Annotated in this window: 114 protein-coding genes (2 of these 114 cut by a window edge); 56 read left to right on the top strand and 58 right to left on the bottom strand. The window is 60.5% G+C overall.

The annotated features are described in order from the left end of the window. The 8 genes from CPY51_RS19395 to CPY51_RS19355 all read right to left on the bottom strand — a co-directional run. Positions 1 to 924 carry the 5' portion of an imelysin family protein gene (locus CPY51_RS19395; protein ID WP_111161858.1) on the bottom strand. Its footprint begins 183 nt before the window's first position, so the window shows 924 of its 1107 coding nt (coding positions 1–924); the start codon lies at positions 922 to 924; the stop codon falls past the left edge of the window. Continuing rightward, complete coding sequence (locus CPY51_RS19390) at positions 924 to 2456, bottom strand: di-heme oxidoreductase family protein (protein ID WP_111161857.1); 1533 nt, start codon at positions 2454 to 2456, stop codon at positions 924 to 926. The genes CPY51_RS19395 and CPY51_RS19390 overlap by 1 nt, the downstream gene beginning before the upstream one ends. A gap of 45 nt (positions 2457 to 2501) precedes the next feature. Beyond that, entirely contained in the window at positions 2502 to 3782 is a 1281-nt protein-coding gene (locus CPY51_RS19385) for an imelysin family protein (protein WP_111161856.1), read from the bottom strand. 347 nt (positions 3783 to 4129) lie between these two features. Next, positions 4130 to 5419, bottom strand: coding sequence for an RsmB/NOP family class I SAM-dependent RNA methyltransferase (locus CPY51_RS19375; RefSeq protein WP_111161854.1), 1290 nt, complete (start codon positions 5417 to 5419; stop codon positions 4130 to 4132). Positions 5420 to 5551: 132 nt separating this feature from the next. Next, on the bottom strand, positions 5552 to 5920 hold the full coding sequence (locus CPY51_RS19370; RefSeq protein WP_111161953.1) for a septal ring lytic transglycosylase RlpA family protein: 369 nt from the start codon (positions 5918 to 5920) through the stop codon (positions 5552 to 5554). A 463-nt stretch (positions 5921 to 6383) separates the two neighbouring features. Further along, positions 6384 to 7256 carry an SDR family oxidoreductase gene (locus tag CPY51_RS19365; protein ID WP_111161853.1) on the bottom strand — a complete coding sequence of 291 codons (873 nt, stop codon included), beginning with the start codon at positions 7254 to 7256 and terminating at the stop codon, positions 6384 to 6386. Next, positions 7256 to 8428 (bottom strand): tRNA epoxyqueuosine(34) reductase QueG, encoded by a 1173-nt coding sequence (gene queG, locus CPY51_RS19360; protein WP_111161852.1) that lies wholly within the window; start codon positions 8426 to 8428, stop codon positions 7256 to 7258. The genes CPY51_RS19365 and queG overlap by 1 nt, the downstream gene beginning before the upstream one ends. Positions 8429 to 8441: 13 nt before the next feature. Continuing rightward, the gene (locus tag CPY51_RS19355) at positions 8442 to 9134 is read right to left on the bottom strand and encodes a glutathione S-transferase family protein (protein WP_111161851.1); all 693 of its coding nucleotides are present in this window, start codon (positions 9132 to 9134) and stop codon (positions 8442 to 8444) included. Positions 9135 to 9413: 279 nt separating this feature from the next. Here CPY51_RS19355 and CPY51_RS19350 point away from each other — a divergent pair, with 279 nt between their 5' ends. Further along, complete coding sequence (locus CPY51_RS19350) at positions 9414 to 10211, top strand: undecaprenyl-diphosphate phosphatase (protein WP_111161850.1); 798 nt, start codon at positions 9414 to 9416, stop codon at positions 10209 to 10211. Positions 10212 to 10714: 503 nt separating this feature from the next. Here the strand turns inward: CPY51_RS19350 and CPY51_RS19345 are convergent. From CPY51_RS19345 to dnaN, 6 genes are all read right to left on the bottom strand, one after another. Beyond that, the gene (locus tag CPY51_RS19345; RefSeq protein WP_111161849.1) at positions 10715 to 11695 is read right to left on the bottom strand and encodes a complex I NDUFA9 subunit family protein; all 981 of its coding nucleotides are present in this window, start codon (positions 11693 to 11695) and stop codon (positions 10715 to 10717) included. Positions 11696 to 11805: 110 nt separating this feature from the next. Then, a complete protein-coding gene (locus CPY51_RS19340) occupies positions 11806 to 12093 on the bottom strand; it encodes a DUF1330 domain-containing protein (protein WP_111161848.1) in 288 nt (95 codons plus the stop codon). Positions 12094 to 12128: 35 nt separating this feature from the next. Then, positions 12129 to 12845: an orotidine-5'-phosphate decarboxylase gene (gene pyrF, locus CPY51_RS19335; protein WP_111161847.1), complete on the bottom strand. Its 717-nt coding sequence runs from the start codon at positions 12843 to 12845 to the stop codon at positions 12129 to 12131. Beyond that, positions 12842 to 13435 carry a histidine phosphatase family protein gene (locus tag CPY51_RS19330; protein WP_111161846.1) on the bottom strand — a complete coding sequence of 198 codons (594 nt, stop codon included), beginning with the start codon at positions 13433 to 13435 and terminating at the stop codon, positions 12842 to 12844. The genes pyrF and CPY51_RS19330 overlap by 4 nt, the downstream gene beginning before the upstream one ends. A gap of 14 nt (positions 13436 to 13449) precedes the next feature. Continuing rightward, a complete protein-coding gene (gene pmtA / locus CPY51_RS19325; protein WP_111161845.1) occupies positions 13450 to 14043 on the bottom strand; it encodes a phospholipid N-methyltransferase PmtA in 594 nt (197 codons plus the stop codon). A 120-nt stretch (positions 14044 to 14163) separates the two neighbouring features. After that, positions 14164 to 15282, bottom strand: a complete 1119-nt coding sequence (gene dnaN, locus CPY51_RS19320; RefSeq protein ID WP_111161844.1) for a DNA polymerase III subunit beta — start codon at positions 15280 to 15282, stop codon at positions 14164 to 14166. Positions 15283 to 15535: 253 nt separating this feature from the next. Between dnaN and rsmI the strand changes: the two genes are divergently transcribed. From rsmI to CPY51_RS19290, 6 genes are all read left to right on the top strand, one after another. Further along, entirely contained in the window at positions 15536 to 16450 is a 915-nt protein-coding gene (rsmI, locus tag CPY51_RS19315) for a 16S rRNA (cytidine(1402)-2'-O)-methyltransferase (protein WP_111161843.1), read from the top strand. After that, entirely contained in the window at positions 16443 to 16811 is a 369-nt protein-coding gene (locus CPY51_RS19310) for a YraN family protein (protein WP_111161842.1), read from the top strand. The genes rsmI and CPY51_RS19310 overlap by 8 nt, the downstream gene beginning before the upstream one ends. Before the next feature lie 104 nt (positions 16812 to 16915). After that, positions 16916 to 17908, top strand: a complete 993-nt coding sequence (locus CPY51_RS19305) for an exonuclease/endonuclease/phosphatase family protein (RefSeq protein ID WP_111161952.1) — start codon at positions 16916 to 16918, stop codon at positions 17906 to 17908. Positions 17909 to 18007: 99 nt separating this feature from the next. Next, positions 18008 to 18511, top strand: coding sequence for a cupin domain-containing protein (locus CPY51_RS19300; protein WP_111161841.1), 504 nt, complete (start codon positions 18008 to 18010; stop codon positions 18509 to 18511). Between the two features lie 101 nt (positions 18512 to 18612). Next, positions 18613 to 19560: a glutathione synthase gene (gshB, locus tag CPY51_RS19295; protein WP_111161840.1), complete on the top strand. Its 948-nt coding sequence runs from the start codon at positions 18613 to 18615 to the stop codon at positions 19558 to 19560. A 200-nt stretch (positions 19561 to 19760) separates the two neighbouring features. Further along, positions 19761 to 21293 (top strand): YifB family Mg chelatase-like AAA ATPase, encoded by a 1533-nt coding sequence (locus CPY51_RS19290; RefSeq protein ID WP_111161839.1) that lies wholly within the window; start codon positions 19761 to 19763, stop codon positions 21291 to 21293. Between the two features lie 62 nt (positions 21294 to 21355). Here CPY51_RS19290 and cysK read toward each other — a convergent pair whose 3' ends face one another. The 3 genes from cysK to dut form a co-directional block, all read right to left on the bottom strand. Then, entirely contained in the window at positions 21356 to 22324 is a 969-nt protein-coding gene (cysK, locus tag CPY51_RS19285; RefSeq protein WP_111161838.1) for a cysteine synthase A, read from the bottom strand. A 130-nt stretch (positions 22325 to 22454) separates the two neighbouring features. Then, positions 22455 to 23072: a LysE family translocator gene (locus CPY51_RS19280; RefSeq protein ID WP_111161951.1), complete on the bottom strand. Its 618-nt coding sequence runs from the start codon at positions 23070 to 23072 to the stop codon at positions 22455 to 22457. Between the two features lie 120 nt (positions 23073 to 23192). Continuing rightward, positions 23193 to 23663, bottom strand: coding sequence for a dUTP diphosphatase (gene dut / locus CPY51_RS19275; protein WP_111161837.1), 471 nt, complete (start codon positions 23661 to 23663; stop codon positions 23193 to 23195). 88 nt (positions 23664 to 23751) lie between these two features. Between dut and CPY51_RS19270 the strand changes: the two genes are divergently transcribed. Further along, entirely contained in the window at positions 23752 to 25335 is a 1584-nt protein-coding gene (locus CPY51_RS19270; protein ID WP_111161836.1) for a peptide chain release factor 3, read from the top strand. A 15-nt stretch (positions 25336 to 25350) separates the two neighbouring features. Here the strand turns inward: CPY51_RS19270 and CPY51_RS19265 are convergent, their stop codons facing one another. From CPY51_RS19265 to CPY51_RS19220, 10 genes are all read right to left on the bottom strand, one after another. Beyond that, positions 25351 to 25899 (bottom strand): sugar O-acetyltransferase, encoded by a 549-nt coding sequence (locus CPY51_RS19265; protein ID WP_420820722.1) that lies wholly within the window; start codon positions 25897 to 25899, stop codon positions 25351 to 25353. Between the two features lie 130 nt (positions 25900 to 26029). Further along, positions 26030 to 27403 carry an alpha,alpha-trehalose-phosphate synthase (UDP-forming) gene (gene otsA, locus CPY51_RS19260; RefSeq protein WP_111161834.1) on the bottom strand — a complete coding sequence of 458 codons (1374 nt, stop codon included), beginning with the start codon at positions 27401 to 27403 and terminating at the stop codon, positions 26030 to 26032. A gap of 41 nt (positions 27404 to 27444) precedes the next feature. Then, positions 27445 to 28239, bottom strand: a complete 795-nt coding sequence (gene otsB / locus CPY51_RS19255; protein ID WP_111161833.1) for a trehalose-phosphatase — start codon at positions 28237 to 28239, stop codon at positions 27445 to 27447. A gap of 91 nt (positions 28240 to 28330) precedes the next feature. Then, positions 28331 to 29626, bottom strand: coding sequence for a CynX/NimT family MFS transporter (locus CPY51_RS19250; RefSeq protein ID WP_111161832.1), 1296 nt, complete (start codon positions 29624 to 29626; stop codon positions 28331 to 28333). Beyond that, positions 29623 to 30300 (bottom strand): FadR/GntR family transcriptional regulator, encoded by a 678-nt coding sequence (locus CPY51_RS19245; RefSeq protein WP_111161831.1) that lies wholly within the window; start codon positions 30298 to 30300, stop codon positions 29623 to 29625. The genes CPY51_RS19250 and CPY51_RS19245 overlap by 4 nt, the downstream gene beginning before the upstream one ends. Before the next feature lie 91 nt (positions 30301 to 30391). After that, positions 30392 to 30973: a transglutaminase-like cysteine peptidase gene (locus CPY51_RS19240; RefSeq protein ID WP_420820721.1), complete on the bottom strand. Its 582-nt coding sequence runs from the start codon at positions 30971 to 30973 to the stop codon at positions 30392 to 30394. 310 nt (positions 30974 to 31283) lie between these two features. After that, positions 31284 to 31541: a hypothetical protein gene (locus CPY51_RS19235; RefSeq protein WP_111161829.1), complete on the bottom strand. Its 258-nt coding sequence runs from the start codon at positions 31539 to 31541 to the stop codon at positions 31284 to 31286. After that, positions 31525 to 32604 carry a hypothetical protein gene (locus CPY51_RS19230; RefSeq protein ID WP_154677734.1) on the bottom strand — a complete coding sequence of 360 codons (1080 nt, stop codon included), beginning with the start codon at positions 32602 to 32604 and terminating at the stop codon, positions 31525 to 31527. Before CPY51_RS19230 ends, CPY51_RS19235 begins: the two co-directional genes overlap by 17 nt. A 12-nt stretch (positions 32605 to 32616) precedes the next feature. Beyond that, positions 32617 to 32934: a hypothetical protein gene (locus tag CPY51_RS19225; protein WP_111161827.1), complete on the bottom strand. Its 318-nt coding sequence runs from the start codon at positions 32932 to 32934 to the stop codon at positions 32617 to 32619. A gap of 184 nt (positions 32935 to 33118) precedes the next feature. Beyond that, a complete protein-coding gene (locus tag CPY51_RS19220; RefSeq protein WP_111161826.1) occupies positions 33119 to 34030 on the bottom strand; it encodes a pirin family protein in 912 nt (303 codons plus the stop codon). A 259-nt stretch (positions 34031 to 34289) separates the two neighbouring features. Here CPY51_RS19220 and CPY51_RS19215 point away from each other — a divergent pair, with 259 nt between their 5' ends. Continuing rightward, the gene (locus tag CPY51_RS19215) at positions 34290 to 35108 is read left to right on the top strand and encodes a class II glutamine amidotransferase (RefSeq protein WP_111161825.1); all 819 of its coding nucleotides are present in this window, start codon (positions 34290 to 34292) and stop codon (positions 35106 to 35108) included. Here the strand turns inward: CPY51_RS19215 and coaBC are convergent. Both coaBC and CPY51_RS19205 read right to left on the bottom strand, forming a co-directional pair. Beyond that, a complete protein-coding gene (gene coaBC, locus CPY51_RS19210) occupies positions 35095 to 36306 on the bottom strand; it encodes a bifunctional phosphopantothenoylcysteine decarboxylase/phosphopantothenate--cysteine ligase CoaBC (protein WP_111161824.1) in 1212 nt (403 codons plus the stop codon). The two genes, CPY51_RS19215 and coaBC, sit on opposite strands and share 14 nt — an antisense overlap. Before the next feature lie 73 nt (positions 36307 to 36379). After that, the gene (locus tag CPY51_RS19205) at positions 36380 to 37276 is read right to left on the bottom strand and encodes a LysR family transcriptional regulator (protein WP_111161950.1); all 897 of its coding nucleotides are present in this window, start codon (positions 37274 to 37276) and stop codon (positions 36380 to 36382) included. A gap of 143 nt (positions 37277 to 37419) precedes the next feature. On the opposite strand from CPY51_RS19205, the gene CPY51_RS19200 reads away from it, so the two are divergent. Beyond that, the gene (locus tag CPY51_RS19200) at positions 37420 to 38283 is read left to right on the top strand and encodes an NmrA family NAD(P)-binding protein (protein WP_111161823.1); all 864 of its coding nucleotides are present in this window, start codon (positions 37420 to 37422) and stop codon (positions 38281 to 38283) included. Between the two features lie 89 nt (positions 38284 to 38372). Here CPY51_RS19200 and CPY51_RS19195 read toward each other — a convergent pair whose 3' ends face one another. Beyond that, on the bottom strand, positions 38373 to 39137 hold the full coding sequence (locus tag CPY51_RS19195) for an SDR family oxidoreductase (protein ID WP_111161822.1): 765 nt from the start codon (positions 39135 to 39137) through the stop codon (positions 38373 to 38375). Positions 39138 to 39261: 124 nt separating this feature from the next. Here CPY51_RS19195 and CPY51_RS19190 point away from each other — a divergent pair, with 124 nt between their 5' ends. Continuing rightward, positions 39262 to 40161: a LysR family transcriptional regulator gene (locus tag CPY51_RS19190; protein WP_111161821.1), complete on the top strand. Its 900-nt coding sequence runs from the start codon at positions 39262 to 39264 to the stop codon at positions 40159 to 40161. Between the two features lie 47 nt (positions 40162 to 40208). Here the strand turns inward: CPY51_RS19190 and CPY51_RS19185 are convergent, their stop codons facing one another. Together CPY51_RS19185 and CPY51_RS19180 are read right to left on the bottom strand one after the other, a co-directional pair. Continuing rightward, the gene (locus CPY51_RS19185; protein WP_244598721.1) at positions 40209 to 41114 is read right to left on the bottom strand and encodes a hypothetical protein; all 906 of its coding nucleotides are present in this window, start codon (positions 41112 to 41114) and stop codon (positions 40209 to 40211) included. A 166-nt stretch (positions 41115 to 41280) separates the two neighbouring features. Continuing rightward, positions 41281 to 42159 carry a LysR family transcriptional regulator gene (locus CPY51_RS19180; RefSeq protein ID WP_111161820.1) on the bottom strand — a complete coding sequence of 293 codons (879 nt, stop codon included), beginning with the start codon at positions 42157 to 42159 and terminating at the stop codon, positions 41281 to 41283. Between the two features lie 96 nt (positions 42160 to 42255). Between CPY51_RS19180 and CPY51_RS19175 the strand changes: the two genes are divergently transcribed. Further along, on the top strand, positions 42256 to 43533 hold the full coding sequence (locus CPY51_RS19175; RefSeq protein ID WP_111161819.1) for an MFS transporter: 1278 nt from the start codon (positions 42256 to 42258) through the stop codon (positions 43531 to 43533). Between the two features lie 11 nt (positions 43534 to 43544). Further along, the gene (locus tag CPY51_RS19170; RefSeq protein ID WP_111161818.1) at positions 43545 to 43988 is read left to right on the top strand and encodes a VOC family protein; all 444 of its coding nucleotides are present in this window, start codon (positions 43545 to 43547) and stop codon (positions 43986 to 43988) included. Here the strand turns inward: CPY51_RS19170 and CPY51_RS19165 are convergent. The 8 genes from CPY51_RS19165 to ubiE form a co-directional block, all read right to left on the bottom strand. Then, positions 43969 to 44652 carry a spermidine synthase gene (locus tag CPY51_RS19165; protein ID WP_111161817.1) on the bottom strand — a complete coding sequence of 228 codons (684 nt, stop codon included), beginning with the start codon at positions 44650 to 44652 and terminating at the stop codon, positions 43969 to 43971. The genes CPY51_RS19170 and CPY51_RS19165 overlap by 20 nt on opposite strands. Before the next feature lie 73 nt (positions 44653 to 44725). Beyond that, positions 44726 to 46384 carry a urocanate hydratase gene (locus CPY51_RS19160; RefSeq protein WP_111161816.1) on the bottom strand — a complete coding sequence of 553 codons (1659 nt, stop codon included), beginning with the start codon at positions 46382 to 46384 and terminating at the stop codon, positions 44726 to 44728. A 165-nt stretch (positions 46385 to 46549) separates the two neighbouring features. Then, positions 46550 to 47650: a DUF917 domain-containing protein gene (locus CPY51_RS19155; RefSeq protein WP_111161815.1), complete on the bottom strand. Its 1101-nt coding sequence runs from the start codon at positions 47648 to 47650 to the stop codon at positions 46550 to 46552. Further along, positions 47631 to 48920, bottom strand: coding sequence for a Zn-dependent hydrolase (locus CPY51_RS19150; RefSeq protein WP_111161814.1), 1290 nt, complete (start codon positions 48918 to 48920; stop codon positions 47631 to 47633). The genes CPY51_RS19155 and CPY51_RS19150 overlap by 20 nt, the downstream gene beginning before the upstream one ends. Next, positions 48917 to 50299 (bottom strand): dihydroorotase, encoded by a 1383-nt coding sequence (locus CPY51_RS19145; RefSeq protein WP_111161813.1) that lies wholly within the window; start codon positions 50297 to 50299, stop codon positions 48917 to 48919. The genes CPY51_RS19150 and CPY51_RS19145 overlap by 4 nt, the downstream gene beginning before the upstream one ends. A 35-nt stretch (positions 50300 to 50334) precedes the next feature. Continuing rightward, positions 50335 to 51915, bottom strand: coding sequence for an aromatic amino acid lyase (locus tag CPY51_RS19140; RefSeq protein ID WP_111161812.1), 1581 nt, complete (start codon positions 51913 to 51915; stop codon positions 50335 to 50337). Positions 51916 to 52033: 118 nt separating this feature from the next. Next, entirely contained in the window at positions 52034 to 53608 is a 1575-nt protein-coding gene (ubiB, locus tag CPY51_RS19135; protein WP_111161811.1) for a 2-polyprenylphenol 6-hydroxylase, read from the bottom strand. 62 nt (positions 53609 to 53670) lie between these two features. Beyond that, positions 53671 to 54447 carry a bifunctional demethylmenaquinone methyltransferase/2-methoxy-6-polyprenyl-1,4-benzoquinol methylase UbiE gene (gene ubiE / locus CPY51_RS19130; RefSeq protein ID WP_111161810.1) on the bottom strand — a complete coding sequence of 259 codons (777 nt, stop codon included), beginning with the start codon at positions 54445 to 54447 and terminating at the stop codon, positions 53671 to 53673. Between the two features lie 177 nt (positions 54448 to 54624). Here ubiE and mutM point away from each other — a divergent pair, with 177 nt between their 5' ends. The 7 genes from mutM (at position 54625) to CPY51_RS19090 (ending at position 61599) form a co-directional block, all read left to right on the top strand. Beyond that, positions 54625 to 55515: a bifunctional DNA-formamidopyrimidine glycosylase/DNA-(apurinic or apyrimidinic site) lyase gene (gene mutM, locus CPY51_RS19125; protein WP_111161948.1), complete on the top strand. Its 891-nt coding sequence runs from the start codon at positions 54625 to 54627 to the stop codon at positions 55513 to 55515. 21 nt (positions 55516 to 55536) lie between these two features. Beyond that, positions 55537 to 56310, top strand: a complete 774-nt coding sequence (locus CPY51_RS19120; RefSeq protein WP_111161809.1) for an enoyl-CoA hydratase — start codon at positions 55537 to 55539, stop codon at positions 56308 to 56310. Positions 56311 to 56531: 221 nt separating this feature from the next. Beyond that, complete coding sequence (gene rpsT / locus CPY51_RS19115) at positions 56532 to 56810, top strand: 30S ribosomal protein S20 (protein ID WP_111161808.1); 279 nt, start codon at positions 56532 to 56534, stop codon at positions 56808 to 56810. Positions 56811 to 57679: 869 nt separating this feature from the next. Further along, positions 57680 to 59233 carry a chromosomal replication initiator protein DnaA gene (gene dnaA, locus CPY51_RS19105; RefSeq protein ID WP_111161806.1) on the top strand — a complete coding sequence of 518 codons (1554 nt, stop codon included), beginning with the start codon at positions 57680 to 57682 and terminating at the stop codon, positions 59231 to 59233. Between the two features lie 106 nt (positions 59234 to 59339). Next, on the top strand, positions 59340 to 59888 hold the full coding sequence (locus CPY51_RS19100; protein ID WP_111161805.1) for a MarR family winged helix-turn-helix transcriptional regulator: 549 nt from the start codon (positions 59340 to 59342) through the stop codon (positions 59886 to 59888). Next, positions 59872 to 60477, top strand: a complete 606-nt coding sequence (locus CPY51_RS19095; RefSeq protein ID WP_111161804.1) for a gamma carbonic anhydrase family protein — start codon at positions 59872 to 59874, stop codon at positions 60475 to 60477. Before CPY51_RS19100 ends, CPY51_RS19095 begins: the two co-directional genes overlap by 17 nt. Positions 60478 to 60522: 45 nt before the next feature. Then, the gene (locus CPY51_RS19090; RefSeq protein ID WP_111161803.1) at positions 60523 to 61599 is read left to right on the top strand and encodes a saccharopine dehydrogenase family protein; all 1077 of its coding nucleotides are present in this window, start codon (positions 60523 to 60525) and stop codon (positions 61597 to 61599) included. Positions 61600 to 61621: 22 nt separating this feature from the next. Here CPY51_RS19090 and hemW read toward each other — a convergent pair whose 3' ends face one another. From hemW to rph, 4 genes are read right to left on the bottom strand one after another with little or no spacing between them, the layout of a single operon-like run. After that, positions 61622 to 62782 (bottom strand): radical SAM family heme chaperone HemW, encoded by a 1161-nt coding sequence (hemW, locus tag CPY51_RS19085; protein ID WP_420820720.1) that lies wholly within the window; start codon positions 62780 to 62782, stop codon positions 61622 to 61624. A 54-nt stretch (positions 62783 to 62836) separates the two neighbouring features. After that, positions 62837 to 63481 carry an RdgB/HAM1 family non-canonical purine NTP pyrophosphatase gene (gene rdgB / locus CPY51_RS19080; protein ID WP_111161801.1) on the bottom strand — a complete coding sequence of 215 codons (645 nt, stop codon included), beginning with the start codon at positions 63479 to 63481 and terminating at the stop codon, positions 62837 to 62839. Positions 63482 to 63490: 9 nt separating this feature from the next. Next, entirely contained in the window at positions 63491 to 63904 is a 414-nt protein-coding gene (locus CPY51_RS19075) for a VOC family protein (protein ID WP_111161800.1), read from the bottom strand. Between the two features lie 20 nt (positions 63905 to 63924). Then, a complete protein-coding gene (gene rph, locus CPY51_RS19070) occupies positions 63925 to 64641 on the bottom strand; it encodes a ribonuclease PH (protein WP_111161799.1) in 717 nt (238 codons plus the stop codon). Positions 64642 to 64811: 170 nt separating this feature from the next. On the opposite strand from rph, the gene hrcA reads away from it, so the two are divergent. After that, positions 64812 to 65900, top strand: coding sequence for a heat-inducible transcriptional repressor HrcA (gene hrcA / locus CPY51_RS19065; RefSeq protein WP_111161798.1), 1089 nt, complete (start codon positions 64812 to 64814; stop codon positions 65898 to 65900). A gap of 135 nt (positions 65901 to 66035) precedes the next feature. Next, positions 66036 to 66665: a nucleotide exchange factor GrpE gene (gene grpE, locus CPY51_RS19060; RefSeq protein ID WP_111161797.1), complete on the top strand. Its 630-nt coding sequence runs from the start codon at positions 66036 to 66038 to the stop codon at positions 66663 to 66665. 42 nt (positions 66666 to 66707) lie between these two features. On the opposite strand, the gene ptsN is transcribed toward grpE, so the two are convergent. From ptsN to lptC, 6 genes are all read right to left on the bottom strand, one after another. After that, on the bottom strand, positions 66708 to 67172 hold the full coding sequence (ptsN, locus tag CPY51_RS19055) for a PTS IIA-like nitrogen regulatory protein PtsN (RefSeq protein ID WP_111161796.1): 465 nt from the start codon (positions 67170 to 67172) through the stop codon (positions 66708 to 66710). A 71-nt stretch (positions 67173 to 67243) separates the two neighbouring features. After that, entirely contained in the window at positions 67244 to 67819 is a 576-nt protein-coding gene (hpf, locus tag CPY51_RS19050; protein WP_111161795.1) for a ribosome hibernation-promoting factor, HPF/YfiA family, read from the bottom strand. A gap of 246 nt (positions 67820 to 68065) precedes the next feature. After that, positions 68066 to 69628 (bottom strand): RNA polymerase factor sigma-54, encoded by a 1563-nt coding sequence (rpoN, locus tag CPY51_RS19045; RefSeq protein WP_111161794.1) that lies wholly within the window; start codon positions 69626 to 69628, stop codon positions 68066 to 68068. 155 nt (positions 69629 to 69783) lie between these two features. Continuing rightward, positions 69784 to 70572, bottom strand: coding sequence for an LPS export ABC transporter ATP-binding protein (gene lptB / locus CPY51_RS19040; RefSeq protein ID WP_111161793.1), 789 nt, complete (start codon positions 70570 to 70572; stop codon positions 69784 to 69786). A 38-nt stretch (positions 70573 to 70610) separates the two neighbouring features. Continuing rightward, positions 70611 to 71306, bottom strand: coding sequence for an LptA/OstA family protein (locus CPY51_RS19035; protein WP_111161792.1), 696 nt, complete (start codon positions 71304 to 71306; stop codon positions 70611 to 70613). Between the two features lie 14 nt (positions 71307 to 71320). Then, positions 71321 to 71986 (bottom strand): LPS export ABC transporter periplasmic protein LptC, encoded by a 666-nt coding sequence (lptC, locus tag CPY51_RS19030; protein ID WP_111161791.1) that lies wholly within the window; start codon positions 71984 to 71986, stop codon positions 71321 to 71323. Between the two features lie 239 nt (positions 71987 to 72225). Here lptC and sppA point away from each other — a divergent pair, with 239 nt between their 5' ends. The 3 genes from sppA to CPY51_RS19015 all read left to right on the top strand — a co-directional run bounded on the left by sppA (position 72226) and on the right by CPY51_RS19015 (position 74056). Further along, entirely contained in the window at positions 72226 to 73182 is a 957-nt protein-coding gene (gene sppA, locus CPY51_RS19025) for a signal peptide peptidase SppA (protein ID WP_111161790.1), read from the top strand. Between the two features lie 25 nt (positions 73183 to 73207). Further along, positions 73208 to 73510 (top strand): integration host factor subunit beta, encoded by a 303-nt coding sequence (locus tag CPY51_RS19020; RefSeq protein WP_111161789.1) that lies wholly within the window; start codon positions 73208 to 73210, stop codon positions 73508 to 73510. Between the two features lie 213 nt (positions 73511 to 73723). Next, positions 73724 to 74056: a lipopolysaccharide assembly protein LapA domain-containing protein gene (locus tag CPY51_RS19015; protein WP_111161788.1), complete on the top strand. Its 333-nt coding sequence runs from the start codon at positions 73724 to 73726 to the stop codon at positions 74054 to 74056. Between the two features lie 3 nt (positions 74057 to 74059). On the opposite strand, the gene CPY51_RS19010 is transcribed toward CPY51_RS19015, so the two are convergent. Together CPY51_RS19010 and CPY51_RS19005 are read right to left on the bottom strand one after the other, a co-directional pair. Next, the gene (locus CPY51_RS19010; protein WP_244598720.1) at positions 74060 to 74473 is read right to left on the bottom strand and encodes a GNAT family N-acetyltransferase; all 414 of its coding nucleotides are present in this window, start codon (positions 74471 to 74473) and stop codon (positions 74060 to 74062) included. A gap of 87 nt (positions 74474 to 74560) precedes the next feature. Then, positions 74561 to 75013, bottom strand: coding sequence for an SRPBCC family protein (locus CPY51_RS19005; RefSeq protein WP_111161786.1), 453 nt, complete (start codon positions 75011 to 75013; stop codon positions 74561 to 74563). A 110-nt stretch (positions 75014 to 75123) separates the two neighbouring features. On the opposite strand from CPY51_RS19005, the gene CPY51_RS19000 reads away from it, so the two are divergent. The 9 genes from CPY51_RS19000 to murJ all read left to right on the top strand — a co-directional run bounded on the left by CPY51_RS19000 (position 75124) and on the right by murJ (position 88881). After that, positions 75124 to 76269 (top strand): class I SAM-dependent methyltransferase, encoded by a 1146-nt coding sequence (locus tag CPY51_RS19000; RefSeq protein ID WP_111161947.1) that lies wholly within the window; start codon positions 75124 to 75126, stop codon positions 76267 to 76269. Then, entirely contained in the window at positions 76266 to 77126 is an 861-nt protein-coding gene (locus tag CPY51_RS18995) for a TrmH family RNA methyltransferase (protein ID WP_111161785.1), read from the top strand. Before CPY51_RS19000 ends, CPY51_RS18995 begins: the two co-directional genes overlap by 4 nt. Then, positions 77123 to 77626: a signal peptidase II gene (lspA, locus tag CPY51_RS18990; RefSeq protein ID WP_111161784.1), complete on the top strand. Its 504-nt coding sequence runs from the start codon at positions 77123 to 77125 to the stop codon at positions 77624 to 77626. The genes CPY51_RS18995 and lspA overlap by 4 nt, the downstream gene beginning before the upstream one ends. Before the next feature lie 55 nt (positions 77627 to 77681). Beyond that, on the top strand, positions 77682 to 80009 hold the full coding sequence (locus CPY51_RS18985; RefSeq protein WP_111161783.1) for a hybrid sensor histidine kinase/response regulator: 2328 nt from the start codon (positions 77682 to 77684) through the stop codon (positions 80007 to 80009). A gap of 142 nt (positions 80010 to 80151) precedes the next feature. After that, complete coding sequence (gene olsB / locus CPY51_RS18980; RefSeq protein WP_111161782.1) at positions 80152 to 81030, top strand: l-ornithine N(alpha)-acyltransferase; 879 nt, start codon at positions 80152 to 80154, stop codon at positions 81028 to 81030. Positions 81031 to 81169: 139 nt separating this feature from the next. After that, positions 81170 to 83911: a DNA mismatch repair protein MutS gene (gene mutS / locus CPY51_RS18975; RefSeq protein WP_111161781.1), complete on the top strand. Its 2742-nt coding sequence runs from the start codon at positions 81170 to 81172 to the stop codon at positions 83909 to 83911. 24 nt (positions 83912 to 83935) lie between these two features. Beyond that, positions 83936 to 84223, top strand: coding sequence for a hypothetical protein (locus tag CPY51_RS18970; protein ID WP_111161780.1), 288 nt, complete (start codon positions 83936 to 83938; stop codon positions 84221 to 84223). A gap of 153 nt (positions 84224 to 84376) precedes the next feature. Continuing rightward, positions 84377 to 87280 carry a [protein-PII] uridylyltransferase gene (locus CPY51_RS18965; RefSeq protein WP_111161779.1) on the top strand — a complete coding sequence of 968 codons (2904 nt, stop codon included), beginning with the start codon at positions 84377 to 84379 and terminating at the stop codon, positions 87278 to 87280. Then, complete coding sequence (gene murJ / locus CPY51_RS18960; protein ID WP_111161778.1) at positions 87277 to 88881, top strand: murein biosynthesis integral membrane protein MurJ; 1605 nt, start codon at positions 87277 to 87279, stop codon at positions 88879 to 88881. Before CPY51_RS18965 ends, murJ begins: the two co-directional genes overlap by 4 nt. 21 nt (positions 88882 to 88902) lie before the next feature. Here murJ and CPY51_RS18955 read toward each other — a convergent pair whose 3' ends face one another. Then, entirely contained in the window at positions 88903 to 89331 is a 429-nt protein-coding gene (locus CPY51_RS18955) for a YcbK family protein (protein WP_111161946.1), read from the bottom strand. Between the two features lie 203 nt (positions 89332 to 89534). Here CPY51_RS18955 and CPY51_RS18950 point away from each other — a divergent pair, with 203 nt between their 5' ends. The 16 genes from CPY51_RS18950 to trmB all read left to right on the top strand — a co-directional run bounded on the left by CPY51_RS18950 (position 89535) and on the right by trmB (position 103633). Continuing rightward, a complete protein-coding gene (locus CPY51_RS18950; RefSeq protein ID WP_111161777.1) occupies positions 89535 to 89927 on the top strand; it encodes a VOC family protein in 393 nt (130 codons plus the stop codon). A gap of 118 nt (positions 89928 to 90045) precedes the next feature. Next, on the top strand, positions 90046 to 91110 hold the full coding sequence (trpS, locus tag CPY51_RS18945; protein WP_111161776.1) for a tryptophan--tRNA ligase: 1065 nt from the start codon (positions 90046 to 90048) through the stop codon (positions 91108 to 91110). A gap of 212 nt (positions 91111 to 91322) precedes the next feature. Beyond that, positions 91323 to 91814 (top strand): universal stress protein, encoded by a 492-nt coding sequence (locus CPY51_RS18940; RefSeq protein ID WP_111161775.1) that lies wholly within the window; start codon positions 91323 to 91325, stop codon positions 91812 to 91814. Positions 91815 to 91946: 132 nt separating this feature from the next. Continuing rightward, positions 91947 to 92510: a NifU family protein gene (locus CPY51_RS18935; protein WP_111161774.1), complete on the top strand. Its 564-nt coding sequence runs from the start codon at positions 91947 to 91949 to the stop codon at positions 92508 to 92510. 24 nt (positions 92511 to 92534) lie between these two features. After that, a complete protein-coding gene (gene tsaB, locus CPY51_RS18930; RefSeq protein ID WP_111161773.1) occupies positions 92535 to 93191 on the top strand; it encodes a tRNA (adenosine(37)-N6)-threonylcarbamoyltransferase complex dimerization subunit type 1 TsaB in 657 nt (218 codons plus the stop codon). Further along, positions 93188 to 93688 carry a GNAT family N-acetyltransferase gene (locus tag CPY51_RS18925; protein WP_244598719.1) on the top strand — a complete coding sequence of 167 codons (501 nt, stop codon included), beginning with the start codon at positions 93188 to 93190 and terminating at the stop codon, positions 93686 to 93688. The genes tsaB and CPY51_RS18925 overlap by 4 nt, the downstream gene beginning before the upstream one ends. A 35-nt stretch (positions 93689 to 93723) precedes the next feature. Then, positions 93724 to 94152 (top strand): Fur family transcriptional regulator, encoded by a 429-nt coding sequence (locus CPY51_RS18920; RefSeq protein WP_111161771.1) that lies wholly within the window; start codon positions 93724 to 93726, stop codon positions 94150 to 94152. Between the two features lie 30 nt (positions 94153 to 94182). Beyond that, positions 94183 to 94980, top strand: coding sequence for a lyso-ornithine lipid O-acyltransferase (gene olsA, locus CPY51_RS18915; RefSeq protein ID WP_111161770.1), 798 nt, complete (start codon positions 94183 to 94185; stop codon positions 94978 to 94980). Positions 94981 to 95029: 49 nt separating this feature from the next. Further along, on the top strand, positions 95030 to 96472 hold the full coding sequence (gene miaB, locus CPY51_RS18910) for a tRNA (N6-isopentenyl adenosine(37)-C2)-methylthiotransferase MiaB (RefSeq protein ID WP_111161769.1): 1443 nt from the start codon (positions 95030 to 95032) through the stop codon (positions 96470 to 96472). Beyond that, positions 96469 to 97518, top strand: coding sequence for a PhoH family protein (locus CPY51_RS18905; RefSeq protein ID WP_111161768.1), 1050 nt, complete (start codon positions 96469 to 96471; stop codon positions 97516 to 97518). The genes miaB and CPY51_RS18905 overlap by 4 nt, the downstream gene beginning before the upstream one ends. 17 nt (positions 97519 to 97535) lie before the next feature. Further along, positions 97536 to 98042, top strand: a complete 507-nt coding sequence (gene ybeY / locus CPY51_RS18900) for an rRNA maturation RNase YbeY (RefSeq protein ID WP_111161945.1) — start codon at positions 97536 to 97538, stop codon at positions 98040 to 98042. Positions 98043 to 98051: 9 nt separating this feature from the next. Further along, positions 98052 to 99233 carry a hemolysin family protein gene (locus CPY51_RS18895; protein ID WP_111161767.1) on the top strand — a complete coding sequence of 394 codons (1182 nt, stop codon included), beginning with the start codon at positions 98052 to 98054 and terminating at the stop codon, positions 99231 to 99233. 97 nt (positions 99234 to 99330) lie between these two features. Then, the gene (gene lnt, locus CPY51_RS18890) at positions 99331 to 100932 is read left to right on the top strand and encodes an apolipoprotein N-acyltransferase (protein ID WP_111161766.1); all 1602 of its coding nucleotides are present in this window, start codon (positions 99331 to 99333) and stop codon (positions 100930 to 100932) included. 155 nt (positions 100933 to 101087) lie between these two features. Further along, a complete protein-coding gene (locus CPY51_RS18885) occupies positions 101088 to 101507 on the top strand; it encodes a helix-turn-helix domain-containing protein (RefSeq protein ID WP_111161944.1) in 420 nt (139 codons plus the stop codon). A 178-nt stretch (positions 101508 to 101685) separates the two neighbouring features. Continuing rightward, positions 101686 to 102924: a methionine adenosyltransferase gene (metK, locus tag CPY51_RS18880; protein ID WP_111161765.1), complete on the top strand. Its 1239-nt coding sequence runs from the start codon at positions 101686 to 101688 to the stop codon at positions 102922 to 102924. Between the two features lie 7 nt (positions 102925 to 102931). Next, the gene (gene trmB, locus CPY51_RS18875) at positions 102932 to 103633 is read left to right on the top strand and encodes a tRNA (guanine(46)-N(7))-methyltransferase TrmB (RefSeq protein ID WP_111161764.1); all 702 of its coding nucleotides are present in this window, start codon (positions 102932 to 102934) and stop codon (positions 103631 to 103633) included. 27 nt (positions 103634 to 103660) lie between these two features. On the opposite strand, the gene CPY51_RS18870 is transcribed toward trmB, so the two are convergent. Further along, complete coding sequence (locus CPY51_RS18870; RefSeq protein ID WP_111161763.1) at positions 103661 to 103918, bottom strand: BQ00720 family protein; 258 nt, start codon at positions 103916 to 103918, stop codon at positions 103661 to 103663. 46 nt (positions 103919 to 103964) lie between these two features. Further along, positions 103965 to 104396 carry an Hsp20 family protein gene (locus CPY51_RS18865; RefSeq protein WP_111161762.1) on the bottom strand — a complete coding sequence of 144 codons (432 nt, stop codon included), beginning with the start codon at positions 104394 to 104396 and terminating at the stop codon, positions 103965 to 103967. A gap of 336 nt (positions 104397 to 104732) precedes the next feature. Here CPY51_RS18865 and CPY51_RS18860 point away from each other — a divergent pair, with 336 nt between their 5' ends. Together CPY51_RS18860 and CPY51_RS18855 are read left to right on the top strand one after the other, a co-directional pair. Further along, the gene (locus CPY51_RS18860; protein WP_111161761.1) at positions 104733 to 105677 is read left to right on the top strand and encodes a nucleoside hydrolase; all 945 of its coding nucleotides are present in this window, start codon (positions 104733 to 104735) and stop codon (positions 105675 to 105677) included. A 38-nt stretch (positions 105678 to 105715) separates the two neighbouring features. Then, positions 105716 to 106426, top strand: a complete 711-nt coding sequence (locus CPY51_RS18855; protein ID WP_111161760.1) for a hypothetical protein — start codon at positions 105716 to 105718, stop codon at positions 106424 to 106426. A gap of 104 nt (positions 106427 to 106530) precedes the next feature. On the opposite strand, the gene CPY51_RS18850 is transcribed toward CPY51_RS18855, so the two are convergent. The 3 genes from CPY51_RS18850 to CPY51_RS18840 form a co-directional block, all read right to left on the bottom strand. After that, positions 106531 to 108891, bottom strand: a complete 2361-nt coding sequence (locus CPY51_RS18850) for a methyl-accepting chemotaxis protein (RefSeq protein ID WP_111161943.1) — start codon at positions 108889 to 108891, stop codon at positions 106531 to 106533. A gap of 249 nt (positions 108892 to 109140) precedes the next feature. Next, on the bottom strand, positions 109141 to 110040 hold the full coding sequence (locus CPY51_RS18845) for a ribokinase (protein WP_111161759.1): 900 nt from the start codon (positions 110038 to 110040) through the stop codon (positions 109141 to 109143). 61 nt (positions 110041 to 110101) lie between these two features. Continuing rightward, positions 110102 to 111259: a DNA recombination protein RmuC gene (locus tag CPY51_RS18840; RefSeq protein WP_420820718.1), complete on the bottom strand. Its 1158-nt coding sequence runs from the start codon at positions 111257 to 111259 to the stop codon at positions 110102 to 110104. Positions 111260 to 111463: 204 nt separating this feature from the next. Between CPY51_RS18840 and def the strand changes: the two genes are divergently transcribed. The 4 genes from def to fmt form a co-directional block, all read left to right on the top strand. Further along, complete coding sequence (gene def, locus CPY51_RS18835) at positions 111464 to 111979, top strand: peptide deformylase (RefSeq protein ID WP_111161757.1); 516 nt, start codon at positions 111464 to 111466, stop codon at positions 111977 to 111979. A 61-nt stretch (positions 111980 to 112040) separates the two neighbouring features. Further along, positions 112041 to 112301, top strand: coding sequence for a FitA-like ribbon-helix-helix domain-containing protein (locus CPY51_RS18830; RefSeq protein ID WP_111161942.1), 261 nt, complete (start codon positions 112041 to 112043; stop codon positions 112299 to 112301). Beyond that, on the top strand, positions 112301 to 112720 hold the full coding sequence (locus tag CPY51_RS18825) for a type II toxin-antitoxin system VapC family toxin (protein ID WP_111161756.1): 420 nt from the start codon (positions 112301 to 112303) through the stop codon (positions 112718 to 112720). Before CPY51_RS18830 ends, CPY51_RS18825 begins: the two co-directional genes overlap by 1 nt. A gap of 21 nt (positions 112721 to 112741) precedes the next feature. Beyond that, positions 112742 to 112977 carry the 5' end (the start) of a methionyl-tRNA formyltransferase gene (fmt, locus tag CPY51_RS18820; protein WP_111161755.1) on the top strand. 700 nt of this gene lie beyond the right edge of the window, so only the first 236 of its 936 coding nucleotides appear in the window; the start codon lies at positions 112742 to 112744; the stop codon falls past the right edge of the window.

The following is a 112977-nucleotide window of genomic DNA, read 5'->3' as shown; positions in this document are numbered from 1 at the left end:
TTTCAACAACGCATCGATCTTGCCGGCGACCTCCCGCTTGCCTGCCGGCAGCAGGTTGGCCATGCCGGCCTTGCTCCACAGCGTTTGCAAGCCTTCAATATTCGCTGTCAGTGATGTCCAGCTATTCCCCGACCGCCAGTAGATCGCCATTTTCGGATGTGCTGCAGCAACATCGCCCTTGTAAAAGGCCTCGAGGCGCTGGTCGCGGACATTGCCGGCGCCGTGGACGAGAATACCGAGTAGGGCGGTCACCGCCTCCTTGTTGTTCTCGAAATCCTCGCTGTCCTTTCCGGGGTTCTTCCAGGATTTCTGCACGCCGTTCGGGTCCTCCCACGCGGCCGAAACCTGCCCCGAGACGGCCTCGATATTACCAGCGATCGCGGCGCCGTAGCGGCAGCGAAAGCCGCCCTTGTCTTTTGAAAGCGTATCGGAGCCATTGCCATACAGCACATATTCGAGCGCAGTCAGGCTCTGCAGCGCGACGCTCTTTGTCGATACAGCTTCCGCCGTTGCATCCCTGTCGTCAGCCTTGGCGATCAGCGCCTGCACCTGCTTCATGCCGATCCCCTTGCGGTCGGGATAGAACAGGATGTGCTCGAAACGGTTCTTGTCGAGCACCGGGCCGGTCTGGACGATCTCGATAGTCGACCACTTCCTGATCGTATCGGTAAAGGCGGTCTTGGCCGCGCCCAAGCTGTCGGCGGACGGCGCGTTGCAGAGGCTTTTCATGGCGACGGTCAATTGTGACGCGGACTGATGCATGTCGCGATACCCGGGGCGTATCACATCGTCGACAGCCTTCCGCATGACCTCTGGAACAGCCGCTTCATTCAGTCCTTCGGCAGGTGCTGGCTGCTGGGCAAGGACGGCAGCCGGGATCGTGCTGAACAGGAGGGCAGCAAGCAAAGGTTTCCAGTGGCGCATCAAAGGGACTCCAGAAAGGTGATGAGGGCTTGCCTGTCGTCTTTCGACAGGGATGCGAAGGCGTTTCGGGCTTTCTCGGCCTCTCCCCCGTGCCAGAGGATGGCCTCGGTCAGGTTCCTGGCGCGGCCGTCGTGGAGAAAGAAGGTATGGCCGCTAACGGTTTGGGTGAGGCCTATACCCCAGAGCGGCGGCGTACGCCATTCCTGACCGCTGGCAACGCCGACCTGCTGGCCGTCCGCAAGGCCGTCGCCCATGTCATGCAGCAGGAAATCGGAATAGGGCCAGATCAGCTGAAAGGACTGCGCCTCCGCACGGGCGTCGCTGCGGGTCACGAATTTCGGCGTGTGGCAGGCGATACAGCCGGATTGATAGAACATCTGCTTGCCGTGCAGCGTCTCGGGGAAGCTTGCCTTCCGCCTGGCGGGAACGGCAAGATTCTCGGAGTAATAGGTCATGAGGTCGAGGATCGGATCCGGAGCCTCGGTATTGCCGAGACGCTTCTGCACGCCTGTCGGCATGGCAAGACATTGCGGCTCCCTGGCGGTGCAGTCGCCATGCGCATTCGGGTGATCGGGATTGGAGATACCGATATCGTTGACCAGCGCGGCAGACGTCTGGTCGCGTACGGTGGCATTCTGCGCCTTCAAGCCGAAGCGCCCGAGCGCGACCTTGCCCGTACGATTGTCGCGCACGATCGCCGCCTTGCCGGAAATACCGTCGCCGTCTCGATCGTCGGGGTCGGCGTGCGCAAGGATATCCGCATCCGGAATGGCCTCTATCAGCCCGAGACCCAGCATTGCAGGGGCAACGCGAGCAGACAGCGTCGTGTCCGGATCGAGCGGACCGTAGGCGAGATCAGTGGCGGAATAGGTGGGCTTGCCCAGCGAAACAGTCTCGCCGCCGGCAAGCGTGACGCTTTGTTCCGAGTAGGTAACGGCGACCTTGCCTTCACCAGAAAGACCCGGAACGGCCAAATCCTGGAGCTGGGTCCCATAGGTGCTGTCAGGAAAATTGGCCGCCCGATGCTCTTCGACGGCTTTCTGTTCTTCCGGCGTCCTGGCCGGTCGCGCCAGCCTCAGGAACATCGACGAAGCGTTGCCGTCGGCTTCCGGTGGATGTCCGCGACCATCCTTGATGTGACAAGTCTGGCAGGAGCGCGCATTGAAAAGCGGACCGAGCCCATCCGTCGCCTGCGTCGAGGAGGGCGAGGAAACCCAGAGCTGGCGGAACAACGCATTGCCGAGGTGGAAGTCCAGGCCCTTGTTCTTGTCGAGATTGGCCGAAGGCTGCGAGAAGGCATCGGCGGTAACGGGCGCAATCGACGTCGCAGCACCACTCTCCATCGCCTCGTAAGGCTCGGCCTTGGAGAAATCCGATGTCGGACGGGTGACCTCGGTCACGCGTTTCAACTGCTCCCTGGAAAGATCGCTGCGGATCGTAGGGCCGTCCGCGACAACTATCGAGGCCGTCCAGCCAAGAATGCCCGCCACAAGGGCGGGCAGAAACAAGCTGGCGGCGGGAATGCGGCTCATCGGGATCAGGGCGGCAGCGCCTTTCCGCGCCGCCGCCCTCCTTTGTTACTTCTTGAAGACGGAGTTAGGATTATCCAGGCTGTCCGAACCTTCAAGCTTGATCGTGCCGAGATCAAGCGCAGCGATGACGCGCTGGATGCTCTTCGTCTGATCGAGCAGGCCGTCGATGACGTGCTGGACGACGGCGTTACCTTCGGTGTTGCCCTCACCGATCATCTGGTCGTACTTCTCGACCTTCTCGCCGCGCTTGACCATTGCTGTCGAAGCCTTGTCGGTGGCCGCGAACTTTGCCATCACTTCCTTATCGACAGCCCCGTCCTTTTCGGCCAGCAGCGCGTGTAGGGAAGGGCCCTTCAGCTTCGTGCCGTCGATGCGGGTGTAGTTGCCGGTATAGGCTGACTCGATGCCGATGATATCGTTGTTATAGGTGTTGTAGGTGTTGTCGGAGAAGCAATCGTGCTCCTGCTCCGGATCGTGCAGCAGCAGACCGAGCTTCATGCGCTCGCCGGCCAGTTCGCCGTAGGAGAGCGAGCCCATGCCGGTTAGGATGGCGGTGATGCCGGCCTTCGGGTCCTTCTCGTCCTCTTTCGTGGCAGCACCTTCAGGGGCCCAGTCGTCAGTCATTTCCTGAAGATCAGCAACAAGCTTGGTCGATGCCGACTTCAGGTATTCGGCGCGACGGTCGCAATTGCCGCGGGTGCAGTTCTTCACGTCGTAGTCGGTCGCCGGACGTTCGCCAGCACCCGGTCCTGTTCCGTGCAGATCCTGTCCCCAGAGCAGGAATTCGATGGCGTGATAGCCGGTGGCGACGTTGGCATCGACTTTGCCGGCGCCATTCAGCGACTTGAGGAAATCGGGCGTCAGGTGCGAGGCGTCGACATCCTTGCCGTCGATCTTGATGGTCTTGTTGGCGATCACGTTTGCAACATAAAGCGCATTCTCGTCGCTTTCGGTGCCGTAGGATTTGTCGACATAGTCGATCAAGCCTTCGTCGAGCGGCCAAGAATTCACGTCGCCTTCCCAGTCGTCGACGATCTTGTTGCCGAAGCGGTAGACTTCCGACTGCGAGTAGGGAACGCGAGCCTTGATCCACATGGCGCGCGCCTCATCGAGCGTCTTCTTGCTCGGATTGGCGATCAGCGCATCTATGGCCTTATCGAGGCGCTTGGCCGTGATCAACGAGTCTTCGTACTTGGCATGCGCAACTTCGGCGTAGTGCTTGACAACAGCTGCTTCATCGACGGCGGCATGTGCCGGAAGAGCGTATGCGGTCAGGGAAGCCGCCGTCAGCGTCAGCGCGGCGCAAAAATTACGATTAAGTTTCATGGGATCCTCTCCAGTGGCGGCAGTAGTAGTCGAAAACTTCGGGCGACCGGTGTCATGGCTGAAAAGCAAACTTGTGTCAAATACTCTAGTTTGGAATGATTTTAAGGCGGGATGTGCTGTTGCGCTGCAAGGATACGGAATGGATTTGCTTGCAGAAAATAGGCACGGACGGCACAGAAAATATGCAATTTATGCAAATCGTGAAGAGAGCCGAACCCCATGCGTTGCCGTTGGGTTTTCGATCGCAACGATGCATGTTCCAAGGGAAACGCAGCCGCCAGCCGGCGATATTCCTGGACACCAGGTTTCCTGGCCGGGAGTGATGAAACAGAAGGTTGGAGAAGGCTCTAAGACTTGCGCCGCAGCCGGCAGAAGAAGAAGCCGTCCGTGTCGGTCGAGGCAGGGGTCAGCGTGATCGTTTTGCCGTCCGACGACCGTGGACGAGGCGTGTCCGCACCGAACAGCGTGCTCCAGGACTCCAGCGCATCGACGATTTCGAATTCCGGATTGCTCGCCGCAAAGCGGGTGACCTGCGCCTCGTTCTCCTCGGGCAACACGGAACATGTCACATAGAGCAACATGCCGCCGGGCCGCACGAACTCCGCCGCCTGGGCCAATGCTTCCTGCTGCTGGCTGATCCGCTCGTCGAGATTTTTCTGGTTCAGGCGCCACTTGGTATCCGGGCGTCGCCGCCACGTGCCAGTACCTGTGCAGGGCGCATCGACAAGCACCTTGTCGAAACGACCGCGCAGAGCCAGCAAGCCTGCCTTGTCGTCGTGTACCTGGACATTGCGCGTGCCGGCGCGCTTCAGCCTCTCGATGATCGGTGCAAGGCGCTTGCGATCGGAATCGTAGGCGTGAACCTGTCCCTTGTTGTTCATCGCGGCAGCCATCGCCAGCGTTTTGCCGCCGCCGCCGGCGCAGTAGTCGAGCACCTGGTCGCCTTCGAGCGGCATGACGAGATCGGCCACGATCTGCGAACCCTCGTCCTGCACCTCGAACCAGCCTTTTTGGAACGAAAGCTCCGCGGTGACGTTGGGTAGGCGGGAAGCACCTTCCCCGGCAGCGATGCGAATGCCTTGACGGGCAATCTTCGCAGCCTGGGCACCAACGCGATCAAGCGCCTTCAAGGCCTTGTCGCGGGACGACTTCAGGGAGTTTGCACGCAGATCGAGCGTTGGCCGCTCGGCTAGCGCCTTCGCCTCGGAAAGCCATTGATCGCCGAAGACCTCGACGAAGGACGGTTCGACCCACTCGGGAATATCACCCTGGACATAACCGGGCGCATCGGACAGCGAGCGATCGGCGAAGGCGGCAAGCGCCTCGGCACGTGGTGGCTCGGGTGCAAAGCGATCGCCTTCAAGCTCCGCGGCGAGCATGTCAGGCGTGATGCCCCATTGGCGGAAGAGCACGGCGTGGGCGAGCGACGAAGGGCCGTCGTCATCCATGAGGTAAGCGTGAGAAAGACGCATGCGCAAAGCGTCATAGACGATGTTGCCGATCGCGGCTCGATCGCCGGAGCCCGCAAAGCGGTGGGCAAGGCCCCAGTCCTTTAGCGCGTCGGCTACCGGTCGCTTACGGGCCTCGATATCGGCAAGTATCTCGATGGCCCCTTGAAGCCGACCGCCCAAACGCATTCACTCTTCTCCTGCATGACGCTGGCGCCTCACCAATCCGCTCGAAATCAATGCATGGCGGCGGATTATTGCGACGTCTAAACCGCGTGGTACCCGCGATTGAGGGAGAGAGCAAGCTTCAGGGCAAATTGGCTAGGATGCGCTTACGACCTGATAGCAGATGCTGGCGGTGCCGGTGGAGACCATTCCAATGTCCTGCGCGGCTGCGCGCGAAAGGTCGAGCACGCGTCCGCGAATGAACGGCCCGCGGTCGTTGACGCGAACCACGACGGTTCGGCCGTTGTGCTTGTTGGTGACTTTCAGTCGCGTCCCGAAGGCGAGCGATCGATGCGCTGCAGTAAGTGTAGAGGGGTTCATGCGTTCGCCCGAAGCAGTCTTTGAATGAGCCGCATACCAAGATGCACCTCCGCATCCATTTGAAGCAGAAGCTTCCATTGGAGCGATAACAACGGAAGCCGATATAGTGGCGGAGATTGCAATAGTACGGGATATTATATTCAAAACAGGTTGTCCCTCGACATAGTTGATCTGCACGTCCTTGGTGTTCGTGCTTAAATCAGTTCAAAAATGGCGAAAAAGTGCCCTATTCGATCACGGACTGTTACAGTCTGTAATATTTCGGATGAGTAGGAAAGATGATTAGCAAAAGGTAAAGTTGAAATAGTTGGAAAATTCCCAACGGAATCAGTCAAAGGGGGAACAAATTTTCCTCACTTTATGTTGCAAGGCGAAAGATCACGAAATCAAGAAATTATTTTTTCCGCGCCTGCCATAATTCTTGCCACAATGTGCAAATTTAGAGGCCGTTAACTCTTTTTTCCGAGTAAAATTAGCTAATCAGTATGGGTTAGTAGGAATTTTCTGCTTTTTTTGATCATCGAAATTCGGTGCCTGAAAGGGTGGTTCCCCAGGCCAGAAATTGGTCATGACATAAAAATTCTGGCGCCGGTTGGCCGCGGGAGCGTCAGGCTTTCCAGCGCCCGGAGGACCAGAGATCGGCGAGCGACATCCGGTATTCCGGATAGCGGAAGGCAAATCCGAGGGAGCGCAGCCGCGCGTTCGAGACGCGCTTGTTCTCCCCGTAGAAGGAGCGGGCCATGGGGCTGAGTTCTGCAGTCTCGAAAGGCTGTTCCGGCGGTGGCTCCACGCCCATCAGCCGCGCAGCTTCCGCGACGATATCCTGCGGAGGCGCCGGCTCGTCGTCAGTCACGTTATAAATGCCACCTAGCCCACGGTCGGCAAGGAAGAGGCTAACAGCGCCAATGTCCTCGACTCGAATGCGGTTGAAAACCTGGTCTTTCTTGATGAGGCGCCGCGCCGTGCCTTTATCGAGATTGCAGAATGCGTTGCGCCCGGGACCATAGATGCCCGCAAGCCTCAGCACCGCGACCGGCACGCCGACGGCGACCCCGAGCGCCAGCCAGGCATCCTCAGCCTCGACCCGCTCCACGGAACGTGCGGAAACGGGATGCACCGAGATATCCTCGTCGATCCACGCACCCCTATGGTCGCCATAGACACCAACAGTGGAGAGATAGCCGATCCATTCGAGCTTGGGCATTGCCGCGCGAATGTCTGTGCCGAGGAGCCGGATCAGCGGATCGCCTGTCTTCCCGGGTGCAATCGACTGCACGAGATGCGTCGCGCTCTTCATCGCATCGAGGAGTGCCGCGTCGATCGTGTCGCCATCGAAGACGAAAGCCTCGATGCCGTCGCTTTGTAGCGAGGCGGCCTTCTCGGAGGAACGCGTTGTCCCGGACAGGCGAGCGCCCGGCTTTGCAAAGCTCTTGGCGATCGCCGTGCCGGAATAGCCGCAGCCGAAAATCATCATATGCATCATGCCACTCCTGCCAGCTGCCATTCGCGTCGGACGTCCTCATCCGTTTCCTCACGCCTTTCTGCAGCAAAAGCATGAAATTCGCCAGCCGGCATCAGCCGCGACAAAGCCCAGACAGCCATGCCGCGAACCACGGGTGAGGGATCGTCCGTAAGTCTACGACACGGAGCGGCCAGCGCGCCGTCGCTGGAATTGCCGGCGGCGATCAGGACATTCCTTATGAAGCGGTCGCGGCCGATGCGCTTGATCGGGGAACCGCTGAAAAAGGTACGAAAAGTTGGGTCGTCGAGCGTCAGAAGGAATGCGATCGAGGGCTCCTTCAAGTCGTCGCGCGCCACGAGCTTCATTTCCGATGCTGCGGCGGCGAATTTGTTCCACGGACAGGCGGCGAGGCAATCGTCGCAACCATAAATGCGATTGCCGATCAGTGGCCGCAGCGCCGGGTCGATCGGTCCCTTGTGCTCGATGGTGAGATAGGAGATGCAACGCCGGGCGTCGATCTGGTAGGGCGCCGGAAAGGCAGCCGTCGGGCAGGCATCCAGACAGGCGCGGCAAGAGCCGCAGTGGTCGACCTCGGGCGCATCTGTCGTCAGGTCCGCAGTCGTGAACATCGAGCCGAGAAACAGCCAGGAGCCATGAGTGCGGCTGACCAGATTGGTGTGCTTGCCTTGCCAGCCGAGCCCGGCAGCGGCGGCAAGTGGTTTCTCCATCACGGGCGCGGTGTCGACGAAGACCTTGACGTCCTCCTTCGACCGGGCAGCGAAACGCGTGGCGATTTCCTTGAGGCGACCCTTGATGACATCGTGATAGTCGCGGTTGCGGGCGTAAACCGATATAGCCGCCTTGTCGGGTCTGCTCAGAATGCCGCGCGGATCTTCATCAGGACCGTAGTTGAGCCCAAAGACGACAACCGAGCGTACCTCGCTCCAGAGCACGAGAGGGTTGCCGCGGCGATCCCGTGTCTCCGCCATCCAATCCATGGTGCCGTGATAGCCGTGATCGAGAAAGTCGTCGAGCCGTTCGCGCGCCTCGGGAATGGCGTCGGGCCGCGTGATGCGACAGAGATCGAATCCCTGTGCCAGCGCTTCCGCCCGAACAAAACTCGTCAATGTCTCGCGGCGCTTTCGGCGACCGTCTTCGGCGCGGCTGGATGTGTCGATCTCTTCGGGCATGATCCGCCCCCGTTCAGAAATCCAGGTCGGCGTAGTGGGATACGGGCGTCAGGCCACGAACGCGTTCCGTAAGCAGCGGTCGGAAGGATGGTCGCGACTTCAGGCGCTGATACCAGTCCTTGACCACCGGCACCTCCGCCCAATCGATCTCGCCGAGATAATCGAGGACAGAAAGCGAGGCTGCGGCTGCAAGGTCGGCATAGCTCAGTCTTTCGCCGGCAAGCCACTGCCGCGATCCTGCCAGCCAGGAAAGATATTTCAGGTGCTGGCGGATGTTGGCGCGGGCCGTGCGCATCATCTTTGAGTCAGGAGCGCCGCCGCCTTGTTCGGCAGACATTTGCAGTTTGAAAACCCGTTCGCGCGCCAGCGGCCGCGTCACGTCCTGCTCCATCTTCTGCATGAACCATTCGGTCAGGCGGCGGATTTCCGCTCGCTGGAAAGGATCTTCGGCAAGCAGCCGCCGATCACGCTTCAGCACGCCATGGGTCTCGTCGAGATACTCGGAAATTACTGTGGCGCCGCAAAGCGCCCGCATGCTGTCGTCAACATAGACCGGCAGCGTGCCGGCCGGATTGAGCGCCAGGAAATCGCGCCGCTTTTCCCATGTCTGTTCTTCGATCAGTTCCGTCTGATAGCCGTATTCGGTCAGGATCAGACGGACGAACCGTGATGCGGATGACATGGGGTGATGGTAAAGCGTCGGCATTGAAACTCGAATTTTGTGAGTGTTGCGTGCAGCGGCCGGAGCCTTCTAGTTTTGCGGCTCTAGTCATGACTCATTGGTTGAAGCTATAGGAGTTTGGCCCCTTTAACACAAGCGAATCGGGCTCCTTAGCCTTTGACAAAGGACACCAGTTGACTGAACAAATCATCAACGACTTATAGTCAGCTCATTTCCTCGCCTTCAGGTTAATGACAATGGGTGCCGCTACGATCCGCCTCGGCGGAATTCAAATCCGACCGAACTCAAAACCGGAGACAATGCATGGACTACTTAAACTCTATTATTCTAGGTATTATAGAGGGCATTACAGAGTTTCTGCCGATCTCGAGCACGGGCCATCTGATCATCGCGGAGCAATGGCTCGGCACCCGGTCGGAAATGTTCAACATCGTCATTCAGGCGGGCGCTATCCTCGCCGTCACCTTCATCTACTGGCGTCGCCTGTTGGATCTGGTGCTTGGTTGGCGGGATCCGCAGAACCGCGCCTATGCCGCTAAGCTGATTGTGGCATTTCTCATCACGGCGGTCTTGGGGCTTATCGTCAAGAAGCTCGGTTTCGAATTGCCTGAGAATGTCACGCCGATCGCCTGGGCGCTGATCATCGGCGGCATCTGGATGATCTTTGCCGAATGGGCCGCTGCGCGCAGGCCGCCCCATACCCAAATCACCTGGCTCGTTGCCATCCTGGTTGGTATTGCCCAGATCGTCGCTGGCGTCTTCCCGGGGACGTCGCGCTCCGGTGCCACGATTTTCGTCGCCATGCTGGCAGGCACCGGCAGCCGTGCCGCAGCGACCGAATTCGCCTTTCTTGTCGGCATTCCAACCATGTATGCCGCGAGTGGCTATGAACTGCTGAAGACGTTCAAGGACGGCGGAGCGGCAGGCGAAAATTGGACTTCGCTCGCGATCGCCTTCGTCGTTTCAACGATCGTGGCTTTCATCGCCGTCAAATGGCTGCTCTCCTACATCCAGAGCAACCGATTTACGGTGTTCGCGATCTACCGCATTATTCTCGGAGTTCTGCTGCTCGGCATGGCGGCGGCCGGCTTGATCCGCTGAGACGGCGGTCGAACGCTCTTTGCGCAGCGAAAACAAAAGCCGGTGCAGAAGCGCCGGCTTTTTTCGTTAAGGGTTGATGGAGGCCGTCGAACAGGGGTCGACGCCATAGGCCGGCGAGCACTCGCCTTTGACTGCCGCCACGCTTCCGGGTGCAATGAATGAGCCCGCAACGATAACCAGTGCCGCGCACGCAAACAGAAGCGCGATGGACTTGCCCATAGAAAAATGCCTTTCCGCAGTAAGAGAGCGCGTCGCGAAGTGGTCTTGGGTCCAACTGGACGGCGCGCGGATTTGTTAGTCGGTGGAATGGTAATTAGCAATAATAGTTCCGGCTAAATTTGGCGTTAATGCCGGTAGTTGATTGGTGCGTCTTTTCAGCAACGATTGTCCTTGAAAAAGCCGCTGGAAAGCGCCGAAAAGCCTGAATCCCGCCACCAAAATGCAAGAACACCGCCGGCTGACCTCAGCGGCGGTGTTTAAATTTTTAGGGAGTTTTTTAAGATTCAGGCGGCCTTGCCGGTGCCGGTAAACTGGCCCTTGGGGCGGTAGCGCACCAGATAGGACGGCAGTACCGAAGTCAGCATGGTCGGACGTACGCCGATTGCCTGGAGCGTGCGACCTTCGGCTTCCGCTTCCTTCGAGACGACATTGTCGTGCTTCAAAAGGCGAACCTGGTCAGGTGTGATCGGCGGCGTGATCAACGGAACGAGAGACGCGATGCTGCCGATTAGGGAGGCGACGCCGAACGGCAGCGACACCAGCCGCCGCTTGCGGTTGACGATCGTAAGCACAGTCTCGAGACATTCGCGAAAACTGAGGACCTCCGGACCGCCGAGCTCGTAGGTCTTGCCGGAATTGAGCTTGCCGTCGACAGCGAGGGCGACAGCCTCGGCGACATCTTCGACATAAACAGGCTGGAACTTGGTCTTGCCGCCGCCGATCAGCGGTAGCGCCGGGGCGAAGCGAGACATGTCGGCAAACTTGTTGAAGAAATTATCCTCGGGGCCGAAGACGATCGATGGGCGCAGGATGACCGCATCCGGCTTGATCGAGAGAATAGCAGCTTCCGCGCGACCCTTGGTGCGAGCGTAGGCCGAGCCGGAATGAGCATTGGCACCGATGGCGGAGAGATGCGTCAGCGTTGCGCCGACGGCACGGGCGGCCTCGGCAACGGCGCGGCCGCCGAATTCCTGGACGGCGTCGAACGTATTACGGCCGCTCTCCGACAGGATGCCGACACAGTTGACCACATGCTGGGCGCCTTCGACGGCGCGGTCGATCGAGTTGCGATAGCGAAGATTGGCCTGGACGATTGAAATCTGGCCCATATTGCCGGCCGGCACCAGGAAGCCGGCAAGATCCGGCCGCCGCACAGCGACTCGAATGCGATAGCCGCGCTTTGCAAGGACGCGCACGACGTGACGCCCGACGAAGCCCGACCCTCCGAACACGGTGACGAGTGGCGGAAGGTTGGACAGGGTCATGACAGGTTCCTCGAAAGGCTTTGGATTGTGCTGATCTGGTTTCGTCTTAGCCGAATCGAAGAGCGAGGTGAAGTGCCATCGCGCCTCATCTTCGATGCAGTTCGTCCAGTTTAGATGCCCTCGACGACAACCATTTCGGCGTCCGCTATTTCATGGCGGATTTTCGCGGCGATCTGGTATTCGGGCGAGTTGTAGCAATCGACGGCGTGCTGCAGCGAAGGGAATTCGATGACGACATTACGCGCCCGCGCTGTTCCTTCGAGTTGGACATAGGAGCCTCCACGAGCGAGGAAATTAGCACCGTATTTCTCGAAGGCCGGCTTGCCGGCGGCGACATAGTCCTTGTAGCGCTCGGTGTCGCGGACATCGACGCGTGCGATCCAGTATCCCTTGGGCATGACAGTCCTCCTGGTTTTCTATTGGTTGCCGGGTTCTAGCGGTTGGCCGGCCAAAGCGCGGTCAGCATCTCGTCCAGTATGGCACGTGCCGCCTGTTTCGGGTCGGAAGCCTTGACGATCGGTCGGGCAACGACCAGATGGCTCGATCCGGCGCGAATGGCATCCGCCGGTGTCATCACCCGCTTCTGGTCGCCCTTGTCGCTCCCGGCCGGGCGGATGCCCGGCGTCACCAGCGCCATGTCAGGGCCGATGATCTCGCGAACCGCCGTCGCCTCTTCCGCCGAGCAGACGATGCCGCCCATGCCGGCAAGTCGCGCCTGTTCGGCCCGCCGCAGCACCAGGGCATGCGGATCGTATTCATAACCCGCGTCAGTCAGGTCCTGGGCATCCATGGAGGTCAAGACGGTAACGCCCAGAAGACATAGGTCGGAACCCTTTGCTGCAGAAACGGCCGCCTGCATCGCCTTTGGATATGCATGCAGGGTCAGCATCGACATGCCCATCTTGGCGATGTTCTCGACGCCGGAAGCGACAGTGTTGTCGATATCGAGCAGCTTCATGTCGAGAAAGATTTTCTTGCCACTCTGTGCCAGGTCGCGGGCAAATTCCAGTCCGCCTGCAAAGGCCAGCTGATAACCGATCTTGTAGTAGAGAATATCGTCGCCGAGGCTCGCGACGATGGTTTCGGCGTCCTTCAAGGTCGGCACGTCAAGTCCGACGATCAAGCGCTCGCGTGCTGTTGGTGCGGTCATTGCTCAACCCATCCCGGCCAGTCTTCGATAGGCGTCCAGTCGCATGAGAGCGCACGGTCTGCAAGACGAAAACAGAAAAGATTGCCACCACCGGCCGGCTGATCCGCTTGTCGCGTGATTGGTCGCTTTTCGAGATGGCATTTGAGCAGGGTGCCGACCCCGCCGTGGCCGACAAAGGCGATCGGAACTTCGGGATCATGGACCCCGAGGATCGCTTCCACGCCCGACACGATGCGCGCCTGCGCGTCGACAGCCCGTTCCCAGTCGTGGAAGCTCGCGGTCGGATTGGCAAAGAACCAATCGGCAGCCCTTTCGAATTCAACCGGCGGCAGGAAGCCGGTGGCGCTACGGTCGTTCTCCTCCATGCCCTCGACGACTTCGACGGGGGCGCCGCTGGCACTCGCCAGCAACGTGGCGGTCTCAACGGCCTTGACCTCATCGCTGGAGATGATCCGCCCAAGCAGCCGTGCCCAAGGTCGGCCCGCGGCCAATCGCGCACGAGTGGCGCCCTTCTCCGAAAGGCTCCATTTTGGAACGGCGACGGCGGGATCGATGAGGACTTGCGGATGAGTGATATAAAGAGCGAACATCGACGCAAAGCCCGTCAGCCGCGCCGGTAGATCCAGAGCTGAGCCGGCGGGATGTTGCGGACGACGAAGTCGAAATGCTTGATGTGATAGCGTTCCGGCCGAGCGATGATCGGCGATACGGCGCCGTAGGAAATCTGCACCACGGGGCGACCCGGGGGCAGGCGGTCAAGCAGGCTTTCGAGCAGGGCGATCCGCGCCTGCATCGGAAAGTTCAGCAGCGGTATGCCTGAGATGACGGAATCGAATGTCTGGCCACGAAGCACGCCTAGCGTCTTGTCGAGGTCGAAGGCATCGCCATTGATGAAATTGACGCCGGGATAGAGGCGTACGAGATGTTTGAAGAAGTCGGTGGAATATTCGATCGCCACCAGGTTTTCCGGCTCGACACCGCGCGCCAGGATCGCCTTGGTAATGGCGCCGGTGCCGGGCCCGAGCTCGAGAACCGGGAGGCCGGATTGAATATTGACGACGCTCGCCATCTTGCGGGCGGTGACGGAGGAGGTCGGCACGATCGAACCGACAGTTCGCGGCCCCTGCATCATGCCCTTGAAGAAACGGATCTCCTCGTCGAATTTCTTTCCCAGCCGTTCCTTCAGTCGCAGCGCCATGGGATTCCTCCAGAATTTCTAAGACGCAGGTGTATCGTCTGCGTCTTATCTTGCAAACCCATGCCGCAAAAACAAGGCTGAATGTCGCAATCGGCAAGGTTTGTAGCAATGACTCCGCTGCTAGACGCGCATCGGCATCAGAACGTAGAGCGCATCGTCGCCCGCCGTGTCGCGGATCAAGGTCGGCGAGCCGGCGTCTGCCAACAGGAAAATAGCCTCGTCGCCGGAAAGTTGCGCCGTGATGTCGAGCAGATATTTCGCGTTGAAGCCGATTTCCATCGGATCGGTATCATAGCCGACGGCAACTTCTTCCGTGGCGCTGCCCGAGTCCGGATTGTTGACGGTCAGGAGCAGCTGGCCGTCAGTCAGCGCCAGCTTCACGGCGCGTCCGCGCTCGGAAGAGATCGTCGAGACGCGGTCGACGGCCTGGGCGAACGTTTGGCAGTCTACGCGCATTTCCTTGTCGTTGTTGGCAGGGATAACGCGCTGATAGTCTGGAAAAGTGCCGTCGATGAGCTTCGAGGTCATGACGATGTTGCTGATCGTCAGGCGGATCTTGGCGTCCGACACTTCGACGGTGACGTCGACGTCGGGATTGTCCAGGAGCTTCTGCAGCTCGCCGACAGTCTTGCGCGGAATGATGATGCCTGGCATGCCCTCCGACCCGGAAGGCGCGTTGACGTCGGCGCGGGCGAGGCGGTGACCGTCTGTCGCGACGGAGCGCAGTTTCAGCTCGCCACTGCTTTCGATCGTGTGGAAGAAGATACCGTTCAGATAGTACCGTGTCTCCTCAGTCGAAATCGCGAACTGTGTGCGGTCGATCAGCATCTTGAATTCCTTCGCCTTCAAGCGGAAGGAATGGCTGAAGGTGCCGGCGGTCAGATCGGGGAAGTCGGATTCCGGCAGGCACTGCAGCGAGAACTTCGAACGGCCTGACGCAACGGTCATCGAACTGCCGTCGGTGTTGGTCGCGAGCAGAACTTCCGAGCCGTCAGGCAGCTTGCGGACGATGTCGTAAAGCAGATGGGCGGGAACAGTGGTGGCGCCGGCCTGCTCGACATTGGCCGGCGTCGCCTCGGTGATTTCGAGGTCGAGGTCGGTCGCCTTCATGTCGAGATTGGTGCCGTCGGCCTTGAGCAATATGTTCGAGAGGATCGGGATCGTGTTGCGGCGTTCCACCACGCGGTGAACGTGGTTCAACGACTTCAAAAGGTTTGACCGCTCAATAGTAATACGCATGGGATGCTACCGCTTTCGACCGTTACTGTCCGGACCCGCCAGGGAGCGCCTGAAGGATTCCTCTCCGCGCCAGGCCCGGAGGAGTGGACCGGCAAAATGGCAGAATTCGGCATGCGAATGCAAGGGGCATGCTTCACCACACCCGTTCATTTCGGGTTTTCCCCTCGGAAGACCACAGGATTCCGTCCTCTATTGCCCAACCGGCACGCCTCGCCCATAAAGGCTAGACTTTTTGACAGGGCATGGACGGCATATGAGTGATGAGACTTCGAGCGATGTCGGCAAGGCGCGCGCCTACAGGCTGCACAATGTGGCCATCCCCGCTCGCCCGCTGGAGCCGGCGCTCTACCTCGTCGCAACACCGATCGGCAACCTCGGCGACATAACGCTGAGAGCATTGGAAACGCTAGCCGGGGCCGATGTATTGGCCTGCGAGGATACGCGCGTCACTCGTGTTCTGCTCGACCGCTACGGCATCAACGTCAGGCCCTATGCCTATCACGAATACAATGCCGATGAGGTTGGCCCCAAATTGCTGCAGGCGCTTGCGGGCGGCCGTTCGGTAGCGCTCGTCTCCGACGCTGGGACGCCGCTGGTCTCGGACCCCGGTTACCGGTTGGCGGTACAGGCGATCGAGGCGGGCTTTCGCGTCGTGCCCATTCCAGGTGCATCGGCGCCGCTGGCAGCGCTTGTCGGCTCGGGCCTGCCCAACGACGCTTTCCTGTTTGCGGGTTTTTTGCCCGTCAAGGACAAGGCCCGTCGCGATCGTCTCGCCGAGGTAGGCGCGGTGCCGGCAACGTTGATCTTCTTTGAATCGCCGCATCGCATCGCCGCGACGCTGAAGGCCGCCGCAGATGTTCTTGGACCCACAAGAAAGGCTTCCGTCTGCCGCGAACTCACCAAGACCTTCGAGGAATTTCGCCGAGGCACCCTCACGGACCTTGCCGACCACTACGAGGGCGTGGACAACGTCAAGGGCGAGATAGTCCTTCTTGTGGCGCCTCCCGAGGAGGCTGTCACGCCTGAGGCCGATGTCGAAGCCATGCTGATCGACCTGTCGAAAACCATGCCGACTGCGAAGGCTGCCGCGGAAGCGGCGCGCATCACCGGGTTGTCGAAGCGTGATCTCTATCAACGACTGCTTGAGATGAAGGGGCGGCATGAGTGACAGCGGCGAGCGCCTGAAACGCCGCAAGGCCTGGCGGCGCGGCCATGTCTCGGAATATCTCGCCGCTTTTTTCCTGTTTATGAAGGGTTACCGCATTCTCGCCATTCGCCACCGCACCAAGCTTGGAGAAATCGACATTATTGCGCGCAAGGGCGATCTTGCGGTGTTCGTCGAGGTCAAGGCGCGGCGGCTCGAGCAGGAGGCGATCGACGCGGTTTCCCACAGCGCACAGAAGCGTATTCGGGGCGCGAGCGACCTCTGGCTCGTCCGCCAGCCCGACTATGCGCTCCTGTCGCAACGCTACGACATCGTCGCCATCCTGCCCGGTCGCTGGCCGCGACATTTTCGGGATGCGTTCTGAGCGATCCATCATGGAGGCGTCACAAAACGCGATTATTGCCGCAGGCATTCCACAATCAGCCGACTGCAAGCGTCGCGTCCCTATCCATGACAGACAGGTTCAGAATGATCCGCAAGACCGTTTCCGATTTCGAAGTCCTCTCCCACGAGGAACGCCAGAGCTTTCGCACTCTTGAAAAGACATTTTCAGTCCACGACGCGACAATCGCCTCGCTCCCATGCATGAATGCAGTGCGCACTGGCGGAACACCGACCAGCACCGCGCCGCTGGCCTTCCCGTTTACGGTCGCTGCGTGGAACCTCGAGCGATGCCTCTTCGCCGAGGAATCTGCTGCCAAGCTCCGAACAGCCCGTGCGCCGCTGGTGCTGCTGAGCGAAATGGATGAGGGCATGGCTCGAACGGCTCAGAAGGACCCGACGGCGATCGTCGCCGGCGAACTCGGCATGACCTACGCCTATGGCGTCGAATTCATCGAGCTCAGCCTAGGGTCCGAGATCGAGCATTCTTTCTGCAGCGACAACTTCAATGCCAAGGGTTTTCACGGCAACGCGATGATGGCATCGACAGCGCTGAAGGACCCCTTCCTCTTTCGTCTACCCGGCGAGGCTGTCTGGTTCAAGGACAGCAACGAACAGCCGCGTGTCGGTGAGCGCTGTGCCATCGGCGCGACGGTGGAAACCGAAGAGGGTCCATTCGTCGCCGTATCGGTCCACCTCGAAAGCGTCGCCGATGGCCCTTATCGCGAACGCCAGATGACCGCACTGATCGATGCCGTCGAAGCCCATGCGCCGGGGCTGCCGATCCTGATAGGCGGCGACTTCAACACCGGCAATCATACCGGGGGCGACTTTGAAGCTGACACGCTCTTCGCAATGGCCGCCGGTCGCGGCTTTGAGCGTCACGGCGGGCCGCTCAGTGAGACGAGCACCCGCCCAAGCCTGATCACCCGCTTTCCCGAACGCGCAATGAAGCTTGATTGGTTCCTCAGCCGAGGCCTGAAAATCAGCGAGAGCCACCTGGTTTCCTCGCTGAACGATGAAGGCAAGCCATTGTCGGATCATGACCTCGTGGTCTGCACTGTCGAAGGACTGGGCTGAAAGCGTAGAATGGTTAAGATGCAATCCTTTCTGTGAACCTCGCCCTTACGGTCGTCGTGCGATGACGTCTCGAATGCTGATCGCAGGGTGGGGGAAATCATGGTCTGGAGACCGATATTGGCAAGCGCGGCTGCTTTTGCGATACGCGCGGTGCCCGTTGCATTTGCGCCGCCCGAAGCAAAGCGCTTTGTCGCCGGTGCCGCGGGCGACCTGATCCTTCGCCCTTCGCCGATCGAGCCGGGCTGGATCATTTCCGGAGCCCCCGTAGCGCGGCTGGCCGAGCATTCGCGCGGCCAGGACGACGCGGCAGTTACCGCGATATGGGATTGCACCTCGGGTGAATTCAATTGGCATTTCGGCTGGGATGAGACGGTGGTGATCCTCGAGGGAGAGGTTCTTGTGACAGCCGAGGACGGCACCGAGCGGCTGCTTCGGGCAGGAGACGTCGCCTATTTCGCCGGTGGCAGCTCGGCCGTCTGGAACATAGAAACCTATGTCAAGAAAGTTGCCTTCTGCCGCAAACCCTTCCCGAAGCCGCTGACCGCCGCATATCGTCTGCGCAATTTCATAAAAAGCGGTGGCGCGCAGGGGATTGCCGCCTGACGCCAACGCCGACCCGTTCCGCCTGGGAAACCCATTGAATAGCCGTTGCGTTCGGAAGCTCGGCGACCTACATCTGTCCGGAATTCGAGCGAGGGGCAGAGATGGTGAAGATCAGGAATGTTGCGGTCCAGATGGACCATGTGTCGGGCATCAGCATTGCAGGCGACAGCACCTTCGCCATGAGCCTGGAAGCGCAGGCTCGCGGCTACAAGCTCTTCCACTATACGCCGGAACGTCTCAGCATGCGCGACGGAAAGGTCTATGCGACGGCCGAGCCGATGGTCCTCCGCGACATCAAGGGCGACCATTTCGAGCTTGGCGCACCCGAGCGCATCGATCTGTCGACGATGGACGTCGTGCTGCTGCGCCAGGATCCGCCCTTCGACATGGGCTACATCACTTCGACGCACATGCTCGAGCGCATCCATCCAAAGACGCTCGTCGTCAACGATCCGGCCTGGGTCCGCAATTCACCGGAGAAGATCTTCGTCACCGAGTTCGAAGACCTGATGCCGAAAACGCTGATCACCCGCGACGCGACCGAAATCCGCCGGTTCCGCGAAGAGATGGGTGACATCATCATCAAGCCGCTTTACGGAAATGGCGGCGCTGGCGTCTTCCACTCGACCCGCGATGACCGCAATCTTTCCTCGCTGCTGGAAATGTTCGGCCAGATGTTCCGCGAGCCCTTCATCGCCCAGCAATATCTCCCCGACGTCCGCAAGGGCGACAAGCGCATCATTCTCGTCGACGGCGAGGCTGTCGGCGCCATCAACCGTGTCCCGGCCGAGCACGACAGCCGTTCCAACATGCATGTCGGCGGCCGCGCCGAAGCGACGGAGCTGACGGCCCGCGAACAGGAAATCTGTGCACGCATCGGCCCGGCCCTGAAAGCACGCGGCTTCCTGCTCGTCGGCATCGACGTCATCGGCGACTACATGACCGAGATCAACGTTACCTCTCCGACCGGAATCCGCGAGGTCAAGCGCTTCGGCGGCGCCGATATCGCCAGCCTTCTGTGGGATGCCATTGAGCGCAAGCGGGCCTGAACAGCTCAGTCTCGTTCGCGGCGGCGCCCTCTCCCGTCCGTTCTGACGCCACAACCTGTTGCAATCAAAATGCAGCGGAAGCGGGAAATCGTTCATTTATTGTTCTTGTTTTATTCTTTTTTCCATGCAAGATTGCAATCTCTAGCCTCTTCTCGCGTGTAATCGCAGGTATTTTAGGAGAGCGAAACGAGGGGCAGGGCATGGTTGCGCGCGTCAGCACAGTTGCATTTCAGGGCATTGAAGGCATTCCTGTCGAAGTCCAGGTGATGATTGCGCCAGGCAAGATGATGATCCAGATCGTCGGCCTGCCGGATAAGGCGGTCGCCGAAAGTCGGGAGCGCGTTCAGGCGGCGCTGCATGCCTCGGGGCTGTCATTGCCGCCCAAGAAGGTGACGATCAACCTGGCGCCGGCGGACCTGCCGAAGGAAGGTTCGCATTTCGATCTGCCGATCGCGCTCGGGCTGATGGCGGCGCTCGGCGCCATCCCTGCCGATGCGCTCGCCGACTACGTCGTTATCGGCGAGCTCAATCTCGACGGCACCATCGCGGCCATAACAGGTGCGCTTCCAGCCGCGATCGTCGCCAACGCCATGGGCAAGGGCCTGATCTGCCCGGCAGACAGCGGTGCCGAGGCAGCTTGGGCGGGTCCCGACATCGACATTCTGGCCCCACGCAGCCTGATCGCGCTCGCCAATCACTTTCGCGGCACGCAGGTTTTGTTCCGGCCTGAGCCGGCAATCCGCGCCAATCCTGCTAATCTGCCCGACCTTGTCGACATCAAGGGTCAGGAAAGCGCCAAACGAGCGCTGGAGGTGGCCGCGGCAGGTGGCCACAATCTCTTGATGATAGGACCTCCAGGCTCCGGCAAATCAATGCTCGCATCCCGGCTTCCCTCCATCCTGCCGCCTCTGCTAGCCTCCGAACTGCTCGAGGTGTCGATGATCCATTCTATCGCCGGGCAGCTTTCGGGCGGCAAGCTCTCCGACCGCCGGCCTTTCCGCACGCCGCATCATTCGGCCACCATGGCGGCAATGGTAGGCGGCGGTTTGCGCGCGCGTCCGGGGGAAGCATCGCTTGCTCACCACGGGGTGCTGTTCCTCGACGAGTTTCCGGAATTCTCACCCCAGGCGCTGGATGCCCTGCGGCAGCCTCTGGAGACCGGCGAATGCATCATCGCCCGCGCCAATCATCGCGTTTCATACCCTGCAAGTATCCAGCTCGTGGCTGCGATGAACCCCTGCCGCTGTGGCATGGCGGGGGAACCGGGCCATACCTGCGCGCGCGGCCCACGCTGCATGTCCGACTACCAGGCTCGCATTTCCGGTCCATTGATGGACCGCATCGACATCCGCATCGACGTTCCCGCTGTCTCCGCATCCGATCTCATCAGGCCGATGCCGGCGGAAAAGAGCGCCGACATTGCCGCCCGCGTCGCACGTGCACGCGAGCGGCAGCATGAGCGTTTCATGGATGCCGGGCTGAAGGGCATCAGCACGAATGCGCGCTGCTCGACGTCGCTCATCGAAAAACTGGCCGAACCGGACGCTCCCGGCCTGCAGCTTCTTCGCGATGCAGCCGAAAAGATGAAGTTCTCGGCACGCGGCTACCATCGTGTGCTGAAAGTCGCGCGCACGCTCGCTGATCTCGACGGCGCGGCAATGGTTGGCCGCATCCATCTGGCCGAAGCCATATCCTACCGTATCGCCGGTGAACGGTTGAATGCGGCTGCATGAGCATTCGCGGAAACGACGAGAGGCGCCGTGGCGCCTCTCGGTTCCTTGACTAGGTAAGAATATTAGCCGCCGAGGCCCTCGAAAAGTGCCGTCGAAAGATAACGTTCGGCAAAGGAGGGAATGATGACGACGATGTTCTTGCCGGCGTTTTCCTCGCGGAGGCCGATCTTGATCGCGGCAAACAGGGCGGCGCCGGAGGAAATTCCGACCGGCACCCCTTCGAGACGGGCCACGTGCCGCGCCGTTTCGATCGCCTCTGCACTGGTGACCGTAACGACCTCGTCATAGATCTTGGTGTCGAGGATCGCCGGTGCAAAGCCTGCGCCAATGCCCTGAATCTTGTGCGGCCCGGGTGCCCCGCCGGAAAGAACTGGAGATTCAGCCGGCTCGACGGCGATGACCTTGAGACCTGGCTTTCTCGCCTTCAATACCTGTCCGGCGCCGGTGATCGTTCCGCCGGTGCCGATGCCCGAAACAAGAATATCGACGCTGCCGTCGGTATCGTTCCAGATTTCCTCGGCAGTCGTCTTGCGGTGGATTTCAGGATTGGCGAGATTTTCGAACTGCTGCGGTATGACCGCGTCCGGCAAGCTTGCAGCCAGCTCTTCGGCCTTGGCGATCGCGCCCTTCATGCCTTTCGGCCCCTCGGTCAATACAAGTTCGGCGCCGAGCAGCGCCAGCATCTTGCGGCGCTCTATCGACATGGTCTCCGGCATGGTGAGGATAAGCTTGTAGCCCTTGGACGCCGCGGCAAAAGCAAGCGCGATGCCGGTATTGCCCGAGGTAGGCTCGATCAGCGTGGTCTTGCCGGGGGTGATCTTGCCCTGCGCTTCCAGGCTCTCGATCATGGCGACGCCGATACGGTCCTTGACGGAGGCAATCGGATTGAAGAATTCGAGCTTTGCCAGAAGGTTGGCCTTGACGCCCTTCTCCTTGGCCAGCTTGTCGAGGCGGACGATCGGCGTGTCGCCGATCGTTTCAGTGATCGAGCCGTAGACGCGGCCGCGGCCAGGCTTTCGAGTGTCGGACATTACGCTCTCCCTTTTTTAATCTGCGGCAGAATAGGGTCAAACCCAACGGTAAGCCAGTATGCGTTGCTCCAACCGGCGGGAGTCGATTGGGAAAAAAATCTTCGTTGATGCCCTGGAGCGGAAGGTTATTTCATGCGGCGCGTGTCGCTATGAAGGCTGCGGTGCCTGCCAGAATGCTCGCGGCGACGCGGTTCAGCACCTGCAGCGCGCGCGGCCTCTTCAAAAGCGTCCGTGCCCGCGACGCCAGCATCATATAGGGCACCAGCACGACAAGAAGCACGGCGAAGGTAGCGGCCAGCAGCACGGCATATTCCTTGGGACCAACAGCATTGATATCGATCAGCGTCGGCACCAGCGCAATATAGAACAGCATGGTCTTGGGGTTGCCGAGCGTCACCAGAAGGCCCGAAAGAAACGACATCCCTATGCCTGAAGATTTCCGCGCCGTGATCTCCTGCGGCAGCAGGCCGGCAGTCCAGAGTTTCCACGCGATATAACCGAGATAGATCGCACCGGCGATCTTGATAACGACGAACACCTCAGTGAAGGCTTGTGCCACGAAAGCAAGGCCGAGGATGACGGCGGTCAGATAGGTCATGTCTCCGAGAACCAGCCCCAACCCCATGAAAAAGGTCTCGCGGAAACCGGAACCGAGCGCGCGCGCGACGATCGCCGTGATCCCTGGGCCAGGGATAGCGGCTGCAATGAACAGCGCGCCACAATAGGCAAGCAGGCTGGCAAGCGTCATCATCGTTTCCTCCGCCGTTTTTTTCTGTTCTAGCCGGCTGCCGTGCAACCTGCAATATGGCGTCGGGCCAGCTCACCTGGCGCAAGCAGGGCCGCCGGACGTCGCCGGCAGCGCCTCACGTCACACCCCCGTCGATCCGAATCCGCCGGCGCCGCGCATTGTTTCGGTCCCTGCGGTGATCTCGGACACTTGCGCCTGCACGACCGGCGCGATCACCATCTGGGCGATCCGCATGCCTCGGGTGATCTCGAAGGGTTCCTCGCCGAGGTTGATCAACAGCACCTTCACCTCGCCGCGATAGTCGCTGTCGATCGTTCCGGGCGTGTTGAGGCAGGTGATGCCGTGCTTGAAGGCAAGACCCGAGCGTGGGCGGATCTGGCCTTCGAACCCCTCGGGAATCTCGAAGATCAGCCCGGTCGGCACCAGCGCGCGCTTGCCGGGCTGGATCGTCAGCGGTTTATCCTCTTCGACGGCGGCGCGCAGATCCATTCCGGCCGCCCCCTTTGTCTCGTAGGCAGGCAGGTCCAGTCCGGCGCCATGCGGCAGGCGGATGAGGCTGAGGGTCGGTCGGGTGTCGATGATGAGGGTCATGCGGCATTACTTTGCGCCTGAGCGTCTGAGGTCAATTGCAATATCCCGCTTGAATCGCTAGATACGCGGCAATTCACAGGATAATCTCATGGCCGAAAGTCTCGCCGAGGCGGTCTCCCGCCGCCGCACATTTGCTATTATCTCGCATCCGGACGCGGGTAAGACGACGCTGACCGAAAAGCTACTGCTGTTCGGCGGCGCCATCCAGCTCGCCGGCGAGGTCAAGGCCAAGAAGGATCGTATCCAGACCCGCTCGGACTGGATGAAGATCGAGCGCGAGCGCGGCATCTCGGTCGTCACCTCTGTGATGACCTTCGAATACAACGACGTCGTTTTCAATCTGCTGGACACGCCGGGCCACGAAGATTTCGCCGACGATACCTACCGGACGCTGACCGCCGTGGACGCCGCAGTCATGGTCATCGACGCCGCCAAGGGCATCGAGCCACGGACCTTGAAGCTGTTCGAAGTCTGCCGTCTGCGTGATATCCCGATCATCACCTTCGTCAACAAGATGGACCGCGAAAGCCGCGACACCTTTGAAATCCTCGATGAGGTCGAGCAGAAGCTGGCGCTTGATACGGCGCCGATCACCTGGCCGATTGGTCGCGCCAGGAGCTTCTGCGGCACCTATCATCTGGCCAAGAACGAGGTGCGCGGCTCCGATACCGAAGCGCAGACGACGCCGGTCAACGGTCCCCAGGCGATCGCCGATCGGCTGCCGGAAAACGAACGCCAGCATTTTGTCGAAGAGCTCGAGCTTGCCCGCGACGCCTGCCGTCCTTTCGATCGCGAAGCTTTCCTGGAAGGCCACCTGACGCCGGTGTTCTTCGGCTCGGCGCTGCGCAATTACGGCGTCCGTGACCTTATCAATGCCCTCGGCGAATTCGCGCCGCCGCCGCGCGCGCAGGTCGCAGATACGCGCACCGTGCAGGCGACGGACGAAAAAATGACCGCCTTCGTCTTCAAGATCCAGGCGAATATGGATCCGAACCATCGCGACCGCATCGCCTTCGTTCGCGTGTGCTCGGGCAAGCTCGAGCGCGGCATGAAGGCTCGTCTGTCGCGGACGGGCAAGCCGATGGGCCTGTCGGCGCCGCAATTTTTCTTCGCCTCGCAGCGCCACATTGCCGATACCGCCTTTGCCGGCGACGTCGTCGGCATTCCGAACCACGGCACCCTGCGCATCGGCGATACGCTGACGGAAGGCGAAGACCTCGTCTTCCAGGGCGTGCCGAATTTTGCTCCTGAAATCCTGCGCCGCGTCCGCCTCGAAGACGCGATGAAGGCAAAGAAGCTGAAGGAAGCGCTGCAGCAGATGGCCGAGGAAGGCGTCGTCCAGCTGTTTTCGCCGGAAGATGGTTCTCCCGCCATCGTCGGGGTCGTCGGTGCGCTCCAGCTTGACGTGCTGAAGGAGCGGCTTCAGGGCGAATACGGCCTGCCGGTGTCTTTTGAAATGTCGCGTTTCTCGGTCTGCCGCTGGGTGTCTGCGGATCAGCCGGGCGACCTCGACAAATTCGTCACTGCACGCCGCGGCGATATTGCCCGAGATCTCGATGGCGATCCCGTCTTCCTGGCACAGGACGGCTTTTCGTTGCGCTACGAGGCCGAGCGCTACCCGGCAATCAAGATGGTCGCCATCAAGGAATATCACGCCATCAAGGCGGCGTGACCGGCCCGTAACTCGTTATCCGTCGGGCTCGATGGTCTGGCGATGCTGCCGCGCCGGATTGCCGACTACGGTCGTGCCCGCCGCAACATTGCGTGTCACTACTGCGCCGGCTCCGACAATGGCGCCCTCGCCAATCGTCACTCCACCAAGGATGATGGCGCCACCGCCGATCCACACATCGTTGCCGATTTCCACAGGCCGGGCGATTTCCATTCCGCTCCTGCGCAGCGCCACATCCTGATGATGCTCCGAACAGTAGATTTGTACGCCTGGGCCGAGCATGGCGCCATCGCCGATCCGCACCGGCGCGCTGTCGAGAATGGTACAGCCCGCGTTGAGATAGGCCCGCCGGCCGAGATGGATATTCATGCCATAGGAGCAGTGGAACCGCGCTTCGATGAACGCGTCCTGAGCGACCTCGGCAAACAGGGCCGCAAGGTCGGGTGCAATATTTCCGCGCTGAAGGGGCGGCAAGCTGTTGTGCTGGTGGATTGCCGCTCGCGCCTTCTGGCGCAAGGCATCGAGCTCGGCGTCGAGGCAGCAATACCATTCCCCGGCCGCCATTTTCTTTCGTTCGCTGTCTACCAAGATCGAAGTTCCGCAAGCCGCCTCTGCAATGGCCCGATCATGCACCGGCAGAGCACTCGTCCGCAAGGTGCCAGCACGGGTCGGCACGCAGCAGATATGGTGAGGATCAGGCCGCAAGATCGGCGAGGAAATCGTCGCACCAGCGCGAGACGTCGTGCTCCAGAAGATGCGTCATCATCCCCTGCCACCTTTGGCGGCGTTCTTCGGCCGGCATCGAAAGTGCACGGGCGATCGCGTTCGCCGTCGCGTCGACATCGTAGGGGTTGACGAGGAGGGCGCCGTCAAGCTTACGGGCAGCTCCGGCGAAGCGTGAGAGCACGAGCACGCCGGGATCCTCGGAATCCTGGGCCGCGACATATTCCTTGGCGACGAGGTTCATGCCGTCGCGCAACGGGGTCACGAGCCCAACCTTGCCCAACCTGTACAGACCGGCGAGTACATTGCGCCCGATCGAGCGATTGATGTAGCGGATAGGTACCCAGTCAACGGTGCCGATCGCGCCGTTTACCCGGCCTGCCTGTTCGGCCACCATGCGCTGCATGGACTCATATTCCGGAACCTCGGAACGGGATTTCGGTGTGATCTGCAGGTAGGTGACGCGCCCCTGCTGCCCCGGATTGGCCAGGATGAAGCGTTCAAAGGCATCGATGCGCTGAGTCAGACCCTTGGAATAGTCCAGCCGATCGACACCGATGATGAGGTCCCGGCCTTCGACGCTCTGTCGTGCCTTGCGAACCATGATGTTGCTCGACGCCCGTTTCGCAAATTCGGCGAATGCCGCAGTCTCGATACCGATCGAATAGGCACCGCCTCCGAAAGTTCGTCCGTGTGAACTGAATTTGCCGTCGCCGACCTCGTCGCCGATCCCTTCTCGCCTCAGGCAGCCTGCAAAATTCTCCAGGTCGTGGTCGGTCTGGAAGCCGACGAGATCATAGTGCGACAGCCCGCGCATGATTTCCTCATGCACAGGCATGGTGAAGAGAACATCGGCGGGCGGCCAGGGAATGTGCAGGAAAAAGCCGATCTTGTTTTTGAAGCCCATCTGTCGCAACTCGGCGGCCAGGGGGATCATGTGGTAGTCATGAACCCAGATGACGTCGTCCGGCTGGATGAGCGGGGCGAGGCGGTGGGCGAAGAAGCGGTTGACGCGAAAGTAGCCTGCCATCTCCTTGCGGCCATACTCGGCCAGATCCAGCCTGTAGTGACAGATCGGCCAGAGAACCCGGTTGGCAAAGCCGTGGTAATATTCCTCGACATCCGTGTCTGTCAGGTCTGTCAGCGCATAGCCGATCTTGCCCTGCTGGGTCACCGTCAGTGGCTCCGGCTCGCTTTCGCCGCTTGATTTGCCCGACCACCCCATCCAGATTCCGCCGCGCTCTTCCAAAGCGGCCTTCAGCGCCACGGCAAGCCCGCCGGCGGGGACGATCCCGCCCTTTTCCGGCACTGGCACACGGTTGGAAACGATGACGAGACGGCTCATTGAAAATTCCTTTCATAGGCAATGCGACAAGTTCTTAAAATTCACGAGACTAAGGTTGAGATGGTCCGGCGAAGAATTGCAGGCGAAGAGATAAGGCCGCGGGCATGCGTCTGCTGCCCCGGTGAACCGACGCGCAGCGAGTGTCCGCCGACCCGGTTTACGGCGTGGAACATCGCCTCGTCGGTGACATCGTCGCCAATCGCGAGCGGGCGGCGGCCTTTGAACGGTGCCTCGGCAAGAAAGGCTTCGACAGCTTGGCCCTTGTCTGCCCTGGCGGGCCGTATCTCGACGACCATCTTGCCGTGCTGAAGCGCCCAGTCTGGACCTGCCTTGGCAAAATAACGTTGCATCATCGCCTCCACCTCGGCCCGGTATTCCGGTGCGAGGCGGTAATGCGCAGCGACCGCGGCCCCCTTGTCCTCGACCAGAACCCCAGCCCAGCGCTCGGCCTCGACGGCGATAGCGCGCTTCATCTCTGCAAAGTCTGCAGAGATCGGCACTCGCGTGAGATGACCCGCTGCATCTCGCCGCTCGGCGCCGTGGAGGCCGGCGACAGGAAAACGAAAGGGCGAGAACAGCGGATCGACGAATGACAGAGACCTTCCCGTCACCAGCGCCAGGGCACCGCCGAGTTTCTGCGACAAGGCGCCAAGATCGAAGGGAAGCGAGGCCGGGACGACGATCGATTCCGGTGTTTCCGCAAGATCGAGAAGTGTGCCGTCGATATCTAGAAATAGCGCCCAATCATGAGGATCGAGCGACAGCGCGCTCAGCGCCAATTCTTCCGAAGGCGCCGGGCGTGCGGCACCTTTCTCGCGTTGTAGATCGTAAGACATAGTGCTCTATCTATGTCGGGTCGTCGTGGAAACAAGGGAAAATCGACCGGGGTGGGCGAAGGCCATGACAGAGGCTGCGCTGCCTCGATCCTCAGGTCGCCTTTATCTCGATCGTCCGTGCGCCGACGTAGCGCGCCCGACCGGCGCCCCAGCCGGCAAGTGCCACCCCGAGGCCGATGAGGCCGAAGAGAATTGCGCTCGGCGCGAAGCTGCCCGTCCAGCTACGAATGAGGCCAACGATAAGGGGGCCGAGCGCTGCAAGCAGATAACCGACGCATTGCGCCATGCCGGAAAGATGCGCGGCGACGTGAGCGTCGCGGGAGCGCAGCACGATCGCAATCATAGCGACGGCGATCAACCCGCCCTGGCCGATGCCTTGCAGCACTGCCCAGACCCAGACCGTCGACAACGGCGCGAACAACAGGCCGAAAAGTGCCGCAACCGCCATGGCACCGAGAGAAACGTTGATGACGCGCTGGTCCTTGCCACGCATGGCGAGATGCGGCGCAACAAGGCACGCGGCGGCCTGCGTCATCACCGAAACCGAGACGATCGCCCCCGCCGTCACGCCGTCAAGTCCGCGCTCCCGAAGGATAGGCACGAGCCAGCCGAACACGCAGTAGGCAAGCGCCGATTGCAGGCCCATGAACAGGGTGACCTTCCAGGCGGTCGGGTCCTTCCAGAGCCCCTCAACGCGAAATCCGGCTCGGGCACTCTGCATCTTTCCGGCGAATGCCTGCGGCAGCCAGATGAGCGCAACCAGCAGTGCGGGGGCGGCCCAAACGGCGAGAGCCGCCGGAAGCGAGCTTCCGAGCAGGCGTTCGGCGGGTAGTGTGAGGCCGGCCGCACTTGCGGCACCGGCGCAAAGCGCCATTGTGTAGAAGCCGGTCATAAGCGCCGCCCTGTCGGCGAAATCCCGTTTCACGAGGCCCGGAAGAAGCACGTTGCCAACCGCGATACAGCCGCCTGCCAGCGCCGTTCCGACAAAGAGCAGCGGAATGGATTCCAGACCGCGCATCGCCGTCCCAAGCGCCAGCAGCAAAAGTACGCCAAGCAGCGTCCGCTCCGACCCGAAGCGCTGGGCAAGGCGCGGGGCAAGCGGCGAAAACAAGCCAAGGCATACGACCGGCAGAGTTGTCAGCAGGCTGGCACCCGTCGCCGACAGGCCAAGCTCCGTCCGCACTTCCGGTAGCAGGGCGGAGGCACTCGAAAACAGCGGCCGCAAATTGAATGCGATGAGAACGAGGCTGGCGCCGAGGATAAAGCGACCAACCATTCCACGGATTGCCGGCAGCTGAGGAGCCGGCATGCTGTCCGCTTCCGCGTCGACTAGTTGTTGATCGACGAAATCGACGGGCAAGGGATCGTTCGATATGGATAGCGTCATGACAGCAGCAAGCGGTCCAGTGCCGCGATAACGGGGGCCATGAAGCGGCGCACCGCAGCGTCGGCTTTTTCAGGAACGCCGGACGCAATGGCGTCGACGATGTCGATATGTGCCTGCATGTCAGGCTCGGGCACATCGTCGCTAAGCGTCGCCTCGATCGTCTCCTGAATCGATGCGGCAAAGAAGTCATAGATTTCCATCATGGCCCTGTTGCCGGAGGCAGCAATGACGGCAGTGTGAAAGGCAAGATCGCGGCTGACGAACACGTCACGGGGATGGTCGCCGTGGTTTCCGCGCTCGACCAACAGGGCGCGGAGCTTGGCGACAATCTCAGGCGTCTGTCGCAGAGCGGCGAGCCGTGCAGCCTCGACGTCGAGCGCGCAACGGGCCTCGAAACGGTCTCGAAGGCTCGCCCGCCTCGCCATGCTCAAGTTGCGCACGGGGTCGATTGTCGAGCGAAGATAGGTGCCCGAACCCTGTCGCGTCTCCAAATATCCCTGGGCGACCAGAACGCGAACTGCCTCGCGGACCGTTCCTCTGCTGACGGAAAGCATGGAGGACAACGCGGCTTCGTTGGGCAGCCGCTCGCCGAGCGCCCATCGCTTGGCGACGATCTCGGTAAGGATGCTTTCAACGGCCGTATCGGCAAGGTTGGTTCTGGCAAGAGGTTGCATGAGCTCAATTCATAAAGTCATCCGATGACTTTATGAATAACCTTGACTGCCGGAGCAGTCAAGGTTGATCGAAATCGCAAGGAGGCTAAATTCAGGCGCCCTGGAATTGACGCGCGCGGGGCCCGGCGAGGATCACTTTCCACATCCGCTGGTTTTCGAAGCTCTGTCGCGCCAGGAATGTATAGCCGGTGCTCTCCCAGGATCGGACGCCATTGCTGAGATTATCGAGCACATAGTCGCCGCCCTTCAGGCGGGCAAGCAGAACCGCATGGTTACGCCCGTTGCGATCGAGCACGACAGTCATCGCCAGATGGTCGGATCGGAACCCTGCGTCGATCAGGTCCTTCTTTTTCTGTAGCGCATAATCTTCGCAATCGCCTCGTCCGTTGGTCGGCAGCGACCAAAAATCTTGCTTTCCATAGACGGCGACATCGTCTGCTGACGTCACGGTTGCGTTCACGTGGCCATTTACACGCTTCAGCAGGGGGAGCGCCTCCGCATCCGACATCTCCCGGCCGGAGTTATTCGAGCATAGCCAGGAATAGCGATGGCATGCCGATACGAAGCCGACCGGCGCGCCGATCGAGCGCGTCGCCTCGAGCAGTGATGCCGCCGCGCTCGATTCTTTCGAACTAATCACAGCAATAAATGCCCACGCAAAAACACCGGCAATACGCATGAACGCCTCCCGAAGTGGTCGGAAACAGATTCCGAAGCGGACTTAGGTAGTCATTTTAGGCGCTGATGGTTTCAAAAGGATTAACACGATTAATCCTGGAAGTAATAACCCATGGACTTTTATTAGTACTCAAGGCAACGCGGTCATCAATCAAGATTATTGTAATTAACGTAGAGTTAAGTTCATATTAACAACATCTTAATTCCTGTAATTTCACATGGGAGAGTCGCGAAATGACACGGTATGGAGTATTGGTTGCAGCGAGTTTCACTATTCTACTTGCTGGGACAAGTCTGACAAGAGCTCAGTCGGCAGTAGATTGTGTGAAGGCGCCGGTCGGTTCGATCGAAGCAGCGTTGTGCCAACCAACCGCGAGTATCGCTGATCCGAATAGCACAAGTAACGAGGCAGGATCGCGCGGCAATCGCAACGCAGGCGCTAGCGGCACCTCGCGTGGCAATGGCAGCGCATCCGCCGGCACCAACTCCAGCGGCGGCACGAGTGGCAGCGGTTCCAACTCCGGCAGCGGCACGTCCGGTAGCGGCTCAGGTAGCGGCGGCACCGGCGGTTCGAACGGCGGTAGCGGCACTGGCGATGGCGGCAACGGTGGCACTGGCAATGGTGGCACCGGCGGCAATGGTGGCACCGGCGATGGCGGCAATGGCGGCGACGGTGGCGACGGTGGCGACGGCGGCAATGGCGGCGACGGTGGCAATGGCGGCCACCACCATGGTCACGGCCACGGTCACGATGGCAAAGGCGATCACCACGGTCACGGTCGCGGGCATGACGGCAAGGGCGGAGACCATCATGGTCGCGGTGGAGATCACCATGGCCGCGGCGATCACCATGGCCACGACGGCAATTCCGGCAACGGCGACCATCACGGCCGTGGCGGCGATCATCATGGTGACGGCGATCATCATGGGCGTGGAGGTCACGATGGCGGCGATCATGGTGGTCGCGGTGATGGCAAAGGCGACCATCACGGCCGCGGCGGCAACGGCGATCATGACGGCAACGGCGGTCACGGCGGCCGGGACGGTGGTCACAATGGCGACGGAGACCACAATGGTCGTGGCGATCACGATGGTCGCGGCGGCGGTCGTGGCCATGACGGCAAGGGCGGCGATAGCGGCAACGGCGACCATCACGGCCGCGGCGGCAACGGCGATCATGACGGCAACGGCGGTCACGGTGGCCGGGATGGTGGTCATAATGGCGACGGAGACCACAATGGTCGTGGCGATCACGATAGTCGTGGTGGCGGTCATGGTCACGACGGCAAGGGCGGCCATGACGGCGGCGACAATGGCAAGGGCTCCGATCACGGCAATGGCGGATCGAAGGGCGGCGACGGCGGCAAGGGTGGTCGCGACGGTGGTGGTCGCAATGGCGGCGGCGACAGTGGCAACAATGGCGGCGACAATGGCAAGGGTGGCCACGACGGCGGCGACAATGGCAAGGGCTCCGATCACGGCAATGACGGATCGAAGGGCGGCGACGGCGGCAAGGGCGGCCATGACGGCGGTGGTCGCAATGGCGGCGGCGACAGCGGCAACAATGGCGGCGACAATGGCAAGGGTGGCCATGACGGCGGCGACAATGGCAAGGGCTCCGATCACGGCAATGACGGCTCAAAGGGCGGCGACGGCGGCAAAGGCGACGGCCAAGGTCACGACAACGGTGGCGACAAGGGCGGTGATAATGCCAAGGGCGGCCATGACGGCGGCGACAATGGCAAGGGTGCCGACCACGGCAATGAAGGTCCCAAGGGCGGCGACGACGGCCAGGGTCACGACAACGGCGGCGACAAGGGCGGCGATAATGCCAAGGGCGGCCATGACGACGGCAAAGGCAAGGGTGATGCAGGAGACGGAAAAGGTGATGCCGATAAGGGCAAGGCCGACTACAAGGGCTCCGGCGACGGCGACAACAAGGGCCAGTCGGGTCATGATAGTGACGGCAATTCCGGCGACAGCGGCCACGGCAGCGACGGGGGCAGCAAGGGCAGAGGTCGCTAGAACCTGATCCCGACCTTAGGAAATTTCGCTACAGCCTTGTATGTGTGTGCTAGCGAAGAACGGCCCTGCCTCGCGCGGGGCCGTTTGCTTTTGAGTGCTTCGGCAAGCGACGCCGTCAGTGAGCGGCCTTGATGAACGTGCCGTTTTGCAATTCCTTCATCGCCTGCATGATTTCCTCGCGGCTGTTCATGACGATAGGCCCGTGCCAGGCGACTGGCTCCTCGATCGGCTTGCCGGAGACCAGCAGGAAGCGGATGCCCTTGTCCCCCGCCTGCACGGTGATCTCGTCGCCGCTGTCGAAGACGACGAGTGTGCGATTGCCCGACATGTCGCGGATGTTCAGTTCCTCGCCGTTTACTTCCTTCTCGATCTTGACACCGAGCGGCGTCGACGCATCGCGGAAGGTGCCGGAGCCGGCAAAGATATAGGCAAAGGCATTGCGATAGGTATCGACCGGCAACCGCTTCTTGACCCCGGGCGGTACAGAAACATCGAGATAGATCGGTTCAGCGGCAACGCCGTCCACCGGGCCGGCCTTGCCCCAGAAATTGCCGCAGATGATGCGAACCGCGGTGCCGTCGTCATCGACGACGACAGGGATATCGATGGACTTCACATCCTGGTAGCGCGGCGCGGTCATCTTCAACGACGAGGGCAGGTTTGCCCAAAGCTGGAAGCCGTGCATCCGCCCGGCGAAATCGCCCTTCGGCATCTCCTGATGCATGATGCCGCTGCCCGCGGTCATCCACTGGATGTCGCCGGCGCCAAGCAGGCCCTTGTTGCCGAGGCTGTCGCCATGCTCGACGGTACCGGCCAGCACGTAGGTGATGGTCTCGATGCCGCGATGCGGATGCCAGGGAAAGCCTTTGAGATATTCGTTCGGGTCGTCGTTGCGGAAATCGTCCATCATCAGGAAGGGGTCGGTCAGTGACGGATCGCCGAAACCGAAGACGCGATGCAGCTTGACGCCGGCGCCTTCCATGGTCGGCTTGGCTGTGCTCTGATGCTTTACGGGGCGGATCGACATTGCGGGTCCTCTCGGCGGGTTCACTTGATCGCCAATATAATCATCCCGCTCCCGACACGAAGCCGCGCGTCGGATACGCACTGTTCACAAAAGAAAATGCTGCATTGCGAAATTGTGATCTGACGAACGGTCAAGAATCTGTAATGATTTGTCTCATCAGGCGGAAAATTAAGTTTTTATTACCCATTCCGTTCAACAATCTTCCTTGATTTCGACATTCTCCCGCCGGAGTTAAAGCGGGAACCGGAGTGAGAGAAAAATGTGTCGTTGGGCAGCTTATCGCGGAGATCCCCTCTATCTGGAGGAGCTCGTATCTTCGCCGGCCCATTCCCTGATCGAGCAATCTCATTGCGCCACTCGGGCAAAAACCGCGACCAACGGTGATGGTTTCGGCATCGCCTGGTACGGCGATCGGCCGGAGCCCGGCAGATACCGCGACGTCCTGCCCGCGTGGTCCGACTGCAATCTCAAGAGCCTGGCGCGGCAGATCCGTTCGCCGCTGTTCCTCGCCCACGTCCGCGCTGCGACCGGCGGCGGCACGCGACGCGATAATTGCCATCCCTTCGTCCAGGGCAACTGGTCCTTCATGCATAATGGCCAGGTCGCCGATTTCGAGCGTCTTCGCCGCCCAATGGAAGCCATGCTCGACGACGAACTGTTCAACGCTCGTACCGGCACGACGGATTCCGAATTGCTCTTCTTGCTCGCCCTGCAGTTCGGCCTTTGCCAGATGCCGATGGCGGCGATGGCTGAGACGATCAGCTTTGTCGAAGGCCTGGCCGAACATGTAACTGGGTCGGCGCTGTTGCGCTTCACAGCCGCCTTCTCGGACGGCAAGGCGCTCTATGCCATCCGCTATGCCACTGACAGCAAGGCTCCGACGCTGTACGCAGCGCCAATGGGCAACGGCCAGGGCTATTGCCTTGTCTCCGAGCCGTTGAACGACGACGTCGACAGCTGGGCCGAGATCCCTAACGGCAGCGCAGTCACCGTAACGGCAGCAGGGGTCGATGTTGCTGTTTTCCAGCCGGAAAAGCGGGCGATTGCGAAGTCCGCGGTAATCGCTATCCCTGCCTGAAACGATCCGCAATCAGCGCGGCCAGCCGTTTTGCCACTTCGTCCTTGGCAAGGTCGGGCCACTGCTCGGCGCCATTCCGGCTGATTAGCTTCACGCTGTTGCGCGTGCCGCCCATGATGCCGGTCGAAGGCGACACGTCGTTGGCGACGATCATATCCGCGCCCTTGCGATCGAGCTTGGCGCGCGCATTGCCTTCGACATCCTGCGTCTCCGCGGCAAAGCCGATCACCAGTTTCGGCCGCATCGTGTGATGTCCGATGGTCTTGAGGATGTCGGTGTTCTCGGTGAGAGCAAGGGTCGGAATGGACTCGCCCGGATGCTTCTTCAGCTTCTGGTCCGACGCGGAGGCTACGCGCCAGTCGGCGACCGCAGCCACCATGACCGCGATGTCGGCCGGAAGGGCTGCAAGCACGGCATCGCGCATCTCGTCTGCCCGTTCGACATGGATGACGTTCACGCCGATGGGATCCGGGATCGATACCGGACCGGACACCAGCGTCACATCGGCGCCGAGCGCTGCCAGCGCCGCAGCAATCGCATGGCCCTGCCGCCCCGAGGAGCGGTTGGCAATATAGCGGACGGGATCGATCGGTTCGTGTGTCGGCCCCGACGTGACGATCGCCTTTCGCCCGGTGAGCGGTCTCGGCGCGTCGCTAAGGAGCACTTCGGCAGCAGCAACGATCTCCAGCGGTTCGGCCATCCGGCCCTTGCCTGCTTCCCCGCCTTCCGCCATCTCGCCGGACATCGGCCCGATGAATCGGATGCCATCGCTTTTCAATCTCTCGAAATTGCGCTTTGTGGCCGGGTGCACCCACATTCTCGGGTTCATCGCGGGTGCCGCAAGCACGGGGCGGTCGGTGGCGAGCAGCACGGTCGAGGCCAGGTCGTCGGCAAGCCCGTTTGCCATTTTTGCCAGAAGATCGGCGGTCGCTGGAGCGATCAGTATCAGGTCGCAATCCCGCACCAGCCTGATATGGCCGATATCCTGTTCGTCCTGCCGCGAAAAGAGATCGGTGAACACATGATCGGCAGCAAGGGCGCCGACGGCAAGCGGCGTGATGAATTCCTGCGCGCCCGATGTCATTACCGGCCGCACGGATGCGCCACGCTCGCGCAAGCGGCGGATGAGGTCGAGGCTCTTATAGGCCGCGATGCCGCCGGAAATGATGAGAAGAATACGTTTCCCCGAGAGAACCATGGCTTGAACCCGTCGCCTGCTGGACCGGGCCCGAGCCTAAGCCTTTGGCGCACAACATGCAATCAGGCCTCGCTCATCCGACCACTTCGACACAGAAGTCGATGAATGCGCGAACCTTGGCAGGCAGATGGCGTCGCGAAGGATAAAAGGCATAAAGCGGGAAGGTTTCGTCCGGCCAGTCCGGGAAAAGGTCGATCAGCTCTCCGTTCCGCAGCTGCTCCTTGATACCGAGTTCGAACACCTGGGCGATGCCGACGCCTGCAAACAAGGTCGCCAACGTCGTACCCGCATCGTTGACCAGAAGCCGGCTACGCGTTTCGATCAGGATAGTCTCGCCCGCCCTGCGAAATTCCCATTCGAAGGGCCTGCCGGTGAGCGAGTCCTGAAACTGGATGCAGGTATGCTCCGTCAAATCCTGTGGCACCTTGGGCCGGCCATATCTCTCGACGTATGAGGGCGCCGCGACCGTTACCACTCGGGTCGCCAGTAGTTGTCGTGCAATCAACGAGGTCTGTGGTGGCTCGCCGAAGCGAATGGCCACATCCATGCCGTCGGCGACGAGTTCGCCGATCTCGTTGCGCGTCAGCACTTCGAGCTGCAGGTCTGCATGGCGATCCAGGAATTCGCCGAGCCGTGGCCCGAGTAGCAGTCTCGAGAAATATGGATCGGCGTTGACGCGCAGCCGTCCGCGCACCAGCTCGGCCGCGCCCGCCGCGGCGACAGCCGCCTCCTCTATGCCGCCGAGGAGCGGTGCCACCTGCGTATAGAAACGCCGGCCCTCATCGGTGAGGCCCACCGACCTCGTGGTCCGCTCTAGCAGGCGAACGCCGACGCGCGCCTCGAGCCGCGATATCGCCCGACTGACACCGGAGGGCGTAAGCCCCAGCGCATCCGCGGCACGCACGAAGCTGCCGCTCTCGATGACTGCCGCCAGCACGCCCACCCCGTTCAACAATCGCCCATCGAACATCGCATGATCCATGATTTCGAGTCACCAATCATGTGACGGAAGCGCACTTTAGTCAAAGGTCTTTCGCAATCATGATGTCCTCGAAATGAAAACAAGCGCGGCGACATGTCGCTTGCCGCGCAAATCTACGAAGGAGATCCGCCATGTTTGCCATCACAGGAATTACCGGCCAGGTCGGCGGCAGCGTCGCCAACAACCTCCTCACCGAGGGTTTGTCCGTCCGCGCCGTCGTCCGCAACCGCGAGAAAGGTGCCGTCTGGAAAGAGCGCGGCTGCGAACTGGCCCTGGCCGAAATGACGGATGCGAGAGCGCTCACTGCCGCTTTCACCGGTGCGGAGACCGTTTTCGTCCTGATACCGCCGACATTCGATCCGACGCCGGGCTTCCCCGAAACCCGCGCAGTCATCGCGGCGCTAAAGACTGCGCTAGAAGCAGCGAGGCCTAAAAAGGTCGTCTGCCTCTCGACCATTGGCGCGCAGGCGACGGAGCCGAACCTTCTGAGTCAGCTCGGGCTAGTCGAGCGTGAATTGGCCGAACTGTCGATGCCCATCGCTTTCCTGCGCGCCGCCTGGTTCATCGAAAATGCTGCGTGGGATGTCGGACCCGCCAGGGAAAACGGGACCATTTCAAGCTTCCTCCAGCCGCTCGACAAGCGCTTTCCGATGGTCGCCGTCGAAGACATCGGCGCGCTCGGCGCAAAGATGCTTCAGGAAGATTGGACCGGCCAGCGCGTCGTTGAACTCGAAGGGCCGGCGCGGGTCAGCCCACTCGAACTGGCCGCAGCCTTCGCGCAAATCCTTGGCAAGCCCATAAGCGCAGAGCCGGTCGCCCGCGAAACGTGGGAAGCTCTCTTCCTGTCGCAGGGTATGAAAAACCCAGCGCCACGCATGCGCATGCTGGACGGCTTCAACGAAGGCTGGATCGAATTCGAAGGCGGCGAAGCGGCATCGGTGAAAGGTAAGACGGGACTGGAAACGGCACTTCTTCGTCTCGTCCGGCGCGCATAGAACTGGCTACGCAGCTCGGCCTTTAGGCCGGGCTGCGCTATCAAGAACTCGACAAAGAATAGTGGGTGCGCCTTTGCCTTTGCTTTGCCCTAGGTCCTGGTGATCGAAGCGCCGCCGTCGACCAGCGATGCCGTGCCGGTGACGAAGCTCGAATCGTCGGAGGCAAAATAGAGCACCGAGCGGGCGATTTCTTCCGGGCTTGCCACGCGCTTCAGCGCATGCAGGTTGGTGATGAACGCCTGCTTGTCGGCGGTGTCGTTCATTTCGCGGTACATGCTGGTCTCGACAGCGCCTGGGAGGATCGCGTTGACGCGGACGTTCTGAGAGCCGAACTCGGCGGCCAGAGCCTGTGTTAGGCCGATAAGCCCTGATTTGCTGGCGGCATAGGCGGCAACGCCTGGAAATGCGAAACTGTAACCGACAAAGGTCGAGGTGAAGATTACCGACCCGCCGCCATGCTTGATCATTTCGCCGATCTGATGTTTGGCGCCGAGAAAGGACGCGGTCAGGTTGATCGAGATTGCCTCGTTCCAACCGTCTTCGGAAACACCGGTGCTGGGGCCTGCTTCGCCGAGTGTGCCTGCATTGTTGAAGGCGACGTCGAGCTTACCGAAGCGTTCGACGGCAAGCGCTACGAGCGCCTTGTTGTAGTCTTCAGAGCGCACGTCGCCGGCAAGTGCTACGGCCTTGCCGCCGTCTGACTCGATCTCGGCGACGAGGCTGTCGAGTTCGGCCTGTCGGCGAGCCCCGACAATGACTTTGGCACCCTCAGCGGCAAACAATTTTGCAGTTGCGCGACCGATGCCTGCGCTCGCGCCGGTGATGACAGCCACTTTTCCGGATAAACGTCCCATTTTATTCTCCTTCAGATGACGGGCGCGGCCGATCCGCTGCCCATTGAATGACTAGAGAATGGTACGCCCTTGTCGTTCGGGTTAGTGTGCAAATAGTGGAACTGAAATTCGGAATCACCGAACGATGATGAAGATCGAGGGAATAGCGGCATTTGTCGCCGTCGCCGAGGCGGGTTCGATCAGCGAAGCAGCGCGCCGGCTGCGCCTTTCGAAGTCCGTCGTCAGCGAGCGCCTTGCCGAGATGGAACGAACGCTGGGCGCGACGCTTCTCCATCGCACGACACGCAAACTCACTCTGACGGAAGACGGCATTGCCTTCCTGGAGCGGGCGACGCGCATCGTTCGCGAGATTGAAGACGCCGCCAGCGACATGGCCGAGCGCCGCGGAACGCTCGCCGGTCCTTTGCGGATCGCGGCGCCCGTCACCTTCGGGCGAATGCATCTCGGCCCCGCGCTCTATCCCTTCCTTGCCGAGCATCCTGACATCGAGCTCTCGCTCGATCTCGACGACCGTCGCGTCGACCCTGCGTCGGATGGCTACGATGCCATTGTCCGGCATGGGGCGATCGCGGATAGCCGTCTCGTTGCCTGGAAGCTGGCCAAAAGCCGCCGCGTCCTCACCGCATCGCCGGACTATCTGGCGCGCAACGGCACGCCGCGCTCGTTGGCCGAACTCGATGGCCATCGCGGTATCTTCTATACCAATCGCGGTGTGGCCGACTGGCGCTTCCAGGGGCCGGACGGACCGGTGCTGATCCGCGCCCGCCTTGGCCTTCGGGTCAACAATGGCGATATGATCCGCGACGCAGCGCTCGCCGGCCTTGGCATCGCACTGCTACCGGCCTTTATTGCCGGCCCGGCCATCAGCGCTGGCCTACTCACCGCAATCGATGTCGGATTTCATCCGGATGACGAATTCATCTACATGGCGCATCCCGAAGGACGGCATCCTTCAGCCAAGCTGCGTGCGATCGCTGATCATTTGAAAAAGGCCTTTGGCGATCCGCCTTATTGGGAGCCATGAGCGCAAAGGCTTCTTGCTGTCGTGCAGGACGCCGGCTTCACGTTTGCCTAGATCGCAGCGGCAACGGTGCTATCGAGCAGTTTGCTTCTTTCCGTCAGGAAGCGATCGATGTTCGATTTTCCCTTCACGGTCCAGAAAGCCGCGTCGGCCTCATATCCGTATCCCATAATATTTGATGGGATATCGAACGTTTCAAAATTCGGAACGTCACGTTTTGCAAAGGTGCAAACGAAATAAGGCAGGATCTGATCGATATGGTATTTCGGTCTGTATTTGAATGTTGCCGCAAGGCTTCGAGCGAGCGCATCGCAAAGACCGATGGATTGCGGTGAGTCATTGTAGAAAACCGCGGAAGCCAGCACCTTGAACCAGGGGCGTTTCATATCCCGCCTGAAAATAAAGCCACCGCTGCTTGCCGACGTCTGCGCACCGAACAGTGCCCACGGCGAACGGTTCATCACGGCATCGACATCGATGATGAGCAGGCGTTTCGCGCCGGCCTTTAAAATCAGCGGCGCGAGAAGAAAGCGCGCCGCAGTGTAGTAGACCTGGCGATGCGGAAGATTGCGCGCCAGCGCGCACGGATCGGCCGTAAAAGTCAGCTTCACTGATTTGAGGCTGCTCCGCAGGCTCTCTGCCTCGCGAATAACGTCATCGGAGGGATCGAGAAGATGGATGTGAACGGCCTGGGGTGCGCCCAGAAGCTCGATCGACTGGATCAGATCCAATGCGAACAGTCGAAAATAGGCGTCGTTGCAGGCTGCCAGCAATACGTCGGATCCGTTCGCGGGGACCGGTAGGTCACCGATGATGCTGCCGGAAAATACCGCCATTTCCTTGGCGCCGGTTTTCGCCGACTTCAGCACCCGACTGGCAATTCGTTTCAGAATGAGTTGAAAAATGACGCCGTGCCGCTTCTTCAGCGTTCCGACATTCTTATCGGGGGAGGGCATTTCGAACTTTCTCAATCACTAAATGGCAATTTCGCGCGGAAAAAGGGCTTCTTCTTTAACAGCTGCTAGAATGCAATTATTGTTGGCTGATAAATATACGAGATTATTGTGGCGGCAAATCGTTATTCGAGGGCATCTGAGAAGGCACCGTAAAATCCTGTGAATCTCAGTCTTTGAGCAGGCTCATCAGATTGTCGGTAACCGGCGCTCGCAGCGCTTTCAGGATCGCGAGACCCAGCCGCGCTACCAGCGGCGGCCCCTCTATCGGACGATAGGCGACCCCATCGAGCTTGATCTGCGCGATCGAGGCAGGGACGATGGAGACGCCGAGATTGGCGGCGACGAGATTGACGACGGACGGGATTTGCGGCGCCTCCTGCGCTACCACAAGTTCGAAACCGGCATTGCGGCAGGCGGCGGCGATATCGTCATAGAGACTGAGACCGACGACGCGCGGAAAGAGAATGAATGGCTCTGTCGCAAGCGCCGACAGCGGCACTTGCGCAAGCTTTGCCAGCGCATGCCCGGCGGGGAGAGCGAGCAGCATCGGCTCGTCGGCTAGCCGTTTCAGCCGTACATCCCTCGGGTCTTCGAGCCCCGGACGGATGAACGCCGCATCGATCTCGCCGCGTATCAAGCGCTCCATCAGCAAGTTGGTATTCATTTCCGTCAACGAAAGCCGCACCTCCGGCCACCTCCTTCGATATTCGCGGATCGTCGCGCTGACGACCGTGTTGAAGGCCGAGGATGCCGTGAAGCCCAGCGAGAGACGCCCGATCTCGCCGCGATTGGCGCGCTGCGCCGCGACCTTGGCCCTTCCCGCCGCCGAGACGGCAGCCTTTGCCTCGGGCAGGAAAGCCGTCCCTGCGGCCGTCAGTTCTGCGCCGTGAGGCACGCGATGGAAAAGCTGCGCGCCAACCTCGTTTTCTAGATCACGGATCTGTTGGCTCAGCGGCGGTTGGCCGATGCCGAGCGTCGCTGCTGCGCGGGTAAAATTTCCCTCGTCGGCAAGCGCCAGGAAATACCTGAGATGACGCAGTTCCATCGATATCTCCAAAAGCTATTGCAATCGCCTGTTTCATATATTGGACAAATGATGGCCACTTGACTAGATCGGAGGGCAGGAAAGGTTGTGTACCCCATGTCCAGTGCCGCCCAGCAAGCCGAAATTTCGACCTCCATTGACGGCCCCGATCTGAAGATCGTCGCGACGCAAGCCTCCGTGGTTGCCAGGCAGTTCCTGACGCGAGGCACACCCGCCTATAAGCGCGCCAGTTTCGCACTGTTTCTTTCCGGCTTCTCGACCTTCTCCCTACTCTATTGCGTCCAGCCGCTAATGCCGATTTTTGCCCATGATTTCAGCGTCAGCCCTGCGGCAAGTTCATTGTCCCTATCGCTGTCGACCGGGTTCCTTGCCTTTGCCATCTTCTGCGCAGCGGCAGTGTCCGAAGGCTTTGGCCGCCGAAGCCTGATGTTCGTTTCGCTGATGGGCGCGGCACTTTGCACCATCGCCTGTTCGCTGGTGCCGAATTGGCATCTGTTGCTGGTGATCCGCGCACTCGAAGGGTTCCTGCTCGGCGGCGTGCCGGCGGTGGCCATGACCTACTTGGCCGAGGAAATTGATCCCCGCGGGCTCGGCGCCTCCATGGGACTTTATATAGCCGGCAACGCCTTCGGTGGCATGGCCGGGCGCGTCGTCACCGGCGCTATCGCCGAATATCTTTCATGGCGCCCCGCGCTCGCCGCGGTCGGCGTTCTCGGCCTGCTGACTGCAATCGGTTTCATGTTGCTACTGCCGCCGTCGCGCAATTTCGTGCCCCGCAAGGACTTCAATGCCGGCTTCCATCTGAAGGCGTGGCTCGGTCACGTCAGAAACCCGGCTTTGCCGCTGCTCTTTACCATCGGTTTCCTGGCGATGGGCGCCTTCGTCACGGTCTATAACTATGCCGGGTTCCGGTTGGTCGCAGCACCCTTCAATCTCACGCAGACGGAGCTGGGACTGATCTTCACCGCCTATCTCTTCGGCATCGCCGCTTCCTGGGCCGCGGGCAGCCTGGGTGATCGCGTCGGTCATTTCGCGGTCATGCGTGCAGGCATCCTGATTGCAGCTGCAGGCGCCGCGGTAACGCTGTCCTCGTCGCTGCCGTTGATCATCCTCGGCATCGTCCTGGTGACGATCGGCTTCTTCGCCACCCATTCGGTCGCCAGCGCCCTCGTCGGAAGGCTCGCCCGCGATACCAAGGGCCATGCCTCCTCGCTCTACCTGCTGGCTTACTACCTCGGCTCCAGCATCGCCGGTTCGCTCGGCGGCTATTTTTGGCTTGCCGACGGCTGGTCCGCCGTGGTCACCTTCATCCTGGTGCTGCTGGCCGGCTGCCTTGTCGCCGCACTCGGTGTTGCCAGGCTCGCGAGCCGGTGAGGGAGAAGGAAATGATCCGTATCGATCGTCTCGATCATCTGGTGCTGACTGTTGCCAGCATCGAAGAGAGCTGCGAGTTTTACAGCGGCGTACTCGGTATGACCGTCGAGACCTTTGGCGAGGGGCGCAAGGCACTGAGCTTCGGCAGCCAGAAAATCAACCTGCATCAGGCCGGACATGAATTCGAGCCGAAGGCCATGCGCCCGACACCTGGTTCCGCCGACCTCTGTTTCATAGCCGAGACGCCGCTCGATGCGATCATTGCCCATCTTGAGGCGATGGCTGTGCCGATCGAGCAAGGGCCGGTGGAACGCACCGGCGCAATGGGTCAAATCAGCTCGGTCTATTTCCGCGACCCGGACCAGAACCTCGTGGAGCTGTCCAACTATGTCACGCCGGGCGAACGCGGCGACACCGCTGCATCGCCTGTCGACGCTATGAACGCCCGGTCTTGACCGCGAGCCAGATCACGTGCCGGGCGCCGCCACGCTTGCCGTTCGCACGAACGCCGACCTCCTCGGCGACAAAGCCGACTTCCCTCAATCGCTTGGTGAATTTCGCATCCGGGCCCGATGACCAAACCGCGAGAACGCCGCCCGGGCGAAGTGCCCGCCAAGCAGCTCCAAGGCCCTCAAGGTCGTAAAGTCCGTCATTGGCTGCGTGGGTAATTCCGTCGGGACCATTGTCGACATCGAGCAGGATCGCATCGTAGGCAGCCGTGCCGGAACGGATCAGCAGCCCGACATCCCCCTCGTGGATGATGACACGCGGGTCGTTGAGACTGTTTCCGAACACCGCGGCCATAGGCCCCCGCGCCCAGGCGACGACGGCTGGCACCAATTCCGCGACTGCGATCCTGCTATCGGCGCCAAGCACTCCGAGGGCGGCGCGTAGGGTGAAGCCCATGCCCAACCCGCCGATCAGGACATGCGGGCTCGGTCGGCCGCCGAGCTTCCCGCAGGCGAGCGTGGCAAGTGCCTGCTCGGAGCCGCTGAGGCGGCTGTTCATCAGCTCGTTGGTTCCGAGCATGATTGAAAACTCCTGGCCACGCTGCTTCAGGCGCAGCTCACCGCCTCCGCCAGGAATTTTCGCGGTATCGAGCAGGGACCAGGGGATCACGGGCGTCTCTTCAAATCATTGAGAAATTTGCCCCAACCATATCCTCCGGCTGCCGAGAAGAACAGCCGCTTCATCAGAGCCTGATGTAAGGCACGTTCTTCTTCTCGACTTCATCAAGGGCGTCCTCGTAGCCGGCATCTGCATAGCGCATGACACCAAGTGCTGTGTCGTTGGTGAGCGCATGGTCGAGCCGTTCGTCGGCGGCCTCAGTGCCATCCGCAACGACGGTCACGCCGCAGCTCGTCATGTAGCCGGCATAGCCGCCACCGCCGGAATGAACGACCACAAGGTCGGCCATCGATGAACAGAGCATCATAGCGTCGATCAGCGGCCAGTCGGCTATGGCGTCGGAACCGTCTTTCATCCGCTCCGTCATGATATTTGGGTGTGCCATCGCTCCGGCGTCGAGATGGTCGCGCGAAAAGGCGACAGGGCCCTTCAGCTCGCCGCTCGCCACCAGCTCGTTGACCCGGCGGGCAAGCGATGTCCGCTCGCCGTGGCCAAGCCAGGCGATCCGCGCCGGCAGTCCCTCGAAGGGCACGTGCTCTCGGGCAAGCCTGATCCAGTTGGTGATGATCTTGTTGTCGGGAAACATCTCGAGCAGCAGGTCGTCGATGCGCGCGATGTCGCTTTCCTCGCCCGACAGCGCCATCCAGCGAAACGGGCCGATAGCGCGGGCAAATAGCGGCCGCAGATATGCCTCTGTGAAAATGGGAATATCGAAGGCATTGGCAACGCCGCCTTCCTTTGCCTGCGTCCGGATCAGGTTGCCATTGTCGAAGACTTCGGCACCCTTCTTCTGGAAGTCGAGCATCGCCTTGACGTGTTCGACGATCGAGGCGCGGCTGGCAGCCATCAATTGCCCCTGGCCATCGTCGCGAAGACCCTTCACCTGCTCGAGGGTCATGCCCTTCGGTACATAGCCGTAGACGAGATCGTGAGCCGATGTCTGGTCCGTGACGACGTCGGGGACGATGCCCCGCCGGGCGATCTCGGGATAGATCTCCGCCGCGTTGCCGACAAGTCCCACCGAAAGCGCGCGCTTGTCCTTGACCGCGGCGTCGATCATTGCAAGCGCCGAATCGAGGTCCGGGGCGATCTCCTGGAGATAGCCGATCTGCTGCCGCTTTCGGGCACGCTCTGCGTCGATGTCGATGCAGAGGATTGCCGCACCCGCCATGCGTCCGGCCAAAGGCTGCGCACCGCCCATGCCGCCGAGACCTGCCGTCAGCACGAAACGGCCGTGCAGATCGCCGCCGAAACGACGCTCGGCGATGCGCATGAAGATTTCGTAGGTGCCCTGGATCACGCCCTGGCTGCCGATATATTGCCAGGCACCCGCCGTCAGTCCACCCCAGCAGATCAGACCCTTGCGCTGCAGCTCGTAGAAGACCTCAGCCTTCGCCCATTGACCGACGATATTGCAGTTGGCCATGATCACCAGCGGCGCTTTCGAATGGGTCTTTACCAGCCCGATCGGCTTGCCGGACTGGATCAGCAGCGTCTGGTCCTCATCCATCTCGGTCAGCGCCTTGACGATCGCCTTATGCGCCGCCCAGTTGCGCGCCGCCTTTCCAAGAGCCGCGTATACGATCAAGTTGTCGGGATCCTCCCCGACCGCCAGCACGTTCTCCAGCAACCGAAGCAGCGCCTCCTGCCGCCAGCCCTTGGCGCGCAACGCCGGACCGCCCGGAATGGGAAAATTCGGATGACGTGGATTGGCTTTCGGCATGGTCTTGGTCCTTGCTCGTTAAAACGTGGAGTAATTGCCTGGCACGAACTCGCCACTCATACCTCCCCCTTGATGGGGGAGGTCGCAGCGAAGCTGCGGGTGGGGGTGACTTTTGGATGTCGCAAAAGATCACCCCACCCCGGCACTTCGTGCCGACCCTCCCCATCAAGGGGAGGGTGAACTAAAAACATATTTGGCGATCTCGATGCCCATCGCCTTCTCAACGGATGGATAAACCGTTGGGTCGAGAACGCTTGCCGAGAGCGGGATGATCTCCTTCGGCACATGAAGGATCAGGACATTCATGCCCTCGTGCAACTGTCCGACGCTGAGCGGCTCCCCTTCGGGCGAGAGGGTCGTGATAACAGAGGGGAAGGTAGCAACGCGCTTGCCCGAGGAATCATCGACAGCCATGTATTCGTTCATGACATGCATCGTGACGGCCTTCTCACCCGAACCGACCGAGATCGTTCCGATATCGAAAGCCTCCTTGGTATAGACAACCGCCTTGCTGGTAATGACCCCTTCGGCAAGAATATGCCCGCCCGTCGTCTTGCAGATCGCATCGATGATGGCAGCACTGCCCTTTTTCTCCGCAGCGATGATCGCTTCACCTAGCGCCAGTGCCATGGAAATCCCGCCAAGCGCAGCATGGGTGCGTACGTAAGATGCCCGCAGCGGATTACGGCAGCTGGCGATGAAGCCGCCCGATTGGTCGGATGCGGCCCGCAGGATCGGCGATATCTTCGCCGTGGCACCTTTTACGACCAGCTCGATATATCGGTTTTCAGCGCGATTGCCGCCGACGGCGGTCTGGATCATCTGCTCCGGCGATCCGGCCATGCCGATTGAGCCCATGTCGCCGGTCGGGTGCGCGCGGATATCGCCGACGGCATCGACGACTTTGGTGCCAAGGATAGCCGAGGGAAGCCAGCCGTTGAGTGTGGATGAGCGGCCGTTCTGGCCGATGATTAGCCCGGTAAGCTTTTCGCCAAGCTCTTCCTGCAAAAGCTGCACGGCCTTGACATAATCGATGCCCTGCATCTCCCAGGGCGTGGTCGAGGCCGGCGCGCCGATGGCGGCCGCCGTCGCGATCCAGTCCTGATCATCAAGCTCATCGATGGAGACGAGCTCCGGCTTGCCGACATTGACCGCGGCGCAACCGAGCATCCGGCCGTGATCTGCCCAGCCGCCACCGCCGGCAGCGTAGACGGAGCCACCCCTGACGGCTGCCTCGACGTCTTTCTCAACGAGTATGCGTCCCATCTGGCTTCTCCTGGATGATGTTCGAAAGTGACTTGTCCATGTCGCAGACCGCTTCGAAGAGCACCGCGGCCCCAAGCGCGATATCGTCGTTCTCAGCCCATTCGTCCGCCGAGTGGCTGCGGCCTTCCCTGCAAGGCACGAAGATCATCGCAGCCGGCGCCACCTTGGCGATCCAGGCCGTATCGTGCCCCGCGCCCGAGGCCATGCGCCGATGCCGGGCGCCGACGGTGTCGCATGCCTGTTCGAGTGTATCGAGCAGGCCAAGATCGCCAGGCGTCGGCAAATTATCAGAGACTCGCAGTGGCGGCTTGATCGAGACCCCGTGTTCGGCTGCCAGCGTGACTACATGTCCGTCCAGCCATTGGCAGAACGCTTCCATGTCGCTTCGAATCTCCGCGCGCCCGTCGATCAGCAACACTACCTTCGAAGGCACGACATTTGCCGCGTTCGGCTCGATCCGGAATTCGCCGACGGTTGCCGCGAAGTGACCGGGCGTTCTCGCGTGCTCCATCGCCGCAGCGCGAATGTCGAGCACCAGTTGCGAAGCCGCCACCAGCGCGTCGGCCCTTCGGTCCATCGGCGTTGTGCCGGCATGGTCGGCACGGCCTTCGACGGTGACCTCGATCCGGGTGATGCCAGCGATAGCCGTCACTATGCCCACGTCCTTGCCTTCCGCCTCCAGCACCGGTCCCTGCTCGATGTGAAGCTCGAGGAAGCCAGCGATATCCGGTCGCTTTTGGGTGAGCAGGGCAGACGGATCGCCGCCGACCTCGAGGATTCCCTTGGAAAGATCGCGGCCGTCGCTGACGCGTGAAAGCCACGCTTCGGGCAATTGACCGGTCATTCCGCGGCTGCCGATGCAGGAAACGCCAAAAATGCTTACTTCCTCGGCGAGGAAGTCGACGATCTCAAGATCATGGTCGAGCTGGATGTCGCGGTCGGAAAGCGCGCGGGCAACTTCGAGCGCCGAGATGACGCCGGCAATACCGTCGAAGCGGCCGCCGTCGGGAACGGTGTCGGAGTGCGAGCCGACCGTGATCGTCCCGAGCCCGGGCTTGGCGCCTGCGCGACGGCCAATGAGATTGCCCGCGGCATCGATGCGCGTCTCAAGGCCGGCGGCCTTCATGCGCGCCTCGATATACCGGCGCCCCTCAAGAAACAGCGGCGAAAAGGCCCGCCGCGTCCAGGGATGGCCCGGCTCGGTGATCCCGGCAAGCGCGTCGATGTCCAAGGCGATGCGGTCGGCGTTGACGGGCAGGTTGCGGCTCATGCGGCCTCTCCGGCGATGATCCTTCTAGCCAGCGGGCGCACGAATTTGCCGGTGCCTGGTTCGGACACGACCTTGGAGCCGTCGAACGCGAGCGCGCCACGCAGGTAAGTGGCAGAAACCTTGTAGGGCAGGCGAATCCCTTGGTAAGGGCTCCAACCGACCACATTATTGCCGCTGGCCGCGGCATCGTAGATGGTTTCTTCCGGTGTCAGCACGACGATATCGGCATCCTTGCCGATCTCGAGCGCGCCTTTGCAATGGTCGAGCCGAAAATGCTTAGCCGGATTCTCCGCCATCAGCTTCGCCGCCCAGGTGAGTGAAATTCCGCGCTCGATGGAGCCCTTGACGAATAGCGGCACCATCACCTCGAGCCCCGGAACGCCGGATGCGTTGGCCAGCATGTCTGGGTTGGTCTTGCGGTTTTCAGACCAACTGACATGATCGGTCGAGACCAGCCAGACATTGCCCTCAGCGACCTTGCGCCACAGCGTTTCGACCTCGGCGCGCGGGCGTATCGGCGGATTGATCTTTGCCTTGCCGCCAAGCCGCTTGACGTCGTTTTCCTCGTCGAGCGTCAGATAGTGGATGCAGCATTCAACCGTCGCCTCAAAGCCGTCGCGACGGTAAGCCCGGGCGATGTCGTAGCCGCGCCCGAGCGAGCAGTGAACCACATGCGCCGGGCAGCCGGTCTGAGCGCCGGTTTCAAAGATCGTGTGCATCGCCAGCAGCTCGGTGATCGGCGGTCGGGACATGCCATGAGCCCGCCAGTCGGTGATACCGCTTGCCTTCGTTGCGTCGATATAGGTCCGCACCGCCTCGTCGTCCTCGTTGTGGACGCCCGCGGTCAGACCGGTCGGAGCGATCGCCGAAAAGCAGGCCTCCAGCAGGGCAGGGGGAATGCGCGGAAAGCGCTTCGGGTCGGTGCCGAAGGTGGAAAATTTGAACGCTGCAACTCCGGCATCGACCATTTCGAGGATGCGGGCAGGCCCTTCCTCGGGATCGACAGTGCCGTAGAGCGCGAAGTCGACGCGGGTCTGAGGGCTCGCATGGTCGATTTTCCTCCCGACGGCTTCGGCCGAGCAGACGAGATTGCCCTCGTCATAGGGCATGTCGACGATGGTCGTAACGCCGCCCGCCGCGGCAGACCGCGTCGACCAGATGAAATCCTCCTGGTCTTTCTGCGAAAGCGAATGCACTTGCGCATCGATTGCACCCGGAAGGATCAGCGCCTTGCCGAGCAGATGACGTTCGCGAGCGGCAGGAGGGACGCCAATGCCGATTTCTGCAATCTTCCCGGCGCGGACCGCGACATAGCCGGCTTCCACGATTCGATTGGGCAGCACGACGGTGCCCTGCAACACGAGATCGAAGTCAGCCATGTCTGTCCCTTTCATCAGTTGAATTGTCTCGAGCGTCAGGCCCGCATAGGCTCGTGGCGAACACGTTCCTCTATCCGCTCCAGCGTTCCGAGCGCGAAGAAGTCGTCGAAGGAGGCAATGGGAACCTCCGATATCATCGCCGACATGAAGGTGTCGGAAGCCATCTCCTCCTCGATCGCCTCGACTTCGGCGGAAAGCGGACGGTCGACCGTGTAGAAGGCTGCGTGCTTGCGCACCACGTCGTAGAGCATGCGCGCGACACCACCCGGAACGTCGCCATTGATATCGATCGCCTGGGCTGCAAGAAGCGCCTCCAGTGCCGCGAGGCGCTTTAGAGCCCGCATCTGCCGTTCGAAGCGCTCGATGACCAGCGGCAGGAACGCGGCCTCGTCCTCCATCCCGGCGGCAACGACAAGCGACTGCGCCGAGACGGGGTTGGACATCGACAGCACCCGCGAGAAAATCTCGCCGGCAAGCTTGATGATCGGCCCGAAACCGGTGGCGATCCGGCCTTCCGGTACAAGATTGACCGGCAGCCCGCGTCGCTGGCCGTTGCCGAGGATGACGCAGCGGTTGAAGGCATTGCGTGCCGCATGGGCCATACAGATGGCAGCCGATTCCAGGAGGATCGTCACGTCGAGCGGCAGTGATCCGCCTGATGTCATCACCCGTCCTTCGACCACGACAGGATTGTCGTCGGAGCGGCCGGTGGCGGCAAGGATCTTGTGGCCCGTCGACAGCAGGTTCTCGATGACCGCGCCGAAGACCTGCGCCACCATGCGCAGGCTCAGCGGATCCTGGACATGGGTCGCGACCGGCCAGGGCCATTCGTCGGACGCATTGCAAAGCCATGCGCCGATCAGCGCCTCACGGGCTGTCCCGACATGACGGACGGATCGCCAGGGATCGCGCGATGCACCCAGCGCGCCGCAGGCCATCATGCCCGTCGCGAGCAAAACGCGGATCGAAGCTGCAGCGCTGCGTGTCGCATCCGCGGCGGCTGCAAAGCTCACTGCATTGACGCTGAGCGAGGCGAGGCTGTCGCGTGGCGCCATCTTGGTCGGCTCTATGCCGGCAGCTGCGAAAGCCTCGGCGGCCTGCATGCGTCGGCCCTTGTAGACCGCCTCGCCGACGCCAGTCAGAACCGCGCCGATCTGTCCCATCAGGCCGATATCGGCGCAGCCGATCGAACCGGTGCGGCGCACGACCGGAATGACATCGGCCTCAAGGAGCTTCAGGTAGGCGTCGATCAGTTCCGGAGTGCAGCCGACCTGGCCGGTCAACGCGGTATTGACGCGGATGCCGATCGCGTTACGCACGATCGACATCGAGAATGGCGCTCCGGTACCGAAATGGTGGGCCCGCACGAGACCGAGATTGAAGGCGTCGAGATCTTCCGGCGACCATTCCACGTCTTTCATCGCGCCGACGCCGGTCGTGGCCCCGTAAACCGGCATGCCCGATGCAATTGCGTCCTCGACGACCGAGCGTGCGGTGACGATCCGTGCCATGCCGCTTTCTGACGCGGTGGGCGCGAGCCCCGCGCCGATGCGAACGAGATCGGCAAAGGTCAGCGGCTGGCCGCTGAGTTCAATACCGGTCGTTTGACGATCCATATGCAAAATCTCCTTTGACGCGAGATTATGCGATGCCGAGAGATAGAGGGATATCCCAAATGTCGAACACAGGATGTTTTTGCAGCGCCGCAATCGGTTTGCGATGCGACGCAGTTATTCAGGTGAGGTGCCAGGCAATATAAAGGAGCGTGAGCGCGATGACCCAGAGCGCAAGACGGCCCGAGCGGCTGTGACGCGCTTCCGATTTACCGATGGCCTCCGTGGTCTGCGGATCGAAGCGCAGCCCGTTCTCACTCATATTCAGCAGCTCGTGGTGGAATTTCTCGGTCTTGGCGGCGATCTCGGGAACCGCTTCGGCCAGTTTGACCGCGGCCTTAACCGCATCCCTGAGGTCGGTGACGATGCGCTTAGGCCCGAGATTGTTGCGGATCCATTCCCCGACGACCGGCTCAGAAGCTTTCCACATGTTGAAGCGAGGGTTGAGCATGCGCGCCACGCCCTCGACGACGACCATGGTCTTCTGCAGCATCACGAGTTCCGGACGCGTCTCCATGTCGAAAAGTTCCGTGACCTCGAACAGCAACGTCAGCAGCTTGCCCATCGAAATGGTTTCCGCCGGCTGCCCGTGGATCGGTTCGCCGATGGCGCGGATCGCCTGTGCGAAGCTCTCCATGTTGTGGTGCGCCGGCACATAGCCGGCCTCGAAATGCACCTCGGCGACATGGAGATAGTCGCGGGTGATGAAGCCGTAGAGGATTTCCGCAAGGAACCGCCGTTCCTTCTTTCCAAGCCGCCCGACAATGCCCATGTCGACGGCAACGATCATACCGTCGGGAGCGACAAAGAGATTGCCGGGATGCATGTCGGCATGGAAAAAGCCGTCGCGCAGCGTGTGCCGGAGAAAAGACTGGATCAGCAAGTCGGCAAGCTTGTTGAGGTCGTGCCCGGCGGCCCGGAGCGCATCGACATCCGACATCTTGGCGCCGTCGATCCACTCCATCGTGATGACGTCGCGCCCGGTGCGCTCCCAGTCGACCTTGGGTACGCGAAAACCCTCGTCCTTCTCGGTATTCTCGGCAATTTCCGATAGCGCTGCGGCCTCGAGCCTGAGGTCCATTTCGACCTTCGTCGTCTGCTCGAGCGCTCGCGTGACTTCGACCGGTCGCAGTCGGCGGCTGGACGGCATGAAGCGTTCCTGCAGCCCGGCGACAAGGTACATCGCCTCGATATCGTTGGCGAAGCGCTGGCGCACGCCCGGTCGAACTACCTTCACGGCAACTTTCTTGCGACCCTGCGGCGTGTCCACCTCGGCTGGGTGTACCTGCGCGATGGATGCGGCCGCGATCGGATCGCCGAAGCTGGCATAGAGCTCTTCGAGCGGGCGCCCAAGCGAGCTTTCAATGTTTGCCTTTGCCGCGGCCGCCGGGAAAAACGCCATGCTGTCCTGGAGCTGCGACAGATCATTGGCGAAATCGATGCCGACGACGTCGGGCCGGGTCGCGAGGAATTGGCCGATTTTCACATAGGAGGGTCCGAGCCTTTCCACCGCCTTCGACAGGCGATCGCTGCGCGTCTGCCCCTTGGCTTGCCGACGGGCAAAGATGCTGACGAATGACTTGGCAAGGCTGACGGATGGCGGCAGGCCCTCGGATGGTAGCGCAAGGACGACGCCCTCGCGCACCAAAACCCAGCCGACCCTGACGAGCCCGAAATATGCACCGAAAGTGCTCATGGTCTTTGTATGTTTCGCATGAGCCTATCCGAAAGCCGCTTCACACTTCTGGGCATCATGCGTCAGAGCTTCCAGCCGGAATGAAGCGCCGCAATGCCGCCGGTATAGTTGGTGTAGGTCACGCGCGAGAAACCAGCCTGACGGATCATCTCGGCGAAATCCTGCTGGTTGGGGAACTTGCGGATCGATTCTACCAGGTACTGGTAGGGCTCGCTTTCGCCGGTGATCGCCTTGCCGAAGCGCGGGATCGCGTTGAACGACCAGGCATCGTAGACGCGGTCGAGCAGCGGCAGGTCGACCTCGGAAAATTCCAGGACCAGCAATCGTCCACCGCGCTTCAAAACCCTGTGTGCTTCCTTGAGCGCCACGTCGATGCGCGGAACGTTGCGAATTCCGAAGGCGATCGTATAGGCATCGAAGGAGCCCGCGTCGAAGGGCAGCTCCTCGGCATTGGCCTCGACGAAGGTGAGATTGTCCGAAAGCTTCTTTTTTGTCGCGCGCTCGGCGCCGACAGCCAGCATCGAGCCGTTGATGTCGAGCACGGTCGCATGGGCCAACCGGCTCGAGGCTTCGACGATGCGGAATGCGATATCCCCAGTACCGCCTGCAACATCCAGCACCTTGTAGGCTGGATCCTTGCGCGGATTGAGCGCGGAGATCATCGCGTCCTTCCACGCCCGGTGCAGGCCCATCGACATGACGTCGTTCATGACATCGTAGCGCTTGGCAACCTTATGGAAGACATCGTTGACGAGACCCTGCTTCTCGCCGTCCGCCACTTCGCGGAATCCGTAGGATGTTTCCATGCCGCCATCGGCGGAGGTGCGGCTTTCGGCCATTGCGTCTACTCCATGACTTAAATCGCGGCGAGCCATAGCGAAATCGCCCGCATCACGCTATCTGAGTGCCAACGAGGGCGGCACCTTGGCGTTGGTTTAGATCATGACAGCGTTAAATTAAAGCGCATCTTGATCGCCGCCTTGCCGCAGGCCTTCGAAACACTGAGATGGATCATCATGCCGGAATTACCAGAGGTCGAAACCGTCAGGCGCGGGCTGGCGCCCGCCATGGAAGGCGCGGTTCTGACCGAGCTCGAGTTGCGCCGCGGCGATCTGCGGTTCCCTTTCCCTTCTGAATTTGCCCACCTCGTCGCTGGCCGCCGGATCACATCCCTGTCGCGCCGTGCGAAATATCTGTTGATCGATCTCGAGGACGGCATGACTGTCATCGCCCATCTCGGCATGTCCGGCTCGTTTCGTATCGAAAAAGACCTGGCGGTCGGAATACCCGGCGACTTCCACCATGTCAGATCGAAGGACGAAAAGCACGATCACGTCATCTTCCATCTGGAGGGCGAAACCGGTCGTACCCGCGTCATCTATAATGACCCGCGCCGCTTTGGCTTCATGGACATCGTCAATCGCGCCGATCTTTCGAGCCATCCCTACATTCGCGACCTCGGGCCGGAACCGACCGGCAATGCGCTGAGCGCCGATTATCTGGCGATGCGCTTCGACGGAAAGGCGCAGCCCTTGAAGAGTGCGTTGCTCGACCAGAAGAATATTGCCGGTCTCGGCAATATCTATGTTTGCGAGGCGATGTGGCGCTCGCACCTGTCGCCGACCAGCGCGGCCGGAGCACTGGTGAAGGAGAACGGGACGCCAAGGGAATCGCTGATTTTCCTGGTCCAGTCGATCCGCGACGTCATCGCCGATGCCATCGCGGCCGGAGGCTCGTCGCTGCGCGATCATATCCAGACCGACGGCTCGCTCGGCTATTTCCAACATAGCTTCTCGGTCTATGATCGTGAAGGTGAAGCTTGCCGGACGCAGGGCTGCGGCGGTACGGTCGAGCGGATCGTGCAGGCGGGCCGTTCGACTTTCTATTGCCCCGTCTGCCAGACCTGATTGGCTGGAGGAGAGAACGTCGTGGACTATGAAACCCTTATCGTCGAAACGCATGGCGCCGTCGGCCTGGTTCGGCTCAACCGCCCGCAGGCGCTGAACGCGCTGAACTCCACAATACTGTTGGAGCTGAAGAAAGCCTATGCGGCATTTCACGCAGATGACGCGATCGGCGCGATCGTGCTCACTGGGTCGGAAAAAGCCTTCGCCGCTGGTGCCGATATCAAGGAGATGCAGCCTCTGAACTTCGCGGAGGTCTATCAGCGCGATTTCATCAGCGGTTGGGACGAGATCGCCAAGGCACGCAAGCCGGTCATCGCAGCCGTCAGCGGCTTTGCGCTGGGGGGCGGCTGCGAACTCGCGATGATGTGCGATTTCATCATCGCTTCCGAGACCGCAAAATTCGGGCAGCCGGAGATCACTCTCGGCGTCATTCCAGGCATGGGCGGTTCGCAGCGGTTGACCCGCGCCGTCGGGAAAGCGAAAGCCATGGATATGGTGTTGACCGGCCGCATGATGGATGCCGTCGAGGCGGAGCGCGCAGGCCTGGTCTCACGCGTCGTGCCGGCTGACAGGCTTCTCGACGAGGCCCTCGCGGCGGCGGCAAAGATTGCCTCGCTGTCGCGCCCTTCGGTCCTGATGGCCAAGGAAGCCGTGAACCGGGCGCTGGAGACGACATTGGAAGAAGGGCTGCGCTTCGAGCGTCGAATGTTTCACAGTCTTTTTGCCACAGAAGACCAGAAAGAGGGGATGGCTGCATTTATCGAGAAGCGTAAACCGGAGTTCAAGAACCGGTGATGCGCGCCTACCGCGGGGCGGGACGGTGGAAAAGACCGGCGGCCCACGGCGTTTTTGCTGAAATGCGCGTTGACGACACTGCGCATTAAGGCTATATGCCCGCCACAGTTTGGAAAGCCGATCCGGTTTTCCGCGATTGCTCCCGCATTGCTGGATGAAACGGCCGAAGGGCCCTGACGCGGCAATGAGTGAGTTATGTTGGAATTCTAAGAGAGGCATACATGGCCAATACAAGCTCGGCGAAAAAAGCGACCCGCAAGATCGCCCGCCGCACCGAAGTCAACAAGGCTCGTCGCTCGCGCGTTCGCACTTACGTTCGCCAGGTCGAAGAGGCCATCGCGTCTGGTGACGCGGACCGCGCCAAGGAAGCACTGCGAGTCGTTCAGCCGGAATTGGCACGCGCCGCCGGCAAGGGCGTCCTGCATGTCAACACTGCGTCCCGCAAGGTCTCGCGCCTTGCTAAGCGCGTGAAGGCACTGTCGGCTGCTCCGACTGCCTAATTGTTGCTAATAATTATATCATTACAACGAGCCCGGCCCTTCGCCGGGCTTTTTGGATTCGGGGAAAATTTAGGCTGAGTGACTATTTTACATTCACTCGTTCGTGTCACTGGAATGACAGAAAAAGCCCATAAATAACAAATAGTTGGGACAGGTTGCTCTTTCTCCTTGTGACAACTTGTCCGCACCTTGGGCCCTTCCCTGAGTCAAGAGATTTATTATTTTATTTCTCCAATGCCGTGTCGAAAACGCATCAGTAAGGAATCCCCTTGATTCAAAAGCGATTCTTTTTTGACGAGGGTGTGACAGTCAAAAATGCCCCCCCGAGTCAATGCCCGATGCCCGATTTTGCGTAAAATTCATCGTTGATATTGTCCGATGATCCTGCCTAAATGGCTTTCAACAAGGGGCGCGGACATCACCTTAAACGGCTTCGGCGAACACTGCCATTCAGGCGGCGTGGGTTAGTTTTTGTCCCTTGTGACGGAATGGTTCAATTCCGTTTTTTCAAACAGTTGACACGTCCAAACCGGAAGCAGTGATGTTTCTGGACGAGGGGACTTGTCGCTCTCAGGCAGCCTCGGTCCCTAGTATGGCTGCAGGAGAGCAGGGGTGAAAAATTGACAGCCACTCAGGCGCAGTCGGTCGGAACGAGGGCCGAATGACTGCTCCTGATGAAGAGATTGATGACGGCGGCTGCCTGGAGGCAGCTTTCGCCGCGGATTTCTTTGTGGGTCCTTTGGCAGGACCGTGGCTGATGAACCGGGATGCTGATGAGTTCATGAGGGGCTCCCCAGCATGTCATGTGCGAGATATCTTCGGGCGGCGTTCCTTCGCCCGGCAGGAATAGAACTCTGGAAGGCGGCAACATGCAGATCAATACGATGACGGCCAGTGCGTTGGGAAAAGGGGACAATGCACAACAGGCGCTCGGCGCAGTTTGCCTTGAAGCGGCGGGAGACAAAGGAGACATGAAGCATAGTGTACTTTTCGAGCGTGTCAGCGCACGCTTGAAGGCACAGGTCGGCCCGGATGTTTATGCGAGCTGGTTTGCGCGGCTCAAGTTGCATTCGCATTCGAAGAGCGTCGTGCGTCTTACAGTTCCGACGACTTTTCTGAAATCGTGGATCAACAATCGCTATCTCGATCTGATCACCAGCCTGTTTCAGGCAGAAGATGCAGAGATCCTCAAAGTCGAAATTCTAGTGCGTACGGCAACCCGTCACGGCGTGAAGGCCCCGGGTGTGGATGAGCAGACGTCTTCCGCGGAACCGGCTTCGGTAGCCCAGATCCGTCGGCCGGCGGCACAGACTGCCGGTCAGGCCGTGGCCCACGCGGTAAGTGCGGTCGCTGCGGCCCGCCCATCATTCGGCTCGCCTTTGTTCGGCTCGCCGCTTGATACGCGATATACCTTCGATACCTATGTCGAGGGCAGTTCCAACCGGATCAGCCTCGCGGCTGCCAAGACCATAGCGGAAGCGGGTCCCGGTGCCGTGCGGTTCAATCCGCTGTTCGTCCATTCGTCGGTCGGCCTCGGCAAGACCCATCTCTTGCAGGCGATTGCAAATGCTGCAGTACAGAACCCGCGCGGTTTACGCGTGGTCTATCTGACGGCAGAGTACTTCATGTGGCGCTTCGCAACCGCGATCCGCGACAATGATGCGCTGACGCTGAAGGACTCGCTGCGAAACATCGACCTTCTGATCATCGACGACATGCAGTTCCTGCAGGGCAAGATGATCCAGCATGAATTCTGCCATCTGCTGAACATGCTGCTCGACAGTGCCAAGCAGGTTGTCGTGGCGGCAGATCGTGCCCCGTGGGAACTGGAATCGCTCGATCCGCGGGTGCGTTCGCGCCTGCAGGGCGGCGTTGCCATCGAGGTCGAGGCACCTGACTACGAAATGCGCCTTGAAATCCTCAAGCGCCGGCTGGATGTCGCCCGTGTGGACGATCCGTCGCTCGATATCCCGGCAGAACTGCTGCAGCACGTCGCACGAAGCGTCACCGCCAGCGGCCGCGAGTTGGAAGGCGCCTTCAATCAGCTGGTCTTCCGTCGCTCGTTCGAGCCCAATCTGACAATAGAACGTGTCGATGAGCTACTGGCCCATCTGGTCGGTTCCGGCGAGCCCCGGCGCGTGCGTATCGAGGACATCCAGCGGGTCGTTGCGCGCCACTACAACGTGTCGCGCCAGGAGCTCGTCTCCAATCGGCGGACGCGCGTCATCGTCAAGCCACGCCAGATCGCCATGTATCTGGCGAAAACGCTGACGCCGCGCTCGTTTCCGGAGATCGGCCGTCGTTTCGGCGGACGAGATCACACGACGGTGCTTCACGCGGTCCGCAAGATCGAGGAACTGATTTCCGGAGACACCAAGCTGTCGCACGAAATCGAATTGCTGAAGCGTTTGATCAACGAATAGCGTTCACGCATTGGCACTGAAATCGAACGGCCGGCAGTCTCTGCCGGCCGTTCGTCGTTTCCGGTTTCTATCTTGACATCCAACATCATATGCATAGGCTATGCATATGATGTTGGATGCAAACAAGCTCGGCGCTTTCGGGTTGCTGGTGAACGACAGGATGCAGGATGCCCTCGCGGATCTTTCGCCGAGTGCCGCAGCTTTGCTTTCCATGCTCTATTTCAAGCCGGGCCTGACCGGCTCGGAGCTGGCCACGATCGCGGGCGTCGCACAGCCCACGGCCGTGCGTGTGCTCGAGGGCCTTGTCCGCCACGGTTTCGTCGAGCGCTTGATGCAACAGGGCCGCGCAACGCCACTTCGCCTGACGGATGAAGGAAGAGCGCGGGCACAGGCATTGCAAGCCGCGCGACTGGGTACCTTGGCCGGCCTGCTCGACGTATTGTCCGCCGGTGATCGCGCCCAATTCGAAATGTTGATGGACAAGATGCTCGCCGGAGCGACCACATCGCGCGCCTTTGCCCGCACGACCTGCCGCCTCTGCGAGCACGATCTCTGCAGCCCGGAGCTCTGTCCTATCGGCTGCCGGGCGACCGAACTCGAGCGCGGGGCCGATAATCCAACGTCAAAGGAAAGCTATCATGCTGGCAGCCTATGATGACAAGAAACCGGTGATCGATCCGGGAGCCTGGGTAGCCGACGACGCCACCGTCTGCGGCGATGTGACGATCGGTCCCGGTTGCCGCGTCATGCCGGGCGCCCGCATCGTCGCGGAAGCCGGTGGCGCCATCCGGATCGGTGCCTGCTGCATCGTGCTCGAAAACGCCGTCATTCGTTCGACCGCTCGCCACGCGACGTCGATCGGCGACCATTGCCTCGTCGGGCCGAACAGCCACATCGTCGGCGCCACCATTGGCGACGAGGTTTTCGTTGCGACCGGCGCGAGCATCTTCCATGGCGCCACGGTTGGTGCTGGCTCCGAGGTGCGCATCAATGCCGTCGTCCATCTGCGCACGGAGCTGAAACCCGGCGCGACCGTCCCGATCGGCTGGATCGCGGTTGGGAATCCGGCTCAATTCTTCTCGGCTGACCGACACGAGGAAATATGGGCACTGCAACAGCCGCTCGATTTTCCCGGCTTCGTCTACGGCGTCGATCGCGGTGCGCCGGATTTGATGCGGACAGCAATGGAGACCCTATCGAAAAGTCTGGCCATTCATCATAGAACAGTGGCAATAGAGTCGTAACGAGCGCTGCGGGGAGGGAAATCGCGGTGCCGAAGGGGGAAACACATGAGTTTTGAAAGAATAGCCGTTCTCGGCCTGGGCAAGGTTGGGCGGCTAGCCGCCACCTTGCTTCATGAAAGCGGCTTCAAGGTCACGGGCGTCGATATGCAACTCCCGAGGGACGTTACTCCATTCATATGCGAGGCTCGCGACGTATCGGATGTCGCGGTCACCGGCGAATTGTTTTCGCGCGTGGATGCGGTCCTTTCCTGCCTGCCTTTCCATCTCAATTCACAGCTGGCGCGGATCGCCCATTCGGCGGGCATCCATTATTTCGATCTGACCGAGGATGTTGAAACCACAAACGGCATTATCGAACTGTCGCGGACATCACGCGGCTTGATGGCGCCGCAATGTGGCCTTGCCCCTGGCTTCGTCGGCATCGTCGGCGCCAGCCTGGCGGACGCCTTCGAGCGATGCCGCTCGATCCGCATGCGCGTTGGCGCCCTGCCGCAGCACCCGACCGGCCTGCTCGGCTACGCCTTCAACTGGTCTCCGGAAGGCGTCGTCAACGAATATCTCAACGATTGCGAAGTGATCGAAGGCGGCGTGCGCAAGCTGGTCTCGCCGATGGAATGGCTGGAAACGCTTTATGTCAACGGCGTGAAGCTGGAGGCATTCACGACATCAGGCGGTCTCGGCACCATGTGCAGCACCATGCTGGGTCGGGTCGACAATCTGGACTACAAGACCATGCGCTATCCGGGGCATATGGAGCTGATGAATTTCTTCTTCCACGAGCTCTTGATGCGCGACCGCCCCAAGCTGGCCGGTGAGATCCTGACCGAGGCCAAGCCGCCTGTCGACGACGACGTCGTCTACGTTCACGTATCTGCCGAAGGCATGACAAACGGCAGCCTGCGCCGCCGGGAATTCGTCCGGGCCTATTACCCCATCGAGATTTCGGGCGAACGCCGCACGGCGATCTCCTGGACGACGTCGGCCTCGGTCGTCGCGCTCATCGAGCTGGTGCGGGATGGACACCTGCCATCGACCGGCTTCCTTCACCAGGAGCATATCTCTCTCGACATGTTCCTGAAGACGCGCACCGGAAGCCTGTTCGATCAGAAGATGCCGGCCTGATCCGGAGGATTGCTTCGCGCCTTCAGCAGGCCAAGTCCGCGACGACGGAATCGAGGATCAGCATTCCCGACGGCGTGCAGCGCAGGCGGGAATTGCCGAGACGCTCGATGAATCCGTGCTCCAGCAGGAATTCCTCGCGCTTCGGGTCCGGTTCGCGACCTGAAAACTGCTGCCAGCGGACAAGGTCAATGCCTTCCTTGAGACGCAGGCCCATCAGCAGCAGTTCATCCGATTGCTCCTGGTAGCCGAGCAGCTCCTGGTCGAGCACGCCATGGCCATCCCGCTCCACCATCTCGAGCCAGCCCTCCGGTCGGCGCTCCGTCGCCGTCGCCAGCTTGTCGCGCCCTTGCGTCAGGCGGCCATGGGCGCCGGGCCCGATGCCAGCATAGTCGCCATAGCGCCAATAGGTGAGGTTGTGACGGCTCTCGGCGCCAGGGCGAGCGTGGTTGGACACCTCATAGGCGGGCATCCCCTCGCGCTCGGTGATCTCCTGCGTCGCCTCGTAGAGAACTGCAGATTGTTCGCCGTCAGGCACGATCAGCTTGCCCGCCTTGTGCAGTCCGAAGAACGGCGTGCCCTCCTCGATGGTCAGCTGATAGAGCGAAAGATGATCGACGGCGTAGGAGATCGCCTCCTTCAGCTCACGCTCCCACTCCTCGACCGTTTGGTTCGGTCGTGCATAGATAAGGTCGAACGACATGCGCGGAAAAATGTCGCGCGCCAGCCGGATCGCCTTCAGGGCGTCCTCGACATTGTGCAATCTGCCGAGAAACTTCAGGTCCCGGTCGTTTAGCGCCTGAACGCCGAGCGATACGCGGTTGACGCCCGCTGCTCGATAGCCGCGGAAGCGCTCCGCCTCGACGCTGGAAGGGTTGGCCTCCATCGTGATCTCGATGCCGTCAGGCACGTACCAATTTTTCCCGATGCCATCGAGGATCGCGCCGACGGTCGTGGGATCCATCAGCGATGGCGTGCCGCCGCCGAGGAAGATACTTGTCACGGTCTTCGGCCCGCTGAGCGCCCGCATCGCTTCCATTTCGCGGAGAAAGGCGGCGGTGAACCGCGCCTGGTCGACCGGCTGGTGACGAACATGGCTGTTGAAATCGCAATAAGGGCATTTGGCCGCGCAGAAGGGCCAATGCACATAAACGCCGAAACCGGGTTCGCCGGTGTCAGGCAGCATAGGAGCATTGCGCAGGCTCGGATTTTGCGAATCTAATGTGTCCACGAACCGATCCTACGCTTCCAGACAGGTTTCGACAAAGAGCTTGAAAGCCCGTGCGCGATGCGAAAGCGCCTCTGGTTCGCCGGGCTTCCAGCCGTGCTTCTGCTCGGCGCTCATTTCGCCAAATGTGGCTTCGTAGCCCCGCGGCTGAAAGATCGGATCATAACCGAAGCCCTGGTCCCCTCGTGGAGGCCAGGCGATGGTGCCCATGACTTCGCCACGGAAAAGTTCCGTATGCCCATCCGGCCATGCAAGGCAGAGAACACTGACAAAGCGCGCGGCCCGGGCTTCGGGCAACGTCGCACCAGCATGTTCCAGCGCCTTTTCGACCTTCTGCATCGCCATGTGGAAATCCCGCGTGCCGTCGAGGGTCTCGGCCCAATTGGCGGTATAGACGCCAGGCGCGCCGCCCAGCGCGTCGATCACCAAGCCGCTGTCATCAGACAGGGCAGGCATCCCGGACACCTTTGCAGAGGCGAGCGCCTTGATGATGGCGTTTTCTTCGAAGGTCGTGCCGGTCTCGTCAGGCTCGATGAAGTTAAGTTCGGCTGCCGATTTTGCGGTGAAGCCGAAAGGGCCGATCAGGTCCTGGATTTCGCGGATCTTGCCCGCGTTGTGACTGGCGACAACGATCGTCTTGGTTTCTAGTTTGCGCATGTGATTATCCTAATCGAGGCCCCAGATGATGGCTTCAGCGCATTCCAGGCTGTTGCCGGCCGGGTCGCGGAAATAAATCGAACGGCCGCCGTTCGGCCAGTGAAAATCGGACTCGATGGCGACACCGGCAGCTTTAAGGCTCTCCGCCATCGCATCGATGTTCTGCCGCGAGATGCGGAAGCAGGCGTGGCCGGACCCCTTGGTGCCATGTGGCGGTACCGGCAGGCTACCCGGTTCAGGCGGCTGCATGGTTTCCTCAGGATTGAAGATCAACAGGACGCCGGGTCCGCAGCGAAAAAAGACATGCCGGTTGCCGGCTCGGGTGATCTTCTGAAGACCGAGGACCCCCGCATAGAAGGCTTCCACCTTGTCGAGGTCCTCTGCGTAGAGCGCCGTCTCCAGAATGCCTTCCAGCGGGTTCATCGGCTGACAATCTCTCTGCTTCAGGCAATGGCCTGTTTCTGCAACGACACAAGATCGCCGATGCCGGCCTTGGCGAGCTGCATCAGGATACCGAATTCCTCTTCGCTGAAGGGAGTACCCTCGGCAGTGCCCTGGATCTCGACGATGCCACCGGCACCGGTCATGACGAAATTGGCGTCCGTCTCGGCCGAGGAATCCTCGAGGTAGTCGAGGTCGATGACCGGCTGGCTTGCAAAGATCCCACAGGAGACAGCCGCGATATGATCCTTGAGCACGCGCTCGACCTTGATCATGTTGCGGCTTTCCATCCATTTCAGGCAGTCGTAAAGCGCAACCCATGCCCCTGTTATCGAGGCCGTCCGCGTGCCGCCGTCCGCCTGGATGACGTCGCAATCAAGCGTGATCTGTCGCTCACCGAGCGCCTGCAGGTCGACCACGGCCCTAAGGGAACGACCGATCAGGCGTTGGATTTCCTGGGTACGGCCGCCCTGCTTGCCGGCTGCCGCTTCGCGCTTCATCCGGTCGCCGGTTGCGCGCGGCAGCATTCCGTATTCGGCGGTGACCCATCCCTTGCCGCTGTTGCGCAGCCACGGCGGGGTTTTTTCCTCCAGGCTGGCGGTGCAGAGCACATGCGTATCGCCGAATTTCACCAGGCACGAGCCTTCGGCGTGCTTGGAAAAATTGCGTTCGAACGACACTTTGCGCATCTGATCGGTTTTTCTGCCTGAAGGCCGCATCCTGCTCTCCTGATGTTGTTGACCGCTTCTACGATTGCCGAAAGCCATTTGCAAAGGAAAAGCAGGGAGAGCGGCTGTCCTGAGACCATCAGCGACATTTCCCTTTTGCCATTACTAATCGAATGACTATATCTCTTTGCTAAGGATTATCAGGACGGACTTGAAGGCGCATGGGTTTTACGACGTCGTCGGTTTCGGATGCCGTTTCTGCACTTGACGAACGCTCGAAGGAAGTCTTTCGCCGCATAGTCGAAAGTTATCTCGAGCACGGCGAACCGTTGGGCTCGCGCAGCCTGTCGCGATTGCTGCCGATGTCGTTGTCGCCGGCCTCGGTACGCAACGTCATGAGCGATCTCGAAGAGCTCGGCCTTATCTATTCCCCACATATCAGTGCCGGGCGTCTGCCGACCCAGGTGGGACTGCGGTTCTTTGTCGACGCCTTCATGCAGGTCGGTGATCTCTCGGCCGAAGAGCGCGCGAGCATCGACCGGCAGGTTCGCGGCGGCAATCGCGACCAGCCGATGGAATCGCTCATGACCGAGGCAAGCCAGATGCTGTCGGGCATGTCCCGTGGTGCCGGCCTGGTTATCACGTCGAAGAGCGATCCGGTCCTCAAGCATGTCGAGTTCATCCGCCTTGAGCCGACCAAGGCGCTTGCCGTCCTCGTCGGCGATCACGATCAGGTCGAAAACCGGATCATCGAGCTGCCCGCCGGCGTTACCTCGTCGCAACTGACGGAGGCGGCCAATTTCCTCAACGCTCATATGACCGGGCAAACGCTTCCCGATCTGCGCAAGCAATTGCTGACCCTGAAGCAGGATGTCCGCCAGGAGCTCGACGTATTGTCCCGCGATCTCGTCGAGCGCGGCATCGCCGTCTGGTCTGGCGACGGTGACGACGCCAAGCCGACGCAGCTTATCGTCCGTGGCCGCGCAAACCTGCTGGAGGGTTTGGGAGACGCCGGCGATCTCGATCGCCTGCGGATGCTGTTCGACGATCTTGAAAAGAAGGACAGCCTGATCGAAATCCTCAATCTGGCGGAAAGCGGGCCGGGTGTCCGCATCTTCATCGGCTCGGAAAACAAGCTGTTTTCGCTATCCGGATCTTCGCTGATCGTGGCGCCCTACCGCGACGATGACGATCGCATAGTCGGTGCCGTCGGTGTCATCGGCCCGACACGGCTAAACTACGCCCGCATAGTGCCTATGGTCGACTATACCGCGCAGCTTATTTCCCGCCTGTCGCGACCCGGCAAGTGAGTGCGGGACAACCTTGACTGATTAAATCGCGCCCAGCGGCAGGAATGCTGTCTTCTTTGCCGCGCAGACTTGATTTTTTTCGACCAAACCTCGATATCGGGCACATCCTTTAGACAGAGCAATTCGGAGACCGTCATGACCGACGAAACAACCCACAATGGACCTGACGCTACGGCGACTGACAACCTTGCGGATATGGCACAGGATGCGGCGGATGCCAGCGTCTCGCCGGAACCAGACCAGACGGAGCAATTGCGGGCTGAAAACGCCGAGCTGCGCGACCGATATTTGAGGCTCGCGGCCGACATGGACAATCTGCGTCGCCGCACCGAGCGCGAGGTCAAGGATGCGAAATCCTACTCCGCGGCCGGCTTTGCTCGCGACATGCTCGCCGTCTCGGACAATCTGCGACGCGCCCTCGACGCCATTCCCGCTGAGGTTCGCGAGAATGCGGACGCCGGTCTTTCCACGCTGATCGAAGGTGTTGAAATGACCGAGCGTGCCATGCTCTCCGCGCTCGAGCGTCACGGCGTTCGCAAGCTGGAGCCGGTCGGCCAGAAGTTCGACCCGAACTTCCATCAGGCAATGTTCGAAGTGCCGAATGCCGATGTACCGAACAACACGGTCGTTCAGGTCGTACAGGATGGCTTTAGCATCGGCGAACGTGTTCTGCGTCCGGCGATGGTCGGCGTTGCAAAGGGCGGCCCGAAGCTCTCTGATGCCGAACTCGGCGCCAACAGCCCGTTTGACGAAAAAGACGCCTGATTTCTCAGGCGCCTCATCATTTCCATTATATTGTAACGAAGATCAGGCGGCGTTCGACGCCTGTTCTTCGTTGAGGAAGGAGTAGATCGCCGAGGCGGATTCCGTGGCGCGCAGCTTGGCGACCAGATCCTGGTCCCGCAGCACGCGGGCGATCCGCGACAGCGCCTTCAGGTGATCGGCGCCGGCGCCTTCCGGCGCGAGCAGCAGGAAGACAAGGTCGACGGGTTGGTCATCCAGCGCCTCGAAGTCGACGGCGGAATCCAGGCGAGCGAAAATACCGATGATGGTCCTGATGTCGGGCAGCTTTCCGTGGGGAATGGCGATTCCGTTTCCGACCCCGGTCGAACCCAGGCGCTCGCGCTGCAGAATGACGTCGAAAATTTCCCGTTCGGGCAGTCCGGTCAATTTAGAGGCCTTGGCTGCCAGTTCCTGGAGCAATTGCTTTTTAGAATTTGCCTTCAAACCGGGGATTATTGCATCTTGGTGCAGCAAATCTGCCAATGCCATTCTGTTTTTCCTTCATGTCGCTGAGATCCGATGCGGGGGAGCGGCGGCAGACCGCCGCTCATCTTCTTTTCTCAGCCTTTGATATTGGCGGCGTCGATCCAGCCAATGTTGCCGTCTTGGCGGCGATAAACGATGTTCAAGTGGTTCTTGCCCGGGCTCCGGAACATCAGCAGCGGTTCGTCGGTCATATCAAGTGCCATTACGGCTGTCGCAACCGACATGGTCTGCAACTGCTTTGTCGTTTCAGCAACGATCGCCGGCGAGAAATCGTCCGCAATTTCGTCTTCCTCGTCGGGAACGCTATCCATGACAGTATAGGAAACTTCAGCGAAGCCGTTTGAATGGCTGGCGCTCTGGTGATCCTTCAGTTTGCGTTTGTACCGGCGCAACCGTTTCTCGATGCGGGCCGAAGCGGCATCGAACGCCAATTGCGGGTCCATTGCTTCCCCGGCCGCATGCAGTACCACGCCGCTGTCGAGGTGCAGTTTGCAATCCGCTTCGAACCGCGAACTCGATTTCTGCACCGTGACATGGCCTGAATACCCCCCGTCGAAGTATTTCGTGACGGCCATACCGATGTGGTCTTCGATCCGCTGACGGAATGAATCACCAATTTCCATATGTTTACCGGATACACGCACACTCATGGAGTTTCCCTTTTTTTAGTGGTTTGCGCGTGGCACTTTACGCCAAGCCACCTGCTCATCCAAGCACTTCGCACGCTCTAAGACAAATTGCGATTTTTAAACGCCTCGAGGATGGCGGGGATAAGTCCTGGCGACGGTGTCCGGCGCCGATTGCGGCGGGCTTCTAGCTGCGCCCGAGCACAAAGTCAATCGCTCCGTTAGCAAATAATAAACTTACGGAACAACGCAAGATTGCCGATGACCGGCCTAGAACCCCGCGACTTTCGCCATAGCACGCTTCTCTCTCCGCCTTTGGACGGAGGAGGGAATGTTCATCGCTTCACGGTATTTTGCAACCGTACGTCGAGCAAGCTCGACACCGTTCGCCTTCAGCGTATCGACGATATCGTCATCGGACAGCACCGAATCCGGACTTTCGCGAGTGATCAGGAGGCGGATCTTATGTCGCACCGCCTCGGCTGAGTGACTGTCGCCACCCTCGACGGCGCTGATCGACACCGTGAAGAAGTATTTAAGCTCAAACAGGCCGCGGGGTGTCAGCATGTATTTATTGGTGGTCACCCTGCTGACCGTCGATTCATGCATCTTGATTGCGTCCGCGACGGTTTTCAAATTGAGCGGCCGCAGGTGGTCGACGCCACCAACAAGGAAAGCGTCCTGCTGCCGGACGATCTCGGTTGCCACCTTCATCATCGTCTTGGCGCGTTGGTCGAGGCTACGGGTCAGCCAGTTTGCGTTCTGCAGGCATTCCGACAGGAACGCATGATCGCTGCCGGTCTTCGACACCGACGAAAAATACGACTGGTTTACAAGAACCCGCGGCAAGGTGTCCGGATTGAGTTCGACCAGCCAACTACCGTCGGAAGAAGCCCTGACGACGATATCGGGCGTGATCGCCTCGGATATGCCGGTTTCGAAATCGCTGCCGGGCTTGGGGTTCAGCTGGCGGATTTCGGTCATCATGTCGAGGAGGTCTTCCTCATCGACGCCGCAGAGCCGCTTGAGCATCGCGAAGTCGCGCCGGGCGAGCAATTCGAGATGCTGGATCAGCCGCTCCATGGCGGGGTCGAAACGATCTTTCTGCTTGAGTTGGATCGCAAGACACTCGGACAGTGAGCGGGCGAAGACGCCAGGCGGATCGAGCGTCTGCAGTGCACCGAGCACGCGCTCGACATCTGCAGGTGTCGTGCCCAGCCTGGCGGCGGTCTCGCCGATGTCAGCCTGAAGGTAGCCCGCGTCGTCGAGCTGGTCGACGAGAAGCTGGGCGATCAGCCTGTCGGGCTGTGAACGCAAAGTAAACGGAATCTGCTGGTTGAGATGGTCGCGCAGAGAAATCTGGCCGGCCACGAAATCGTCGAGATCGTAGCTTTCCGGCGCTTCTGCGCTGCCGGGCATGGATTTCCACTGGCTGACGAGTTCCGGGGCATCAAGGCGCTGCGGCGGCCCGTCGTCGGGATAGACATTGCTGAAATTAGCATCGAGCTCGGCATTCAGTCGATCGGCATGGCCGGTATTTTCGCTTTCATACCAGTCGCTACTAAGCTCTGCGCCGTTCCTGTCCGCCCCGTCGTCTCCATGGCCGCCGTCCTCACCGCCATAGGGCTCGCTGTCTTGCTCCCGACCGTTGCCGCTGCCCAATTCTCCGTCATTTGACGTAAATTCGAGCAGTGGATTTTTTTCCACTTCTTGAGCGATGAATTGGTTGAGTTCGAAATGCGTCATCTGCAGCAACTGAATGGATTGCATCAGCTGCGGAGTCATGACGAGGGATTGGCTTTGGCGCAGGAAAAGATTGGCGGATAGTGCCATGGTGGACGCGAAACTCCCCTACAATTCCTCCGGAAACCGCCTCTTGCCGTTGGGAAAGTGGCAAATTTCAAACTGGCCCGAAAATTGCTTTTTTATCGGGTTTGGTCAAGTGGAACTGTGAAGGTAGAGTGAATTTCTGATCTGATGGCAGCCTATCAGAGGCTGAAATTGTCGCCAAGATAGAGTCTGCGAACTTCGGGATTGTTGACGATGTCGTTTGCCCGTCCGTGCGTCAGAACCTCGCCGGCATGAATGATGTACGCGCGGTCGATGAGACCCAGCGTCTCGCGTACATTGTGATCGGTGATCAGCACGCCGATGCCGCGTGCGGTCAGGTGATGAACGAGATTCTGGATGTCGGCGACCGAGATCGGATCTACACCGGCAAAGGGCTCGTCGAGCAGCATGAAGGTCGGGTCCGTCGCCAGCGCACGGGCGATTTCCAGCCTTCGGCGCTCGCCACCGGAAAGCGCCACGGCCGGCACCGTGCGCAAATTGCGGATATGAAATTCCTCGAGCAGTTCATCGAGCTTTTTCTCGCGCTGCACCTTGTCCCTGACATGGACTTCCAGCACGGCGCGGATGTTTTGCTCGACCGTCAGGCCGCGAAAGATCGACGCTTCCTGCGGCAGGTAGCCGACACCGAGACGGGAGCGGCGATACATCGGCATCGTCGTCACGTCGTTGCCGTCGATTTCGATCGTTCCCTCATCGACCGGAACGAGCCCGGTGATCATGTAGAAACAGGTGGTTTTGCCCGCGCCGTTCGGTCCGAGAAGGCCAACGGCCTCGCCGCGCCTGACCACCAGCGACACACCGTTGACGACGCGCCGCGTCCGATAGGTCTTCGTCAGACCGCGCGCGATGAGGGTTCCCTGATAACGGGCCTTGTCCGTGGCCGGCGCTTCGGGCGCCGCCACTGATGGCTCGGACTTGCCGAACATGCTGGATAACGATGTTATTTTCACGAGGTGTCCGGCAATCAGTTCGTTTTTTGCGGGGTCGGTTTCGACTTCGGATCCAGCTGGATCTGCACTCGACCGCCGCAGCTGTCCAACTGCGCCTCGCCGGTTTGCATGTGCACCGTCAGCTGGCAGCCCGTGAATACGTTCGGCCCGTCGGTCAGCACCACCTTGTCACCCTTGAGGATTGCCAACTGGCCTGCCATATCGAAAGAGCCGTTGTCAGCCGTCGCCGTCTGCGTACCGGAGACGATGTAGACCTTGTCGGATACCAGGATATGGTCGATGTCGGCATCGCCTGACACGACGGAATCGCTCGTGGCGGGTTTCTTGGCATCCGTCTTCTTGGTATCGGTCGAAGCGGTCGCCGCCGGCTTCGCGGCGGAATCCGTCTTTGCGTTGGCGGCGTCATCTGGCTGCGGCTTCTTCTTGTAGAAGACAATCATCTTACCAGCCTGCATCGTGGTCGTACCCTGAACCACATTGACCTTGCCGGTGAATACAGCGGTGCTGTCCTGATCGTGGATTTCAAGCTTGTCGCTTTCGATCTGGATCGGCTGGTCTTTGGAAAGCTGCAGGCCCGGCATCTGCTTGGTGGTCGACGTCTGCGCCTCGGCGCCTGCGGCAACGATCAGTGAAAATACAGCAACCGCTCCGGCCAGAGCGGCTTTGCGAACGACAGTGCTGGAAAATAGGATACGACGATTGTTTGTCATGGGCCGTCCGGCTGTTAGGTGCCTGAATTGTGGATGGTGGCGGGGTCGATATGCATGCGAACCTGCCCGTCGAATTCGATAACGGTTCCCTTATCCGTCATCTTGAGCGACTGTGCAACAACGGACGCGTTGCCTTTTTGGATCGCAACGGGCTGGTCGGTTATAAGGCTGCCGGCCTTGACATCAAGGTCGGCTGCCTTGAATTCGGCCCGAACCCCGTTGTCCATGGTGACAGTGAAGGGCTCGGTCAGCTTGAGGGTGTCGGCGGCGCGGTTGAAATCGGCGCTCAGCGCGATGACGTGGGCGATCACTCCGTCGTTGACGGGCATTGCCGCCTTGATGTTCTTCAGCGTGATCATGTTGGGATCCTTGAGATCCTGCAGCGCCTTTTCGGCGATCATGGAATAGTTGATTCCGTCCGCATTGCGCCCGGCGATAGCGGGTTTCTCCATGACGACCTTGCCATCCTCGATCTTTGCGCCTTCAATCTTGATGTTTTCGGGCAGATAGGCACGCACGACGGAGACCGCGATAAAGATCATCGAAATGACGAGCGCCGCGATCGGAAGCAGGAATTTCAGCTTTTTCACGCGCGCAGAATGAAACAGTGCGTCCTTGTACGCATTCATCTCACGCGCAGTGTTTCTCGCCTGCTCCGAAGTCTCAAGAGTGTTGAGCATGCAATGGGTCCGTCTGTCTCGGTCCTGAAGGATGCTCTGCCCAATAAACGAGCAAGCTTACCTGACCATTTCGCATTATTGCATAGGGTTGCCAATATGGATTTTTTTCTGCAACAAACAATATAGCCATAACGTCCAAATCATGACGATTTCAGGCGACCCGAACCTGCCCTATTCGAAAGGGCGCTGGATTGGAAGCGTGAATGTCACACCACTGGCATGGAAGGAAATAGGGTCTCATGGACAGTTCTGCAATCGCGGATCGCAGGCAATTGCGCCGCAGGGTTGGCTTCTGGCGCATTGTCGCCGTTATCCTGTTGATTGCACTTGGTTTTGCCCTGTACCGTTTTGTCGGTGGCGATTTTTCCGGCACGAGCGGCCCGCAAATCGCCCGCGTCAGCATCACGGGCCTCATTCAGGACGATCAAGAATTGCTGGAACGGTTGAAGAAGATCAAGGACGACAAGCAGGTCAAAGCCCTGATCGTCTCGATCTCATCCCCCGGCGGTACGACCTATGGCGGGGAGCGCATCTTCAAGGCGATCCGCGACGTGGCGTCGAAGAAGCCGGTCGTCTCCGATATCCGCACGGTCGCAGCCTCCGCCGGTTATATGATTGCCACGGCCGGCGACGACATCATCGCCGGCGAAACGTCGATCACCGGGTCGATCGGCGTCATCTTCCAGTATCCGCAGACGAAGGACCTGCTCGACAAGATCGGCATTTCCATGGATGAAATAAAGTCGGCGCCCATGAAGGCCGAGCCATCACCCTTCCATCCGCCGCCCGAAGAGGCGAAAACCATGATCCGCAGCATGGTCATGGACAGCTATGCCTGGTTCGTCGATTTGGTTGCCGATCGCCGCAAGCTGCCGCGCGATCAGGTGCTGAAGCTCGCCGACGGCAGTATCTTCACCGGCCGCCAGGCGCTTCAGAACAAGCTCGTGGATAGCCTCGGCGGAGAGGACGACATCAGGTCCTATCTCGAAACTCGCAAGGTCAAGAAAGACCTGCCGATCGTCGATTGGGAGGCTCCGAGCAGGACTTCGCCATTCTTCTTTTCGGGCGCTGCTTCCCAGTTGATAAATGTCCTCGGTTATGGTGATTTCATGAAGGGAACGGACCTCCAGAAACTGCTAACCGAGAAGTTGTTTCTTGACGGCCTGCTTTCTCTTTGGCAGGGTGTCGCGCGTTGATAAATCAATGATTTAGGGGGCCACAGTGATCAAATCGGAATTGGTACAGATTGTTGCGGCGCGAAATCCGCATCTTTACCACCGCGACGTCGAAAATATTGTCAACGCGGTCCTCGACGAGATCACCGATGCCCTGGCCGCCGGCAACCGGGTGGAGCTACGTGGGTTCGGCGCTTTCTCGGTGAAAAACCGGCCGTCGCGCTCCGGCCGCAACCCTCGCACGGGCGATACCGTCTTCGTCGAAGAGAAGTGGGTTCCCTTTTTCAAGACCGGCAAGGAACTGCGCGAACGCCTTAATCCCGATGGCGCAGACGTGGACGACAACTAGGCGCTGCTTCGGCGATCGCCTGCCTTCGAGGCGCGGCGACACTTGAACTCCGGCCCATCTCGCTTATTCTCCGCAACCTAGATCGAACGCCGTCAATCCAGCGGCGGAACCCGGTCCTCTTCCAGAGGTCGCGTGTGGTATGCTAGGCATCCCATCGCTTGATCCGGGAGATTCTCCGGGTGAGGTGATGCCGCAAAGTAGGAGAACGACGAAATGGCAAGGAAGATCACGAACCTTTTGGTGCTGCTCCCGCTCGGTATCGTCCTGATCATCTTCTGCGTCGCCAACCGCCAGGTCGTATCGCTTGCCTTCAATCCCTTTCGGCCCGAAGACCAGGTGCTTGCGGTCAATGCGCCCCTCTTCGTATTCCTGTTTCTCGCCCTGATCGTCGGTATGGTCGTAGGCTCGGCGGCGACATGGTTTACCCAGGGCAGGCATCGCAGGCGCGCCCGCAACGAAGCCCGGGAGGCGGTCCGCTGGCAGGCCGAAGCCGACCGCCACCGCAGCCGTGCCGAACAGATCGCATCGCACCTTCCGTCGAAGTGACGGCTATCGGATGCGGCCCGCTGTTGTGACCAGTTCCATATCCTTGTAGTCGCCCTCGGGCGATGCCCCGAAGCCGCTGACTTCGAAGCCCATTGCCTCGTAGTAGGCCAGGGCCCGCTTGTTTTTCACGAGGCATTTCAGCCGGTAGCGCCGCCGCGGCCAATTCGGCAGAGCGTTCAGAAGCGCTGTGCCTGCGCCCTGTCCCTGGAATTCCGGCCTGATGTAAAGCATGTGGATGAAATTTTCCGGCTCCCAAAGTGCGAGGAACCCGGCGATGCCGCAATCTTCGTTGTGGCAGACGAATAGAGTTTCGTCCTTGGTATGTGTCGAGAAATCCTCGCGATGGAATCGCCCGGGGTCCACCCAGGTGAACGTCGTCCGGCGCACCGTGAGGTAAATGTCGGCAAGCGTCGGCATCTCTTCCGCCCGCGCCCGCCTTATTGTCCAAAGTCCAATCGACAAGCTCATGAATCGAGATTTAGCGAAGGCGTATGCGATTTCAACTCAGGCATCTGCTTTGGCGCTCACCACCGCGTTGAAGTCGGAAAAGAACTGTTGTGCGAGCTTCTTGGCGCTCGATGCGACCAGCCGCGAGCCGAGCTGGGCAATCCGGCCGCCGATTTCGCCTCTGGCTTCATATTGCAGAATGGTCTCGGCGCCATCCGGTTTGAGGACCACGTCCGCACCGCCCTTGGCAAAACCGGCGATTCCGCCCTTGCCCTCGCCGAATATGGTGTAGCTCTCGGGGCCATTGACGTTGGACAGTGTCACTTCGCCGTTGAACGAGGCTGAAAGTGGACCAATCCTGATCTTGAGCACCGCCACGAATTGGGTTGGCGAAATGCGTTCGAAACTCTCGCACCGGGGAATGCACTGCTTGATGACCTCGGGATCGTTGAGGGCTGCCCAAACCACATCCCTCGGCGCGGTGATCCGCTCCTCCCCGGTCATGTCCACTGGCAATCCTTTCGTGACAATATTTATGGTCGATAATCGCAGATTGGAAAGCGCTTTGCCAAGCGCCGCCCAGATGCTATTTGCTCGCTTACGTCAATATAGAGACAAGCATGGTGAAACACAGGGAAAGCCGGCCAGGGCAGAGGTCTTCGGCCGGGCCGGGAAGAACGAATGACAGGCGCGCCGACGCTGGCTACAAGCCTGGAAAGCCGCCGGCAAAGCCGTCCCGCGACCAAGGGCCTGCCCGTGACGCCGGGAAACGCAGCGAGCGAGCTGTCGAGCAGCGCGATCCCGTAGGCGCCGCCAGCGCGCCCGAACGCCCGCTGATCGCCCGCATCGGCGATCGTCCGCCCGAACGCGTGCCTGTCATCCTCGAATCGCTCGGCGCAGGCGACTTCCACCTGATCGACACCGGCAACGGCCTGAAGCTCGAACAATACGGTCCCTATCGTATCGTGCGGCCTGAGGGGCAGGCCCTCTGGCAGCCAACGCTGCCCGCGCACATCTGGGACAATGCCGACGCGATATTCACCGGCGATACCGAGGAAGACGGCATGGGCCGCTGGCGTTTTCCGCGGCAGGTTCTCGGTGAGACATGGCCGTTGCAGCTGCTCGGCGTCGATTTTCTTGGCCGCTTCACCTCGTTCCGCCACGTCGGCGTCTTCCCGGAGCAGATCGTCCACTGGGAGTGGATGAAGCAGCAGATCGAAGCGTCGAGCCGACCGCTGAAGGTACTCAATCTGTTCGGCTACACTGGCGTTGCGTCCCTCGTTGCCGCCGCCGCCGGCGCGGAGGTCACTCATGTCGACGCGTCGAAGAAAGCTATCGGTTGGGGCCGTGAGAACCAGGCACTGGGTCGGATGGAAGATTTGCCCATCCGCTGGATCTGCGAGGATGCCATGAAGTTCATCCTGCGCGAGGAGCGGCGCGGAAATACCTATGACATCATCCTGACCGACCCACCGAAATTCGGCCGCGGTCCGAACGGCGAGGTGTGGCATCTTTTCGAACATCTGCCGATGATGCTGGATATCTGCCGCGCGATATCGTCGCCGCAGGCGCTCGGCCTGGTGCTGACCGCCTATTCGATCCGCGCCAGCTTCTATTCGATCCACGAGTTGATGCGCGAGACCATGCGCGGCAGCGGCGGCGCGGTCGAATCCGGCGAGCTCGTCATTCGCGAGGCGGGGCTCGACGGCAAGACGTCGGGCAGGGCGCTCTCCACATCCCTCTTCAGCCGCTGGGTGCCGAAATGAACAATGACCACCGCGAAGGCGGCCCCCGCAAGGTCGGGCAGGTGAAGGAAATCACCTCTCTTGCCAACCCGATCATCAAGGATATCAAGGCGCTGACGCAGAAGAAGTCGCGCGAGGAAACCGGCACGTTCATTGCGGAAGGGCTGAAGCTCGTCATCGATGCGCTCGAGCTCGGCTGGACCATCCGCACGCTGGTCTATGCCAAGACTGCCAAGAGCAAGCCGCTGGTCGAGCAGATGGCCGCAAGGACTGTCGCCTCAGGCGGTCTTGTGCTCGAGGTCAATGAAAAGGTGCTGGTCTCGATAACCCGCCGCGACAATCCTCAGATGGTCGTCGGCGTCTTCGACCAGCGCTGGAAGCCTCTCAAGGACATCCGCCCCAGGGACGGAGAGACCTGGGTTGCGCTGGACCGCGTCCGCGATCCGGGCAATCTCGGAACCATCATCCGGACCTGCGACGCGGCGGGCGCATCGGGCGTGATCCTCGTCGGCGACGCAACGGATCCGTTCTCGATTGAAACCGTGCGGGCGACAATGGGGTCCGTCTTCGCCGTGCCGGTCGCAAAGGCCACGCAGGAAGAGTTTCTTGCCTGGAAAAAGACCGTCGGCGTTTCGGTCGTCGCCACGCACCTTGCCGGCGCCGTCGACTATCGGACGATCGATTACAAGAGGAAGCCTGTCGTTCTGCTGATGGGCAACGAGCAGTCCGGCTTGCCGGACGCTCTGGCAACCCAGGCAGATGCGCTTGCGCGCATACCGCAGGCAGGTCGCGCCGACAGCCTCAATCTGGCAGTCGCCACCGCCGTGATGCTCTTCGAAGCCCGTCGCCACGTTCTGACGCTAAGCGAGACCCGATGACTGTTTCCATGCCTTCAAAGCCAGCACTCTTTTCCAGGCCGCTGCCGATCCTGATCTTTATCGCTCTCGCGGTGATCCTCGACCAGATCGTCAAGACCGCGGTCGATCGCTTTCTGCCATTGCAGGAAGCCGTGCCGGTCGTCCCGATGCTCGCGCTCTACCGCACGTACAATGTTGGCGTCGCCTTCTCCATGCTGTCAGGCATGGATGGCTGGCTGATCGTTGGTATGCGCCTTGTCATCGTCGTCTTCGTATTGTGGCTGTGGCGTCGATCGGAAGAGGATCGCTGGCTTGCCCATCTCGGCTTCGCGCTGATTATTGCTGGGGCACTCGGCAATCTGGTCGATAGGTTTCTCTACGGTCACGTGATCGACTACATCCTGTTTCATACCGAGACATGGTCTTTTGCCGTGTTCAACCTTGCTGACAGCTTCATTACCGTTGGCGCGGCGGCAGTTATTCTGGACGAATTGCTCCTGCCAAAAAAGGCAAAAGCCTAAAATCTTATGATTCTCCGTTAGGCATTTGGAACGATGATCGTGTTAGCAAATGCACATGAGCACTCTGTCGCACCTGCAGGAACGGCTTTCGTCCGCCATCTCAAATGGCGCGCTCAAACCTCATGCGACGACAACTGAAACGAAGCCGACCACGCGCGCCCCCGAAAGGCCGCAGGCGCAAAGTGATCAAACGTTTTCCGCAACACCCCAGCCGCTGCGGTTTTCAGAGCGTCTTCATCGCAAGTGGCTCGGTGGCGGTGGTTTCATTGTCGGCGTGGTGATGTTCGCCGTCGGCTATGCCGGAGGTCCCCTCGCACTCGCTGCCCTGCTTGGCTTCGTCGCCTTGGCGATCGCTGTTGTCGAGCTTGCCCGCAAGTGGCGTCCGACCTTCGTGAGGGTGCCTGCGCTCGAGGCGACCGGCAATGAGCACCTGCACGACAGGCAATGGGAGCGTGACGAGAACGCCAGCCTGCTTGCGACCGTGCACGACGCGCTTGGCGACATCGCAGTGACACGCGGCCTCAACCGACGGATTGTTCGCGCCAATGCCACCTTCAGGAAACTGACGGGAAAGATGCGTCCGGAAGGCATGACCTGCGAAGAAATCGGTCTTGCATTCCGGCCAGGCATGGAGCCGAATTGCTACGACGTCGAGCTGTCGACGCCTGAGGGCCAGCGCATCTTCGTCTGGCACGATGTGACCAGCCGCGACCCGACTTCCGGGAAGCTGATGATGCAAAGCATAGCGCGCGAGGTCACCGCCGAACGGATTGCCGCCCGAATCCGCGAGGAAGCGAGGATGAAGGCCGAATACAGCAGCGCCGCCAAGTCGCGCCTGCTTGCCACCGTCAGCCACGAAATCCGCACGCCGCTGTCGGGCATCCTCGGGATGAGCCATCTGTTGACGCAGACGCGCATGACGCTCGAGCAGGCCAACTACCTGACCGGCATTCGCCAGTCTGGCAATGCGCTGGTCCAGCTTGTCGAGGATCTACTGGATTTCTCCACGATGGAGGTCGGCCGCTTCGAGCTTCACCCACGCTCGGAATCCCTCCGCCGATTGCTTGAGAGTGTCGTGGAGATGCTCGCTCATCGCGCCCACGAAAAGGGTATCGAGATCGGCGCGACCGTTTCTGCCGAGGTCCCCGAGCCGATGGATTTCGATCCGGCCCGATTGCGCCAGGTGCTCTTCAATATCATTGGCAATGCCGTGAAGTTTACGCAGACTGGCGGCGTCTTCATTCGCGCAGGCATCGAAGGCGGCGACCTCGTTATCACGGTGAGGGACAGCGGTCCCGGCATGACCGAGGAAGAGCAGGCGCGAATCTTCGGGGAATTCGAGCAGGCCGGCAGCGTCATTGAAAAGAGCGAAGGTACCGGTCTTGGCCTTGCGATCTCCGCCCGCATCATGCAGCAATTCGGCGGTTCGATGAGCGTGGCGAGCACGCTTGGCACTGGCAGCGAGTTTACCATCCGCTTCCCCGTCCATATCTCGGAAGGCAACGGCGAGCAGAATGCGCGCGGCAGTATGCTGAAAGATACGCGTGTGCTGCTGCTTGCGCCCCCAGGCGCTGCCAGCACTGCCATATCGGATACGATCCGCACACTTGGCGGCACTTGCAGCCTGCTTGAGCCCGGCGACGGCGGCAGTTTCGCGCCCGAGTTGCTGGACGGCGGCGACAAGCCGACCGACGTCATCGTCGATCACCGCATGGCGCCGCAATACATCCGCGAATTCGCTGATCGGCTGGAAAAGGTTGCCCCAGGTCTGCGCAAGATCTTTCTCGTCAATCCGGAAGAACGCAGCGCCCGCCCGCTGGATATCTTCGATGCCTGGCTTATCCGTCCGCTGCGCGAGCAATCCTTGATCGATGTGTTGCGTGGCCGAATGCGCGGCATGGAAAAGCGCGAGGCAATCAACGAGACCCCACCCGGCTTCGACTTATCAGCGCTGCCGACGGTCGCGGCTGTTACCGGGCTCCAGGTGCTTCTTGCGGAAGATGATCCGGTCAATGCCATGCTCGTGCGTGCCACGCTGACGAAGGCCGGTCATCACGTTCACACGGTCGCGGATTTCGAAAGCGTGCTCGACCGCGCCTGGGCAACCGGCGAAAGTCGACCCGACATCATCGTGACCGACCTTTCGATGCCGGGCGGCGATGGACTGGATATGCTGGCCCGGCTTCGAACGCATGAGCGCGCCATCGGCTCGCCTCCCGTTCCGGTAATCGTGCTGACGGCGGACGGACGCGAAGAAATCCGCCGCAACGCCATTTTAAATGGGGCCAATCTGGTGATGGCAAAACCGGCCGATCCGCAGCGTCTGATCAACGAGGTCCAGACCCTGGCGGCCCTGACATTCAAGCGCATCGGCCACTATTGAAGCTGCACTCAATTGACTGAATCGACGCTTTCTTTGTCACATAAAGCAGGCACGGTTCTTGCGTTTGGCGGTGCAGCATGTCACTTTCTTGTCGTATAGATTTGCTTAATGGCGTTAGTTCAACCCGTAGAGGGGAGTCGCCATGTCCATCGAAATGTTAAATCGCGAAGCTCAGGGCGAGACCGTTCAGACATCTAATAAATCGAGCGTGCCGGTGACCGGCGACGTCTTTGGCCGTATCGGCAATCTTGAAACTCGCCTCGCTAGAACCGAGCGCGAGATCGATGCCGCACAGGCTGTGCGTTATCGTGTGTTCGTCGAGGAAATGAAGGCCCAATTGCCGCCGGACGCCATGCGCCGCCAGCGCGACGTCGATAGCTATGATGCGATCTGCGACCATTTGCTGGTGCTCGATCGCTCGATCGAAGGCGATACCGAGGAGCAGATTGTCGGGACCTACCGCCTTCTTCGGCAGGAAGTCGCGATGGCTAACGGCGGGTTCTATTCGGCCTCCGAATTTGCCACCGACGCGCTTCTGGCGCGCCATCCCGACAAGCGTTTCATGGAGCTCGGCCGCTCGTGCGTGCTGCCCGCCTACCGCACCAAGCGCACCGTTGAACTGCTCTGGCAGGGAAACTGGGCCTACGCGCTGAAGCACGGAATGGGCGCCATGTTCGGCTGCGCCTCCTTCTCCGGCGTCCTTCCGGAGCAGCATGCGCTGGCGCTATCGTTCCTCTACCACAACGTCCGCGCCAAGGATGAATGGGCTGTTGAAGCCCTGCCGTCGCTGGCGCGCACGATGGACCTGATGCCAACCGAAGCCATCAATGCGCGCAAGGCGCTGATGACGCTGCCGCCGCTGATCAAGGGGTATCTTCGCCTTGGCGCGATGGTAAGCGGCAGCGCCGTGGTGGATCATGCCTTCAACACGACCGATGTGCTGATCGTGTTGCCGATCGCCAGCATCTCCGACCGCTACGTAAACTATTACGGAGCCGATGCGGGCCGCTTCGCAAGTTAAGTGAGATGGCGTCCCACCTTCGCTGAAGGCGGACGCCAAACCTCTTGTGGGCGACACGCTCCGTGTTTCGGATTGCTGTTGTCTTCAATGGGCGGTCACGGATAGGGTGACATCTCATTTTGGGAAAAACAGCACCTCCGTGAACGAACGAATTGTCACCAGCATCGATGCTTTCTCGGCAGCCGAGCTAGCTTCCGACGAAAGCCGCGCGTCGGCGACGCCGATGATGGAGCAGTATATCGAGATCAAGGCGAACAATCCCGGTTCGCTGCTGTTCTACCGCATGGGAGATTTCTACGAGCTGTTCTTCGAGGATGCCGTCGATGCCTCCCGCGCACTCGGGATCACGCTGACCAAGCGCGGCCAGCACATGGGCCAGGATATCCGAATGTGCGGCGTGCCGGTCCACGCGGCCGACGATTATCTTCAGAAGCTGATCTCGCTAGGCTTCCGCGTCGCCGTCTGCGAGCAGATCGAGGATCCGGCCGAGGCCAGGAAGCGCGGGTCGAAATCCGTCGTCAAGCGCGATGTCGTCCGCCTTGTCACCCCAGGCACGATTACCGAGGAAAAGCTCCTTTCGCCCTCGGAATCCAATTATCTGATGGCTCTGACGCGTATCCGCGGCACCTCGGAGCCGCAGCTGGCGCTTGCCTGGATAGATATCTCGACGGGCGTCTTCCGACTGGCCGAAACGGAAACGTCGCGGCTGCTCGCCGATATCCTCAGGATCGATCCGAGCGAACTGATCGTCCCCGACACGATGTTCTACGATCCGGACTTGAAGCCGGTTTTCGACGTGCTGGGCCGCACCGCCGTCCCGCAGCCGGCCGTGCTCTTCGACAGCGCCAGCGCCGAGGGCCGCATCACCCGCTACTTCGGCGTCGCGACGCTCGATGGCTTCGGCACCTTTTCGCGAGCAGAGCTTGCTGCGGCGGCGGCAGCCGTCGCCTATGTCGAGAAGACGCAGTTTGCCGAGCGCCCGCCGCTGGGCCTGCCCGAGCGGGAAAGTGGTGCCTCGACCCTGTTCATCGATCCCGCGACACGCGGCAATCTCGAACTCGCCCGCACGCTGTCCGGTGATCGCAACGGCTCGCTGCTGAAGGCGATCGATCGCACCGTGACCGGCGGCGGCGCGCGCTTGCTTGCCGAGCGCCTGATGTCGCCGCTGACCGACCCTGACCGCATCAACCAGCGGCTGGATTCGATCGGCTTCCTCCTGGAGGAGCCTTCGCTTTGCGGCGACCTGCGCGATGCGCTGAAGCATGTCTCCGATATGCCGCGCGCATTGTCCCGGCTTGCGCTCGATCGTGGTGGGCCGCGCGACCTCTGGGCGATACGCCAAGGGCTCGCCGCTGCTTGTTCGGTTGCGGATTTCCTCTCACGCGCCTTGCTGCCGACAGAGTTGGTCGATGCGCTTTCGGGGCTTGCCGCTCTGCCAGCCGAACTCGAAAGCATGCTCGGCGCCATGCTCGCCGACGAATTGCCGCTGCTGAAGCGGGACGGCGGCTTCCTGCGACAGGGCGCAAATGCCGAACTCGATGAGGTCCGGGCGCTGCGCGATCAGTCCAGGCGGGTGATCGCCGGCCTCCAGCTTCAATATGCCGACGAGACCGGCATCAAGTCGCTGAAGATCAAGCACAACAATGTGCTCGGTTATTTCATCGAAGTGACGGCCGGAAATGCCGGTCCGATGACCGACACGGCGGAGGCAAAGGCCCGCTTCATCCATCGCCAGACCATGGCCAACGCCATGCGTTTTACCACGACCGAGCTTGCCGACCTCGAAAGCCGCATCGCCAACGCCGCCGACCAGGCGCTGACAATCGAGCTCGAGGCCTTCGATCGGATGGTTAGGGCCGTCGTCGGCGAGGCAGAAGCCATCAAGGCTGGAGCGCGGGCGCTGGCCGTCATCGACGTCGCGTCCTCGCTGGCGCTACTGGCCGAGGAACAGGCCTATTGCCGGCCGACAGTCGATGACAGCAAGATGTTCGCGATCGGTGGCGGTCGCCATCCCGTGGTCGAGCAGGCGCTGCGCCGGCAGGCGTCCGGGCCTTTCGTCGCCAACAATTGTGACTTGTCTCCGCACGAGGACGGCAAGGACGGTGCCATCTGGCTCCTGACCGGGCCGAACATGGGCGGCAAATCGACGTTTCTCCGCCAGAACGCGCTGATCGCCATCATGGCGCAGATGGGCTCGTTCGTGCCGGCGTCATCCGCCCACATCGGCATTGTCGACCGGCTGTTTTCAAGGGTCGGCGCCTCGGACGACCTGGCACGCGGTCGTTCGACCTTCATGGTTGAAATGGTCGAAACAGCCGCCATCCTCAATCAGGCGAGCGAGCGGTCGCTGGTCATCCTCGACGAAATCGGTCGGGGCACTGCCACCTTCGACGGCCTGTCGATCGCCTGGGCGTCCGTCGAGCACCTCCACGAGGTCAATCGCTGCCGCGGGCTCTTCGCCACCCATTTCCACGAGCTGACCGTGCTATCAGAAAAGCTGAGACGCCTTTCGAATGCCACGATGCGGGTGAAGGAATGGGACGGTGAGGTCATCTTCCTGCACGAAGTCGGCCCCGGTGCTGCGGACAGGTCATACGGCATCCAGGTGGCGCGGCTCGCAGGTCTCCCGGCTTCGGTCGTCTCCCGTGCTCGCGATGTGCTGACGCGGCTGGAAGATGCGGACAGGAAGAACCCGGCGAGCCAGCTGATCGACGATCTGCCGCTCTTCCAGGTAGCGGTCCGGCGCGAGGAGGCAACTCGCTCGCGCGGAGCCTCGAAGGTAGAGGAGGCGCTGAAGGCGCTGGACCTCGACGACATGACACCGCGCACCGCACTCGATGCGCTGTACGATCTGAAGAAAAAGCTCAATCAGGCCGGTTAATCCAGGCGTCGCAGGACTTCGACGATGCATATCGAAAATCTTCTCATGGAGGTGCGCAACCTCTCCGACCGCTTCTCGCCGATCGAAGCCTTGCACAAGGCTGCCGAAGGTAGCGAGGTGGTCGAATGGAACAGCGCCCGCGGACTTCTTGATATCGTTATTGCCTGCGGCAAGATTTCCGACATCAGCACCAAGATATCGAAGGCTGGTTATTGGGAATGCGACCGCGAACTGCTGATGAAGATCGGCGCCCAGTCGCGACAGATCCTATATCACATAAATGACATGAAACTTTCGGATGTCACTGCCTGACATCCTTCTGCCGATAGCGATACGGCAGGCACGCCGGCAATTGCCAAAATCGCGGCCGTTGGCCTTGGGCATCGGGGCATCGCCTTCGTCAAATTTAAAGGGTCTGGTTCATATTATGCCTGTGTCAATTGCAGGGCAAAAGGGCTATAGCGCATGCAGACGAAACTACAGGTGCGCCAGCAAGCGGCCACAGGCAACGATCAGGACCTAAGTCGGCCCCGCATGGCGACGAACGATACCGATTTCTCCGACATCCTCGATGTCGCCGCGCTCAGGGCGGAATGCGAAGCGCTCGTCGAGCACTACGGTGCCAGGAAGGACGAGTTGCGCAACGCGTTGCTGGCTGTCTTGAAGAAGGCAAGCCAGGATGGTCGCGAAAAGGCCAAGGCACTGCTCTTCGAGGACGGAAGTGGCCTTCGATGCGCCTATAGGATTTCCTGGCTGCAGGACCAGCTGATCACCGTTCTCTACGACTTCGCCGTCCAGCACATTTTTCCAAGGCAGAAAGACAAGTTCGCGATCACCGCGGTCGGCGGCTATGGCCGTGATACGCTGGCGCCCGGTTCGGATATCGACCTGCTCTTCCTCTTCCTGCCGAAGCCCGAGGACGACACCCACAAGGCTGTCGAATTCGTCCTCTATGTCCTCTGGGACATGGGCTTCAAGGTCGGCCACGCCACCCGCACCGTCGAGGAATGCATCCGCCTGTCGAAGTCGGACATGACCATCCGGACGGCCATTCTCGAGATGCGCTACATCTGCGGCCTGGAGCGGCTGGCCCATGAGCTGGAAACGCGTTTCGACAAGGAAGTCGTCACCAACACCGGCCCTGAATTCATCGCCGCGAAACTTGCCGAGCGCGACGAGCGCCATCGCAAGGCCGGCGATACGCGCTATCTCGTCGAGCCCAACGTCAAGGAGGGCAAGGGCGGCCTGCGCGACATGCACACGTTGTTCTGGATCTCGAAATATTACTACCACGTGCGCGACCCGGCCGAGCTGGTGAAGCTCGGCGTGCTCTCCCGCCACGAATACCGCCTGTTCATGAAGGCCGAGGACTTCCTGTGGGCGGTGCGCTGCCACATGCATTTCCTGACCAACAAGGCCGAGGAGCGGCTGTCCTTCGACATCCAGCGCGAGATTGCCGAAGCGCTCGGCTACAACGCCCGTCCAGGCCTGTCGGCCGTCGAACGCTTCATGAAGCACTATTTCCTCGTCGCCAAGGACGTCGGTGACCTGACGCGCATCCTCTGCGCAGCGCTCGAGGATCAACAGGCGAAGGCGACGCCGGGTCTGACCGGCGTTATCAGTCGCTTTGCCCATCGCTCGCGGAAGATCGCCGGCTCGATCGAATTCGTCGAGGATCGCGGCCGCATCGCGCTCGCTAATCCCGATGTCTTCAAGCGCGATCCCGTCAGCCTTATCCGTCTGTTCCACGTCGCCGACATCAACGGCCTGGAATTTCACCCCGACGCGCTAAAACGGGTGACGCGGTCGCTGTCGCTGATCGACAATGACCTGCGCGAAAACGAAGAGGCGAACCGGCTCTTCCTAGCGATCCTGACTTCCAGGCGCGATCCTGCCCTGATCCTGCGCCGCATGAACGAGGCAGGCGTCCTTGGCCGCTTCATTCCGGAATTCGGCAAGATCGTCTCGATGATGCAGTTCAGCATGTATCACCACTATACGGTCGACGAGCATCTGATTCGCGCCGTCGACGTGCTTTCGGAAATCGACAAGGGCAATGCCAACGACACGCATCCGCTCGTCAACCAGCTGATGCCGGGTGTCGAGGACAGGGACGCACTCTATGTCGCCGTTCTGCTGCACGACGTCGCCAAGGGCCGTCAGGAAGACCACTCGATAGCCGGCGCCAAGGTGGCGCGAAAGCTCGGGCCGCGCTTCGGCCTTTCGCCGAAGCAGACCGAAATTGTCGTCTGGCTGATCGAGGAACATCTGACGATGTCGATGGTCGCCCAGACGCGCGACCTGACCGACCGCAAGACGATCACCGATTTCGCCGACCGCGTGCAGTCGCTGGACCGGCTGAAGATGCTGCTGATCCTGACGGTCTGCGATATCCGCGCCGTCGGTCCCGGCGTCTGGAACGGCTGGAAAGGCCAGCTTCTCCGCACGCTCTATTACGAGACCGAACTGTTGCTGGCAGGCGGCTTCTCCGAGGTCTCGCGCAAGGAGAGGGCGAAATCGGCGGCCGATGCGCTGTTCAACGCACTTTCCGACTGGAGCCAGAAGGACCGCAAGACCTACAGCAAGCTTCATTACCAGCCGTATCTCCTGTCAGTGCCGCTCGAAGACCAGATCCGCCATACCCAGTTCATCCGCCAGACCGACAAGGCCGGGCAGGCATTGTCGACGATGGTGCGGACCGACAGCTTCCACGCCATCACCGAGATTACCGTGCTGTCGCCCGACCATCCGCGCCTGTTGACCGTGATCGCCGGCGCCTGTGCCGCAGCCGGCGCCAATATCGCCGACGCGCAGATTTTCACGACATCGGACGGCCGGGCGCTCGACACCATCCACATCAACCGCGAGTTCGCCGATGACGCCGACGAGCTGCGCCGCGCCGCCACGATCGGCAAGATGATCGAGGATGTGCTCTCCGGTCGCAAGCGCCTGCCGGAAGTGATCGCGACGCGGACGAAGAACCGCCGTAAGAACAAGGCCTTCGTCATCCCGCCGTCGGTGACGATGTCGAACACGCTGTCGAACAAGTTCACCGTCATCGAGGTCGAATGCCTCGACCGCACAGGCCTGCTGTCCGAGATCACGGCGGTCTTGTCCGATCTGTCGCTCGATATCCAGTCGGCGCGCATCACCACCTTCGGCGAGAAGGTTATTGACACATTCTACGTCACCGACCTCGTCGGGCAGAAGATCACCAACGACAACAAGCGGGGCAATATCATCGCGCGGCTGAAGGCGGTGATGTCAGGGGAGGAGGACGAACTGCGCCAGCGCATGCCGTCCGGCATCATCGCGCCTTCCAATACCCGTTTGTTGAACGCTGACAAGAAAGCCGGTTCCGCCGCATGAGCCTCGTCAAGAAATTCGCCACGGTCGGCGGAGCTACGCTCGGCAGCCGCATCTTCGGGTTCGCTCGCGAAACGCTGATGGCTGCAGCCCTCGGTACAGGCCCCATGGCCGACGTCTTCTATGCCGCGTTCCGTTTTCCAAATCTCTTCCGTCGCCTATTTGCCGAAGGCGCGTTCAACGCCGCCTTCGTACCGTTGTTTGCCAAGGAGATCGAGGCAAACGGTATCGAGGGCGCGAAGCGTTTTTCCGAAGAGGTCTTCGGCGTCCTGTTCTCCGTGCTCTTCCTCATCACCGTCATCATGGAATTGGCGATGCCACTCCTGGTCAGGTGGATCATCGCGCCGGGATTTGCCGACGATCCCGAGAAGTTCGACCTCACGGTCCGGTTGGCGATCGTGATGTTTCCCTATCTCATGTCGATGTCGCTGACAGCGATGATGAGCGGCATGCTGAATTCGCTGCATCACTTCTTTGCCGCCGCCGTCGCACCGATTTTCCTCAATATCGTGATGATCGGTGCGCTGTTCTACGCGATCTACTACGGTTCCGATCCTCTCGCGACCGCCTGGTATTTGTCCTGGTCTGTGCTGGTCGCAGGCGTACTCCAGCTGGCCGTTGTCTATATCGGCGTACGCCATGCCGGCATCAATATCGGCCTGCGCTTTCCGCGTTTCACGCCGAACGTCAAGCGGCTCCTGGTCCTTGCCGTTCCCGCTGCAATAACGGGCGGTGTCACCCAGATCAATCTGGTGATCGGTCAGGCCATCGCCTCGAGCAAGGAGGGCGCGATCGCCGCGCTGCAATATGCCGACCGCATCTACCAATTGCCGCTCGGCGTCGTCGGCGTCGCGGTCGGGGTCGTGCTTCTGCCGGAACTTGCCCGGGCGTTGAAGTCCGGCCATGCGCGTGAAGCCGGCAATATCCAGAACCGGTCGATCGAATTCGTGCTGTTCCTGACGCTTCCCGCGGCCGTCGCCCTGTGGCTTCTGTCCGACGACATCATCCGCGTGCTTTACGAGCGCGGTGCCTTCACCGCCAGCAATACCGCGCTCGTCGGTTCGATCCTCGCCATTTTCGGCCTGGGCCTGCCGGGCTTCGTTTTGATCAAGGCGCTGCAGCCCGGTTTCTATGCCCGGGAGGATACCAAGTCGCCGATGCGCTTCACCGGCATAGCCGTCTTCGTCAATTCGGCGCTTTCCATCCTGCTCTTTCCCCTGCTTGCCGAGCGCGGCATCGCTTTGGCCGAGGCGGTCGCGGGATGGATCAACACGGTGCTGCTTCTGGTCACGCTGCTGCGCCGCGGGCACCTGACTTGGGAATGGGCGCTCGCCCGCCGCACCGGGCTGTTGCTGGTTTCCTCTGCTACCATGGGCGGAATGATCGTCTACCTGTTGCATCGCTGGGAGCCGCTGCTTGCCACCGGTTCGTCATTGCTGACGAAGACCGCCACCTTGTCTCTATTGATACTGATCTCGATGGTCGTCTATTTCCTCGTCGCCTTCCTGATCGGCGGCGTTGATCTGGGCATGATCCGCCGCAATCTCAAACGAAAGCCACCGGCGTCGAAGCCTGTCAGCGGACCGGCCGGACCAGATCTCTGAAGCGATAGCGAAGTAAACCCGTCAACAATGAATCCAGCGTCGGCTCGGGCCGATGTCGACGTGTATAATGCCGTTGCAATAGGTGCCGATGCCGCCGATTCCCGGCGCGCGTTGTGCCGCGCTGACGACCGCCCTTTCGGAGACGCCCGGCACTCTGATATCGGCTGCCATGCATCTGCGATGCAGTGAGCCCGAGCGGCTGGCGTGCGGCCGGAAGCCGGATGTCACCATCGGATCGTGCCGCGTCTGGCTGGCGATATAAGACAGGATGGCTTGGAGCTTTGCCGGGAAACAGCCGGTACTGACCTTGGTGGTCTGCATCGAATAGGGCCCCGACGGACTATGTCTTGCCAAGCCGAAATGGGGCCGCTTGTTCATCTGTGTCTGCCCTGTGGCGGCGGACGAGAGGGTGAAAAGGCCGGCGAGTGCGATCGAGTAAGCATTGTGCATTGCGTCCTCCTTGATATGGCCGATCCGAAAAGGCCGGGCCGGCGCCATTTTTTCGCAGAGGGAATCAAATTCTAAAAAAAGGCAAATTTATGTAAAATTATACTAAAATGTGATTAATTCTCCTCATCATATTTTGGTAAAATCAATTAAATTGCGAACAAAAGAAAATTCACAGGCAATTCGCGGTGAGATTGGACGACACGATGACCCAGCAATCCGTTTTCCTCGTCACGCTCGTCGTCGACAGTTACGACCGCGCCAAATCCTTTTATTGTGGCACGCTCGGATTCGACTGCTTGCGCGACGAGGTCCAGCCGGGAGGGAAGCGCTGGGTGGTGGTGAAGGCCGGAGGCGGAGAGGGCGCCGCCTTGCTGCTTGCCGAGGCATTCGGGGAACAGCAGAAAGCCGCGATCGGCAACCAGACCGGCGGACGCGTCGGCTTCTTCCTGAAGACCGACGACTTCGCCCGCGATCATGCCGCGATGCTGGCGAAGGGTGTCCGCTTTCTCGAAGAGCCACGCCGCGAGGTCTACGGCACTGTCGCAGTTTTCGCCGATCCCTATGGCAACAAATGGGACCTGATCCAGCATTCTTGAGCGGCTTCGTCGGGCCGGCCACTTGATTGAGCCGCCTCCTGCGTGCATAAGCCCGCCGAACGACCAAGGAAGGGCTGAGGCCTGACCCGGGGCCCTCCACCAGCCTTTTGAGGACGAAATGACTGAATTCAACAAACTCGTATTTTCCGGCGTCCAACCGACCGGGAACCTGCACCTCGGCAATTATCTCGGTGCCATCCGCAAGTTCGTGGCACTGCAGGAAAACAACGACTGCATCTATTGCGTCGTCGACCTGCATTCGTTGACTGCGCAGCTCGTGCATGAAGACCTGCCCGGCCAGATCCGCTCGATAGCCGCAGCCTTCATCGCCTCCGGAATCGATCCCAAGAAGCACATCGTCTTCAACCAGTCCGCCGTTCCGCAGCATGCTGAGCTTGCCTGGATCTTCAACTGCGTCGCCCGTATCGGCTGGATGCAGCGCATGACCCAGTTCAAGGACAAGGCGGGCAAGGATCGCGAAAACGCTTCCCTCGGCCTGCTCGCCTATCCGAGCCTGATGGCTGCCGACATCCTCGTCTATCGCGGTACGCATGTGCCGGTCGGCGACGATCAGAAGCAGCATCTGGAGCTTGCGCGCGACATCGCCCAGAAGTTCAACATCGACTACATGGAGCACATTCGTCGCACCGGCTACGGTATCGATACGGTGGTTGGCGAAGAGCCTATCCATGCGTTCTTCCCGCTGGTCGAAGCGCTGATCGACGGCCCCGCGCCGCGCGTGATGTCGCTGAAGGACGGTACCAAGAAGATGTCGAAGTCCGACCCGTCCGATCTCTCCCGCATCAACCTGATGGACGATGAAGAGGCGATCTCGAAGAAGATTCGCAAGGCGAAGACCGATCCGGATGGCTTGCCGAGCGAAGTCGCCGGCCTCGCCGGACGCCCGGAAGCCGACAACCTCGTCGGCATCTATGCGGCTTTGGCCGATAAATCGAAAGCCGAGGTTTTGAGCGAGTTCGGCGGCCAGCAGTTCTCGGTCTTCAAACCGGCGCTTGTCGATCTGGCCGTCAGCGTCTTGTCGCCGATCACAGGCGAAATGCGCCGGCTGATGGACGACACCAGCCATATCGACGCGATCCTGCGCGACGGCGGCGAGCGGGCGAGAGCGCGCGCGGAAGTCACCATGAGACAGGTCCGCGACATCATCGGCTTCGTCTACTAGAGCAATAAATGCCCCTCTTCTCCCCAGCGGGGAGAAGATGTCCGACAAGGACAGATGAGGGGGAGGAGCGCAGCGACACCTTGCGAATAGCCGGGATAGAACGTGTCGGGCCACCCCCTCATCCGACCCTTCGGGCCACCTTCTCCCCCGTTGGGGCGAAGGAGAAACGGGGGGCTTGCAAAATCTCTTTTTCGGGTGTCAGAGTCCGCGCTATGGTATCAAAGCGACTTTCACGGCTCGAGGGCCATCGCCGCAAATTCATGGCGGTGATTGACGGAACACCCGAATGCCAGCGTGCCGTGCACTATGCCGGCCGGCGGGCTAAGAATTCCAATGGCGGTCTCGTCCTTCTCTATGTCATTCCCGACGGCGACTTCCAGCAGTGGCTCGGTGTCGAGGAGATCATGCGAGCCGAAGCAATGGAGGAGGCGCAGGCCGTCGTTGCAAAATCCGCGCAGATCGTTCGCGAGACGATCGGTATCGATCCGGAAATCGTGATTCGCGAAGGCGCAGTCGCCGAGCAGATCAATGCCGTCATCGAGGAAGACCGAGACGTGGCGCTTCTGGTTCTGGCAGCAGGCTCTGCCAAGGAAGGCCCCGGACCGCTCGTGTCCTCCGTCGCCGGTCGCAGCGCCGCATTTCCGATTCCCGTGACGATATTGCCCGACTCACTGACCAACGAGGAAATCGACGCGCTGAGCTGAGTATATCTTGCCACGATCGGCGGTTTTCTTGAGTGCGATGCTCTTGAATGCGCCGTCGAATGGGCCTATTTTCTTTTGAAGAGTTCTAAAGACGGTGTCGAGGCGTTTTTCGCCCGCCGCATGGAGATGACGATGTTCATACAGACCGAAGCCACGCCGAACCCGGCGACGCTGAAATTCCTCCCCGGCAAGGTCGTCATGGAGAACGGCACCGCGGATTTTCGTAGTGCGGACGATGCGGAAATCTCCCCATTGGCATCCAGAATCTTCGATATCCCCGGCGTCAGCGGTGTCTATTTCGGCTATGATTTCATTTCGGTGTCCAAGGAAGACCAGGAATGGCAGCATCTGAAGCCTGCTATCCTCGGTTCGATCATGGAGCACTTCATGTCTGGCAAGCCGGTAATGAGCAGCCCTTCGTCGACCGAAGAGACCGATATCGACGGTGAGTTCTTCGATGCCGGCGATGAGTCGATCGTGCTGACCATCAAGGAACTGCTGGAGACCCGCGTTCGCCCCGCCGTTGCCCAGGACGGTGGTGACATCACCTTCCGCGGCTTCAAGGATGGCAAGGTCTACCTGAACATGAAGGGCTCGTGCGCCGGTTGCCCGTCCTCGACAGCGACGCTGAAGCATGGCGTGCAGAACCTGCTCCGCCACTTCGTTCCTGAAGTGCTGGAAGTCGAAGCCGTCTGATTTCGGCCCGCTTGGAATCATGATATGATCGTATTGGCGCTCGACACGGCTGGTGTGGATTGCGCTGCCGCAGTCTATGACAGCGGCACTGATTCTGTGCTTGGGGAGGTCACGGAAACGATCGGACGTGGGCACGCGGAGCTTCTGATGGCGATCATCGATCGCGCGCTGGTAAAGGCCGGCGTCGCCCTGCAATCCGTCGATCGCATTGCCGTATCCATCGGTCCGGGATCGTTCACCGGCATTCGCGTCGGCGTCGCGGCCGCGCGCGGCTTCGCCCTTTCTCTCGGCATTCCGGCTGTCGGTGTCACGACGCTTCAGGTTCTTGCCGCGGCTCATCATCAAGCCAATCCCGGACGACCGTTGCTCGTGGCGATGGATGCCAAGCGCGGCGAAGTCTATTTGCAGCGTTTCGATGAGCGCGGGCATGCGGCTGGCGAACCGGTAGCCGTGACCGTTGAGAAGGCACAGGCAATTGCCTCTGGCTTTAAAGGCGATATCGTCGGTTCAGGCGCTTCGTTGCTGACCGGGCAATCGACCGAGAATTCCGGCGACCGGTTCCCGATTGCCGTTATTGCCAAGCTCGGCGCCCTCGCGGGCATCGGCGAAAAGCCGAAACCACTTTATTTACGCGGACCTGATGTCAGGCCGCAGGCGGGATTTGCGGTTGCCCTGAAATGACGATGCTGGAAGCCTACCTGTCGCTGAAGCCCGAATTCGAAATTGTCGCGATGGAGTCGCGCGATTGTGCCGAGGTTTCGGTTCTGCACGGTGAACGGTTCGCAAAGGGCTGGGGCGCGGGCGAATTTCACAGCCTGCTGTCCCAGGAGACTGTGTTCGGCTTCGTTGCCCGTCAGACCAACGCGATCCTGAGGAAGCCGCTGCCGGGCTTTGTACTGGCGCGCCATGTGGCGGGAGAGGCTGAGATCCTGGCGATCGCCGTACATCCAAAGCTCGGCCGTACCGGTCTCGGCTGGCGGCTGATGCAGGCAGCGATGCGCGAAGCCCACGCACGCGGCGGCGAGACCATGTTTCTCGAGGTCGATGGCGGCAATCAGGCGGCACTTGGCCTCTACCGCAAGCTCGGCTTCGAGAAGGTTGGCGAACGCCAAGCCTACTATGTCGACGAAAAGGGCCAGAAGTCGACGGCGCTTGTCATGCGCCGCGTTCTTCGTTAGTCCCTATTCGGAACGAAGCTTGAAGACCGCATTCCATGACAGATATCGCTAAATCGCTCGAGGAACTTTGCGCTGAACGCGGCATGCGCATGACCGATCAGCGTCGAGTCATTGCGAAGATCATCGAAGAGTCTGAGGATCACCCTGACGTCGAGGAGCTTCACCGCCGCTCCGTCAAGGTCGACGGCAAGATCTCCATTTCGACGGTCTATCGGACGGTGAAGCTCTTCGAGGATGCCGGCATCATTGCCCGCCATGATTTTCGCGACGGCCGCTCCCGCTACGAGACCGTGCCCGAAGAGCATCACGACCATCTGATCGATCTGAAGACCGGCACGGTGATCGAGTTCCGCTCGGCGGAAATCGAGGCGCTGCAGGAGCGCATCGCCCGCGAGCACGGGTTCAAGCTGGTTGATCATCGCCTTGAACTCTATGGCGTGCCGCTGAAGAAAGACGAGCGCTGAGATCATGGCGCCGTTTCGGGAGCAAAGCACTTGATGACCTGGCTGCGCCTCGGCTGTGCCGCCGTCGTCATTGCTCTCGCCAGCCTCGTGCTCCTGCCTCTCCAATGCCTCTGCCTCTATTTCGACTGGCGGCCGCGACGCTACCTCCCACGCATCTGGCATCGTATCGTCTGCTACTGGTTCGGCATACGCATCCGCGTCCATGGCAGGCTGGAGGATCGGCGGCCGTTGATGCTCGCGTCGAACCATTCCTCATGGATGGACATCCTGGTTCTGTCGGCGGTTGCCGACGTCGCCTTCATCGCCAAATCCGAGGTCAAGAGCTGGCCGATCTTCGGGCAATTTGCCCGGCTGCAGAAGAGCGTCTTCATCGAGCGCGAGCAAAAGCGCAAGACCGGGGATCAGGTAAACGAAATCGCCGATCGCATGGCCGGCGGCGAGATCATGGTCCTGTTTCCTGAGGGCACGACCTCGGATGGCAATCGTCTTCTGGACGTCAAGTCGTCGCTCTTCGGTGCCGCCGCCGCCGCCTTGCCTCAGGCTCCGGACGGTATCGTCTATGTCCAGCCGGTCGCTGTCGCCTATACCGGCGTCTACGGCGTCCCCATGGGACGCTACTATCGCCCGCTCGCCGCCTGGCCTGGAGATATCGAGCTGTTGCCGCACCTGAAGGACATCCTCGCCGTCGGGGCGATCGACGTCGACGTCTGCTTCGGCGAGGCAGTCGAATACCGCACCGACACCAACCGCAAGCAGGTCAGCGCCGAGGTCGCAGGGCGTATCCGCACGATGCTCATGGACAGGCTCCTCGGCCGCCCAGTCACATAGTCGAAAGATTTCGATTTTCTCTACTGCAAAAAGCCACTAAATAGCGGCCATGATAAAGGACAGCGCAATTACTATCGCCCCGGAGACGAAACTCCGCGATGGCTCAAGCAGCCGCCCCAACAGTCGCAAGGTCTTCATCAAGACCTATGGCTGCCAGATGAACGTCTATGACTCGATCCGCATGAGCGATGCGCTTGCCGGCGACGGCTATGAGCAGACCGAGGACATGGAGGAAGCAGATCTCGTCCTCCTCAACACCTGTCACATTCGCGAGAAGGCAGCCGAGAAGGTCTATTCGGCGCTGGGGCGTCTGCGCGACATGAAGAAGCGCAAGGCTGCCGATGGGCGCGAGATGATGATCGGTGTGACCGGCTGCGTGGCGCAGGCCGAGGGCGAGGAAATCCTGCGCAGGGCACCCGCAGTAGATGTCGTCATCGGACCGCAGACCTATCACCGGCTGCCGGAGGCGCTGCGCCGTGCCCAACAGGGCCAGCGTGTCGTCGATACGGAATATGCCATCGAGGACAAGTTCGAGCATCTGCCGAGTGCCGAGAAATCGAAGATCAAGGCGCGCGGGGTCACGGCCTTTCTGACGGTTCAGGAAGGGTGCGACAAATTCTGTACCTTCTGCGTGGTTCCCTACACGCGTGGCTCCGAAGTCTCGCGTTCCGTCGCGCAGATTGTCGACGAGGCACTGAAACTAGTGGACGGAGGCGTGAGGGAGATCACGCTTCTCGGCCAGAACGTCAACGCGTGGCACGGCAAGGGTCCGCGCGGTGAGGAATGGAGCCTCGGCGACCTCCTCTATCGGCTGGCCGAAATTCCGGGACTGGCTCGCCTGCGCTACACCACCAGCCATCCGCGCGACATGGACGATAGGCTGATCGGTGCCCATCGCGACCTGAGAACGCTGATGCCCTATCTGCATCTGCCGGTCCAGTCGGGTTCGAACCGAATTCTGAAGGCAATGAACCGACGCCATACGACGGCAGAATACCTCGCCCTGATCGCCAAGATCCGCGCTGCTCGCCCGGATATCGCCCTTTCGGGTGACTTCATTGTCGGCTTCCCGGGGGAGACAGACCAGGATTTTGAGGATACACTCAGGCTCGTGGAAGATGTGGCTTACGCCCAGGCCTTCTCGTTTAAATATTCAACGCGTCCGGGCACGCCCGGTGCAGAGTTGAAAGACCAGGTGCCGGAAGAAATCAAAGCGCAACGGCTGGAACGATTGCAGGCTCTGCTCTTGAAGCAGCAGCATGAATTCGCGGAAACATGCGTCGGCAAAGTCGTCGATGTGTTGCTTGAAAAGCCCGGTCGCATGCCGGGACAGATCATCGGACGTTCTCCCTGGCTTCAATCAGTGAATGTTGATGCAAAAGCATCGCAAATCGGTGACATTATAAACGTACGAATCACCGGAACCAGCACGAACAGCCTTTTCGGCGAAGTGGTGCAGGTTTCAGATACGCAAAGGAGCTCGACCGCTTGAACGGACAAGAATTGGTTTCCTCTTCATCGCGCCAGCCCCGCATCGCAAGCGACGCCAATCACTTCGTCCTGACGTTCGAGAACAATAGGTTCGCCAGCGAACTATTCGGACAGTTCGACCAGAACCTGAAACTTCTCGAGGAGCGGCTGAACATCGACGCTCGCGCCAGGGGCAATTCCGTCGTCATCACCGGCGACGTGTCGGCCACCAATCAGGCTCGCCGCACCCTCGATTATCTCTATGACAAACTCCAGAAGGGCGGCAGCGTGGAACAATCCGACGTCGAAGGTGCAATCCGCATGGCGGTGGCCGCCGACGATCAGCTCACCCTTCCCACCATGGAGAAAAAAGCCAAATTGACGATGGCGCAGGTTTCCACCCGCAAGAAGACCATCATTGCCCGGACGCCGACGCAGGACGCCTATCTCAGGGCCCTTGAGCGCGCCGAGCTCGTCTTTGGCGTCGGCCCCGCCGGCACGGGCAAGACCTATCTTGCAGTCGCGCACGCAGCGCAGTTGCTCGAGCGCGGCGCCGTCGACAAGATCATCCTGACGCGCCCGGCCGTCGAAGCCGGCGAGCGCCTCGGCTTTCTGCCCGGCGACCTGAAGGAAAAGGTCGACCCCTATCTCCGGCCGCTCTATGACGCGCTCTATGACATGATGCCCGGCGACAAGGTCGAGCGGGCCATGACTGCCGGCGTCATCGAAATTGCGCCGCTTGCCTTCATGCGCGGCCGGACGCTGGCCAATGCCGCTATCATTCTCGACGAGGCGCAGAACACCACGTCGATGCAGATGAAGATGTTCCTGACACGTCTCGGCGAGAATTCGCGGATGATCATCACCGGGGACCCCAGCCAGATCGATCTGCCGCGCGGCGTAAAATCCGGCCTGGTGGAGGCGCTGCAGCTTTTGAACAACGTCGAGGGCATCTCCATCATCCGCTTCAAGGATAGCGACATCGTCCGCCATCCGCTTGTCGCCCGCATCGTCAGGGCCTATGACGCGACCTATGCCAATGGCGAAGATGGCGATCGTCAGAACTGATGCCTGAACCGGATAAAATCGCCGAGCTGGACATCCAGATCGGCATCGAGGAGGGCGAGTGGCCCTCTGAGGAAGTCCTTCAGGCATTTGCGGAGCGTGTTCTCGGCGCTGCCGCCTCGTACTTGCACGTGAAGGCTGGCCAGCCTTTCCCCAAGATGCCGACGGAAGTATCGCTGGTTTTCACCGATGACGCCTCGATCCGCGAAATCAACGCGGAGTGGCGCGACCAGGACAAGCCGACCAACGTGCTCTCCTTCCCCGCGTTTCCGCTGAAGCCGGGTGGTATGCCCGGGCCGATGCTCGGCGATATTGTGATTGCCCGGGAGACAGTCGAGCGCGAAGCGGTCGACCTCGGCAAGAGCTTCGACGACCATCTGACCCATCTGATGGTCCATGGTTTCTTGCATCTGTTCGGCTACGACCATATGAATATTGCAGAAGCCGAAATTATGGAGGGGTTTGAGACTCGCATTTTGGCGAGCCTTGGCCTATCTGATCCCTATGCGGGTCAAGACCCGGTTTGATTAGGAACCATGAGCGACTTTACAACGAAGCCGGCCGCCGAGGCCAAAGACGGAGCAGATGCTTCCTCGTCCGACGACGGGGGCAGTAGTAACGGCAGGCAGGGAGCACGATCCCAGTCTTCCTTCTGGTCACGTGCGGCGCGTATTCTGCGCCCGGCCCAGGGCTCGCGCATTCGCGAGGATCTCGCCGACGCTTTGATGACGAATTCGGCTGATGATGATGCATTCTCGCCGGACGAGCGGGCGATGCTGCACAATATCTTGCGTTTCCGCGAGGTTCGCGTTGCCGACGTCATGGTCCCGCGAGCCGACATCGAGGCTGTCGACCAGAGCATCACCATTGGCGAGCTGATGATCCTTTTCGAGGAATCCGGCCGTTCGCGCATGCCTGTCTATTGCGACACGCTGGATGATCCGCGCGGCATGGTACATATCCGCGATCTGCTGTCATTTGTAGCCAAGCAAGCCCGAAACAAACGAAAGGCCGGCGCCAAGCCGACGGCTGCTTCCCTCCAGGCCGCAGCGGTTACAGCCGAAAAGGCTGAAAAGGCACCGCGCTCGGCCAAGCCGAATTTCGATCTCAGCCGCGTCGATCTGCAAAAGTCCGTGGCGGAAGCCGGCATCATCCGCAAGATACTCTTCGTGCCGCCGTCGATGCTGGCGTCCGACCTGTTGCGGCGCATGCAGGTCAACCGCACGCAGATGGCACTGGTCATCGACGAATATGGCGGCACCGACGGGTTGGCCTCGCACGAGGATATCGTCGAGATGGTGGTCGGCGATATCGACGACGAGCATGACGACGAGGAGGTCATGTTCAAGCGTGTCTCGGAGGACATGTTTGTTGCCGACGCACGCGTCGAACTGGAGGAAATCGCCGAGGCTATCGGCCCCGATTTCGATATCGCCGAGCAGGTCGACGAGGTCGACACGCTGGGCGGCCTGATCTTCGCGGCTCTCGGCCGGATTCCGGTGCGCGGCGAGCTGGTGCAAGCGCTTCCCGGCTTCGAATTTCACATTCTCGACGCCGATCCGCGCCGTATCAAGCGCGTCCGTATCACCCGCAAGCGCCATCCCGCGCGTCGACGTTCTACGAAGGGCGACGGCGAAGGCAATGTTCCGGACCGCGATCTGCCTCCACTCGACAATCTCCCCAGGGAACCCGGCGTCGATCTCAACACAGCAGGGTGATTGGCGAGCCTTTCCGCGCTCTGGCGCAGGACAAGTCGCCGCTTTTTTGAAAGACTGCGCTTCAGTTGATTCGCAAGTCTTTTGAAGGAGTGCGCCTATGGAATGGCTTGCGGGCAGGGTTATCCTGGTCTGGGGTTTCAAGCGCGCATTGCTGGCCATTCTTGCAGGAGCGATAGGTGTCTTGGCCCTTCCGCCCTTCGGCTTCTTCGCAGCAATGTTCATCTCCTTCACGCTGCTTGTCTGGTTGATTGACGGCGCGGCCGCCGCGCCGGACAGTGGATTGCTCGGAAGGCTGTGGCCGGCCTTCGCCACCGGCTGGCTTTTCGGCTTTGGCTATTTCGTCGCCGGGCTTTGGTGGGTGGGGCACGCCCTGCTTGTCGACGCTGATCAGTTTGCCTGGGCCCTGCCGTTGGCGATCCTGGGCCTCCCAGCTGGTCTTGCGATTTTTTATGGGTTGGCGGCAGCACTTGCCCGCCTCGTCTGGTCCGACGGCATGGGGCGCATCGCCGCGCTGGCGTTGGGGTTCGGTCTCCTGGAGTGGTTGCGCACATTCATCTTTACCGGCTTTCCCTGGAATGCGATCGGCTACGGCATGATGCCCACCCCGCTGATGATGCAATCGGCGCATCTGATCGGAATGCTTGGTGTAACGGCGCTGGCGGTTTTCGTCTTCGCCGCGCCGGCCTTGCTTGGCACCCGGCAGGGAGCCGTTCCGGGCATTGGGCTTGCCGTCATCCTTTTCGCCGCCCATCTTGGCTATGGCTACTACGCGCTACATCAGCCGGAGCCGCCTTTTGCACCCGATAGAAAGGCGCCAGTCGTCCGGGTCGTCCAGCCGGCGATCGATCAGGAGGCGAAACAGGACACGGACGCAGACCGCTCGGCGATTTTCGAGAAGCATCTCGCGCTTTCCGTCCAGCCGCCGAAGGATGGTGGCAAGCGGCCCGATATCATCGTCTGGCCGGAAACCTCGATCCCCTTCATCCTCACCGACAACCAGGACGCGCTGACCCGCATCGCCGATGTGCTCGATGACGATCAGATCCTGATCGCCGGTGCCGTGCGGTCCGAGGACATGGGGCCAGGTTCGCCGCCGCGCTATTACAACTCGGTATATGTCATCGATGGCCGCGGCCAGATCATCGGCGCGTCCGACAAGGTGCATCTCGTCCCCTTTGGCGAGTATGTCCCCTTCGAAGGCATTCTCAAAAATCTCGGCATCCAGAACGTCGTCGAGATGCCGGGCGGCTTTTCGGCATCGGCCACGCGCTCGCTGCTGACGTTGCCGAGCGGCATCAGACTTTATCCATTGATTTGCTACGAGATCATTTTTCCGAGCGAGATGACTGCGGACATCTACAAGGCAGACGCCATTCTGAACGTTACGAATGATGCATGGTTCGGCGATACGCCTGGTCCCTATCAGCACCTGCAGCAGGCGCGCGTAAGAGCGGTCGAATATGGGCTTCCCTTGATTCGTAGTGCTAATTCAGGGATATCTGTTATTGCTGACGCTCACGGACGTGTGATTTCGGGAATCGACTTAAATGCGCAAGGGTATTTTGACGCCACTCTGAGTAGTGCAACCAGGTCGGATATCGACGACAGGGTACGAAAAATGTACTTCTGGTTGATCATAGGGGGGGTAGCGTTGATCGCTCTGATTTCACGCATGGGTTTTATTTCGAGGGTCAATTGACCAAAAACCCCTAAAATTGCATAGTGGTCCAAGCCGAGCTCGATAACGTAAGATAGAGGGCAGGCGAACGTTACTACAACGTGGCGTTATAAACGGGGATGGTTCGCGGCACCGGGCAACAGGACCAGAATTCAACCTTTTGTTAGGGCTATATGATGATTGAAAATAAAAAGAAGCCAAACCCGATCGACATACACGTCGGCAGCCGTATCCGTCTGCGACGCACGATGCTGGGAATGAGTCAGGAAAAGCTGGGGGAGAGCCTTGGCATCACATTCCAGCAGATTCAGAAGTATGAAAAGGGCACCAACCGCGTTGGCGCCAGCCGTCTTCAGAACATTTCCACAATTCTGAACGTTCCGGTTTCCTTCTTCTTTGAAGATGCTCCAGGCGAACACTCGACTTCTCCCAATGGTATGGCTGAAGCCTCGAGCTCGAATTATGTCGTCGACTTTCTGTCCTCCTCGGAAGGTCTTCAGCTCAACCGCGCCTTCGTGAAGATTTCGGACAGCAAGGTCCGTCGCAAGGTCGTGGAATTGGTCAAGGCATTGGCTGCCGAAGCCGACGCCGAATAAGTCAACAACTTGCAGCAAAAAAAAAAGGCGGTCGATTCGGCCGCCTTTTGTGTGTTTTCTGCAATATTTTACCCTCTTCGAAGGGATATAAAGATATATTTATGTCCTTCTGCGACTTGTTTTCCGCCCTCGAACTGAATAACACATACGGAGATTTATTCTTTGAGGGGAATCCCACATGCGCGCGAATTACCTGTTCACAAGCGAGTCTGTTGCCGAAGGCCACCCGGACAAGGTTTGTGATCGCATCTCGGACGAAATCGTCGATCTGGTCTACCGTGAAGCGGCAAAGACCGGCGTCAATCCTTGGGGAGTGCGCATTGCCTGCGAAACCCTGGCGACGACCAATCGCGTAATCATCGCCGGCGAAGTCCGCCTGCCGCCGAGCCTGATGAAAAAGGACAAGGACGGCAAGGACGTTATCAACCCCTCGAAGTTCAAGGCTGCCGCTCGCCGCGCCATTCGCGACATCGGCTATGAGCAGGACGGCTTTCACTGGAAGAAGGCCCGCATCGACGTGCTGCTGCATTCGCAGTCGGCGGATATCGCCCAGGGCGTCGACAACGCGTCCGATCAGCAGGGTGACGAAGGCGCCGGCGACCAGGGCATCATGTTCGGCTATGCCTGCCGCGAAACCCCTGATCTGATGCCGGCACCGATCTATTATTCACACCGCATCCTTCATCTGCTGGCAACCGCCCGCAAGAAGGGCGAGGGCGACGTGGCCAAGCTCGGCCCGGACGCGAAGAGCCAGGTGACTGTGCGCTACATCGACGGCAAGCCGGCCGAAGTGACCTCCATCGTCCTGTCGACCCAGCATCTCGACGACAGCTGGGATTCCGCCAAGGTCCGCTCTGTGGTTGAACCCTACATCCGCGAGGCGATTGGCGAACTCAAAATCGCCGACGATTGCAACTGGTACATCAACCCGACCGGCAAGTTCGTAATCGGCGGACCTGATGGCGACGCGGGGCTGACTGGCCGCAAGATCATCGTCGACACTTACGGCGGCTCTGCTCCGCACGGCGGCGGCGCTTTTTCCGGCAAGGACACCACCAAGGTCGACCGTTCGGCAGCCTATGCCGCGCGCTACCTCGCAAAGAACGTCGTTGCAGCAGGCCTTGCCGATCGCTGCACGATCCAGATTGCCTATGCCATCGGCATCGCACAGCCGCTTTCAGTCTATGTCGACCTCCACGGCACCGGCAAGGTCACGGAAGACCAGGTCGAGGCCGCGATCCGCAAGAGCATGGACCTCTCCCCATCCGGCATCCGCCGACATCTCGACCTGAACAAGCCGATTTATGCCAAGACCTCAGCCTACGGCCATTTCGGCCGCAAGGCGGGCCGCGACGGCTCGTTCTCCTGGGAGCGCACGGATCTCGTCAAGGCGCTCAAGGAAGCCATAAAGGCCTGAGACTTCGATGATCGATACGGAACGCCGGACGCGGGCGACGGAAGCTTTCTATGGCCGACGCAAGGGGAAACCCCTGCGCGGCCTGCAGGCCGATAGGCTCGAAACGCTGCTGCCGGAGTTCCTCATCGATCTTGCGAGCAAACCGCCGCAGCCGTTGAACGCCCTTTTTCCGGTGCAGACGGAAAATCTGCGCCTGGAAATAGGTTTTGGCGGCGGCGAGCATCTCATTCATCGTGCCGTGGAAACCCAGACGACCGGCTTCATCGGCGTCGAACCCTTCGTCAATTCCATGCAGAAGCTCCTGGCACATGTCGAGGAAGCCGGAGCGCGCAACGTTCGCGTCTACAACGACGATGCGACGCAGTTGCTGGATTGGCTGCCGGACGGATGTCTCGACCAGATCGACCTGCTCTATCCGGATCCATGGCCCAAGAAGAAGCACTGGAAGCGCCGTTTCGTGTCGAAGGTAAACCTCGACCGCTTCCATCGTGTGCTGAAGCCCGGCGCGCTGTTCTGCTTCGCCTCGGATATCGACACCTATGTGAACTGGACGCTGCAGCACTGCCGCGACCACGGCGGCTTTGCCTGGACGGCAAGGAATGCTTCCGATTGGCTGACACCCTACGCAGGCTGGCCGAGCACGCGCTACGAGGCAAAAGCCAAGCGTGAGGGCCGGTCGTCGGCCTATCTCACCTTTCGGCGGGTTTGATCCCGCCGGCGTTTTTTCGTGAAAAGCTTAGTGCAGGCTTACTGTCTTCAACTCGTCTTCGGCCGCCTTGTAAAAGGTGCTGGATCGGTTGTCGGTCAGAAGTATCGGCGTGCCGTCGGCGGCAAACAGAGCCCAGAGGTCAACAGTCGGGTCGATCTCCGGCGCTTCTGGGAAGCAGCGCGAGACCTCTTCGGAGCCCATTTTCCTGATATAAGCGACCTCACCGCTGCCCAGGTGGGCGAGTTCGGTTTGGGTCAGGTGAGACGTGACTTCTCTTAAAAGCATTTCCGTTCCTCCCATACGCGGGACCTGCGGCAATGATGCCGTTGTCTTACTGTGAGACCGAAATGTTAATTTTCTTTACCATTCGCTCGGGCTCCGGTCGAATGAGGTCGACTGAGAGGAGGCCGTTCTTGAGAGATGCACCCAGCACCTGCATGCCATCCGCCAATACGAATACCCGTTGGAACTGGCGAGCCGCGATGCCGCGGTAGAGATAGTCACGCTCTTCATGTTCGCTCTGCCGGCCGCGGATGATCAACTGGCCTTCCTCCGTGGTGACGTCGAGGTCTTCATCGGAAAATCCAGCCACGGCAAGCGTGATGCGCAGACGCTCGGGATCGCCGGAAAGCCGGTCGGCGCGCAGGCGTTCTATGTTGTAAGGGGGATATCCGTCGTTGCCCTTGGAAATTCGCTCAAGCGTCTTTTCCATGGCATCGAAGCCCAGAAGAAGCGGGCTGGCAAAAGGTGTAATCCGGCTCATGGTCAAGTCCTTGGCATCAAGCGACCCTTCCGAACCTGATTTTCAGCATTCGGATATTACTAATATGGGTGCTGGCGAAGGGGAGCGCAAGAAGCGAAGGCTTTCACCTCGCAGAAACGTCGAAGACCGGAACGTTTCCTTGGCGAGCAACGTTGCGTTTTTGAAAGGTGCACCCGGCGCCTGCTTGACAAAGCCCAAGGCCACCCGCATCAAATCAGCACAAGGGCAACATCGACAGATTTGCCGCCGAGACCCACCTGAGCGCGCCTACCCATCGAGCAAATTTTAAGCAGGGGTGCTGACGGCTGCCCTTCGAACACGGACGGAAAGAGCATAATGGCCGAACCAAGAAAAATCATTATCGACACCGATCCCGGTCAGGACGATGCGGCTGCAATCATGCTTGCCTTCGGCAGCAGGACGGAACTGGAAGTGCTCGGGATCACCACGGTCGCCGGCAATGTGCCGCTGTCGCTGACCAGTCGCAACGCCCGCATCATCTGCGAGATCTGCGACCGTCGCGACATCAAGGTTTTCGCCGGCGCCGACAGGCCCATCTCTCGCAAGCTGGTTACCGCCGAGCACGTGCACGGCAAAACTGGCCTTGATGGTCCTGTCGTGGACGCGCCGACGATGGCGCTGCAGGAGACGCACGCGGTCGACTTCATCATCGAGACGTTGCGCCGGGAGCCTGCAGGTGCCGTCACGCTCTGCACGCTCGGTCCGCTCACCAACATCGCCCTTGCTTTCCGCAAGGCGCCTGATGTCGTCTCGCGCGTTCGCGAGCTGGTGATGATGGGCGGCGGCTTTTTCGAGGGTGGCAACATCACGCCGGCGGCCGAGTTCAACATCTATGTCGATCCGGAGGCGGCCGACGTCATTTTCCGCGCCGGCGTACCGATCGTCATGATGCCGCTCGATGTCACCCATCAGCTTTTGACCCGCAAGGACAGGGTGAAGCGTATCGCGGAGATCGGCACGGCACCCGCCAAGGCGATGGTCGAGATGCTCGAGTTCTTCGAGCGCTTCGACGTCGACAAATACGGCTCCGACGGCGGACCGCTGCACGACCCGACCGTTATCGCCTACCTGCTGAAGCCGGAGTTGTTTCAGGGCCGCGATTGCAATGTCGAGATCGAGGTGCAGTCGGAGCTGACGGTCGGCATGACGGTCGTCGACTGGTGGCACGTGACCGATCGCAAGCGCAATGCCAAGGTGATGCGCCACGTCGACGCCGACGGGTTCTTCGAGCTTTTGGCCGAGCGTTTCGCGCGGATCTAAGCCTGTCTAAGGGGTCGCATCATGGACAGGCGGATGCGATGAGCGGCATCGATCAGCTTCTTCAATTGGCGATAGAGGATAATATTGCCTGGTGCAGCGCCGTTTGCGCTGCCCACGGGTCGAATGAAATTGTTTCATCCGGTGCCTGGACCAACCTTAGTTCCTCTCCACAGTTTTACCCGAACATAATAACCCGTGTACCCAATTCGCAGACGGAGGTCTGCGGGCTTATCGAGCGCGTCCGTGCGCGCAATCCTCTCAAAGGCTGGGGTATCAAAGATAGCTTTTGCGACCTGACGCTCACTCATTTGGGATTTGAACCAATCCTAAAGGGTCACTGGTTCGGCGGCACTCTGGCACAGGGGGCAGCATTTCCGGAAAATCATTGGAAAAAAGTAGCCTCCCGCGATGAGTTGCTGCTTTGGGAAGTAGCTTGGGGCGGTGATCAGGAGAAGCGCATTTTCACCGACGCCCTCTTGTCGGACCAGCGGATCGAATTTTGGTACATGCGCCCAGGCGATACAATAGAGGCGGGCTTCATATCCTTTCGCTCCAGGCAATCTGTAGGGCTATCCAATTGGTTTTCCCTGAATGAGCAGTTCAGCGTTCGGACGGCCGCAATGGAGGTCCTTGGTCGCCGCCATCCTGGCTTGCCGGTTGTCTTCTGGTCGTCTGAAAATGATCTGGAGCACGAGAAGGCTACCGCCCTTCAGCTCGCACCGCTCCAAGTCTGGGTCTCAAAGAGCTGATTCAAAGCCCGCAATTGTCAGCAGCGCAGATGCGGGCAGACACGCCGTCATAATAAAAGCCGCCGGAGCGATCCGGCGGCCTTTTGTCATTCATCGCCGATGGCTCAGAATTCTTCCCACTCGTCGCGCGCAAGTGCCGATGTGCCCCGGCTCTGCGGCTGTGGCTTGCGGGCGGGCGTCGCGACAGGCGCGGTTGGCGCCGCGCGTCGAGCGGCCGGTGCGCGCATCTGCTGGGCCGTGGCACGCAGCGCCGACGAGGCGCTGTGAGTGTGTTGCGCCTGGTGGCCGGAAATGCGGAAGCGGGCGACCAGTGCTTTCAGGGTCTGCGCTTCGTCGTTGAGGGCAACGCTGGCGGCGGTGGTCTCTTCCACCATCGCGGCATTCTGCTGCGTCACCTGGTCCATCTGGTTCATCGCCGAGTTGATCTCCTTCAGCCCGATCGCCTGTTCGCTTGCAGATGCCGAAATCTGGCGGATGAGACCGTTGATCTCGACAACCTGTTCGGCAATCTTGTGTAGCGCGCCACCGGCGCGGCCGACGAGATCGACGCCCTCCTTGACCTGTCCCGCCGAGGTGTTGATCAAGGTCTTGATCTCCTTGGCGGCGTTGGCCGAGCGTTGCGCCAGTTCGCGCACTTCCTGCGCGACGACGGCAAAGCCCTTGCCGGCTTCACCGGCACGGGCGGCTTCGACGCCGGCATTGAGGGCTAGCAGGTTGGTCTGGAAGGCGATCTCGTCGATGACGCCGATGATGCGCGAGACTTCCGTCGAGGATTGCTCGATGCCTTGCATCGAGGCGATGGCCTTCTGGACGATCTCCCCGGATTTGCCGGCATCCTCTGAAGCGGCATTGACGCTGCCAGCCGCGGTGCGGGCGTTCTCGGCGCTGGAGTTCACCTGCGCCGTCAGCTCGTTCAACGCGGCGGCGGTCTCTTCCAGGCTGGCTGCCTGCTGCTCGGTGCGGCGGGCAAGGTCGGATGCGCTGGTGCTGATCTCGCCCGTGCCATTGCCGATATTGCCGACACTGAGGTTCATCGTCTGGATGGTCTCTTCAAGGCTCGTCAGGGCCGCGTTGAAGTCCTCCTTCAACTTGGCATATTCACCCGGGAATTCATCGGCGATGCGGTGCCCGAGATTGCCCTGAGACAGTTCGGCGAGGCTGTTGCCGAGGATCGAAACGATCCGGCGCTGCATGCTGATGGAATCGCTGCGCTCAGTCTCTGAGCGGCTGCGTTCGTTTTCGGCGGCATGTCGCTGCTCGTGAGCCTCGGCCTCCAGCCTGCGCGTATCGGCAAGCGCAAACCGAAACCCTTCGAGGGCCTTGGCGACAGAGCCGATTTCGTCGGCGCGGTCTTGGCCTCCGACCGGTTCCCCGTACTGACCGGCGCTGAGACCATTGACGCTGGCGACAAGGCCGCCGAGCGGCTTCTGGACAAAGGTGCGAACAGCGAAGTAAAGCGCGATCATCACGGCTGCGAGCACGATCAGGCCGCCGGCGATCATCATATAGGTCTGGTCCCGAACCGGCCCTGCGACAGCGCTGTGCGGCACGTCGACCAGAACGCCCCAGGTAGCGTTGAGACCCGGAACGGCGAACGGATATACAACCCGGTCGAACGGCTCGCTGGTCTCCTCGCCGAGATCCTTGACGATGCTTGGCGTCGCCGAGGCCAGCGCCGACTTCACCACATCGGCGCCGGTGTCCTGGTAGTCCTTCATCAGGAGCTTGGCGTCGGAGGAAACGAGCCACTTTCCACTCTGCGAGACCAGCATCACACGGCCGGTGCCGAAGGGGTGGAGCTTCTGCAGTTTGTCGGAAAGCGAGGCGAGCGATATGTCGACGCCGGCAACGCCAAGGAGCTTGCCGCCCGACATGACGGGATAGGCGATCGAACTCATGGTTGTCGGAACTTCGGTGCCCTCAGCCATGTAAGGGGCTGTGATCGCGCCTTTGCCTGATGTCGCGGCGAGCGTCCACCATTCGGCGGTATAGTCGTTGTTGAAGGTCGAGAACTGGATGCCGCCGTCCTTTGTCTTCGACCAGTAGGGCGTAAACGCGCCCTTGTCGTTGACGGCTTCGTCCTTGTTGTTGGCAAGCTCCATCGTCTTGCCGTCGAAGGCGCCGAGCTGTTCGCAGAACCAGCTGCCGAAGGCGAACGCGTTCTGTTCGAGGTTGGCCTTGAGGATGTTGGTGATGCCCTTGCGGTCGAGGTTGTGTCCCTCGTGGGCACGGCCAATGATACCGGCCATCGAACGCGCAGCACTTGCCAGTTCGCCGATATTGGCCGCGACTTCATTCGAGATGGATTTGGCTTCGCTATTGGCCTGATCCATCGTCAGCGTCTGGACCCTGTCGCGGGTCTGCGCAATCAACAGAAAGTTCGAGACGAACAGCACGAGCGCAATGGCAATGCCGGTGACCAGTATGAGCTTGGCCGCAAGCGACTTCGTACGAAAGATGGACATCATTTCCTCAAGAGAACGATGCGTCGGATGAACATTCTCCGCAAGCAAGGTCGGCACAGGATGACCCCTTCATGGGGTCGCCGGGGAATGCCGCAGCCAGAAAATTCAAGCGCGGCAGGTCCCCGAACAGTGGCCCAGAAGCGCAAAAAAAGGATTAATCAGTATTGATTAAAATACCATGGAAACGAAGGGGTTTGGCGATTCGACCAGATGCGTCAACTTCTGTTCGAACCGCGACCTCTTGGGCGCCTAGATGTGCAGGGCGACATCGTTTGCAACAGGTATCGATGGCTGCGCACCCGCCTTGAGGCAGGCCAGAGAGCCCGCGACCGCCGCCCGGCGCAGCGCCGTCTCAAAATCAAGGCCCTGATCGAGGCTGGCGGCGAAATAGCCGCAGAACGTATCGCCGGCGCCGACGGTATCGACGGGCTCGATCACCAGGCCCTTGGCGCGCGAAAGCACATTGTCTCTGATAGCGATGACGCCGTCGCCGCCGAGCGTGACGATCAGTGTCTGCCCGGTCTCTGCGTGCAGGCGCTTCAGAGCTGCCTCGCGATCTTCGTTCGTCATCCCGTCCTGGCCAGCCAGGCGTTCGAATTCGGTCTCGTTGGCGATGACGATATCGGCAAGACGACCGAGCCGCGGCGCCTCCGGAACAAGCGGGGCGAGATTGAGGATCGTCGCGATGCCCTTGAGCTTGGCCGCATTCAACGCCTTCTCGACGGCCTCGACCGGGATTTCCAGCTGCAGCATCAATATGTCGCTTGGGGTGAGGGCGCCGACCGCGGCGACTGCATCCTCGGCCGTCATGGTGCCGTTGGCGCCGGGAACGACGGCGATCATGTTCTCTCCGTCGCCGCCGACGAGTATAAGCGCCGTGCCGGTCGGTTCCGCCACCCGCTTGACCTCTGAGAGATCGGTTCCGGCCGCATCGAGGAGCGCCAGCGCCGGCTCGGCAAAACCGTCATTGCCGACGGCACCAGTCATGCGGACCTTCGATCCGGCACGACGGGCTGCAAGCGCCTGATTGGCTCCCTTGCCGCCGGCAGCAGTCGAAAATCCATTGCCAGCAACTGTTTCGCCGGGTTTTGGCAGGCGCTCGGTCGTGGCGATGAGGTCCATGTTGATGGAGCCGAAAACTGTGATCATGAAGGTGGTCCCGCCCTGTCTTGATAGGCACTGTGATTTGGCGCGACACTGCCCGAAGCAGTCAGTCCTCGTCAACCACCCTCAGCTTGAGAAGGCCGGTACGGCTCTCGACAGTTCGCGGCATCTCGTCGGTTGCAATAGCCGGTTTGTCGCCGGCAGCTTCGAATTCGAGCGCCTCGATCCTCTGCCCGCGCCGGGCAAGCTTGTCGGCGGAGGTAACGATCATGTCGACATCCTTCTGCGCGCTTAGGAAATGTCCCTGCAGCTTGCGCACCCGTTCGTCGAGACGTGAGAGATCATCCATCAAATGCGCCACTTCGCCCTGGATCAGATGCGCCTGTTCGCGCATCCGCTGGTCCTTGAGAACCGACTGGATCACCTGGATCGACAGCATCAGCAGTGACGGCGAGACGATGACGATCCGAGCCCTGTGAGCCCTCTGCACGATCGCCTCGAAATTCTCGTGGATCTCGGCAAAGATCGATTCCGAAGGTACGAACAGGAATGCGGTTTCCTGCGTCTCGCCCTGGATCAGATATTTCTCGGAGATGTCCTTGATATGCACTTCCATGTCGCGGCGAAACTGCTGCGCTGCGATCTTGGCTTGCTCCGGGTTGCCAGCGGCGCGGATTGCATTCCAGGCCTCCAGCGGAAATTTGGCGTCGATTACAAGCGGCGGCAGGCCATTCGGCATCCTGATCGTGCAATCGGGCCGTGAACCGTTGGTAAGCGTTTGCTGGAAGGTGTAGGCGCCCATCGGCAGTCCGTCGGCAACGATGGTCTCCATGCGCGACTGGCCGAATGCCCCACGCGTCTGCTTGTTGGAAAGAATGGCCTGAAGTCCGACGACATCCTTGGCCAGCGACTGGATGTTCGTCTGCGCCGCATCGATCACCGCCAGCCGTTCCTGCAGCCGTCTGAGGTTTTCGTGCGTGGCTTTTCCCTGCTCATGGATCGTGCTGCTGACCCGCTGCGACATGCCGTCGAGCCGCTGGTTGACCGCCTGATTGAATTCCGATTGCCGTGATCCGAAGACTTCGGCAATCGTCGCCAGCCGTCCCTGCATTTCCGATTGGACCCGCAACAGCTCCGCCATGCTGCGCTCGGCGTCGGCGGCTTTGAGCGCTTCCTCTTCGGCCCGCCCTCGCGATCTGCCATTTTGCATGACGATCAGCGCTATCATTGCAACGACGACAGCCGCACCAATGAGCAGAGCCATGGTTGAAATCGGTTGGCCAAAGAGAATAATGAGGTTGCTATCGGAATGAGTCATTGGGTTCATTGCCGGAGCATAGCAAAATGCCAAACAATATCCAGATCAAAACGTGAACAAATTTTAAGCCGCGATGCTGCCTCCAAAAATCGTGATTTTGGCGCATGTTGATAATTCCCTCCCAAACAAAGATGGGTTAAGGGAAACTTTATGACGATCAAGCCTCTCATCATTTTGCCCGATCCGCTGCTCCGGCAGGTTTCCAAGCCCATCGAACGTGTCGACGCCGAGACCAAGCGCCTCGCGCAGGATATGCTCGACACCATGTATGACGCGCCGGGCATCGGCCTTGCTGCAGTCCAGATCGGCGTCGAGCGCCGGATGCTGGTGATCGACGTTTCGCGAGAGGACGAGGAACGGACGCCGCTGGTCTTCATCAACCCGGAAATCCTCTCCTCCTCCGACGATCGATCGGTCTATGAAGAAGGCTGCCTGTCCATTCCGGACTACTACGCTGAGGTGGAACGCCCGGCGCAGGTCACGGTCAAATACATCGATCGGGATGGCAAGGACCAGATGATCGATGCCGAGGGCCTGCTCGCAACCTGCCTCCAGCACGAAATAGACCATCTCAACGGCGTCCTCTTCATCGACCATATATCGCGGCTGAAGCGCGAGATGGTGATCAAGAAGTTCACCAAAGCGGCGAAGGCGAAGGTCCTTTAGGACTGATTGCAAATGGCCGCGTGAGCGCTTATGATATCGTTGATATCAAATGGAGGCGATCATGGGCGATCTTTTGCTCCGCGGCATCGACGATGCCTTAAAAACTCGATTGCAGGAAAATGCGCGTCTGAACGGCCGCAGCCTTTCCGACGAGGCGATCGAGCAATTGCGCAAGGCTCTGGTGAACGAAAGCGAGTCTACCGAGACAGCGGGAAAGCGATTGCGCGCCGTTCTGGGCAATGAGAGATTTGAGGATGCGGAAATCGATGCGATCGCCGCATTTCGCCATCAGCCCGATCGCGCACCGCCTCGGTTCGAGTGATGATCGTTCTCGATACGAACGTCATATCCGAGCTGGAAGGTCGTACGCATAGCGAAAAGCTTTTGACGTGGCTTGATGGCTATGAGCTCGAAGCACTTTTTCTGACAACCATCGCCATCGCAGAGATTCGGTATGGTCTGGCACGATTGCCGGAGGGCAGGCGGCGCGCTCAACTGGTCTCGACCTTCGATCGCATCGAATCCCAGTTTGAAGGTCGTATTCTTGGGTTTTCTCTTGGCGCAGCTCATCGTTATGGCGCGCTTTGTGCCGAGAGAGAGAAACGGGGCCACGTAGTGGAGACCAAGGACGCCATGATCGCCGCCATCTGTCTCAGCCATGGCGCGACTCTGGCCACGCGGAATACAAAAGACTTCGAGGGGCTTGATCTCAAGCTGATAAACCCGTTTGAAGACGGTTGAACAGAACCGACGGACGATCGAATGTCTCTGAGCATCATATTCATGGGAACGCCTGAGTTCTCCGTGCCAACCTTGCGCTCGCTCGTCGACGCGGGACACAGGATCGTCGCGGTCTATACCCAGCCGCCAAGGCCGGGCGGGCGTCGCGGGCTGGACCTGCAGAAGTCGCCGGTCCATCAGGCGGCCGAGCTTCTGGGCCTGCCGGTCCTAGCACCGGTCAATTTCAAGGATCCGGAAGATCGACGACGGTTCCGCGA

It is taken from the genome of Arminella tubonensis (assembly GCF_003240585.1).
GTDB lineage: Bacteria > Pseudomonadota > Alphaproteobacteria > Rhizobiales > Rhizobiaceae > Rhizobium > Rhizobium tubonense.
This window is presented reverse-complemented; position numbering and strand designations above follow the sequence as displayed.

Excerpts from the sequence above, each read along its gene's own strand:
- lnt (WP_111161766.1), top strand. The coding sequence starts at position 99,331 with ATGGAATGGCTTGCGGGCAGGGTTATCCTGGTCTGGGGTTTCAAGCGC.
- CPY51_RS18840 (WP_420820718.1), bottom strand. The coding sequence starts at position 111,259 with ATGGCTCTGCTCATTGGTGCGGCTGTCGTCGTTGCAATGATAGCGCTG.
- CPY51_RS19100 (WP_111161805.1), top strand. The coding sequence starts at position 59,340 with ATGATGTTGGATGCAAACAAGCTCGGCGCTTTCGGGTTGCTGGTGAAC.
- CPY51_RS18925 (WP_244598719.1), top strand. The coding sequence starts at position 93,188 with ATGACGATGCTGGAAGCCTACCTGTCGCTGAAGCCCGAATTCGAAATT.
- lptC (WP_111161791.1), bottom strand. The coding sequence starts at position 71,986 with ATGCTCAACACTCTTGAGACTTCGGAGCAGGCGAGAAACACTGCGCGT.
- CPY51_RS19300 (WP_111161841.1), top strand. The coding sequence starts at position 18,008 with ATGGTCTGGAGACCGATATTGGCAAGCGCGGCTGCTTTTGCGATACGC.
- dnaA (WP_111161806.1), top strand. The coding sequence starts at position 57,680 with ATGCAGATCAATACGATGACGGCCAGTGCGTTGGGAAAAGGGGACAAT.
- CPY51_RS18920 (WP_111161771.1), top strand. The coding sequence starts at position 93,724 with ATGACAGATATCGCTAAATCGCTCGAGGAACTTTGCGCTGAACGCGGC.
- CPY51_RS19330 (WP_111161846.1), bottom strand. The coding sequence starts at position 13,435 with ATGTTCGCTCTTTATATCACTCATCCGCAAGTCCTCATCGATCCCGCC.
- CPY51_RS19140 (WP_111161812.1), bottom strand. The coding sequence starts at position 51,915 with ATGGATCGTCAAACGACCGGTATTGAACTCAGCGGCCAGCCGCTGACC.
- CPY51_RS19355 (WP_111161851.1), bottom strand. The coding sequence starts at position 9,134 with ATGCCGACGCTTTACCATCACCCCATGTCATCCGCATCACGGTTCGTC.
- trmB (WP_111161764.1), top strand. The coding sequence starts at position 102,932 with ATGATCGATACGGAACGCCGGACGCGGGCGACGGAAGCTTTCTATGGC.
- rpoN (WP_111161794.1), bottom strand. The coding sequence starts at position 69,628 with ATGGCACTATCCGCCAATCTTTTCCTGCGCCAAAGCCAATCCCTCGTC.
- grpE (WP_111161797.1), top strand. The coding sequence starts at position 66,036 with ATGACCGACGAAACAACCCACAATGGACCTGACGCTACGGCGACTGAC.
- ptsN (WP_111161796.1), bottom strand. The coding sequence starts at position 67,172 with ATGGCATTGGCAGATTTGCTGCACCAAGATGCAATAATCCCCGGTTTG.
- CPY51_RS19270 (WP_111161836.1), top strand. The coding sequence starts at position 23,752 with ATGGCCGAAAGTCTCGCCGAGGCGGTCTCCCGCCGCCGCACATTTGCT.
- CPY51_RS19015 (WP_111161788.1), top strand. The coding sequence starts at position 73,724 with ATGGCAAGGAAGATCACGAACCTTTTGGTGCTGCTCCCGCTCGGTATC.
- pmtA (WP_111161845.1), bottom strand. The coding sequence starts at position 14,043 with ATGGCGCTGCGACTGAAGGAACGGCTGGGAAAGAAATTCGACGAGGAG.
- sppA (WP_111161790.1), top strand. The coding sequence starts at position 72,226 with ATGGACAGTTCTGCAATCGCGGATCGCAGGCAATTGCGCCGCAGGGTT.
- CPY51_RS19345 (WP_111161849.1), bottom strand. The coding sequence starts at position 11,695 with ATGACCCTGTCCAACCTTCCGCCACTCGTCACCGTGTTCGGAGGGTCG.
- hrcA (WP_111161798.1), top strand. The coding sequence starts at position 64,812 with ATGGGTTTTACGACGTCGTCGGTTTCGGATGCCGTTTCTGCACTTGAC.
- CPY51_RS18935 (WP_111161774.1), top strand. The coding sequence starts at position 91,947 with ATGTTCATACAGACCGAAGCCACGCCGAACCCGGCGACGCTGAAATTC.
- rsmI (WP_111161843.1), top strand. The coding sequence starts at position 15,536 with ATGAGTGATGAGACTTCGAGCGATGTCGGCAAGGCGCGCGCCTACAGG.
- CPY51_RS18965 (WP_111161779.1), top strand. The coding sequence starts at position 84,377 with ATGCAGACGAAACTACAGGTGCGCCAGCAAGCGGCCACAGGCAACGAT.
- CPY51_RS18885 (WP_111161944.1), top strand. The coding sequence starts at position 101,088 with ATGATTGAAAATAAAAAGAAGCCAAACCCGATCGACATACACGTCGGC.
- queG (WP_111161852.1), bottom strand. The coding sequence starts at position 8,428 with ATGCCCGAAGAGATCGACACATCCAGCCGCGCCGAAGACGGTCGCCGA.
- CPY51_RS18955 (WP_111161946.1), bottom strand. The coding sequence starts at position 89,331 with ATGCACAATGCTTACTCGATCGCACTCGCCGGCCTTTTCACCCTCTCG.
- lspA (WP_111161784.1), top strand. The coding sequence starts at position 77,123 with ATGACTGTTTCCATGCCTTCAAAGCCAGCACTCTTTTCCAGGCCGCTG.
- CPY51_RS19225 (WP_111161827.1), bottom strand. The coding sequence starts at position 32,934 with ATGACCCGACTGGCCCTTGTTGTCGCCGTCGCCGGAGCCCTTGTAGTC.
- CPY51_RS18985 (WP_111161783.1), top strand. The coding sequence starts at position 77,682 with ATGAGCACTCTGTCGCACCTGCAGGAACGGCTTTCGTCCGCCATCTCA.
- lptB (WP_111161793.1), bottom strand. The coding sequence starts at position 70,572 with ATGTTCGGCAAGTCCGAGCCATCAGTGGCGGCGCCCGAAGCGCCGGCC.
- CPY51_RS19390 (WP_111161857.1), bottom strand. The coding sequence starts at position 2,456 with ATGAGCCGCATTCCCGCCGCCAGCTTGTTTCTGCCCGCCCTTGTGGCG.
- olsB (WP_111161782.1), top strand. The coding sequence starts at position 80,152 with ATGTCCATCGAAATGTTAAATCGCGAAGCTCAGGGCGAGACCGTTCAG.
- CPY51_RS19340 (WP_111161848.1), bottom strand. The coding sequence starts at position 12,093 with ATGCCCAAGGGATACTGGATCGCACGCGTCGATGTCCGCGACACCGAG.
- CPY51_RS19180 (WP_111161820.1), bottom strand. The coding sequence starts at position 42,159 with ATGGAACTGCGTCATCTCAGGTATTTCCTGGCGCTTGCCGACGAGGGA.
- CPY51_RS19350 (WP_111161850.1), top strand. The coding sequence starts at position 9,414 with ATGGACTACTTAAACTCTATTATTCTAGGTATTATAGAGGGCATTACA.
- CPY51_RS19250 (WP_111161832.1), bottom strand. The coding sequence starts at position 29,626 with ATGACGCTATCCATATCGAACGATCCCTTGCCCGTCGATTTCGTCGAT.
- murJ (WP_111161778.1), top strand. The coding sequence starts at position 87,277 with ATGAGCCTCGTCAAGAAATTCGCCACGGTCGGCGGAGCTACGCTCGGC.
- CPY51_RS19035 (WP_111161792.1), bottom strand. The coding sequence starts at position 71,306 with ATGACAAACAATCGTCGTATCCTATTTTCCAGCACTGTCGTTCGCAAA.
- coaBC (WP_111161824.1), bottom strand. The coding sequence starts at position 36,306 with ATGGTTCTCTCGGGGAAACGTATTCTTCTCATCATTTCCGGCGGCATC.
- hpf (WP_111161795.1), bottom strand. The coding sequence starts at position 67,819 with ATGAGTGTGCGTGTATCCGGTAAACATATGGAAATTGGTGATTCATTC.
- hemW (WP_420820720.1), bottom strand. The coding sequence starts at position 62,782 with ATGCTGCCTGACACCGGCGAACCCGGTTTCGGCGTTTATGTGCATTGG.
- CPY51_RS18860 (WP_111161761.1), top strand. The coding sequence starts at position 104,733 with ATGGCCGAACCAAGAAAAATCATTATCGACACCGATCCCGGTCAGGAC.
- CPY51_RS19000 (WP_111161947.1), top strand. The coding sequence starts at position 75,124 with ATGGTGAAACACAGGGAAAGCCGGCCAGGGCAGAGGTCTTCGGCCGGG.
- trpS (WP_111161776.1), top strand. The coding sequence starts at position 90,046 with ATGACTGAATTCAACAAACTCGTATTTTCCGGCGTCCAACCGACCGGG.
- CPY51_RS19175 (WP_111161819.1), top strand. The coding sequence starts at position 42,256 with ATGTCCAGTGCCGCCCAGCAAGCCGAAATTTCGACCTCCATTGACGGC.
- CPY51_RS18845 (WP_111161759.1), bottom strand. The coding sequence starts at position 110,040 with ATGATCACAGTTTTCGGCTCCATCAACATGGACCTCATCGCCACGACC.
- CPY51_RS19170 (WP_111161818.1), top strand. The coding sequence starts at position 43,545 with ATGATCCGTATCGATCGTCTCGATCATCTGGTGCTGACTGTTGCCAGC.
- cysK (WP_111161838.1), bottom strand. The coding sequence starts at position 22,324 with ATGTCCGACACTCGAAAGCCTGGCCGCGGCCGCGTCTACGGCTCGATC.
- CPY51_RS18995 (WP_111161785.1), top strand. The coding sequence starts at position 76,266 with ATGAACAATGACCACCGCGAAGGCGGCCCCCGCAAGGTCGGGCAGGTG.
- CPY51_RS19265 (WP_420820722.1), bottom strand. The coding sequence starts at position 25,899 with ATGGCGGCCGGGGAATGGTATTGCTGCCTCGACGCCGAGCTCGATGCC.
- def (WP_111161757.1), top strand. The coding sequence starts at position 111,464 with ATGACGATCAAGCCTCTCATCATTTTGCCCGATCCGCTGCTCCGGCAG.
- CPY51_RS18950 (WP_111161777.1), top strand. The coding sequence starts at position 89,535 with ATGACCCAGCAATCCGTTTTCCTCGTCACGCTCGTCGTCGACAGTTAC.
- CPY51_RS18855 (WP_111161760.1), top strand. The coding sequence starts at position 105,716 with ATGAGCGGCATCGATCAGCTTCTTCAATTGGCGATAGAGGATAATATT.
- pyrF (WP_111161847.1), bottom strand. The coding sequence starts at position 12,845 with ATGACCGCACCAACAGCACGCGAGCGCTTGATCGTCGGACTTGACGTG.
- rdgB (WP_111161801.1), bottom strand. The coding sequence starts at position 63,481 with ATGCGCAAACTAGAAACCAAGACGATCGTTGTCGCCAGTCACAACGCG.
- CPY51_RS19010 (WP_244598720.1), bottom strand. The coding sequence starts at position 74,473 with ATGCCGACGCTTGCCGACATTTACCTCACGGTGCGCCGGACGACGTTC.
- miaB (WP_111161769.1), top strand. The coding sequence starts at position 95,030 with ATGATAAAGGACAGCGCAATTACTATCGCCCCGGAGACGAAACTCCGC.
- CPY51_RS19305 (WP_111161952.1), top strand. The coding sequence starts at position 16,916 with ATGATCCGCAAGACCGTTTCCGATTTCGAAGTCCTCTCCCACGAGGAA.
- ubiE (WP_111161810.1), bottom strand. The coding sequence starts at position 54,447 with ATGGCCGAAAGCCGCACCTCCGCCGATGGCGGCATGGAAACATCCTAC.
- CPY51_RS18865 (WP_111161762.1), bottom strand. The coding sequence starts at position 104,396 with ATGAGCCGGATTACACCTTTTGCCAGCCCGCTTCTTCTGGGCTTCGAT.
- CPY51_RS19385 (WP_111161856.1), bottom strand. The coding sequence starts at position 3,782 with ATGAAACTTAATCGTAATTTTTGCGCCGCGCTGACGCTGACGGCGGCT.
- CPY51_RS19310 (WP_111161842.1), top strand. The coding sequence starts at position 16,443 with ATGAGTGACAGCGGCGAGCGCCTGAAACGCCGCAAGGCCTGGCGGCGC.
- CPY51_RS19155 (WP_111161815.1), bottom strand. The coding sequence starts at position 47,650 with ATGGGACGCATACTCGTTGAGAAAGACGTCGAGGCAGCCGTCAGGGGT.
- CPY51_RS18895 (WP_111161767.1), top strand. The coding sequence starts at position 98,052 with ATGAGCGACTTTACAACGAAGCCGGCCGCCGAGGCCAAAGACGGAGCA.
- metK (WP_111161765.1), top strand. The coding sequence starts at position 101,686 with ATGCGCGCGAATTACCTGTTCACAAGCGAGTCTGTTGCCGAAGGCCAC.
- mutM (WP_111161948.1), top strand. The coding sequence starts at position 54,625 with ATGCCGGAATTACCAGAGGTCGAAACCGTCAGGCGCGGGCTGGCGCCC.
- CPY51_RS18970 (WP_111161780.1), top strand. The coding sequence starts at position 83,936 with ATGCATATCGAAAATCTTCTCATGGAGGTGCGCAACCTCTCCGACCGC.
- gshB (WP_111161840.1), top strand. The coding sequence starts at position 18,613 with ATGGTGAAGATCAGGAATGTTGCGGTCCAGATGGACCATGTGTCGGGC.
- CPY51_RS18870 (WP_111161763.1), bottom strand. The coding sequence starts at position 103,918 with ATGCTTTTAAGAGAAGTCACGTCTCACCTGACCCAAACCGAACTCGCC.
- CPY51_RS19365 (WP_111161853.1), bottom strand. The coding sequence starts at position 7,256 with ATGCATATGATGATTTTCGGCTGCGGCTATTCCGGCACGGCGATCGCC.
- tsaB (WP_111161773.1), top strand. The coding sequence starts at position 92,535 with ATGATCGTATTGGCGCTCGACACGGCTGGTGTGGATTGCGCTGCCGCA.
- CPY51_RS19195 (WP_111161822.1), bottom strand. The coding sequence starts at position 39,137 with ATGGGACGTTTATCCGGAAAAGTGGCTGTCATCACCGGCGCGAGCGCA.
- CPY51_RS18850 (WP_111161943.1), bottom strand. The coding sequence starts at position 108,891 with ATGTCCATCTTTCGTACGAAGTCGCTTGCGGCCAAGCTCATACTGGTC.
- CPY51_RS19090 (WP_111161803.1), top strand. The coding sequence starts at position 60,523 with ATGAGTTTTGAAAGAATAGCCGTTCTCGGCCTGGGCAAGGTTGGGCGG.
- CPY51_RS19150 (WP_111161814.1), bottom strand. The coding sequence starts at position 48,920 with ATGAGCCGCAACCTGCCCGTCAACGCCGACCGCATCGCCTTGGACATC.
- rph (WP_111161799.1), bottom strand. The coding sequence starts at position 64,641 with ATGCGGCCTTCAGGCAGAAAAACCGATCAGATGCGCAAAGTGTCGTTC.
- dut (WP_111161837.1), bottom strand. The coding sequence starts at position 23,663 with ATGACCCTCATCATCGACACCCGACCGACCCTCAGCCTCATCCGCCTG.
- CPY51_RS19095 (WP_111161804.1), top strand. The coding sequence starts at position 59,872 with ATGCTGGCAGCCTATGATGACAAGAAACCGGTGATCGATCCGGGAGCC.
- ubiB (WP_111161811.1), bottom strand. The coding sequence starts at position 53,608 with ATGAGCACTTTCGGTGCATATTTCGGGCTCGTCAGGGTCGGCTGGGTT.
- CPY51_RS19200 (WP_111161823.1), top strand. The coding sequence starts at position 37,420 with ATGTTTGCCATCACAGGAATTACCGGCCAGGTCGGCGGCAGCGTCGCC.
- CPY51_RS18940 (WP_111161775.1), top strand. The coding sequence starts at position 91,323 with ATGGTATCAAAGCGACTTTCACGGCTCGAGGGCCATCGCCGCAAATTC.
- CPY51_RS19215 (WP_111161825.1), top strand. The coding sequence starts at position 34,290 with ATGTGTCGTTGGGCAGCTTATCGCGGAGATCCCCTCTATCTGGAGGAG.
- CPY51_RS19245 (WP_111161831.1), bottom strand. The coding sequence starts at position 30,300 with ATGCAACCTCTTGCCAGAACCAACCTTGCCGATACGGCCGTTGAAAGC.
- CPY51_RS18830 (WP_111161942.1), top strand. The coding sequence starts at position 112,041 with ATGGGCGATCTTTTGCTCCGCGGCATCGACGATGCCTTAAAAACTCGA.
- CPY51_RS19290 (WP_111161839.1), top strand. The coding sequence starts at position 19,761 with ATGGTTGCGCGCGTCAGCACAGTTGCATTTCAGGGCATTGAAGGCATT.
- CPY51_RS19205 (WP_111161950.1), bottom strand. The coding sequence starts at position 37,276 with ATGTTCGATGGGCGATTGTTGAACGGGGTGGGCGTGCTGGCGGCAGTC.
- CPY51_RS19190 (WP_111161821.1), top strand. The coding sequence starts at position 39,262 with ATGATGAAGATCGAGGGAATAGCGGCATTTGTCGCCGTCGCCGAGGCG.
- otsB (WP_111161833.1), bottom strand. The coding sequence starts at position 28,239 with ATGTCTTACGATCTACAACGCGAGAAAGGTGCCGCACGCCCGGCGCCT.
- CPY51_RS19185 (WP_244598721.1), bottom strand. The coding sequence starts at position 41,114 with ATGCCCTCCCCCGATAAGAATGTCGGAACGCTGAAGAAGCGGCACGGC.
- CPY51_RS19075 (WP_111161800.1), bottom strand. The coding sequence starts at position 63,904 with ATGAACCCGCTGGAAGGCATTCTGGAGACGGCGCTCTACGCAGAGGAC.
- CPY51_RS19375 (WP_111161854.1), bottom strand. The coding sequence starts at position 5,419 with ATGCGTTTGGGCGGTCGGCTTCAAGGGGCCATCGAGATACTTGCCGAT.
- dnaN (WP_111161844.1), bottom strand. The coding sequence starts at position 15,282 with ATGCGTATTACTATTGAGCGGTCAAACCTTTTGAAGTCGTTGAACCAC.
- CPY51_RS18825 (WP_111161756.1), top strand. The coding sequence starts at position 112,301 with ATGATCGTTCTCGATACGAACGTCATATCCGAGCTGGAAGGTCGTACG.
- otsA (WP_111161834.1), bottom strand. The coding sequence starts at position 27,403 with ATGAGCCGTCTCGTCATCGTTTCCAACCGTGTGCCAGTGCCGGAAAAG.
- rpsT (WP_111161808.1), top strand. The coding sequence starts at position 56,532 with ATGGCCAATACAAGCTCGGCGAAAAAAGCGACCCGCAAGATCGCCCGC.
- CPY51_RS19220 (WP_111161826.1), bottom strand. The coding sequence starts at position 34,030 with ATGTCGATCCGCCCCGTAAAGCATCAGAGCACAGCCAAGCCGACCATG.
- CPY51_RS19160 (WP_111161816.1), bottom strand. The coding sequence starts at position 46,384 with ATGCCGAAAGCCAATCCACGTCATCCGAATTTTCCCATTCCGGGCGGT.
- CPY51_RS19280 (WP_111161951.1), bottom strand. The coding sequence starts at position 23,072 with ATGACGCTTGCCAGCCTGCTTGCCTATTGTGGCGCGCTGTTCATTGCA.
- CPY51_RS19145 (WP_111161813.1), bottom strand. The coding sequence starts at position 50,299 with ATGGCTGACTTCGATCTCGTGTTGCAGGGCACCGTCGTGCTGCCCAAT.